This window comes from Rhizobium rhizogenes NBRC 13257 (genome assembly GCF_000696095.1).
GTDB classification, from domain to species: Bacteria; Pseudomonadota; Alphaproteobacteria; order Rhizobiales; family Rhizobiaceae; genus Rhizobium; species Rhizobium rhizogenes.
In genome coordinates this window covers 1-104573 of sequence record NZ_BAYX01000025.1, presented here as the reverse complement: position 1 = coordinate 104573, position 104573 = coordinate 1, and the positions used below count along the sequence as shown (strand labels likewise).

General features: G+C 57.8%; 94 protein-coding genes and 4 pseudogenes. 58 read left to right on the top strand and 40 right to left on the bottom strand.

The features are described from left to right. Positions 1–7 precede the first annotated feature (7 nt). The 13 genes from RRH01S_RS31300 to RRH01S_RS31235 all read right to left on the bottom strand — a co-directional run bounded on the left by RRH01S_RS31300 (position 8) and on the right by RRH01S_RS31235 (position 15934). Positions 8–1261, bottom strand: a complete 1254-nt coding sequence (locus RRH01S_RS31300) for an LVIVD repeat-containing protein (RefSeq protein WP_042477214.1) — start codon at positions 1259–1261, stop codon at positions 8–10. Between the two features lie 74 nt (positions 1262–1335). Continuing rightward, complete coding sequence (locus tag RRH01S_RS31295) at positions 1336–2379, bottom strand: substrate-binding domain-containing protein (RefSeq protein WP_042477253.1); 1044 nt, start codon at positions 2377–2379, stop codon at positions 1336–1338. Between the two features lie 359 nt (positions 2380–2738). Further along, entirely contained in the window at positions 2739–3542 is an 804-nt protein-coding gene (locus tag RRH01S_RS31290) for an ABC transporter ATP-binding protein (protein ID WP_042477212.1), read from the bottom strand. Continuing rightward, a complete protein-coding gene (locus RRH01S_RS31285; protein WP_042477209.1) occupies positions 3539–4327 on the bottom strand; it encodes an ABC transporter permease in 789 nt (262 codons plus the stop codon). Before RRH01S_RS31285 ends, RRH01S_RS31290 begins: the two co-directional genes overlap by 4 nt. Further along, the gene (locus RRH01S_RS35055; protein ID WP_234711801.1) at positions 4317–5141 is read right to left on the bottom strand and encodes an ABC transporter permease; all 825 of its coding nucleotides are present in this window, start codon (positions 5139–5141) and stop codon (positions 4317–4319) included. The genes RRH01S_RS31285 and RRH01S_RS35055 overlap by 11 nt, the downstream gene beginning before the upstream one ends. Before the next feature lie 61 nt (positions 5142–5202). Further along, on the bottom strand, positions 5203–6288 hold the full coding sequence (locus RRH01S_RS35050) for an ABC transporter substrate-binding protein (protein WP_042477206.1): 1086 nt from the start codon (positions 6286–6288) through the stop codon (positions 5203–5205). Positions 6289–6313: 25 nt separating this feature from the next. Continuing rightward, on the bottom strand, positions 6314–7243 hold the full coding sequence (locus tag RRH01S_RS31270; RefSeq protein WP_042477204.1) for a TauD/TfdA dioxygenase family protein: 930 nt from the start codon (positions 7241–7243) through the stop codon (positions 6314–6316). A gap of 1223 nt (positions 7244–8466) precedes the next feature. Continuing rightward, positions 8467–9429, bottom strand: coding sequence for a PLP-dependent cysteine synthase family protein (locus RRH01S_RS31260; protein WP_042477201.1), 963 nt, complete (start codon positions 9427–9429; stop codon positions 8467–8469). A gap of 61 nt (positions 9430–9490) precedes the next feature. Further along, the gene (locus tag RRH01S_RS31255; RefSeq protein WP_042477199.1) at positions 9491–10855 is read right to left on the bottom strand and encodes an LLM class flavin-dependent oxidoreductase; all 1365 of its coding nucleotides are present in this window, start codon (positions 10853–10855) and stop codon (positions 9491–9493) included. Positions 10856–10894: 39 nt separating this feature from the next. Then, positions 10895–12583, bottom strand: coding sequence for a dipeptide ABC transporter ATP-binding protein (locus RRH01S_RS31250; RefSeq protein ID WP_042477196.1), 1689 nt, complete (start codon positions 12581–12583; stop codon positions 10895–10897). Further along, positions 12580–13470, bottom strand: a complete 891-nt coding sequence (locus RRH01S_RS31245; RefSeq protein ID WP_042477194.1) for an ABC transporter permease — start codon at positions 13468–13470, stop codon at positions 12580–12582. The genes RRH01S_RS31250 and RRH01S_RS31245 overlap by 4 nt, the downstream gene beginning before the upstream one ends. 11 nt (positions 13471–13481) lie before the next feature. After that, positions 13482–14399: an ABC transporter permease gene (locus tag RRH01S_RS31240; protein ID WP_042477192.1), complete on the bottom strand. Its 918-nt coding sequence runs from the start codon at positions 14397–14399 to the stop codon at positions 13482–13484. Then, positions 14396–15934, bottom strand: a complete 1539-nt coding sequence (locus RRH01S_RS31235) for an ABC transporter substrate-binding protein (RefSeq protein WP_042477189.1) — start codon at positions 15932–15934, stop codon at positions 14396–14398. Before RRH01S_RS31235 ends, RRH01S_RS31240 begins: the two co-directional genes overlap by 4 nt. Before the next feature lie 389 nt (positions 15935–16323). Between RRH01S_RS31235 and RRH01S_RS31230 the strand changes: the two genes are divergently transcribed. The 10 genes from RRH01S_RS31230 to RRH01S_RS31185 all read left to right on the top strand — a co-directional run bounded on the left by RRH01S_RS31230 (position 16324) and on the right by RRH01S_RS31185 (position 28578). Next, positions 16324–16869 carry a TetR/AcrR family transcriptional regulator gene (locus RRH01S_RS31230; RefSeq protein WP_042477186.1) on the top strand — a complete coding sequence of 182 codons (546 nt, stop codon included), beginning with the start codon at positions 16324–16326 and terminating at the stop codon, positions 16867–16869. Positions 16870–17205: 336 nt separating this feature from the next. After that, positions 17206–18621 carry an indoleacetamide hydrolase gene (iaaH, locus tag RRH01S_RS31225; RefSeq protein ID WP_080705517.1) on the top strand — a complete coding sequence of 472 codons (1416 nt, stop codon included), beginning with the start codon at positions 17206–17208 and terminating at the stop codon, positions 18619–18621. Between the two features lie 18 nt (positions 18622–18639). Next, the gene (locus tag RRH01S_RS31220; RefSeq protein ID WP_052365401.1) at positions 18640–19806 is read left to right on the top strand and encodes a substrate-binding domain-containing protein; all 1167 of its coding nucleotides are present in this window, start codon (positions 18640–18642) and stop codon (positions 19804–19806) included. A gap of 16 nt (positions 19807–19822) precedes the next feature. Then, positions 19823–20665 carry a branched-chain amino acid ABC transporter permease gene (locus RRH01S_RS31215; protein ID WP_042477181.1) on the top strand — a complete coding sequence of 281 codons (843 nt, stop codon included), beginning with the start codon at positions 19823–19825 and terminating at the stop codon, positions 20663–20665. Between the two features lie 67 nt (positions 20666–20732). Next, positions 20733–22367, top strand: a complete 1635-nt coding sequence (locus RRH01S_RS31210) for a branched-chain amino acid ABC transporter ATP-binding protein/permease (protein WP_234711800.1) — start codon at positions 20733–20735, stop codon at positions 22365–22367. After that, positions 22364–23062 (top strand): ATP-binding cassette domain-containing protein, encoded by a 699-nt coding sequence (locus tag RRH01S_RS31205; RefSeq protein WP_042477177.1) that lies wholly within the window; start codon positions 22364–22366, stop codon positions 23060–23062. The genes RRH01S_RS31210 and RRH01S_RS31205 overlap by 4 nt, the downstream gene beginning before the upstream one ends. 228 nt (positions 23063–23290) lie before the next feature. Beyond that, the gene (locus RRH01S_RS31200; RefSeq protein ID WP_042477173.1) at positions 23291–24256 is read left to right on the top strand and encodes an ABC transporter permease; all 966 of its coding nucleotides are present in this window, start codon (positions 23291–23293) and stop codon (positions 24254–24256) included. A 1-nt stretch (position 24257) separates the two neighbouring features. Continuing rightward, positions 24258–25133, top strand: a complete 876-nt coding sequence (locus RRH01S_RS31195; protein ID WP_052365400.1) for an ABC transporter permease — start codon at positions 24258–24260, stop codon at positions 25131–25133. A gap of 2 nt (positions 25134–25135) precedes the next feature. Continuing rightward, positions 25136–26893, top strand: a complete 1758-nt coding sequence (locus RRH01S_RS31190; protein WP_234711799.1) for a dipeptide ABC transporter ATP-binding protein — start codon at positions 25136–25138, stop codon at positions 26891–26893. A gap of 122 nt (positions 26894–27015) precedes the next feature. Beyond that, positions 27016–28578 carry an ABC transporter substrate-binding protein gene (locus RRH01S_RS31185; RefSeq protein WP_080705516.1) on the top strand — a complete coding sequence of 521 codons (1563 nt, stop codon included), beginning with the start codon at positions 27016–27018 and terminating at the stop codon, positions 28576–28578. A 36-nt stretch (positions 28579–28614) separates the two neighbouring features. On the opposite strand, the gene RRH01S_RS33285 is transcribed toward RRH01S_RS31185, so the two are convergent. The 3 genes from RRH01S_RS33285 to RRH01S_RS35045 form a co-directional block, all read right to left on the bottom strand. Continuing rightward, entirely contained in the window at positions 28615–29577 is a 963-nt protein-coding gene (locus RRH01S_RS33285) for an arginase family protein (protein WP_234711798.1), read from the bottom strand. Next, on the bottom strand, positions 29574–30536 hold the full coding sequence (locus tag RRH01S_RS31175) for an arginase family protein (RefSeq protein WP_042477168.1): 963 nt from the start codon (positions 30534–30536) through the stop codon (positions 29574–29576). The genes RRH01S_RS33285 and RRH01S_RS31175 overlap by 4 nt, the downstream gene beginning before the upstream one ends. Positions 30537–30726: 190 nt before the next feature. Continuing rightward, positions 30727–30891: a hypothetical protein gene (locus tag RRH01S_RS35045; protein ID WP_234711797.1), complete on the bottom strand. Its 165-nt coding sequence runs from the start codon at positions 30889–30891 to the stop codon at positions 30727–30729. A gap of 3 nt (positions 30892–30894) precedes the next feature. Here RRH01S_RS35045 and RRH01S_RS31170 point away from each other — a divergent pair, with 3 nt between their 5' ends. Beyond that, positions 30895–31434: a helix-turn-helix transcriptional regulator gene (locus RRH01S_RS31170; protein ID WP_234711796.1), complete on the top strand. Its 540-nt coding sequence runs from the start codon at positions 30895–30897 to the stop codon at positions 31432–31434. A 557-nt stretch (positions 31435–31991) separates the two neighbouring features. Here RRH01S_RS31170 and RRH01S_RS31165 read toward each other — a convergent pair. From RRH01S_RS31165 to RRH01S_RS33800, 11 genes and pseudogenes are all read right to left on the bottom strand, one after another. Continuing rightward, positions 31992–32606 carry a TetR/AcrR family transcriptional regulator gene (locus RRH01S_RS31165; RefSeq protein WP_042477163.1) on the bottom strand — a complete coding sequence of 205 codons (615 nt, stop codon included), beginning with the start codon at positions 32604–32606 and terminating at the stop codon, positions 31992–31994. A 215-nt stretch (positions 32607–32821) separates the two neighbouring features. Then, positions 32822–35104: a glycoside hydrolase family 3 C-terminal domain-containing protein gene (locus tag RRH01S_RS31160; protein ID WP_042477160.1), complete on the bottom strand. Its 2283-nt coding sequence runs from the start codon at positions 35102–35104 to the stop codon at positions 32822–32824. Continuing rightward, positions 35101–36402 carry an MFS transporter gene (locus RRH01S_RS31155; RefSeq protein WP_042477157.1) on the bottom strand — a complete coding sequence of 434 codons (1302 nt, stop codon included), beginning with the start codon at positions 36400–36402 and terminating at the stop codon, positions 35101–35103. Before RRH01S_RS31155 ends, RRH01S_RS31160 begins: the two co-directional genes overlap by 4 nt. 739 nt (positions 36403–37141) lie before the next feature. After that, positions 37142–38176 (bottom strand): LLM class flavin-dependent oxidoreductase, encoded by a 1035-nt coding sequence (locus tag RRH01S_RS31150; protein WP_234711795.1) that lies wholly within the window; start codon positions 38174–38176, stop codon positions 37142–37144. A 23-nt stretch (positions 38177–38199) separates the two neighbouring features. Further along, positions 38200–38817, bottom strand: a complete 618-nt coding sequence (locus tag RRH01S_RS31145; protein WP_080705519.1) for an alpha/beta hydrolase — start codon at positions 38815–38817, stop codon at positions 38200–38202. An 11-nt stretch (positions 38818–38828) separates the two neighbouring features. Continuing rightward, positions 38829–39788, bottom strand: a complete 960-nt coding sequence (locus tag RRH01S_RS31140; RefSeq protein WP_042477155.1) for a glutathione S-transferase family protein — start codon at positions 39786–39788, stop codon at positions 38829–38831. A 10-nt stretch (positions 39789–39798) separates the two neighbouring features. Further along, positions 39799–40659 (bottom strand): VOC family protein, encoded by an 861-nt coding sequence (locus RRH01S_RS31135; protein WP_042477152.1) that lies wholly within the window; start codon positions 40657–40659, stop codon positions 39799–39801. 34 nt (positions 40660–40693) lie between these two features. Continuing rightward, the gene (locus tag RRH01S_RS31130; RefSeq protein WP_042477150.1) at positions 40694–41101 is read right to left on the bottom strand and encodes a DoxX family protein; all 408 of its coding nucleotides are present in this window, start codon (positions 41099–41101) and stop codon (positions 40694–40696) included. Between the two features lie 108 nt (positions 41102–41209). Continuing rightward, on the bottom strand, positions 41210–42127 hold the full coding sequence (locus tag RRH01S_RS31125) for a LysR family transcriptional regulator (protein WP_042477147.1): 918 nt from the start codon (positions 42125–42127) through the stop codon (positions 41210–41212). 694 nt (positions 42128–42821) lie between these two features. Next, positions 42822–43337, bottom strand: coding sequence for an FUSC family protein (locus RRH01S_RS31120; protein WP_234711804.1), 516 nt, complete (start codon positions 43335–43337; stop codon positions 42822–42824). A 23-nt stretch (positions 43338–43360) separates the two neighbouring features. Continuing rightward, positions 43361–43579, bottom strand: a pseudogene (locus RRH01S_RS33800) (pyruvate dehydrogenase); the annotation flags it as partial. 157 nt (positions 43580–43736) lie between these two features. Here RRH01S_RS33800 and RRH01S_RS31115 point away from each other — a divergent pair. Further along, the gene (locus tag RRH01S_RS31115; protein ID WP_042477141.1) at positions 43737–44099 is read left to right on the top strand and encodes a hypothetical protein; all 363 of its coding nucleotides are present in this window, start codon (positions 43737–43739) and stop codon (positions 44097–44099) included. Between the two features lie 139 nt (positions 44100–44238). On the opposite strand, the gene RRH01S_RS33795 is transcribed toward RRH01S_RS31115, so the two are convergent. Genes RRH01S_RS33795 through RRH01S_RS31105 form a run of 3 tightly spaced genes read right to left on the bottom strand, consistent with a single transcriptional unit; the run spans position 44239 to position 46840 of the window. Further along, positions 44239–44385 carry a DUF2474 domain-containing protein gene (locus RRH01S_RS33795; RefSeq protein ID WP_080705514.1) on the bottom strand — a complete coding sequence of 49 codons (147 nt, stop codon included), beginning with the start codon at positions 44383–44385 and terminating at the stop codon, positions 44239–44241. Then, a complete protein-coding gene (gene cydB, locus RRH01S_RS31110; RefSeq protein ID WP_042477138.1) occupies positions 44385–45392 on the bottom strand; it encodes a cytochrome d ubiquinol oxidase subunit II in 1008 nt (335 codons plus the stop codon). The genes RRH01S_RS33795 and cydB overlap by 1 nt, the downstream gene beginning before the upstream one ends. 26 nt (positions 45393–45418) lie before the next feature. Further along, positions 45419–46840, bottom strand: coding sequence for a cytochrome ubiquinol oxidase subunit I (locus RRH01S_RS31105; RefSeq protein WP_042477135.1), 1422 nt, complete (start codon positions 46838–46840; stop codon positions 45419–45421). 642 nt (positions 46841–47482) lie between these two features. Between RRH01S_RS31105 and RRH01S_RS31100 the strand changes: the two genes are divergently transcribed. Beyond that, positions 47483–48178 (top strand): alpha/beta hydrolase, encoded by a 696-nt coding sequence (locus RRH01S_RS31100; protein ID WP_042477131.1) that lies wholly within the window; start codon positions 47483–47485, stop codon positions 48176–48178. 149 nt (positions 48179–48327) lie between these two features. Here RRH01S_RS31100 and RRH01S_RS31095 read toward each other — a convergent pair whose 3' ends face one another. Next, positions 48328–49233 (bottom strand): helix-turn-helix domain-containing protein, encoded by a 906-nt coding sequence (locus tag RRH01S_RS31095; protein WP_042477129.1) that lies wholly within the window; start codon positions 49231–49233, stop codon positions 48328–48330. A 178-nt stretch (positions 49234–49411) separates the two neighbouring features. Here RRH01S_RS31095 and RRH01S_RS31090 point away from each other — a divergent pair, with 178 nt between their 5' ends. Together RRH01S_RS31090 and RRH01S_RS31085 are read left to right on the top strand one after the other, a co-directional pair. Continuing rightward, complete coding sequence (locus RRH01S_RS31090; RefSeq protein ID WP_042477126.1) at positions 49412–50386, top strand: carbon-nitrogen hydrolase family protein; 975 nt, start codon at positions 49412–49414, stop codon at positions 50384–50386. A gap of 15 nt (positions 50387–50401) precedes the next feature. Further along, positions 50402–51553: a nitrilase-related carbon-nitrogen hydrolase gene (locus tag RRH01S_RS31085; protein ID WP_234711794.1), complete on the top strand. Its 1152-nt coding sequence runs from the start codon at positions 50402–50404 to the stop codon at positions 51551–51553. A 163-nt stretch (positions 51554–51716) separates the two neighbouring features. Here RRH01S_RS31085 and RRH01S_RS31080 read toward each other — a convergent pair whose 3' ends face one another. Continuing rightward, entirely contained in the window at positions 51717–52607 is an 891-nt protein-coding gene (locus tag RRH01S_RS31080; protein ID WP_042477124.1) for a LysR family transcriptional regulator, read from the bottom strand. 116 nt (positions 52608–52723) lie between these two features. Here RRH01S_RS31080 and mdlC point away from each other — a divergent pair, with 116 nt between their 5' ends. From mdlC to RRH01S_RS35310, 6 genes and pseudogenes are all read left to right on the top strand, one after another. After that, complete coding sequence (gene mdlC / locus RRH01S_RS31075; RefSeq protein WP_234711793.1) at positions 52724–54310, top strand: benzoylformate decarboxylase; 1587 nt, start codon at positions 52724–52726, stop codon at positions 54308–54310. A gap of 4 nt (positions 54311–54314) precedes the next feature. Next, on the top strand, positions 54315–55469 hold the full coding sequence (locus tag RRH01S_RS31070; RefSeq protein ID WP_042477118.1) for an alpha-hydroxy-acid oxidizing protein: 1155 nt from the start codon (positions 54315–54317) through the stop codon (positions 55467–55469). Further along, positions 55466–56542, top strand: a complete 1077-nt coding sequence (locus RRH01S_RS31065) for an enolase C-terminal domain-like protein (RefSeq protein WP_042477115.1) — start codon at positions 55466–55468, stop codon at positions 56540–56542. Before RRH01S_RS31070 ends, RRH01S_RS31065 begins: the two co-directional genes overlap by 4 nt. A 177-nt stretch (positions 56543–56719) precedes the next feature. Continuing rightward, complete coding sequence (locus tag RRH01S_RS31060; protein ID WP_042477114.1) at positions 56720–57619, top strand: AraC family transcriptional regulator; 900 nt, start codon at positions 56720–56722, stop codon at positions 57617–57619. 54 nt (positions 57620–57673) lie between these two features. Next, positions 57674–57892: pseudogene (locus RRH01S_RS33790) on the top strand (ATP-binding protein); the annotation flags it as partial. A gap of 469 nt (positions 57893–58361) precedes the next feature. Then, a pseudogene (locus RRH01S_RS35310) lies at positions 58362–59140 on the top strand (IS5 family transposase). 6 nt (positions 59141–59146) lie between these two features. Here RRH01S_RS35310 and RRH01S_RS31045 read toward each other — a convergent pair. The 3 genes from RRH01S_RS31045 to RRH01S_RS31035 form a co-directional block, all read right to left on the bottom strand. Beyond that, positions 59147–60877 (bottom strand): GMC family oxidoreductase, encoded by a 1731-nt coding sequence (locus RRH01S_RS31045; RefSeq protein WP_042477108.1) that lies wholly within the window; start codon positions 60875–60877, stop codon positions 59147–59149. A 53-nt stretch (positions 60878–60930) separates the two neighbouring features. Beyond that, positions 60931–62451 (bottom strand): aldehyde dehydrogenase family protein, encoded by a 1521-nt coding sequence (locus RRH01S_RS31040; RefSeq protein ID WP_052365389.1) that lies wholly within the window; start codon positions 62449–62451, stop codon positions 60931–60933. Positions 62452–62639: 188 nt separating this feature from the next. Next, positions 62640–63572, bottom strand: coding sequence for a LysR family transcriptional regulator (locus RRH01S_RS31035; RefSeq protein WP_042477103.1), 933 nt, complete (start codon positions 63570–63572; stop codon positions 62640–62642). A gap of 97 nt (positions 63573–63669) precedes the next feature. Between RRH01S_RS31035 and RRH01S_RS31030 the strand changes: the two genes are divergently transcribed. The 14 genes from RRH01S_RS31030 to RRH01S_RS30965 all read left to right on the top strand — a co-directional run bounded on the left by RRH01S_RS31030 (position 63670) and on the right by RRH01S_RS30965 (position 77467). Next, complete coding sequence (locus RRH01S_RS31030) at positions 63670–64821, top strand: muconate cycloisomerase family protein (RefSeq protein WP_042477100.1); 1152 nt, start codon at positions 63670–63672, stop codon at positions 64819–64821. A gap of 4 nt (positions 64822–64825) precedes the next feature. Beyond that, positions 64826–65116, top strand: coding sequence for a muconolactone Delta-isomerase (catC, locus tag RRH01S_RS31025; RefSeq protein WP_042477099.1), 291 nt, complete (start codon positions 64826–64828; stop codon positions 65114–65116). Positions 65117–65214: 98 nt separating this feature from the next. Beyond that, entirely contained in the window at positions 65215–66144 is a 930-nt protein-coding gene (gene catA, locus RRH01S_RS31020; protein ID WP_042477097.1) for a catechol 1,2-dioxygenase, read from the top strand. Positions 66145–66204: 60 nt separating this feature from the next. Next, positions 66205–67575 (top strand): benzoate 1,2-dioxygenase large subunit, encoded by a 1371-nt coding sequence (benA, locus tag RRH01S_RS31015; protein ID WP_042477094.1) that lies wholly within the window; start codon positions 66205–66207, stop codon positions 67573–67575. Between the two features lie 86 nt (positions 67576–67661). Then, positions 67662–68153, top strand: coding sequence for a benzoate 1,2-dioxygenase small subunit (benB, locus tag RRH01S_RS31010; protein ID WP_042477091.1), 492 nt, complete (start codon positions 67662–67664; stop codon positions 68151–68153). A 19-nt stretch (positions 68154–68172) separates the two neighbouring features. Then, positions 68173–69186: a benzoate 1,2-dioxygenase electron transfer component BenC gene (benC, locus tag RRH01S_RS31005; RefSeq protein ID WP_042477088.1), complete on the top strand. Its 1014-nt coding sequence runs from the start codon at positions 68173–68175 to the stop codon at positions 69184–69186. Beyond that, on the top strand, positions 69186–69968 hold the full coding sequence (locus RRH01S_RS31000) for a 1,6-dihydroxycyclohexa-2,4-diene-1-carboxylate dehydrogenase (RefSeq protein ID WP_042477085.1): 783 nt from the start codon (positions 69186–69188) through the stop codon (positions 69966–69968). Before benC ends, RRH01S_RS31000 begins: the two co-directional genes overlap by 1 nt. Positions 69969–70045: 77 nt before the next feature. Beyond that, on the top strand, positions 70046–71257 hold the full coding sequence (locus RRH01S_RS30995) for an ABC transporter substrate-binding protein (RefSeq protein ID WP_052365387.1): 1212 nt from the start codon (positions 70046–70048) through the stop codon (positions 71255–71257). Positions 71258–71306: 49 nt separating this feature from the next. Continuing rightward, positions 71307–72179 carry a branched-chain amino acid ABC transporter permease gene (locus RRH01S_RS30990; protein WP_042477083.1) on the top strand — a complete coding sequence of 291 codons (873 nt, stop codon included), beginning with the start codon at positions 71307–71309 and terminating at the stop codon, positions 72177–72179. Between the two features lie 3 nt (positions 72180–72182). Further along, complete coding sequence (locus RRH01S_RS30985) at positions 72183–73184, top strand: branched-chain amino acid ABC transporter permease (protein ID WP_042477079.1); 1002 nt, start codon at positions 72183–72185, stop codon at positions 73182–73184. After that, complete coding sequence (locus RRH01S_RS30980; protein WP_042477076.1) at positions 73181–73939, top strand: ABC transporter ATP-binding protein; 759 nt, start codon at positions 73181–73183, stop codon at positions 73937–73939. Before RRH01S_RS30985 ends, RRH01S_RS30980 begins: the two co-directional genes overlap by 4 nt. After that, the gene (locus RRH01S_RS30975) at positions 73936–74649 is read left to right on the top strand and encodes an ABC transporter ATP-binding protein (protein WP_042477073.1); all 714 of its coding nucleotides are present in this window, start codon (positions 73936–73938) and stop codon (positions 74647–74649) included. The genes RRH01S_RS30980 and RRH01S_RS30975 overlap by 4 nt, the downstream gene beginning before the upstream one ends. A gap of 1 nt (position 74650) precedes the next feature. Then, positions 74651–75469, top strand: coding sequence for a 3-oxoadipate enol-lactonase (gene pcaD / locus RRH01S_RS30970; RefSeq protein WP_042477069.1), 819 nt, complete (start codon positions 74651–74653; stop codon positions 75467–75469). A 183-nt stretch (positions 75470–75652) separates the two neighbouring features. After that, positions 75653–77467 (top strand): tannase/feruloyl esterase family alpha/beta hydrolase, encoded by a 1815-nt coding sequence (locus RRH01S_RS30965; RefSeq protein WP_042477067.1) that lies wholly within the window; start codon positions 75653–75655, stop codon positions 77465–77467. A 324-nt stretch (positions 77468–77791) separates the two neighbouring features. Here the strand turns inward: RRH01S_RS30965 and RRH01S_RS30960 are convergent, their stop codons facing one another. Beyond that, positions 77792–78823 carry a LacI family DNA-binding transcriptional regulator gene (locus RRH01S_RS30960; protein WP_042477064.1) on the bottom strand — a complete coding sequence of 344 codons (1032 nt, stop codon included), beginning with the start codon at positions 78821–78823 and terminating at the stop codon, positions 77792–77794. Between the two features lie 264 nt (positions 78824–79087). Here RRH01S_RS30960 and RRH01S_RS30955 point away from each other — a divergent pair, with 264 nt between their 5' ends. From RRH01S_RS30955 to RRH01S_RS33780, 4 genes are all read left to right on the top strand, one after another. Further along, positions 79088–79669, top strand: coding sequence for a sorbitol dehydrogenase family protein (locus RRH01S_RS30955; protein WP_052365385.1), 582 nt, complete (start codon positions 79088–79090; stop codon positions 79667–79669). A gap of 2 nt (positions 79670–79671) precedes the next feature. Continuing rightward, positions 79672–81318, top strand: coding sequence for a GMC family oxidoreductase (locus RRH01S_RS30950; RefSeq protein WP_042477061.1), 1647 nt, complete (start codon positions 79672–79674; stop codon positions 81316–81318). Between the two features lie 2 nt (positions 81319–81320). Further along, positions 81321–82778, top strand: coding sequence for a c-type cytochrome (locus RRH01S_RS30945; protein ID WP_042477058.1), 1458 nt, complete (start codon positions 81321–81323; stop codon positions 82776–82778). A 311-nt stretch (positions 82779–83089) separates the two neighbouring features. Then, entirely contained in the window at positions 83090–83236 is a 147-nt protein-coding gene (locus RRH01S_RS33780) for a DUF1127 domain-containing protein (protein WP_007690640.1), read from the top strand. A gap of 595 nt (positions 83237–83831) precedes the next feature. Here the strand turns inward: RRH01S_RS33780 and RRH01S_RS30940 are convergent. Next, the gene (locus tag RRH01S_RS30940) at positions 83832–84026 is read right to left on the bottom strand and encodes a tautomerase family protein (protein WP_042477055.1); all 195 of its coding nucleotides are present in this window, start codon (positions 84024–84026) and stop codon (positions 83832–83834) included. Positions 84027–84238: 212 nt separating this feature from the next. Between RRH01S_RS30940 and RRH01S_RS30935 the strand changes: the two genes are divergently transcribed. Both RRH01S_RS30935 and RRH01S_RS30930 read left to right on the top strand, forming a co-directional pair. Continuing rightward, positions 84239–85138 (top strand): LysR substrate-binding domain-containing protein, encoded by a 900-nt coding sequence (locus tag RRH01S_RS30935; RefSeq protein ID WP_042477053.1) that lies wholly within the window; start codon positions 84239–84241, stop codon positions 85136–85138. A gap of 168 nt (positions 85139–85306) precedes the next feature. Beyond that, a complete protein-coding gene (locus RRH01S_RS30930) occupies positions 85307–85960 on the top strand; it encodes a GntR family transcriptional regulator (protein WP_042477050.1) in 654 nt (217 codons plus the stop codon). Positions 85961–86005: 45 nt separating this feature from the next. Here RRH01S_RS30930 and RRH01S_RS30925 read toward each other — a convergent pair whose 3' ends face one another. Both RRH01S_RS30925 and RRH01S_RS30920 read right to left on the bottom strand, forming a co-directional pair. After that, positions 86006–87169 carry an NAD(P)/FAD-dependent oxidoreductase gene (locus RRH01S_RS30925; protein ID WP_042477047.1) on the bottom strand — a complete coding sequence of 388 codons (1164 nt, stop codon included), beginning with the start codon at positions 87167–87169 and terminating at the stop codon, positions 86006–86008. Between the two features lie 87 nt (positions 87170–87256). Continuing rightward, complete coding sequence (locus RRH01S_RS30920; RefSeq protein ID WP_042477045.1) at positions 87257–88636, bottom strand: NAD(P)/FAD-dependent oxidoreductase; 1380 nt, start codon at positions 88634–88636, stop codon at positions 87257–87259. A 131-nt stretch (positions 88637–88767) separates the two neighbouring features. On the opposite strand from RRH01S_RS30920, the gene RRH01S_RS30915 reads away from it, so the two are divergent. The 17 genes and pseudogenes from RRH01S_RS30915 to RRH01S_RS30840 all read left to right on the top strand — a co-directional run bounded on the left by RRH01S_RS30915 (position 88768) and on the right by RRH01S_RS30840 (position 104261). Then, complete coding sequence (locus tag RRH01S_RS30915; protein WP_042477042.1) at positions 88768–90204, top strand: NAD-dependent succinate-semialdehyde dehydrogenase; 1437 nt, start codon at positions 88768–88770, stop codon at positions 90202–90204. Between the two features lie 263 nt (positions 90205–90467). Next, positions 90468–91214 (top strand): glutamine ABC transporter substrate-binding protein, encoded by a 747-nt coding sequence (locus RRH01S_RS30910; RefSeq protein ID WP_042477040.1) that lies wholly within the window; start codon positions 90468–90470, stop codon positions 91212–91214. A gap of 46 nt (positions 91215–91260) precedes the next feature. After that, complete coding sequence (locus tag RRH01S_RS30905; RefSeq protein WP_042477038.1) at positions 91261–91917, top strand: ABC transporter permease subunit; 657 nt, start codon at positions 91261–91263, stop codon at positions 91915–91917. After that, positions 91914–92642 carry a glutamine ABC transporter ATP-binding protein GlnQ gene (gene glnQ / locus RRH01S_RS30900; protein WP_110924687.1) on the top strand — a complete coding sequence of 243 codons (729 nt, stop codon included), beginning with the start codon at positions 91914–91916 and terminating at the stop codon, positions 92640–92642. The genes RRH01S_RS30905 and glnQ overlap by 4 nt, the downstream gene beginning before the upstream one ends. A gap of 125 nt (positions 92643–92767) precedes the next feature. Continuing rightward, the gene (locus tag RRH01S_RS30895; protein WP_042477034.1) at positions 92768–93634 is read left to right on the top strand and encodes an EamA family transporter; all 867 of its coding nucleotides are present in this window, start codon (positions 92768–92770) and stop codon (positions 93632–93634) included. 70 nt (positions 93635–93704) lie between these two features. Further along, entirely contained in the window at positions 93705–94358 is a 654-nt protein-coding gene (locus tag RRH01S_RS30890; protein WP_234711792.1) for a GntR family transcriptional regulator, read from the top strand. A gap of 205 nt (positions 94359–94563) precedes the next feature. After that, entirely contained in the window at positions 94564–96189 is a 1626-nt protein-coding gene (locus tag RRH01S_RS30885) for a choline dehydrogenase (RefSeq protein WP_042477028.1), read from the top strand. A gap of 46 nt (positions 96190–96235) precedes the next feature. After that, the gene (locus RRH01S_RS30880; protein WP_042477025.1) at positions 96236–96985 is read left to right on the top strand and encodes an electron transfer flavoprotein subunit beta/FixA family protein; all 750 of its coding nucleotides are present in this window, start codon (positions 96236–96238) and stop codon (positions 96983–96985) included. A gap of 21 nt (positions 96986–97006) precedes the next feature. Beyond that, on the top strand, positions 97007–97936 hold the full coding sequence (locus tag RRH01S_RS30875; protein WP_042477022.1) for an electron transfer flavoprotein subunit alpha/FixB family protein: 930 nt from the start codon (positions 97007–97009) through the stop codon (positions 97934–97936). A gap of 30 nt (positions 97937–97966) precedes the next feature. Next, complete coding sequence (locus tag RRH01S_RS30870) at positions 97967–98965, top strand: Ldh family oxidoreductase (RefSeq protein ID WP_234711791.1); 999 nt, start codon at positions 97967–97969, stop codon at positions 98963–98965. Between the two features lies 1 nt (position 98966). Beyond that, a complete protein-coding gene (gene proC, locus RRH01S_RS30865; protein WP_042477016.1) occupies positions 98967–99773 on the top strand; it encodes a pyrroline-5-carboxylate reductase in 807 nt (268 codons plus the stop codon). 161 nt (positions 99774–99934) lie between these two features. Then, positions 99935–100264, top strand: a complete 330-nt coding sequence (locus RRH01S_RS30860) for a beta-barrel domain-containing protein (protein ID WP_052365383.1) — start codon at positions 99935–99937, stop codon at positions 100262–100264. 63 nt (positions 100265–100327) lie between these two features. Next, positions 100328–100567, top strand: a complete 240-nt coding sequence (locus RRH01S_RS30855; protein WP_007689312.1) for a Blp family class II bacteriocin — start codon at positions 100328–100330, stop codon at positions 100565–100567. A 418-nt stretch (positions 100568–100985) separates the two neighbouring features. Further along, the gene (locus RRH01S_RS30850) at positions 100986–102530 is read left to right on the top strand and encodes an AMP-binding protein (RefSeq protein ID WP_042477221.1); all 1545 of its coding nucleotides are present in this window, start codon (positions 100986–100988) and stop codon (positions 102528–102530) included. Between the two features lie 27 nt (positions 102531–102557). Next, the gene (locus tag RRH01S_RS30845; RefSeq protein ID WP_052365376.1) at positions 102558–103184 is read left to right on the top strand and encodes a TetR/AcrR family transcriptional regulator; all 627 of its coding nucleotides are present in this window, start codon (positions 102558–102560) and stop codon (positions 103182–103184) included. Between the two features lie 15 nt (positions 103185–103199). Next, positions 103200–103280: pseudogene (locus RRH01S_RS35020) on the top strand (electron transfer flavoprotein subunit beta/FixA family protein); the annotation flags it as partial. Positions 103281–103301: 21 nt separating this feature from the next. After that, positions 103302–104261: an electron transfer flavoprotein subunit alpha/FixB family protein gene (locus RRH01S_RS30840; RefSeq protein ID WP_042477013.1), complete on the top strand. Its 960-nt coding sequence runs from the start codon at positions 103302–103304 to the stop codon at positions 104259–104261. A 7-nt stretch (positions 104262–104268) separates the two neighbouring features. On the opposite strand, the gene RRH01S_RS34590 is transcribed toward RRH01S_RS30840, so the two are convergent. After that, positions 104269–104573, bottom strand: a 305-nt coding sequence (locus RRH01S_RS34590) for a hypothetical protein (RefSeq protein WP_042477010.1), incomplete at its 5' end; no start/stop codon positions are given.

Here is a 104573-nt window from a genome sequence, read left to right as displayed (position 1 = left end):
CACCCCATCAGCCGCTATATGCGATGATTTCCAGTCCGGCATTATAGTCCGTGGCATAGATCAGGCCGTTGGCGTCCACGAAGACATCTGCTGACTGGATGACCTTCGGCCGCCCAGGGCGACGGTCGGTCATCGTCGTCGGCCCTGCCGGAACGAGAGCGGCGGTTTCGACAGGATGGTAGGGGTCGGAAATATCGAAGGCGCGGATACCGGCATTCTGCCAGGTCGCAAAGATCAGCGTTTCAGAGACGAATGAACCGGGCCGGTTTTCATGCAAATTGTGTGGGCCGAAATGGCCACCCTTCTTCGTGTAGTCAATCTCGGCGGGGATCGGGAAAGTGGAAATGCTGACCGGGTTTTCGGGCACGCGGATATCAAAGACCCAGGTATGCTTTCGCCCGTCTTCCTCGTTGTCTAGCACCGCCTCATCCGCCACCACTAAAAGGTCACGGCCGGGCAGGGGAAGCGGCGAATGCGTGCCGCCGCCATAGGGCGGGCACCAGTTATGGTGCTTGATGAGCTTTGGCGTCGCGCGATCTTTGATGTCGAGAAGTGTCAATCCGCCATCGCGCCAGCAGGCATAGGCAGTATCGCCATGCACCAGCGCATGATGCAATGCATAGCGTTTGCCATCGCCCCAGCTCGGCGCTTCGCCCGCTGCTCGGTTCATGCCCGGGAGCCACCATTGGCCGACAAGTGCGGGTCTTGTCGGATCGGCCATATCGACGGTGACGAAGATGTAGTCGGAAAACCCGTCAAGCAGTGCCGAGGCATAGGCATAGCGGCCGCCGACATACCAGAGCCTGTGGAAGCCGATTCCTTCCACGTCCAACTGACCGATCTTCCGTGGCTTGTAGGGTATGGAAATATCGAAAACAGTCATGCCCGCGGTCCAGGCTCGTTCGCGCTTCTCCGCGGCGACCGTCTCGCCGACGGATTTGGTGTAGTAGGCCTTTTCGTCCGTGAAAGACTCGACATCGGCGAAGAGATCCAGGGCGTTGATGACCAGCAACAGCTCGCCATGGGTTTGGAGGTGGATGTTCCATGTGTTGGCCGGAGCCTGCACGTAGTTGACGGTTTTCGGGTTTTTCGCATCTCGCACGTCAACGATCGAAAACCCCTGTGACCAGGGATGGGCGATATAGGCGTAACCGCGATGGACCATAAGCTGCAGTCCGTCGCCGCGACCGCCAATATCGCTATGGCCGATCAGCGTCATGTTGCGGGCAAAATCGGGTTTGGGCAGATCGATCGATGCCATGGGTCTTCTCATACCTTCGGAAAATGGGAAGCGCTGCCCAACGGGCAGCGCTTGTGAGCAGTTGCGGACGCGGCTCAGTTCTTGGCCGCAGGGATCCACGCAGCCGTAGCGGCATCGCTCTTCAGGAAGGCTGGAAACCTCTGCTGCAGCTCCTCGATCGTGCCGATCTTGTTGCCTATCAGATCGTCCCGGGTAATGAGTGTCGGCTGGAGAAGAACGGAGCGTCCCGGGAACTGGCCGGCGATGGCGAGCGAGACAGCGCGAACGGATACTTCGCCGACGACGGCCGCGTTCGTGGCAGCCGTCGCAGCCCAGGCGCTGTCCGGCTCAGTGATCAACTGGATATCAGCGGTCGATATGTCGACACCATAGATCTTGACCTTGCTGGAGAGGCCGAGTTCATCGATGGCAAGCTTGGCGCCCTTTGCGAATTCGTCCCATGGCGTGAAGATCACGGAAATGTCCGGGTTGGCGCGCAGGACCGCCTTCGTCTGGTCGGCGACCGAGGCGGGAACTGTGTCGTTGACCACGCCCCAGACCGCCTTTTCCTTGAGATTGTGCTTGACGATGAAATCCTTCCACACGTCGTAGCGTCGATCGAGAGGGGCAAAGCCGGCGACATAGACTGCGCCACCCGTAAAGCCATCGCCCTTGTCCTTGATGGCCTGATCGAGCACAAGCTTGGCCATGTCCTTGTCGCTTTGCTCGATTTGCGGGATTTGCGGATTATCTAGGTTCACGTCGTAGGCGACGACTTTGATGCCCTTATCGAGCGCCTCTTGCGCGACATCCTTCAGAGTTTCAGGCCGGCCGTTATTGATGATGATGCCGTCGACGCCGAGATTGATTGCCTGCTCGACGAGGCTTCGCTGGACATCATTATCGTTGCGAGCCTGCGAAACGGTGAGGTTTATGCCAAGAGCGTCGGCCTGCTGCTTGACGCCGGCCTCGAAGGCTTGCAACCAGTCGCCACTGCCAAGGAAGCTGACGACGGCAATGTTGACCGTCTTCTTGTCGAAGGGAGCGGGTGCTCCGTCAATGCCTGCCGAGAGGGCGCTAGTCGCGAAAATTGCGACGGATATAACGGCAGTTGCCGCTGTCTTGAGTATCTTGAACACGGTGTCCATTTCTTTGAATGAAGATTGATCGGGATCGGTTTTTCGCCCAGGCAACGCGGTTGATGAGGTCCTGGGCATAAAATGGGCGGCATTCAACGTGGTGAGGCCGTTGAGCAGAACGTCGACGAATACGGTGCCCGAGATGGTGCCGAGCATGCAGAGGTGCCGCAGGGCCAGACCGCAAAGCCGACGACGGGAAAAAGGGATGGCGGCTATCCACGAAATGATTGTGCGGCGGGGTCTCCGTGACAACGACCCTAAGATGCCTACCACATCCGTCGATTGACGCACGGCAACGATGCCGCTCGCGGTTGCTTCGTGGCCCACCTTCCTTCTTGGCGTCGATATTCACAATGGTTCTATGTCCGACGTGTCGCTCCGACACCCAGAAGCCCCAGAACCTCATCCCTCAGACGGATGAACTCCGGACTCGAGCGATCCTGCCGTGCCTGCTCCGGAATAGGCAGGATGGTGGCGATCCGGCCCGGATGGGGCTGCATGACGACGATCCTGTGGCCGAGATGAACCGCCTCGTCGACATCATGGGTGACCAGCAGCGCCGTCGTACCTTCATGTTGAACGATGCGTTTCAGTTCATCCTGTAGCCGTAGGCGGGTCAATGCGTCCAGCGCACCAAGCGGTTCATCAAGCAGCAGGAAGCGCGGCCGGTTGACGAGCGCTCTGGCGATGGCAACACGCTGTGCCATTCCGCCGGAGAGTTGCGCCGGATACGCCTTGGCAAACTGTGTCAGGCCGACAAGCTCGATATGCTCGCGCACTGTTTCCTTTTTGCCGATCCGGGAGAGGGGGCTGCGCCGAAGCGCCGCCGCGACATTGGCTTCAACGGTCAACCAAGGCAACAACCGGTGGTCCTGAAAAACGATCGAGCGATCGAGGCCCGGTCGGACAACGCGTGCGCCATCGACGAGGATATCGCCACTATAATCAAGATCCAGCCCGAGGATCAGCCGCAGCAATGTCGATTTTCCGCAGCCGGAGGCTCCAACGATGGTGACGAATTCACTGCGCCGAATGGAAAGGTCGATGCTCGCAAGCACCTCGACCCTTCGTCCGGCGACGATGAAGCTCTTGTCGAGCTTGCTAATTTCAAGCGCAGGGGCAACGCCGATCTGAAAGGCGGTGGATGGGGATATCTGGTTCATCTCGTTCGTCTCCTGAGAAGCCATGTCTCCAGCCAGAGGGCCGAGCTATTGTAGAACAGGCCGATCGCGGCCAGAATGATGATGCCGAGGAAGAGCAGATCCATCTCGAAGAGCTGACTGCCCTCGTTCAGCCGTCCGCCGATGCCGGGGGTGACGTTGAGAAACAGTTCCGATCCGAGCGTGGCAAGCCAGGCGTAGATCAGGCCGGCGTGCAGGCCGGTGAATATGGCGGGAAGGGCGCCCGGCAAGGCGATCAGGTGTGCAAAGTCAATGCGGCTGAAGATCAGCACGTCTGACAGCTCCCGATAGGGTGGTGGCAGTCCCCTTACGCCCTGCCATGTATTGATGACGACGGGCTGAAATCCGGCGACGGCGATGAAGGCGATCTTCCCGGCGTCCGCACCGCCGAACCATACGGACAGCAGCGGCACCCAGGCGAACAATGCGATCTGGCGAAAGGCAAGCAGCGTCGGTCCGACAATCCGCTCCGCAGTGTGCGAGAAACCGAGAACCAGACCGAGCAAAAGCCCGGCCGAGGCGCCGATTGCAAAACCGATAAGGTTTCGCCGCAGGCTTGCGCCGATATCGAAAGCCAGCGTGCCTGTTGTGAATTCCGTTCTGGCGCGTGCTGCGACCGCTGCCGGCGAGGGAAGGAAGCGGGGATCCACCCATCCGAACTGCGACGCCGCCAGCCAAACAAGGAAGATAGCACCGAAGGCTGCAAATGGACGCCAATGCCTTGTGGCCCCTCGAAGCGGCTGAAAGGACAGGGTGTCAGCGGTCATTTCGCGCCTCCGTCTTCCAGGGTTGGACGAAGCGTTCCAGATATTCGAGCGCGCCGTTCAGTAGCAAGCCGATGACGGCGATCACCAGCATGGCGGCGATAACAAGCTCCAGCTGGAATAGCTGGCGACCCCAGGTGATCAGATAGCCAAGACCCTCGAAGGAGGCGAACAGCTCCACAATCACCAGGTTTTGCCAGGCCGCTGCCAGCCCCTCGCGAAGGCCGGTGAAGAGGGTGGGGAGCGCAGCCGGCAGGATGATCGTTGAGACGCGCTGCACGGGTGTGAAGTCGAGCACGCGCCCGAGTTCGATAAATTGCGGCGGCATGCCGGTGATGCTGCGTGTCGTCGCCAATATGACCGGTATCGCCGTCGACCAGGCGATGCTGACATATTTGAGCTCCTCGTCGATGCCGACGAACAGCACGAGGAGCGGCAGCCAGGCAAGCATGTTCACCTGCGCCACGGCTGTGAAAACCGGCCAGATGAATGCTTTTGCTCGGGGCAGCAGACCAAGGGCCGTGCCGATGAGGAGGCCGAGCGATACACCGATAGCAAAGCCGATGGCGACGCGTTGCAGGCTTCGCAATGTATGTTCGGCGAGTATCCCGTCGCTCCACAGGTCCACGATCGTTACCCAGACCACCAGCGGAGCCGGCAGGATCTGTCCCGGAAGCCAGCCGTATTGTGACGAAAGCTGCCATGCGAGCAGCAGGACAAGCGGCAGGGGGAGCGCATAAGCGGCGTGGGTCAGAATGGGCAATAGGCCGATCACGCGTCGTTCTACCGGCCGATCAGCCGCAACTGTCAAAGTCATCTCTTGTCCTCGGAGGCAACACGCCGTCCGCGCCAATCGGCGCGGGCCGGCATATCGACGTTCAGTTGGTCTGCTTTTTGTCGAGGGTTCCGGGCGTGGCGATCTCGCCATTGGCGGCGTAGCTGGGCCAGTAGTTTTCCAGCTTCAGATCCTTGAGCGCCTGCTGCAGATATTTCGGCTCCAGCCAGGCGTCGACATCGACGTCATTCTTGATCAGACCGTAGGCCTTGGCCCGAGCCACCTGATCCTTGTAGCGTGTGATGACGAAATCATCGATCAGGGGGTTGAGCCGATTTGCCAGCGTATCGCCTTCGATATCCGCGTCGAACGAATCCTTCGGGAAGCCTGAAAGAGCCCAGGCATCAAAGACCGCCTCTTGGTTGGCCGGATCGGAGGCGAATGCCGCCGCTTTCACGAAGGTGGTGATGACACGCTGCGTGATATCGGGATGGGTCTGTTCGAAGGCGGCCGTGACCAGATAGGAGGAATTTCGTCCGAGCGTCGGATCGTCGCCCTTGGTGGAATAGACGATCTTCACGATCCCTTTCTTTGCCAATGCCAGAAACTCGGGGCCGCCGAATACGGCATCGACATTGCCGGAGGTGAGTGCCGGTACGGCGGCGTTGGTATCCAGGTTGATGAAGCGGACATCCTTTTCTGTCAGGCCGTGGGTGGCCAATACGCGATCCGTGGCAAGCTGCAAATTGGTTCCCTTGAAGAGCGCGACTTTCTTGCCCCTGACATCACCGATCGACTTGATATCGCTATCAGCCGGGACTGCAAGGTAGATCGGCTGATGCCGGCCAGTGGCAAAGACGAACTTGTAATCCAGCCCGCGCGACCTGCCGACGATCGCCGGCAGGTCTCCGAGCAGGAAGAAGTCGAGCTGCTTTGCTGCAACGGCCTCGTTGAGCGCAGGGCCGGCGCCGCGGAAGAAAGTCCACTCGATCTTGACGTCCTTGTCGGAAACAAATTCCTTTTCGATGAGCTCCCGAGCCCGGGCATAGGACGTTGCATCCCCTTGCGAATATTGCCGGTTGTCGAGGCCGATGCCTGGATAGCCGAAGCGGATGGTCAGTTCTTCGGCAAAGGCCGAGGTAAAGGAGGCAATAAATGCGGCAAGCGCCACAGCGATGCGAAACTTCATGATCTTTCCCCTTGTCCGGCCGCGCTTACGCGGCCTTGGCTTTCGGCTTGGCGGCCTTGACGTGGGTTATGCTGCGGCGGCCATCGACACCGACGGGAACGTCGCCATCAACAGTGGCGCGGCGCACGACCCTGTGCTGGTCGCCATAGTCGTTAACGGCATAGTGCTGCGTCGCGCGGTTGTCCCAGATCGCGACGTCACCAGCCTTCCAGCGCCAGCGCACGGTATTTTCCGGGGCGGTGACATAAGACTGGAATACCTCGTAGAGTTTTGCGGAGTCGCTCTTCGACAAGCCGACCAGGCGCTGGACGAAATTGCCGAGCAGCAGCGACCGTTCGCCGGTTTCGGGATGGACGCGCACGACCGGATGCTCGGTCTCGTAGATGGTCGAGGTGAAAACTTCCTCGAAATGCTTCTTTTCTTCAGCGGTGGCGCGAGGGCGCACAGCTGCGTAGTCATAGGCATTGCTGTGAATGGCCCACAGATTGTCCGCCAGAAGTTTCAGCGGCGCCGGCAGGCTTTCGTACGCAGCATGGGTGTTGGACCAGATCGTATCGCCTCCGGTTGCCGGAATGACGACACCGCGAAGGACCGAGAATTTAGGATAGGCATCCACGAAGGTGACATCGGTGTGCCACTGGTCCGCCCTGCCACCGCCGCGACTGGAATCGAGATTGAGGATAGAGGCAGTGCCGGTCACCGGGCCTTGGGTCGGATGCGGAACCAGGTCGCCCAGACGGCGTGCGAACAATTCCTGTTCCGAATCGTCGAGATGCTCCTGACCGCGGAAGAAGATCACCTTGTGTTTCAGGAGAAGTTGGTTGATGGCGGCTACCGTTGCGTCCGAAAGGTCTCCCCCAAGGCGGACGCCTTTGATTTTTGCTCCGACGCGGCCGGTTAGCGGCACGACATCGGATTCAGGAATGGTCTGATTGACGAGAACTGGATTGCTCATGGAAGTCTCCGGGTTGATCGTGGAAGAAGACAGCAAGTCATGTCCGCCCAACGAGGTATCCTCGCTGGGCGTTGAAAAGTCTCATCGCTAAAATCGACAGGCCTATGGAATAGAATAATCTATAAAATCCATAGACAAAATTTTCTAATTTTACCGACTTCCCTAAAACAGCCGCCTCGGATGCCTTCATCCCGCCGATGAATTCTCATTCGGGAATTTCAGTGATGCATCTTTCCCATCCTGCGAGCTTGCGGGCGGTAGTCCGCTCGTCATGTCATCGCGGTCGCTGTCGCCGGCAGCGTCGATCATGAGAATAGCGCGATGGGATGCTCTAAAGGCGGCCCTCATGGACTGCGCCATCGTCACCGAGACGCGTATGGTTGGCGTGCCGTCTACATCATCAGTGCTTTTGCCATCGCACTTGTTGCATTTCTCCTTGCCTGGAGACTTCCGCATTATCGAACCGCGGCTCAATCGACGTATTGGGCATTGATCGGATCGCTGTGGCAAATTCTAAGGCAGGAGCCGGTTTTACGCCGACGCGCTTTGACAGCAAGTTTGGTCGCAGCGTCGTTCAGTCTATTCTGGACGACGGTTGCTCTTCGATTGGCGATGGCGCCGTTCAATCTTGATCTGCGGGAATCGCCTTGTTCACACTTGCCGGGGCCGGCGGAGCCTTAGCGACCCCGCTAGCAGGTCGGATAGGAGATCGCGGGTGGACCCGCTCCGCGATGGTGGCCGCGCATATCTCAATTGTTGTTTCTGCGGCACTCGCCGCATGGGCAGGAACGAGTGATGCTGCCTCATGGAGTACTGCAATTCTGGTGCTGGGATTCAGTGCGATCTTGCTCGACATCGGTTTGACGTTCGATCACACACTGGGGCGTCGGGAGATAAATCTCATAAGGCCCGAGGCTAGAGGCCGATTGAACGGTTTGTTCGTAGGGCTGTTCTTCATTGGTGGGTCCACAGGAGCCGCAATCTCTGGCGTTACCTGGGCCCTCGGAGGCTGGACTTTGACCTGCGCCGCATGCGCTGCATTCGCCATTTTGTCGCTAGTTTCCGACTTCGTCAGTAAGTCCTCCGAACTGTCTTGAGGTGAAGGCAAGGGATTTTCGCTAGTGCCATGGCCCGCGGCGACCCACTGCAAGGCAAAAAGAGGGCGATCGGAAAGCCGAGCTGTGTTCGTGAAGTGTGTCGATGCCTGCATCGTGGAATGATGACTAGCTATCAGCTGCAACGGGAGAGGAAGAGAGGTATCTCTCTCCATTGTCGGGAATGATCACGACGATCGTCTTTCCGGCGTTCTCCGGCCGCGCCGCCAGAACCAATGCGGCAGAAACCGCAGCACCGGACGATGTTCCGACCAAAAGGCCTTCTTCCCTAGCGACCAAAAGCGCCGTTTCCCGCGCCTGGGCGGTTGTAATGGCAATCACTTCATCGACGACGGTGCTGTCGTAAGTCTCTGGCAGATGGGTCTCGTCAACTTCCGTAACCTTATGGACTCCCTCGATCGCTTCCGCATGAGGATTGTCTTTCGTCGGTACGGAATCCACTGTTGGTTCGCAGACGACTACTTGCAGTTGCTGTTTCCGCTCCTTGAGGAACCGGCCGGCGCCGCTTATCGTACCCCCCGTGCCAACCGTGCCGACCAATATGTCTACCGCACCGTCGCTATCCTGCCAGATCTCTGGACCGGTCGTCTCCGCGTGAATGAGCGGATTGGCCGGATTTGTGCGTTGATCTGTAAAGAACGCTTTGGGATTCTCTCTTTTTATTCGCTCCAGCACGGCAAGAATTCCGTCTGGAGCCAGAAATTCATTGTTGTCGACAAGCACGACCTCCGCGCCAAGCTGGTGCAGGATGTTGATCTTGTCTCGACTGATGATATCCCGAAGGTAGAACTTCGTTCGATACCCCCGAGAGGCCGCCACCGCAGCAAGGCCGATCCCAGTATTGCCGCTCGTGATATCAACCAGCAAATCGCCCGGCTTCAATCTGCCGCTCTTCTCCGCTTCCTTGATAATTGACCAAGCGGTGCGGTCCTTGATGCTGCCGGCGGGGTTAAGATATTCGATTTTGGCAAGGATACGGGATTGAATGTCTCTGCTTTTTCTAATCCTCTGCAGATCGATAAGCGGGGTGTTCCCTATAAGTTCTGATAGCTCACTGTATATTCTTGCCACTGGGCGATCTCCTGCGACTTGGATTTTGAGTAACGGGTTCTCCCCCCCGTTTGGCAGTCCATCAAGCTGTGGTGGCGCCAGCGGCCTGCCGCCCCGATTGATCCTCACGTGGCTGCCGCGGGGACGGGAGGCCAAGCAGCCCCCGTAAGGTTTTTGCCTCGTAGGCAGTGCGGTAGAGCCCACGGCGCTGCAATTCGGGGATCACGAGATCGACGAAATCGTCCACGCCGTCAGGCATGGATGCGGGAATGATGTTGAACCCGTCGGCGGCGCCACTCTTGAACCAGTGCTCCAGATCGTCGGCTACTTCCTCGACCGAGCCGACGATGATGCGATGCCCGTGCGAGGCGATTGCCAACGCCGCGAGGTCACGCAGCCTGTAGCCTTCGGCATGGGCTTTTTTCAGCAAAAGCTTTACACGGCTTTGGCCGTGAACGTTGGTGCTGGGTTCTGGCACCGGTCCGTCAAGATCGTATCCCGAAAGGTCATATCCCCAGCGGCCGGACAGCTGGCGGATACCTGCCGCAATATCCGTACTCTCCTGAAGAGCCGCGAATTTCTCGGCGGCTTCGCTGTGGGTCCGTCCCACCACGGGCATGACGCCGGGAAAGACCAGAGGTCCTTGTGAGCCGGGTATGGCCGCGGCGGCAGCCGTGCGCAGGGCTTCTCGATACGACAAGGCATCCTCGATCGTATCCTGCGCGGTGAAGGCTATATCGGCCCTTGTCGCGGCGAGCGCGATGCCATCGTTGGAGGAGCCGGCCTGGAAGATGACGGGATGACCTTGAGGTGGGCGTGAAACATTGAGCGGCCCGCGAACCGAGAAAAAGCGCCCCTTATGACGGACCTCGCGAACGCGCGCCGGCTCGATGAAATCACCGCGCCCCTTATCCAGCACCAGCGCACCATCATCCCAACTGTCCCACAGCTTCTTTACGACATCCACAAATTCGGCCGACCGCGCATAGCGTTCGGCGTGATCGAGAAGTCGCTCTTGCCCAAAATTCTGGGCCGCACGATCCGATTGCGAGGTCACCACGTTCCAGCCACTTCGCCCACCGCTGATGTGATCGAGCGAAGCGAGCATTCGGGCCACATTGAACGGCTCTGAGAACGTGGTGGAGATGGTCCCCACCAGGCCGATATTGGTGGTGGATGCGGCAAGCGCGCCAAGCAGAGTCAGCGGTTCCAGCCCGCCGGCCTTGCCCTGCTCATGCGGATTTGGGCCGACGAGGCCATCAGCCAGGAAGAACATATCGAAAAGCCCGGCTTCAACCTTTCTCGCGACACGGATCGCCCAGGCGGCATCTTCCGGATGCCCCTCTGCCTCCGAGCGACGCCATGCGGAGGGATGCCGTCCGACCGGCTGGTGAAAATATCCGAAACGGATTTTCCGGGATGGCTTGTTTTGGGAGCCGGAAGACATGGGAACGATCCTTATGGCCGGGAGTCTTGAAACATGCGCTCAAACCGCCCGCCGGTGCGGGCGAAAACGCCTGGATTGCGGATCGGAATCCAGCATCGCCGCCAGCAACGAGCGCGTATAGGGATGCTGCGGATTGCCGAAAACCTCGTCGCGCAAGCCTTGCTCGACGATCTGGCCCGCCTGCATGACCGCGACGTGGTGGCTGACGGAATAGATGCTGTCGAGACCGTGGGCGATGAACAGATAGGTCAGCCCAAATAGGGGTTGCAGTGCCTTGAACAGGGCGAGAATTTCCGCCTGAACGGACACGTCGAGTGCGGAAACCGGCTCGTCGCAGACGAGCAGCTTTGGCCGCACGCTGAGCGCGCGCGCGATGCCCACGCGCTGCCGCTGGCCGCCCGATAGTTCATGCGGGTAGCGGCGCGCGAAATCTGCGGGCAAACCGACCGTCTCCAGCAGCTCGACAGCCGCATCCTCAATGCTTTTCCCCGCCAGCAACCCGTGGGCGTCCATCGGCTCGGTTACGATGCCGGCGATCTTCATGCGCGGGTTGAGCGAGGAGAACGGATCCTGGAATATCATCTGGATGTCTCGTCCGCGCTTGGTCGCCTCCTTTCCGGCTTTTGAAAATATGTCGGCGCCCTCAAACAGCACGCTGCCCGAATCCGGAGCGGTCAGACCGGTTATGACGCGGGCGAGCGAGGATTTGCCGCTGCCGGATTGCCCTACCAGCCCCAGCGTCTTGCCCGGCCAGATACTGGCGGAAACACGATCGAGCGCAAGCGGGCCGCTGGAGCGGGCGAACGCACCGCCCTGTATCGGGTAGCGTTTGACCACATCGCGAACCTCAAGCAACGGCACCTTCGGTTTCTCGTCCTGGGCGACCGGTTTCGGATAGGCGCGCGACCCGTCCATGACGACGGCGGGAATGCGCGGCGCCAGAGAAACGAGGCGACGTGTATAGGCGTGTTCCGGCCCGGCGAAGACGGCGCTCACGGGCGCACTTTCCACCAGCGAACCATCCTTCATGACCGCGACCCGGTCGGCGATCTGCGCGACGACGGAAAGATCGTGGGTAATGAACAACAGACCAACATGCGCGCGCGCCGCGGTTTCTACCAGCAGTTCCAGTACCTGGTTCTGGATGGCGTTATCCAGCGCGGTGGTCGGCTCGTCGGCAATCAGCAGGCGCGGCTCGCCGGCCATGGCGATGGCCAGCATTACCCGCTGGCGCATTCCGCCGGAAAGCTGGTGCGGATAGTCGCCGAGGACCCTGCGGGGAGCGGAAATTCCCATCAGATCAAGCAATTCCGCCGCGCGGTCTTCTCGTGCCTTTCGGGCAAGGCCTTTCTTGTAGAGAAGAACTTCGCCGATCTGATCACCGACGGTCAGAACGGGGTTGAGAGAGGAAAGCGGCTCCTGAAAGACGATGCCTACTTCCGAGCCGCGCAGATCCTGCCAACCGCGATTGCTCAGCCGTGTTATGTCCCTACCGTTTACCGTGGCGATGTCGGCGTGGAAGAATGCCCCTTTGGGCAGAAGGCCGAGCACGCTAAGAGCCGTCAGGGTCTTGCCGCTGCCGGATTCACCGACCAGAGCGACGATCTCGTTTGGAAACACATCGAGGTCGACGCCGCGAACGAGGCTTTGCTCACCTTCTCGTTTCGCAAGGCTTATCCCGGCATTGCGATAACGCAGGATGGGAACGGGGAAAACAGGTCCGGTCATGGCATCCTCGGGTCAAGATAGTCGCGCAGCCAGTCGCCGATCAGGATGATACTGAACACCGTCAAGGTCAGCGCCACGCCAGGGAACGTTGCGACCCACCAGCTTGTCGCCAGCCCCTGCCGCCCGTCGCTCAGCATCTGTCCCCAGGAGACCTCTGGCGGCTGGATGCCGAAACCAAGGAAGCTGAGGGAGGATTCGGCAAGGATGACCGAACCGATATTAAGCGTGGCAACCACCACGAAGGCGGAGATCGTGTTAGGAAGAATATGCCGCAGAATGATCCGCGCCTGACTGACCCCGCCGATGCGGGCGGCGCTGACGAATTCCATTTCCTTGATATGCAGCACTTCCGCTCGCACGAGCCGCGCATAAACCACCCAATTGGTGACGGCAATGACGCTGACGAGCGGTAACATGCCGCTCCCGGCCACCAGCGCCACCACCAGCATGAACAGCATGGTGGGTATCGCTAGCATAGCGTCGATCACTCGCATCAGCGTGGCGTCGAGCAGCCCGCCGCGATAGCCGGCAACAAGCCCCAGCACCAGGCCGATGACGCCGGAAAGCGCCACCGCTGCAAGACCGACGATGAGCGACGTTCTCGCACCGTAGATGACGCGTGCGAGAACGTCCCGCCCCTGACCGTCCGTGCCGAGCCAATGACCGGACAATCCCCCTTCCGCCCAGATCGGCGGCACGAATTTCAAGTTGAGATTGCGCTGGCGCGGGCTGGGTAGCGGCAGATAATTGGCAAAAAGGGCCGCAAGGACTATCATCCCGAGAATTAGGACACCGACAGAGCCGTTACGGCTGGTCAGGAGCGAGCGCAATGCGGCGGCGGTCCTCCCTCGGGGCGTCTCGAAGCCGGCGGTGTTTTGAAAGGCCATCGGTCGGCACCCTACAGCTTGATACGCGGGTCGATCGCTCGGTAGAGCAGATCGGTTGCGAAGTTGATGAGAAGCGTCATCAGCGTGATGACGAAGACCGCGATCTGGATGACCGCCATGTCTTTGGTATAGATTGCGTTGACCACGAGCAGGCCGAGCCCGGGCCAGGCGAACACCGTTTCGGTGACGAGCGCCCCGCCCAGAAGAGCGATCACATGCAGCGAGGTCATGGTCAGCGCTGGAATGAGGGCGTTGCGTAGGACGTGCTTGAACACGATCACTCGTTCGGGAATGCCTTTGGCCCGCGCCGTGCGGACGTAGTCGCGGTCAAGCACCTCCAGCATGCTGGCGCGTATGAGCTTGGTGAGATCCGCCGCAAATCCGGTTCCAAGTGTTACCGCGGGCAAGATGAGGTGCGCAAAGCTGCCGCCGCCTGATACAGGAAGAACGCGCAGCCAGACACCGAAGACCAACACCAGCATGATGCCGACCCAGAACGTCGGCATCGATTTTCCAAGAACCGAAATGCCGGAGACGATGACGTCTGAAGCGGTATCGTGCTTCAGCGCCGCGATGATGCCGCTCGGCACGGCAATGGCGATGGCCACAACCAGTGCGCCGGCGGTCAGCAGCAGTGTCGCGGGAATGCGCTCCAATACGATGGGCAGCGCCTCTGTCCCATAGCGGTAGGAGACGCCGAAATCGCCGCTCAATATGTTATGCATGTAGACTAGGTATTGCACGTACCATGGTTGATCGAGGCCCCACGCTGCCACCAGTGCCAGCCGGTCCGTTTCGGTCGCATCCTCTGGCACCAGCAGCGCTGAAGGATCTCCCGTCAGATAGACGAGGATGAAGACGATCAGCGAGACGATGTAGAGGACCGGAACGATCTGAAACAGCGAACGCAGCAGATAACGCAGGCTCATGCCGGAACCACATCCTCGGCGAAGATCATCTCGTCGAAGCGGCCGTCGAATTTCACGCGGTCGTTCACGCCGTAGATCGACTGCGGATAGATCAGGCCGATGCGGACGCGCTGGTCGGCAACGATTTCCTGCGCTCGGCGCAGGATCGCAAGCCGCTCGTCCTCGCTGCCCGCATTGCGGACTTTTTCCCGCAGACTATTGAATTCGGGATCGGCCCATTCGTAGTGACGCTTGAAGTCGTCCTGGAACAGCGAGGAGCCGTCGGTGTAGGATCCCATCCCCCAAAGATAGAGCTCGCCAAAACTGTCTGCGGTCAGGCGGCTGTTATAAATGGTCCAGTCGAGAACTTCGAGCTGCGGGCTGAAACCGACATCTTCCAAATAGCCGACAACGGCCTCGGAAATTTCCCGATCCTTGACATAGCGGCCGCTCGGCGTGCTGAGCTTGATTGTCGCTCCCTCCTTACCCGCCTCACGCAGCAGCGCGCGTGCCTTGTCCGGATCGTAGGGCAGGTTGACGCTCAGTTGCGGATTCGAACCCGGAATTTTCTTCGGGAAGAAACCGCGCGTTGGCGAGCCGTAACCGTTGACCACTTGCCGGGCGATCGTTTTGCGGTCAATGGCAAGGTCGATCGCCTCGCGCACACGCGGATCGTGGGTAACCCATTTCTCTCCAGTGCGAACATGCAGGGCGAGGTTGCGTGCAATGTCGAAGGAAATAATTCTTGTACCCTTGTTCGCCTTGATGCGTTCTATGTCCTCCGGCGGGATGTTCACAGCGATGTCGACGCCGCCGGTGATGAATTCGGACACGCGTGTCGCCGTTTCCGGAATGGCGCGGATGACCACCGAATCCCATTTCGCTTCGCCGCCCCACCAGTCGGTATTCTTCTCCAGAACCAACCGGTCAGCCTTGCGCCATTCCTTGAACCTGTAAGGACCGGTGCCGACCGGATTGCGGAAAAACGCTTCCTTATCGCCTGCCGCCTCAAAAGCTTGCTTCGACAGAATGCCGGCGCCATTGCCGACAAAAGCGTGGAGCAGCAGCGGGTTCGGATAGTTCGTCTCGATTTCCAGCGTATGGTTGTCGATGACCTTTACGCCTTTGACGGAAGAGAACTTGCTCGTGCTTTTTAGCTTCGGGTCGCCTTGGGTCCGCTCGACGGTGAACTTAACGTCGTTGGCGGTGAAATTGCGTCCGTCGTGCCAGCGAACGTCTTCACGCAGCTTGAACACCCAGCGCACCTGGTTGTTGGTCGACCACGACTTCGCAAGGTTTGGGGTGAATACCAGCGTTTCGCCGGAAAAATCCTTCGTCACCAAATAATCGTAAATATTGACGAGCGCCGATTCCGTGCTGTTGTTGCCATGATCGGCCGGATCAAGCGACAGAATGTCGTTACCCTGAGCTATTGAGAGTACCTTTTGATCGGCCGCAACCGCGTTCGGTGCGCGCGAAAGGTCGACGGCGGTGGCAACTGGCAGAAAGACCCCGCTTGACAACAGCTTGACGAAAGTACGACGCGTTGACTTCATTACAAATCCTTCTCGCTCAAGTTTCCCGATACCGCGAACACCATGCGGCACCGCCGGTGCCTTCAAATCCGGATGGCTTGCAATCGTTCAAACCATGGTCAAAAAATAAGATTTCGCGTAGCTACGAAACGCTATATCGTACAGAATTGTCTGTTTTTAGACGTGCAAGCGGCAGGATTCGAGAAATAATCTACTAACTCTATAGGTGAAGTAGAATTAATGAACTATCGTCCAGCCATTGCCAGAAGTGCGGTCAGTTGTGCAGCAGGGAAAAATTGTAAATATCCAGGGCGACTTTCCGTACTGTTGAAGGGCACATGCGCGGGTAGTAGGAAACTGAAGCGGACCGGCCAGTCTTAGAAGCGGCCATAAAACATTCAGGAATCGATATGGAAAAGAGCCTGCGGGAAACAATCATCGAGACAGCTGACCGACTATTTTACCAACACGGCATACACGCGGTCGGCATCAATCGTCTGATTGAGGAAAGCGGCGTATCAAAGGACAGCTTTTACAGAAACTTCCGCTCGAAGGAGAGCCTGATCGAAGCCTATGTCAGAGCACGGCACGAAGCAGCGATGCAAAACTTCTTCAAGGTTGTCGCCCTTCATAATACCCCCCGCGACCAAATCTCGGCCATATTCAGCGATCTGGCGGATCGAGTACAGCGTCATGGCTTTCGCGGTTGCGCCTTCATCATGATGCTGGCGGAGTACAGCGACGTTCCGAGTCTTGCGACGCTGGCACGGGAGCACAAGGAAAAGCTGAGAACGGAAATCGAAGCGATCTGTTCGCGCTTCTCGGACCGATCGGCCCACACAGCGCGAATCTTGTGCGTTCTCTACGAAGGTTTCCTTTCTCGCTCGACGGTCACCCGGACGCCGGATGACCGGAAGGCGTTACTCGAAACAGTCGAGAGCATTATTCGTAATTGATCGAATAGCGATTTGTGCGCGAGTCTGGGGCCGCTACCCTTTGCCGAGTCTTCGCTTCCCCGCTGGGACTCCTTATCGATGATTGAATAGCTCCTAGATTTACAGACGCCTTTTTCCCTAAAACAAGGGCAAGGAGGCTTGCACAGTCATATCCAGTCGCGGCGAACAATTATGATCCATCGGCGTGAATCGGCATCGAGCGCTGACCTTATTTCAAAGTAATTTTGAAAATTGATGGCCGCTCGATCGGCACCAATTCCCACACCATGAGATCGACAGAAATGTCGATGCTTCACGAGCCTCGCATCTGCTTTGCTGAAAAAGACTTAGCTGGAGATGCAGAAAATGGTGCTTTGGAAGCTCACCCTAACCGAGGCAAACGCATTGCTCGAAAAGGGTAACATCACATCGGTGGAGCTTGTTTCCTCCCTTCTCGACCGCGCAGATGCGCTCGGGGAACTCAACGCATTCGCCCATCTCGATCATGAAGAAATATTGTCGGCTGCGCGAGACTGTGATGTTCGGCGCAAAGACGCGGATGGTCCTCTGCCGATCCTTCATGGGTTGCCGATTTCTCTCAAGGACAACATTGCTTGCGTCGGCATGCCGATGAGGGCGAACACGCCAGCATTGCAGAATTTCGAGCCCACGCAAGATGCTACGGTCGCGGCAAAGCTTAAGGCGGCCGGTGCCATTCTTTTTGGCAAGAATACCATGCATGAACTGGCTTTCGGTGGAACCTCGAACAATACATTTGGGGGGCCGGTTCGTAATCCTTTCGACACGACACGTGTGCCTGCCGGCTCGTCCGGCGGAACAGGCGCGGCAGTGGGTGGTCGCCTGGTGCCGGCGGGTATCGGCAGCGACACAGGTGGTTCCGTTCGGGTTCCGGCTTCCTTCAACGGGGTCTTCGGATATCGCCCCACCACGGGCCGATGGCCAGGACATGGGGTCCTTCCCTTGTCGCACACCCGGGATACGCTGGGACCACTCGCCCGCTCTGTTTCTGATCTGGATCTCATCGACCGCGCCCTGTCTGAAAGGGCCCCGGCCGTTATGGCGGAAATCCGGACCCTTCGTCTGGGCAAGCCATCCGGCTTTTACTGGGACAACCTGGCCGAGGACGTCCGCACGGTTTGCGAGCGCACGCTCTCTCGGCTCGCGGGTGCGGGCGCGACGATTGTGGAAATCGATCTCGTCCCTCTCACCAATCTCGTCAGGGAAATCGCATTCCCAATCGTATTCTATGAGGCCGTGCCGGAACTGACTGGGTTTCTGGAAAAATGGAAGACGGAGTTGACGGTTGAAACGCTTCTTTCTAGCGTCGCATCGCCGGATGTCGCTGCAGTCGCAAAGATTCTGATGGACCCGGCTCAGGCCGTTCCTTCGTCTGCTTACAATCGCGCTATCGAAGAGATGATACCTGAGATTGCCGCAGGTCACGCAAAGATCCTCGCAGAGCATCAGCTAGACGGCATCGTGTATCCGACATCGCCGATCACCGCCCCGAAAATCGGGGATGACGAAACAACCGACCTCAACGGCGAGCAAGTGCCGACCTTTCTGACCGTCATCCGGAACATGGATATTGGGAGCCTGATCGCCTTGCCAACCATTTCCTTGCCCGTTGGCGTCGACCGTAACGGCCTGCCGATCGGCCTCGCACTCGAGGGCGCTCACGCCGGAGACGAAAAGCTCTTCGCGGTCGCGCTTTCGCTCGAAGCGAGCCTGCCTGCCATTCCACAACCATAATAGGCCCTGAGGAAGAACATGACACAGACAATCTCTCGTCGCCAGATATTGAAGTTCTCCGCCGCTATCGCAACATCGGCAGCAGCCGGGCGGGTTGCCTTTGCCGCCGACCCTATCCGGATCGCGGTCTTCATCACTCTGTCCGGTGGCGCATCCCTGTTCGGCGCCTCCAGTAGGGCAGCTGCAGACTATGCCGCGGCGCAGATCAATGCGTCAGGCGGCATCATGGGACGCCCGCTCGAATTGACCATTGCCGATGGTGGAGCAGCACCCGCCGAGGTCGCCAAGACAGCAACGCGCATGGTGATCGGGAAGTCGGTCGATATCATCGTAGGCTCGCACGATAGCGCGGTCCGACAGGCAATCGAAGCCGCGATCAGAGGCAAGGTTCCCTACATCTACACGCCGGTTTTCGAAGGTGGCGATTGCGCACCCTTCACTTATTTCCTCGGAGAAACCCCCGAACAACAGGTCGGTGCGTCGATCGAGTCACTCGTCAAGCGAGCTGACGGCAAGTCGTTCTATCTCATCGGCAACGACTACGTATGGCCGCGTGCGACGAATGACGCGGTAAAGGCTGCGGTCAAACGTCTCGGCGGCACCATCGTTGGCGAGGAGTATTATCCGGTCGGCGCTGCAAACAAATTCGAGAGCTCCATCGAGAAAATCCGTGCTGCATCACCCGCTATCGTTCTCCAGACCCTGGTCGGCGGTGACAATGTGAACTTCAACCGGACCTTTGCCAACTTTGGTCTGTCGACCAACATTCTGCGCATGTCCTGCCTGCTTGAGGAAAACACTCTACTTGGTATCGGCAAGGAAGCATCCGACAACCTCTATTCATGCATGGGCTACTTCGCCAAGCTCGATTTGCCCGAAAACAAGGCATTCATCGCCGGTATCGCCAAGGCCTCCAGCGGTGCGCCAGCGATCCAAAACACGATAGCAAAGTCGGTCTATGACGGGCTCGCAATGGCCAAGGCCGTCGTCGAAAAGGCGAAATCGGTATCCGCCAAGGACTTCGACGCTGCGGCAGAGGGTACAAGCTTCAATACGCCATCCGGCGTGATGACGGTGAAGAACCGTCACACGGCGAAAATCATGTACCTCGCGAAATGCAGCGGAACGGATTTTGAAGTCGTAGAGACCTTCAAGGATATCCAGACCGAGCAGAGCTGCAACTAACGGCGGGCGACCTCAAATGATGACGCTCTCTCTCAACCTGGGATATGACGTACTGGTCTTGGCGATCCTGACGCTGGGACTGGCAGTCTCCATGGGATTGCTCGGAGTTCTCAATATCGCTCACGGTGAAATGGTTATGGTCGGCGCATATTGCGGGCTGAGTGTCCAACATCTGGAGCTTTCCTATTTCTTGGCCGTTCCGCTCGCTTTCGTCGTGTGTGGTGCCTTGGGGTTCTTGGCAGAGCGACTGATCATTCGGCCGCTCAAATACGATGGTTTTGCCACCCTTCTTGGGACATGGGGCCTCGGCATGGCGATTCGAGAAATCGTAAAGCTACTGTGGGGTAACGGCTATCAGAGTGTCGATCTCCCCATCGCGGGCACTGTGAACCTGTTCGGCTCCACTTTCCCTGGCTGGCGTCTCTTCGTGATGTCCTGTGCACTTCTGGTGCTGGTTTTCGTTGCTATCTGGTATCTGCGCACCTCGACGGCGCTCCGTATCAGGGCAATGGTATCCAATCCCGTTCTCGCGCAAGCCGTCGGCATCAACTCCAGCCGGCTATCCACTCAGACCTTCGTCTTCAGTTCAGCTGCCGCTGGGATCGCGGGAGTTCTCATCGCACCAACCGTCCCGGTCGAGCCCTCGATGGGAATTCTGCTGGTCGTGAATTCGTTCTTTTCACTCGTTGTTGGCGGTTATGGCACCATCGCAGGGCTGTTGAGTGGGGCAGTCGCAATCGGCGGCTCGCAGAGCATCCTCGCCACGCAGCTCAGCCCATCCATGGCCTATCTGGTCGTCCTTGCAATCGCTATTATCTTCCTATGGAGACGTCCTCGTGGTCTCTTCAGCCGTGCGTAATCTCGCCGTCCTCGCGGCGGCAATGATCCTCTTGCCGCTCCTGGCTGGCGACCTATGGGCCTATGAGGTGTCGCTCTATCTGACATACGGTATCGTGGCTACCGGACTGGGGCTCGCCTGGGGTCTGAGCGGAACCCTGTCGCTTGGCCACGGTCTCTATATGGCGATATCTGCCTATCTCGCGGCGAACCTCTTCATCGTACTCGATGGTTCGGGCCTTGCATGGCCCGCAGCGTTTCTATGCGCCCTGGTTCCCATGGTGATCGCCTTCATAATTGCCTTTGGTGTTTTCAGAGGCCAGACGGACAACGCGACATCCTTCTCGATGGTAACGCTCGCGCTGGCTCTTGCCGGAGGGCAGATCGCTATAGGCTGGTCGAGTGTAACCGGAGGCTTCAATGGTCTCCTCGGCGTGCCTCCCTTGCCCGGGATCTCCGGAATTATAGAGCAATATGCTCTCGTCGGAGCCGCAACCCTTGTCGTATGCGCGGGTTACGTATGGCTGATATCTGCACCTCTCGGAACCGTCTGGAAGGCGGTAGCTGCGGACGAGCGCCGCATGCAGTTCCTGGGATTTGACACGGCCCTGCTCAAAGCCCTTGCATTCGCGGTCTCAGGTTTCTGCGCTGGTCTGGGTGGTGTCATCTATGCGCAGCAGCAGGGCATCGTCACACCGGACCTGACCGGTTTCGCATTTTGCGGCAGCCTTCTTGTCTACGTTGCCATTGGAGGGCGCATGTCCGTCTTCGGGCCGCTTATCGGTGCACTTGTGGTCGGACTGCTTAGCTCGGAATTGCGAGACAGGGTGGACTCGTGGGAGCTTGTTCTGGCGCTGGTCTTCATCGTTGTCGTTTTGCGGTTTCCGAAAGGATTGGCCGGAATCATCCCGACAAGCGCGGCGGTTACGAACTTGCCCATGTCTGTCGAAGCCCCTCGTTTGAAAGGCGAAAGGTCGGCTCTGTCATGTCAACTGCAAGGTGTTTCGGTCAAAATGGGATCGGTGCAGATCCTGAACGGCCTGAACTTCTTCGCAGAGCAAGGCAAGACGACGTGCATCATCGGCCCGAATGGCGCCGGGAAGTCGTCATCCTTCAATGCTCTGACCGGTCTTCTCCCGCTTTCGGGCGGCGCACTTTCCCTTGATGGCAAACCGATACGCAAGGCGACACCCGCGGCTCTTACACTCGCGGGCGTGTCAAGAAAATTCCAGGCTCCCACGGTATTTCCAGCGCTAACCATCCGCGAGAACCTGTCACTCGGTCTTTGGAGCAAACGCGCTTCCACTGTCGACCTGTTGAACCGCAGGCTTTGGCAGTGGAACAGCCCCTTGCTTGCCGAGTTGAAACGCCGCTTCGAGTTCCTCGCAGAGGACGCGAAGTTGGCCTCTGACCTTTCGCATGGTCAGCGCCAGATCCTTGAGTTGTCGATGGTCCTTTTGACAGAGCCTCGGCTGCTGCTGTTGGACGAGCCCTGCGCTGGGCTATCTCAGGACGAGACGTTCGCCGTCATTGACCTTGCCAAATGGATCAGAGCGAAGACGGGCATGACGATCGTTGTCGTCGAGCATGACATGGCTCTGGTCGAGGCGTTGGCCGATACGGTCAACGTCTTTCACCAGGGGCGCTTTCTGGCCAAAGGCACGATCGAAGAGGTCCGGGCCAATGATGACGTGCGTAACGTTTATGTAGGAGGTCAGCGATGAGCTGTCTGGAGATTTTGACGGTCAACAAACTCTCCGGTGGTTATGGCTCTGGGATCGTCCTGCGTGACTTCTCGGCTGGTTTCCGGGCAGGAGAAGTGCATTGCGTTGTCGGTCGCAATGGGGTCGGAAAGTCCACGCTTCTGAAGCTGCTGGCTGGAGCGATCAGACCCGCATCCGGCGAGATCGTTTTCCAAGGCAGGGACTTTTATTCGATTTCCATGTCCGAGCGTGTCAAGATGGGACTGTCTTATGCGCCTCAAGATAAGGTCGTGTTCGATGAACTGACGGTCGCGGAAAACCTCACCCTGATGCGCGACAGTCGGAGCTTGAAGCACTTCGAGCTTTATCTGGAGACATTTCCACGGCTGAAAGAGCGGCTGTCACAGAAGGCCGGCACGCTTTCCGGTGGTGAGAAGAAGCTGCTTTCTCTATCGCGTACACTCGCCGAGGAGCGGGCTCTTGTCCTGCTGGATGAACCTACTGAAGGGGTTCAATATGAGAATGTGGTCCGCATCGCTCAGCTAATCAATACTAGAAAGGCGGCGGGTGCAGCAGTCGTGCTTGTGGAGCAGAGCCTCGGTTTGGTCGAAAGCATCGGAGACCAGATTTCGGTGCTTGATCATGGCGAGGCGGTTCTCCAGCAGAGCGTGGGCAAGGTGACGCGAGCCGAAATACAAGGCTGGCTGACCATCTGACGTCTGTGCCAATTGCAGCGATCAGCGCAGGGAATACATCGATCCGATGCGGTCTTCACAAGCGGGCCGACCGTTCCGGTCGTGGTGAGTTTTCAGCTCAATCTTCAACTTTAGCGGCGTGATCCATCCTATCACCTGGATCACACCACATCGTTATTTATGTCGATGGCGATAGCCGGTGACTGCCGTAGGCTGTGATGGGTGAAAATATCTGGGAGAGCAATTTTAATGAGCATTGCTTCAAAGCAGGCGGGGCTGATCTGTCGACGGATTGGCTTGAGCCTCATCACGCTCGTCTTGGTATCCATTCTGATCTTCATGGCGACGCAGGGGTTGCCCGGCGATGTTGCCAGAACGATCCTCGGTAAGGATGCAGGTGCCGAACAGGTAGAGGCTTTGCGCGTCCAGCTCGGGCTCAATCTTCCCCCTGCTGAGCAATATCTCCACTGGGTGGCGTCACTTCTGCATGGGGATCTCGGGGTTTCCGCTGCGTCGAATCGCGCTGTCGCAGACCTTGTCGGGCCGCGCGTTGCGAACTCGTTTGTCCTCGTCGTGATGTCCATGGCACTGACGTTGCCATTCTCCGTTCTGCTAGGGGTCGTCACGGCAAACCGCAAAGACACATGGTTCGACCGCGCAGCAATGGCGGCGTCGCTTGGCGTGAACGCGCTTCCAGAATTCGTGCTCGGACTGCTGCTGGTCGTGGTCTTTAGCACCAACATCTTTCATATCGTGCCGGCGGTCTCGCTTTTGTCGCCGACCAAGCCGTTCTACGACCAGCTTGGCGCATATGTGCTGCCGGTCACGACGCTCTTCCTGCTGCAGACGACATATCTATACCGTCTCGTTCGCGGGGCCATGATTGATGTTCTCGCCTCGGATTACGTCCAGTTCGCCCGGCTCAAGGGAATATCTTCGAACAGAATTCTTTTCCGCCACGCGTTGCCGAACGCGGCAGTCCCGGCAATCCAGGCAGCGGCGAACGTCTTTGCCTTGTCTGTCGGCGGTATTGTCGTTGTGGAATATGTCTTCGGCTATCCCGGCATGGGCACGGCACTGACCGACGCAGTAGGAAACCGTGATATTCCGGTCGTGCAGTTCATCGTTTTGGTCATCGCATCCACTTTTCTTCTTTCGAACATGATCGCGGACCTTGCGGCTGCGCTCCTCACTCCACCCAGCCGAGGTGCCTGAAATGAGCAAGGAAGTCACCATGGACGACGTCGAAGCAAAGCCTCGCAGGATCGCGGTGCAAAGAGTTTTCCGTTCGGCAAGAACAAGCGTCGGTCTCGGGCTGATGATCCTTGTCGCCGCGGTTGCGGTCTTCGGCCCATTCTTCGCACCATATGGGGCAACCGAACTGGTCGGAGTGCCCTTCGACGTGCCTCAGTACGGCTCACCGCTCGGCATGGATTTTCTCGGACGCGATGTCTATTCCCGCTTCCTCAATGGCGGTTTCAGCCTCGTATGGATGTCACTCAGTGCAAGTGCACTGGGTCTCGTTCTGGGAGCTCTGATCGGGCTGTCTTGCGCCTTTTACAAGGGTTGGACGGATATGCTTCTGATGCGCCTCGTGGATGTTAAGCTGGCCTTCCCGAGCGTAATTTTTGTTCTGCTTATCGTGACCGTCGTGGGTCCAGGCAAGGCCCTGCTTGTGATCTTGGTCGGCATTTCACAGGCTCCGAGCGTCTCACGCGTTATCAGGGGGGCGGCCCTCTCGGTCGTGAATCTCGAATACGTCCAATACTGTCGGGCTATTGGCTTGTCCGGACCACGGATAATCGCCACGCAGATCTTGCCGAATGTCACGACACCACTTCTCGTCGAGGCAGGCTTGCGCCTGATGTGGTCCATCTCGCTCCTCGCCGGCCTGAGTTTCCTCGGCTACGGCATTCAGCCTCCTGCGGCGGATTGGGGCGTCATGATCAACGAAAACCGCAATGCGCTCTCCATTCAACCCTGGGCAGTTATCGCTCCAATCGCCGCCATTGCTGTCTTCACGATCGGCGGAAATATCTTCGCCGAAGCTGTGCTTCGTTCTCTCGGCCGAACCGATAGTGGGAAGGACTGACCGTGATCAGAATTCGAAACCTGAGGGTTGATGCAACTGCAACCGGTCTTCCGATCGTCAAGGATGTGAACTTCGAGATTGCTCCCGGCGAAGTGTTGGGCCTCGTCGGAGAATCCGGCTCAGGCAAGACGACCATCTCGCTTTCCCTGCTCGGCTTTTCCAAGCCCGGGACCGCCATTCAGACTGAAAGTCGAATATTCGTCGATGGCACCGACCTGATGACCATGTCGCCTCGCGCCAGGAATGAGGCTCGTGGAAAGCTCATAACCTATGTACCGCAGGATCCATCGGCATCTTTGAACCCAGCGATGAAAATAGGCGAGCAGCTTGTCGAGGGACTGGTGCGAGGCCGGGACGCGCTGTCTCCGCATGACGCGAAGGCGAGAGTGGCCGAGCTTATGTCCGAAGTCGGTCTGGCCGCGACACCTGAATTCCTCAGCAGATATCCTGCTCAGCTATCGGGCGGTCAGTTGCAGCGCGTCGCGATTGCAATGGCGGTCGCACCGCGTCCGCGTCTGGTCATCATGGATGAACCCACGACAGGCTTGGACGTATCGACGCAGGCGGATGTGCTGATCATGATGACGCGGCTTTGCCAAGCCTATGGTATCGCGACCCTTTACGTCTCCCATGACCTGGCCGTCGTCGCACATATTGCCGACAAGGTGATGGTTCTTTACGCCGGGCGCATCGTTGAGGCGGGAAGCAAGGACGATGTGTTTGCCAGACCCGCGCACCCATACACGCGAGCGCTTCTCGACGCCGTGCCCTCGACGCGGGAGGCCCGCAGGCTCAGGGCAATCGATGGAAAAGCGCCCCCGCTTCGCGATCGGGAGCACGGCTGTGTCTTTCGCGCCCGCTGTCCTCACGCGACCGCTGTCTGCGCTGTCGCGCCGCCGCTTTCGACCAAGTCGGCTGCGAACCATGAGGTTGCATGCCATTGGGCGGACGAGATCGATGGCCAGGCCAAGACCGCTCCCCTTTTCGTGGTGAGCAGAATACTCGAAAATGACAAGGTGCTCGAAGTCCTCTCGCTTTCGGCGCGCTACGGTGACCGGACTGTGCTACGGGACGTTTCGATGACGCTTTCCCGGGGTGAGTGTCTTGCGGTCGTCGGTGAATCCGGCAGTGGCAAGACGACGTTTTCGCGGTGCATGATCGGGTTGCATAGCGACTGGAAGGGTGAGATCGTTCTTGAGGGACGAAGGCTTTCCCAGTCAGCGGCGCGTCGTTCTCCCGATGATCGGCGCAAGCTTCAGTACGTTTTTCAGAACCCCTATGGCTCGTTGAATCCTAGGAAGACAATCGGCGGAAACCTAGCAGTCCCTATCGGCCACTTCCAAACCTCGGATGACCAAAATCGCGACCGCCAGATCAAAGCAGCGCTGGAACGGGTGGAACTGAGATCCGCCTATATAGATAGGTTCCCGAACGAACTGTCGGGAGGCGAGAAGCAACGTGTCGCGATTGCGCGGGCGCTGCTTGCCTCTCCCGACGTCATGATCTGCGACGAGATTACCTCGGCTTTGGACGTCTCCGTACAGGCTGCGATCGTTGAACTCCTTCGATCTCTTATGTCCGATGGACTGAGCCTGGTGTTCGTTACGCATAATCTTGGGGTGGTGCGAAGCCTGGCGGATAGCGTGGCGGTGCTCGACAAGGGTGAGATTGTCGAAATCGGCTCAAGCGAGAGCGTATTGAACCGCCCCTCGGCTGCGTACACCAAGAGCCTTTTGGCCAATACGCTCGAACTCGCCTGAAAGAGTCGCAAGCTGCGCTCTCAAAAGGAGGTCGTCATTAGTGTCGATACCGCGGAGTGCAGCGCCCGTTAATCAAGACATCGCGCATTTCGAATTCTCGGGGAGCGCCAGAAAGGTCTCACATGTCAAACGACACGAAGTTTACCAGCATGCTATCAGTCTCCCGGCGACAGCTCCTACGGACTTCTGTCGCGATTGGGGCAGCCGGCGTTCTCGCATCATCGTTGATCTCAACGGTAGCCATGGCGCAGAGCGAGGCGCGCAAGACGGGCGGAATTATGCGCGTCGCCGTACCGGGAGGAAGTGCCGATTCACTTGATCCGCATCGAACACAGGGCCAGATTTCGGACATCGTACGCTTCTGCAATCTGTTTGACGGGCTTTGCGAATTCAAGCCGGACGCCAGTGTTGGCTTCGTCCTGGCGGAGTCCTTTACTCCAAACGGTGATGCGACCGAGTGGACGCTTAACCTTCGCTCTGGCGTCAAGACCCATGCTGGAAAGGACTTTACAGCCGACGACGTCATCTATTCGGTAAAGCGGATCCTTGATAAGGAGCATCCGTCCAAAGGAGCCGCCCTGATCAACTTTATAGACCCGACAAAGGTCGAAAAGGTCGATGACCTCACGGTGAGGTTTATGCTCGCGGCTCCGAATGGATTGTTCTCCGAAGTGTGGGCGAACCGCTATCTGAAGATGGTACCCCGCGATTTCGACCCGGCGGCGCCCGTAGGAACCGGCCCGTTCAAGTATGTCTCGTTTACCCCGGGTCAAGAATCCGTATTCGATCGCTTCGACGGATATTTCCGCGAGCGGGCATGGGTCGATCAGCTCGTCATCTCCGTAATCAACGACAATACCGCAGCGATCAATGCGCTACGCGGCGGTCAAGTCGAGATCACATATACAATGCCCTTCGCCCAGGCGCGGGTCATTTCAGCCGATCCGAGCTTGAAGCTCCTGAACAATCCGTCGGCGATGTCGATTCCGATCTATATGCGCACCGACATCGCGCCTTTCGATGATCCGAAGGTCCGCATGGCGATGAAACTGATCGCCAACCGAGAGCAGATGGTAAAAATTGCACTCGCCGGCTATGGCGCGATCGGCAACGATATGGCTGGTCGGACGATCGCGCCATGTGGCGAGTCCACGCTCCCGCAACGCAAGCAGGATATCGCCAAGGCAAAGGAGCTGCTCAAGGAGGCTGGAAAGTCGGACCTGACGATTGAAATGGTGACCGTCAACGGAACCGCCGGAATGATCGAGTGCGCGCAGGTCTTTGCGGAACAAGCAAAGGCGGCAGGCGTCACGATCAACGTGAAGGTCGTGGAAGTTGGAGCCTATCTCGCGAAATACGGCCAGTGGTCCTTCGGTGTCGACTTCCTGTCGGACACATATCTCGCGGTCGCAACGCGCAGTCTGCTTCCGACTGGCACGTTCAACACTTCGCACTGGAATGATGCCGAGTTCATCGACCTGCACAAGCAGGCCATGGCGACCGCCGACATCACGAAGCGCTGTGATATCATCGCAAAGATGCGGCAGATCGAGTATGAGCGCGGAGGAAACATCGTGTGGGGTTTTGCCAACACCTTGAACGGCTACCGTGCGAATGTGAAGGGCCTCGTGCCCTACACGGTAGACTCGGCATTGTACAGCCTGCGTACCGTCTGGTTCGCGTGAAAGCGAATGGGAGGGGATGTCCCCTCCCATTCTATCTCAGCCAGGGCAATGGTTCCGGTGTATCCGGCTTCGCGTCGATGCTGACGCTGCATGAACAAGCAACGGGACAAGTGTGTGGACACCATGGGGATCGATTGTCGGGTCGAAGGAACTGAAATCCAGGCCGACGATCTCGAAGCTGTCTGCGATAGCGTCCAACGCATATGCAAGTTGTTCGGCAGACAAGCCACCTTCTGTGGCATGATTGCTCGATTTCAGGACGGATGGGTCCAGAACGTCGACATCTACGTGAACGTACACCTTAGAACAACGTGTCCTGAGATCCGCCAGTGCATCGATGATCGCGCCATCGTAACCCTTGCTTTCGACGATGGCCGGCGTGACTATACTCCCTGGCGACTTCAATCCTCGGTCTGGCTTATGTTCGTACTTCTCATGAAGGCCAATCGTTAGAATACGATCAGCCGGGATTGGCTCGAATCCCGAGATCTGACGGCAGAAAGCCTGCCAGCATCGCCCGGCGATCATCGAGACTGGCATCCCCTCGACAAGGCCGCTTGTCGACGTTTCGGGCGTTTCCGCGTCATCATGCGCGTCAAACCACACCATTCCGATTTCACCGATCGCTGCGAGGCCCGCAACCATTCCAAGTGCGCAAGTGCAACCGCCGTTTGCCACCAGTGGCATCCGGTCGGCAGACACTGCGTAGCGGACAGCGCGCGCAAGCCGCGCGGTCTGCACTTGAAGACGGCTCATCTGGTCGCCGGCAAAAAGCCCCGCAACATTGGCGTCGAAATAGCCCGCCGTTTCATCCGGCGCGGGATCATCCACATCCTCAATCAATTCGACGGCAAGATCGCAGCCGCCTTCGGATAGAGCGCTCAGAAGGGTCTGATGCGAGAGTAACTCCCTCGGGCCTAGTGCCATCGCATTTCGTGGCGAGGCATCGCGCCGCCCGAAAACATAAGGAAGGCCGATGAGTGAAATTGGCGTGCTCACGAAGAGCTGCCTTGCCGCGCAAGGCCCTCCGCCGCTGCTCTTGCCGCAGCGACGAGAAGCGGCACGAGTACCTGCGGGCCGCGTTCGTCGACAACCGGATCGTATGACGCGAAGCTTACGGCAAGGATTTCGAACCGTTCGCCAATAAGGCGGAATGCCGTTTTGCACTGCTCATCCGTCAAGCCTCCGTTTGCGGCGTGCGTATTGGCCCGAAGGACGGTTGGATCCAGCACGTCCGTATCGAAATGGATGAAGACCTTGCCACACTTTGACGCGAGGTTATCCAGCGCACGGGTCAGTGCCTCCTCGAAGCCAAGCTCCTCAATAACCGGTTTGTGCACGAGGGTGCCAAGGGCATCTTTCGCAGATCGGCGCGCGGTGGGCGTGAACATCTCGCTCAGACCGATAGTGATTATGCGGCTTTCGTCGATCTCGCGAAAGCCCGGGATCTTGCGGCGATATCGAGGCCAGCATTTGCCTGCAATTGTGGTGACCGGCATGCCCTCGATAAACCCGTTCTCGGACGTATCCGGGGTTTGTGCGTCTCCATGGGCATCGAGCCAGATCATACCGATCTCGCCTTCGGTTTCTCCAACGCCGCCGACCATTCCGAGCGCAGCCGAACAAGCGCCTACGCAAGCGATAGGGATGCGCCCACGTTCGCGTGCTCTCTTAACTTCCTGAGCGAGACGAATGTTTTGGACAAGAACGCGAGACATCTGGTCGCCAACCGGGAGGAGCCGGTAGTCTCCACCCGTAAACGCAATGTTTGGCTCGTCTGCGTCCTCGATCATGACCGTTTCGACGTCGGAGAAGAATTCCTGCATCGCTGCCGGTGCTTTCTCCGGAGCGAGCAGTATGCGGGGGCCCTGCGCCATCTGGTAGCCCAGATTGGGGCCACGCGACCCCATCAGATAGGGAAGCCCGATGAGGCTGACGGGGAATTTGTCGATGTTCATTGCGCTCTCCTTGCAATAGGGTTGGATAAGAATGCACCTGCAAGATGCCCCGGCTATCGGCAAAAATATCGATACGTTCGGGCACTTATGTGCTCAATAGCAGAAGACTCTGGCACGATTCCTGCATGGCATCATCGAACGCGAGAACGGCAAGATGGAAACATATATTCGGGACGTCACATCGGAAGAGCTACGTCTTTTCGGCGATATTGTTGCGCGCCTGTCGCGCCTTGATAGTGATGTAGAGGCTCGCACAGCCGTCTTCGAAGATATCGTCAAACTGGTTCGAGCGGACTTTGCCGCGTCTTACATCTGGAACGATCGGTTGCGCCGGTTTGAAAAGGGTCTGATCCACAACATGGATCCGGAGAACATCAGGAATTATGAGCGGTATTATCAGTTTCGCGATCCGCATACCTTCAAGCTACGCGAAAAGCGTAAGGCGACCTTGATCGAGGAAGTCAACCCATACAGCGAGTTGATCCGGACCGAATTCTATAATGATTTCCTAAAGCGTGACGGACTTCATCACGGCATCAATGTATTCCTGTTTGAAGGTGACCGTGATCTGGGCGACTTCCGTCTGTGGCGATCTGCGAAGAGCCCGGATTTCAGTGAACGGGAAAAAATGCTTCTCGACACCATCTCCCCTTTCTTGAAGAAGGCGATGGCCAACGGCATGGAGCGCTTCGAAAATCTGACGCCACGCGAGCGGCAGATCGCTTTTCTCGTTGCACGAGGCTGTCGCGATCGTGAGATCTGCGACATGCTGAACATCGGCTTCTCCACGGTGCGAACACACCTTAACAAGGCGATGGAAAAGAAGGGCTGCTCAAACCGAGCCGAACTTGCTGCCTTGATTATGCGGGAGAATGGAGCCTTGCCCGGAACGGCCTAATCCTAGTGCGACGTGACTAAAACTTAGTCGATGGTTGCCGTCTGCGCAGAAAATACTGTGACGACAGCTCTGGCAGATGTTGGTGTGGACGCAGTCGTGCGCGCTATTGCTCCCCGATATAGAAATTAGTTTCGCCACCTGATTGAGCTTTGCGACGATCCGAGCGACCATTTCGTCCGTCATTCGGCCGACAAAAGCAATAGGCTGCAAGCGACGGCACGATTGTCCCGTGAGCGCCGGGGATAGGAACGGCAACAGCGCCGACCTCCTTCTGCTGGTCGCCGGAATTCACAATTGAATGCGGTTGCCCCAACCTCAGGCGACCATTGGTTCCAGCATTCGTGCAAAACTATGAATCTTCAAATGCACCAAATAATTGTGATAGTTCACCTCAACGAATCCAAGGATTACGGCGGCGATCAATCGCCGTCGGTGATGAACCGTTGCTACGATGCTAAATGGTGAAACGATTTGGCATGTTTGCCATGGCGTCGTTGCTTGAAGCAGGCGTCTACGCGGGGGAACCCGAACATTCAAGATGGCTCTTGGCCTGCAATTCACCTCTGTCTTAGCGCCTGTATACCTTCGCCTACCATCTTTGCCACGCGTTCTAGCCCGGCGACAAAGTCGATGGATGGGTTTCGAAGCCACTGCATCTGCAGCCCGTCGGATGTAGCAAAAAGGATGGAGACGAGAAGGGAAACTTGCGCACGACCGGTATCGTTTGTGATACTCTTTGCCTGAGCAATGGCGTCCGTGAAGCCATCGCGCGCAATGTCATATCGGTTCACAAAGAATTGGTGAGCAGGATGTTCTCGCGTTAGAGATTCCCCGGTCATTACCGAGAAGAAGCGGACGAGGTGTCGATCGGAAATATTGCGCCGAGCCGCCTCCATCATTTCATCTACGAACTCGGTCCTGCCTGTCGCCACAGCTTGCATATCGGGCCTTGCGACAGAAGATGGATAATGCAATTTAAGAGCCGCATCGAGGAGTTGCTCTTTTGCCCCGAAGTGGTGATGTAGCGCCGACTGTACTACCCCCGCCCGCTTGGCGATCTGGCTCACTGACGTAGCCCTATATCCTTTCTCACCAAAAAGTTCGATTGCAGATGCCAGGATCGCCGCCCTAGTTCGCTCCCCCTGTTCGGCATTTTTTAACGCTCGTGGCATGGGTTTTACTCCTTGTACAACGACTTTGGGCCATCGTGTAAGGCAAAGGCATAAGCTCCGCAATCGAAAGGCTACATTATTGACCTCGCGCCGTTCCTCCAGGCACATTGCCTCGGCACGCTCTTCAAAGAAGAATACATAGTGGCGAGGTCAACTCGGTTTGGTGACGGAGCCAAGACAAAAAAAGGGGCATTCTAAAGCCTTGTGCCCGGCAATCAACTTCCGTCGTTCACACCCGTCAGGCTGCTTGAGAGTATTCTGAGATCGTCAAGGGCAACAGGGACACCTGGAAATTCGACTATTGTCGCCAATGGGACGGCGCGCACCGCATCTCGACCCCCACCCTCGTCTGCTAGAAGATCTGCCATACGGCCCTTGAGCCCGCCGCGCGCCTCGATGAGTTCGCGGAGCTTCGACCCTAGTTTCGGGTCATCGAGCCATTCGCCGAACGTTGCCCATTCGTCAAGCTTCAGCGAGATCGCTTCCCCCGGGATTGTGACCGTTTTCTTTAGTGGTAGATCTCTGGACGAGCCGCCAACGCACACGATTAGGTCGCTGCCAGGATATACCCAGGACTTGCTCGGGCTATGCCAATGTGACAGTTGCTCTCTAGTGATCGCTATTTCCACGGTCGCTTCTTCACCAGGCGCCAAGCCGATCTTTTTCCAGCCTCGCAATTCGCGCGGAGGTGTCGTGATTTCGGTCTGGAGATCCTGAACGTATAGCTGAACGACTTCATGACCAAAACGTTCGCCGGTGTTGTGGATCCTGATTTTCGCATCGAAGGCGACGACATCGGACAAAGGCCGAACGAGTATCTCCAGGCCAGAATATTCAAAAGTCGTGTACGACAATCCGTGACCGAACGGATAGTCAACATCAATGCTACGGGCATCATAATAGCGGTAGCCGACATAGATGCCTTCGCCGTAATCCACGTTCTGATGCTCGCCCGGAAAACTCAGAAAAGCTGGTGTATCTTCCAGACGGATTGGCACCGTTTCCGCAAGCTTTCCGCTCGGATTTACAACACCCAGCAGCACATCAGCCACTGCATCGCCATGCGCCTGACCCGTAAGCCAGAACTCGACTATCGCGTTCACACCGTTTCGCCACGAGGAGGTTGTAACGACCGAGCCATTGCTCAGAGCGACAACGACTTTGGATTTTGTGCCTTGTAAGGCACCGATAAGCGCCGTCTGATTTGCTGGTAGTTGGATCGTTGTTCTGTCCCGGCCTTCCGCTTCAAATTCACCGGGCAGTCCCATAAACAAGATAACAACGTCGGAGCGTTGCGCCAATTCAATAGCCTCATCAATCAATGCGTAATCGCTTGAGCCTGAGAGCGTGTAACCACTCGCGAATTCGAGTTCCGCGCCTGCCTTGTGGACCCTCGCAGACAAGGCGTCCAGACCGCTTACAACCTTGATTGCATTGACACGCGAACTGCCGGCACCCTGATATCTCGGTTGCCGCGCCAGTTCACCAACGACTGCGATCCTAATACCTGGCTTCAGAGCCAATGGCAGGACACCATCGTTTGAAAGAAGCACTGCCGATTCAGCGGCGGCCTTCTGGACGAGTTTATGATGATCGTTGCGATCCACATCGACCGCAGGTGTTGCTATTGAAGTGCGGTCGCAAAGGAGGCGCATCCTGCCCACAGTTTGATCCAACAAGACAGCATCAATTTCTCCGTGAGCCCAAGCCTGGCGTATACGGTTATCGTCCGGACGCCCAGGCATACGCAAGTCAAGACCTGCTTTAAATGCGTCTACCGGATCACGAACTGCGCCCCAGTCCGATATCATTACGCCATCGAAGCCCCATTCATTGCGAAGTAGGTCCGTCAGCAGCCAATGGTTTTGTGATGCAAACACTCCATTGACGCGATTATATGAAGACATCACCGACCAGGCTGCGGACTCTTCAAGAGCGATTTGAAAAGCTCGTAGATAAATTTCTCTGAGAGGGCGCTCATCGATATTCGCACTCACTCTGAGACGATCAGTCTCTTGATTGTTGACCGCAAAATGCTTGAGGCATGCAGCGACACCTTGAGCCTGCAGGCCGCGTGCGGCCGCTCCTGCGAGAACACCCGCAAGAAGGGGATCCTCTGAGTAATACTCAAAGTTTCTCCCGCACAAAGGGCTCCGTTTGATATTCAGTCCCGGTCCAAGCACAACGTTCACGCCCGCAGCACGGGCCTCCCTTCCCAGGGCATTGCCGACTGCTTCGATAAGGTCGATGTCCCACGAAGACGCCAGTGTCACCGCTGGAGGAAAACATGTTGCCTGCGCACTGCGTTCAAGCCCGAGATGGTCCGGGTTCTCATCATCTTGAACACGCAGTCCATGCGGCCCGTCAGCAAGACGCATGGATCGGATCCCGTGACTTGGAGCATTTGTCGTCGTCCAGTAATCGGCACCAGTGGTCAGGGACAAAGCTTCATTATCTGCGTCATCCAGTCGAAGCGTTTCAGTGGCCAAATCGGTCATTTTGCACCTTTGATGAATTGGATAAAGACCGCGCTTATTAGCGCGAATGCGGCTGCGCAGAGGTACAACGAGGTGTAGTTTCCGTCGGAGCCTTCGGCATTGATGCGCAAGAGTGCCGGAGCAATGATCGGAGCAATGGTTTGCGGGATGGTACTCGACAGGTTGAATACACCCATGCTCTTGCCTGCCGAGTTTTCCCGATCGGGGATAACCTCCGAAACGAGAGCATAGTCGACCCCGAAGTAGAGACCGTTCCCAAGTCCGGCGATTGCCATGCCGATCAGGAAGATCTCGACATTGTGGGCAAAGGCCACCACGAGCATCGCGACCACGAAAAAAACCGACGCGAGTACAACCAGCGGCTTTCGGCGGGCAAAATAATCCGAGAGCAACCCTCCGCCGATACTCGAGACAGCGACCGCAACAGCGAGCACAAACATTGCTGTCGTGAGAATTGGCGCGACAGTCTCAGTTGAATAACCGAGGTGGTCGATCAAGAAATAGGTCTTATACGTGGTTAGCAGATAGAGCGCTGTCCAGGCGAGAAACCTGCCAGCCCAGACCAAACCAAAGTCTCGATGTTGGAACGGGTTAATCCACAGAGCACCTAAAACGCTTCCAACGGTTACATTCGGCACTTCACCGGGCAGGCGCTGGACTTCGCGAAGCGTCAAAAGAAACGGCAGCACAAGCACACCCCCAAGCAGAGCTGGCCAAATGAACATTCCTGCACCTCGGGTCCCTGTCAGTTGGATAAGGAACACCCCTGTGACCACTGCCAATTGGCCCGTCATACCCATAAATCCGGAGACACGCCCGCGCAGGGTCGCCGGTACCCGTTCGGGAAGCACGGCGATGGTCGCTGCAATCGATGCATTGAAGGCGATCTGCGCTATTGCCCAACCAAGCGCAATAAGCGGAATCGAAGGCGCGACTCCGATGGCGAAAATTGCCAAGACCCCGATCACAAAGCCCCAGAATATGAAGGGACGGCGTTGCCCCAAGCGAGATGTTGAACGATCGCTTAGCATTCCAAAAATCGGGTTCGAGAACAGTGCAGCGGCGGCACCGATACTTGCAACGAATGCCAGGGAGCTAGCCTTTCCCTCTGGATCGATCTGCCCAACCCTGATCGCAAGCGTGACAGAAGCGGGAGTTATCAAGGCTATGTAGATGCCAACTAGCGCGGCGATGTAGCGAGCCACGAACAGAGCGCCGACATGTTGACCGGTGAGCCGAATATTGCGCTCGGGGGCAGTCTCACCCGGCAAATGACGTATGCTATTTGATTGATTCATCGCGTCCTCCTCCAAAAAGTACGATGAGGGCAGTTCCATCACATTTTTACAGGTCGGTCAACCGACCTGTATGTTAATCATGATCATTTTCCGTTGTCATTTTCGACCCTGATCTGCGTATTGGTGGCTGTGAACATCATTCAAGAGGCACCGACCGGAATCGGTCTGAAGCCAGTTTTATCGACGAGCGATGTTTCTGTTGGATGCCGCCGTTAGTCGGCAGGTAACCCTAGTCTGCCATCACAAACGCGGAGGGAGATGGTAATGTAAGAGCAGTATGGAGTGAGCCCCTGCGGCTGACCACGGAGACGAGCAAACCTAATACGCTCCATGGGCCTTGAACGGGGAGGGCTCATGAAATCATGAGCCCATAACCTTCTCGACTCGAAGAGTGCGCTTAGGCTTGGTGGTGTTTAACCACTTTATTGGAGTTCGCTTGACCTGCCGTGGAGCTTTCATCCAACGGCGATTAGAGCCCCGGCGGTTTTGAATACGCCAAGCGGCACGGTATAAGCTGACCGCGGGAACCCGAAGCATTCATCTTCATGGCGTTGGAGCCGGTTGCGATGACGGCCTCGGCGCAATTTGCCGGGATTTGATAGCGCTTAGCTTTCAGTGGTGCCGATTAAGGCGATTGTTTTCGTCAAGATTGGTGCCACTCCAACAGGCGAAGAATATTCACTGCCAGGACTCTCGTCGCTCAGCCATCGACCGGATGATATTATTCTCAAAAAAGAATTCATTGAGAGATAACCGATGAAGCATTAGCGGCTTTCCTGACGGCAGGTATCACTTCCGTGGCCAGAAGCTCGATTACATTGGCAACTTTTACGAAGGGCAAGCCGCCTATATCGATCTGCGCCATAGAACGATCGTGGCGGAACATTTCATATTCGTAGAGAATCTTGTCGACGATCTCTTGCGGACTACCGACGAAGAGTGCGCCTTTGGGGTCGGCAAGGCGCTCGTAGTCTTCGCGAGAGACTTTCCATCCATTGTCGCCGTTTGGCAGACTATGGCCGATATAGCTCGCATAATGCGGATAGAATTCGTCACGCGCACGCTGGCTGTCTTTCTGGATATGCAGATGACTGGATATGCCGACTTTGATCCCAGCCGGATCGTGACCGGCATCGCGGAAGCTGCGGCGGTAAAGATCAATGAACGGGCGGAAGCGCGCCGGCTCTCCTCCGATATTGGCAAGGTTGAGCGGCACGCCCGCCTTGCCCGCCCGCACGGCGCTGTCGGGTGTCCCGCCGGCGCCGACCCAGATCGGAGGACGGTCGACATAGGGCCGTGGAGCGATCACGACCCTGTCAAGCGCGGAGCGAAACCGCCCGCGCCACGTCACCTCGTCGCTGGCAGCGATCTTCAGCAGTAGCGCAAGTTTTTCTTCGTAGAGCGCGTCGTAATTGCTGAGATCGTAGCCAAACAGCGGAAAGGACTCGATGAATGCGCCGCGTCCGACAGTCAGTTCGCCGCGGCCAGCAGACACCAGATCGATCGTTGCCAACTCTTCGAAAATGCGCACCGGATCGGATGACGATAAAATGGTAACGGCCGTGGTAATGCGGATATTCTTGGTCACCGCAGCAATCGCGCCCATTACGGCCACCGGCACCGAGATCGTATAGTCGAGGCGATGGTGCTCGCCAATGCCGAACACACTCAAACCCGCCTGATCCGCGAGCTTTGCCGCCTCGATGATCTCCGATAGGCGACGGCTGGATGCCGCGGATTCCGAGCGGAAGATCACCGAATGTGTAAAGACCAATCTCCAAGACCGTCGTCTCTTTTCTACTTTGCCATGGCGGAAGCCAGGAACGCGACGGCTCGCGCCGCGCCGTCAGCGGAAATTGTGTGGCCAAGTCCGGGTATGACCAAGGTTTCGACCATGACGCCTTGCGACTGCAGCAGGGCGGCAGCCTTGGTTGTCTCCGCTGCCGGGATCACCGGGTCGACGCTGCCATGCACGAGCAGAACCGGCGGCGAGACGGCGGCCTGAAGCGGTAGCGGCGAGGCAAGACGACCGGAGAAGCCGACGACGGCGCCGACCGGCCAGCGTCCCGAGGCAATCGCGTCGAGCGCCATGATCGTGCCTTGCGAAAACCCGACAAAAGCGACGCGATCGAGCCGATCGGAAAAGCCGTTCTCTTTGATGATCGCCGAGATCGTCGTATCGAAGGAAGCGCGTGCCTCCCTGATGCGTGTACTGCGATTGTCTTCGGTGACGCCGGCGACGCTGAACCATTGATACCCTGAGCCGAAGCTCGAGCGGCTGGGTGCGTTCGGTAAGACGAAGATGGCGCCCGGCAGGCTACCCTTCCAGGTGCTGGCAAGTGGTGCAAGGTCGCTGCCGCTGGAGCCGACACCATGAAGCATGATAACAAGCATATTGGCTGCGAGCGTAGACATCGGTACTTCCTCTATGAGATTGCAAAGGGCAGCTGCGGGCCGACGGGAACGATACCGGTCGGATTGAGCGCTTTGATAGAGTAGTAGCCGAGTTTGATGTGATCGATATTCACCGTTTCGCGGATACCGGGGACGCATAGAATCCGGTCAAGATAGTGGCTGAGGTGGGCATAGTCGGCAAGCCGGCGCAGATTGCATTTGAACAAGCCGTGATAGGCGGCGTCGAAACGTATGAGGGTGACGAACAGGCGCACATCGGCTTCGGTCAACCTCTCACCGAACAGGAACGGCCCACGGTCATCCAGACGGGTCTCGAGCTCGTCGAGCATGGTGAAGACTTCAGCAAAGGCTTCTTCATAGGCAAGCTGCGTCGTCGCAAAACCCGTGCGGTAGACGCCGTTGTTGAGGCGTGGGTAGATGCAATCGTTCAATGCGTCGATGTCGACACGCAGATCTTCCGGATAAAGATCGACAGTGTCATCGGCGAGCGGTCCGAAGCCCGAGTTCAGCATCCGCAGAATATCCGCGGACTCGTTGTTGACGATGGTGCGGCGCTCCTTGTCCCAAAGGACAGGCACGGTCGCGCGGCCGGTGTAATGCGGATCGGCGGTTGTATAGATCTCGTGGAGGTAGGTGGCACCATTCAGTAAGTCGCGCTCCGCGCCCGGATAGTCGCCGAATCGCCAACCCTGTTCGGAAAGTGCGGGTTCGACCACGGAGACGGAGATCGTCTCGCCGAGTTTCTTCAGCGCGCGGCCGATCAGGGTTCGCGACGCCCAGGGGCAGATCAAGCCAACATAGAGGTGGTAGCGCCCGGCTTCGGCCTTGAAGCCGCCTTCGCCGGTCGGCCCGGCGCTGCCGTCGGGGGTAATCCAGTTGCGAAAGCCCGAAATCTGCCGCACGAAGCCACCCTTAGCATCGGTCGCCTGTACCGGATGCCAGTCAGCCGTCCATTTTCCGTCTACAAGCATGGCTGAACTCCTAAATTATCTCTGCGGTCGGCGTGGCGATGGTGATCTCTGTGCCCCAGGGGTCGCGCAGGACGAGCCCCGGCGATATGCCGGTGGTTGGTATATTCCCTGTGGCCGACCGGTCGCCGATCGATGCGGCAAAGTCGGGATCTGCAAGGATTTCGATATTGGCAAGGCCAGTGCTGGGGTAGCTGCGTTCACCCGCGCCGCGGCTGTTCCAGATGTTGGTTGCCAAATGGTGATGGTATCCGCCAGCTCCGTAGAACGTCCCGCCGGGATAGCGCGATGTGATGGCGAACCCAAGTATCTCGCTATAAAAGGCCTCGGCATCGGGGATCGCCCCCACCTGCAAATGCACATGTCCGACCTTTGAGCCCTCCGGAAAGCCTGTCCAGCGGCCGTTGCCGGCCGCGGCGAGCACACTGTCAATATCGAGCTCGTCGCTTGGCATGTCGACCAGTCCGTCTTTCCACTGCCAAGAAAGCAGTGGCCGATCGGCATAGATCTCCACGCCGTTTCCCTCCGGATCGGAAAGATAGAGCGCTTCGCTGACACTGTGATCGGAGGCACCCACGACCGGCGGGCGCGTCTCAATCGCATGTTTCATCCAGCGGCCGAGATCAGCGCGGGTGGGCAGCAGAAAGGCCGTGTGAAACAGCCCCGCCTCATGCGGCGAACGCCGCCGCGCCGAAGAATCGCGGCGAAGCTCGAGAAGCGTGTTGCCTTCGACACCAAGCTCGACCGTTGATGCATCACCACGAAGCAGGTGAAGGCCGACTGCCTGTTGGTAGAAGCTGCTCATCCGATCAAGGTCCTGAACGGTGAGACTGACTTTTCCGATGCCGACCGCAGGGTTCTTAATCGTGCTCATCGCGGTTCTCCGATGTTTGGTCTGTGGCTGCACGTTACTTGCGGGTAGGAGTGGGGCGGAGCGCCAGTGCGCCATCACCGCTCAATGCCAGGACAATTAGGGCGACAATCCAGAAGCCCGGGAATTCCCAGCCGCCGTTCGGATTGGTGAAGAAGAAGCCGGCAGCAAGGTGAACGCTGGAGATCGCGCCGAGCAGGATGGGGATGACGGCGATAGCTGCAAGACGCGGCCAGATGCCCAGGATGAGCGCGACCGCGCCGGCCAATTCCCATGCGATCGTGACATAGGCGAGCCAACCCGGCAGGCCGAGGGAGGCGAAGAAGCCGGCCGTACCGGCAGGGGTGAAGACGAAAATCTTCAAGCCGGCATGGGCAAGGAAGAGCAGTCCAAGTGCCAGTCGCAGAATGAGGACAGCATAAGGGGCGGTGCGGTTATCGATCATGATGGTGTCTCGTCTGTTGGGGTGAATTCCTGCCTAAGGATATGCCCCATTTCCAGATCGATGATTATCCCGCCCGCAAGATAATATTTGCTTCCAAAATGGAATCAATCACGGCCAGTTTTTGTCCCAAGCCGGTTGCCCGCGAAAGGCGTTGGCCAGGAAATCGACGAGAACCCGTACTTTCAATGCCAGATGCCGACCGGGCGGATAGACGGCATAAAGGCCTCGGGGTTCGTCTTCGAAATCGCTGAGCACTGGCCTGACCGCACCCGCCCGTAGTCTTGCGCCGGCGACGAAGCTTGGCGCACGGGCGATGCCGAGCCCGGCTTCGGCCGCCGCAACGCAAGCCTCGGCGTTGGAGAACTGGATACGACCATGGACGTCAGCCAGAATCGCCTGCGGATCGGCATGGTGTTTGAACCGCCAGGTGAGTGGATCCCGAAAATTTGTGTCGATGATGCAGTCGTGGTGCGCTAGATGCGCCGGTTCGGCCGGCATTCCACGCCCATCCAGATAGGAGGGGGCCGCAACGAGCACAACTCTTATGGCGCATAATTTGCGTGCTATAAGACTGCTGTCTTCCGCTCGGCCGATGCGGATCGCTGCGTCAAATCCTTCGTCTACGAGATTGACGATTCGGTCGGAGAAGCTGACATCCAGCTGGATGTCCGGAAAGGCTGTTGCAAACTGGATCAGCACCGAGGCCAGCTGAGTAGTGCCAAACGTGAGCGGTGCAGTGATCCGCAGCCTGCCCGACGGCACTCCCGAGTCGTTACGCACCGACGCATCAAGATCATCAAACTCCTCGAGCAGTGTCTTTATCCGCTCGTAGTATGCCCGCCCGGATTCCGACAGCGATAGAGCTCGCGTCGTGCGCATGATCAACTGCACGCCCAGGTTTGCTTCAAGCCGCGATACGAGTTTTGAAGCCTGCCCCGCGCTCGTGCCGAGACGCGTGGCGGCTGCCGCAAAGCTGCCGGTGTCGATGACTGCGATGAACATGCGGTCGCATTCGAGGCGATCCAAATGCAGATCCTTTTGTCGAAATCTACGTCTTGGCGGATTGATAGTGGCTTTGGCCACGACGGGTGACCACTCCTGCTTACAACTTCCAACATGCTGATCAATAGGCATCCGGAAAGAAAGCATCCCCAGACCTCTTCCAGACGCGCAACAGCGCTTCGAAACAGTCGACAAAATACCCTTTGTTGCTCGGCATCGAGGTGCGCGCGGCTACTATCATTGTCTTTCAGCCATTGTGGTACAGCAGATAATCTGCCAGCCATCGATCACAGGCTTCGCAAAGCGCGCCAATGGCATCGCACCCATCACGCTGCGATCATCAATGCGACGGTTATGGGCCTTGTTTTGGCCCAAACGCGCGGCTCGCTTGTTTCCGAGCATATCAATGCTTGAACCGGTGGCGGTAGTCGAAGAGCTCGCCGATGTTGTCAGTATCTCTACAGCGTGGCCTACGAGCAAGCCTCTACTCCCACGCATTCGACGGTTGTCCAAGTGCTGATTGAGGAAGGATGACGTGGTACTCAGGGAACCTAAAGGCAGCGTACCAAATTATTGGCGGCGGCATATTTCTGTTTTGATGGCAGCTATGATGAGCGCGTGTTCATCATTCGTGTCATTGGTTGCCCGCATGGAAACACAAATGGAAGAGAGGAGGTCATTGTGGAGGCGGGTAGGCGTTTTGGGAGGAGCCCCAGCGTCATTGCTGTTTTGCCGGCGGATCGATAGAATCCGGCTCAATTTGGCCAAACATGCGTCCAATCGCCGCTTCCGCTATCGTATGCAATGCGGCGCCGACCAGGCCGCCGAGAAGGACTTCGCCGCCGCGATAGAGGCCGGTGGTGAGGATGGGCATCTCCGGGCTCGCCGTCAGAAACACGATTGGCCCCGTCCACATGCAGACCCTGAGCGCCGGATAGCGGCGGGCGACGATGGCGCAGAGTCCGACGGCAAGGGCGATCTGGATTGCGACATCGGCGCCGAGTGGGGCGGCAAGACTGCCAATGGCAACGGCGGCGACGATGCCGATCACGGTGCCGGCCAGCCGCCAGGCCGTGGCGCTGCGTGTTTCGGTGAGCTTTTCCTGGGAGACGATAATCCCCGTCATTGCCGCCCATACCGGGTGTGGCAAGCCGATAGCCGACGCCAGCATGTAGGAGAATGTCGCCGCAGCCGAGCAGCGCAATACGAAGGCCATATGCCTGGCGAAATCCATTCCCGTCACGAGTCGCTCTCCAATCAGAGTCTGAGATTGGTCTTGGCGAGTTCCACGACCTCGTCACCGCGACCGTTGATGATGGCTTTCAGCATGCAGAGGCTGAAGCCCTTGGCCTGTTCAAGCTTGATCTTCAGCGGCATAGTCAGTTCCTGCTTCGCCGTGACGACATCCACAAGCACCGGGCACGGATGAGCCAATACCTCGCGCAGCGTACCCTTGAGACCGCCAGATTCCTCGACTGAACTGCGCCGGGTTTGCCGGAGCGGTTCGCTACTCCACAATAAAAGTGAATAAAACCGAACGCAGCAAAAGATGTACTTCCGGTATCTACTCTCATGAGAATCCGAATAATGGTGACGTCGCAACTCGGGTCTCAGTGCTTGAAGGAGAGGTAAGATGTCCGGTATTTTCATGAAAGCTGCTTTGATCGGTCTCCTGGTCGTCGGTTCATCGATAGCCGCCGTTGAGCCGGCTGCTGCCCAGGTCTGGGGCGATGGATGGGGTTCTGAAGATGCTCCGCCGCCGCCCTGGGAGCGGCGGCCTCGCTATGAGCCACCGGCGTCCTGGAACGATGTGCCTCGTTCCAACGACAGCTGTTCGCCCGAGGACGCGCTTCGGCGGGCGAGGGACTACGGCGTGAAGAGACCCGCCATCGAGCGTTTTTCCTCACGCTGGGTCTATGTTGGTGGATTGCGCGAGGGCGACTACGCTCAGGTAATCCTGAAAAATACCCCCGGATGCCCATATACCGATCACTAGAATAGCTTTCCAACGTCTCAATGCCGGTTCCGCTTCGTTCGTGGCTTAAGGCAAAGCACCGTACGAAACTGTTTACAGCCCCCTGAACAGTCTTCAGTGTTTGACTGCTGCATTCCAGAATAGGGCAAGCCGGTCGCCCTCAAAGCGTGAGGCCGGCCAAATTCATGAACAACCGAAAAAATGCCGCGGCGATGGCCAGGGAGATCACGCTAAGGACCCAGATCAGAACGAGCCAGCCTATCCGGCGCAGCCATGAAGTGTTTGCGCGAGCCGCTCGGTCCGCCATTAGTGATATCCCTCTCCGGTTTTCACTTTCCCGCGAAAGACATAGTAGGACCATGCCGTATAGGCGAGGATGAACGGGATGACGAAGAGCGCGCCGACCAGCGTGAAACCCATGCTTTCCGGAGGCGCGGCGGCTGTCCAGATCGAAATGCCGGGCGGGATAATATTGGGCCAGACACTGATCGCAAGTCCGCTATAACCAAGAAACAGCAGCAGCAATGCCAGGATGAACGGAGCGGCATGCGGATCGCGGCGCAGGACGCCGAGGATCGCCCCTGTCGTGATGAGAACCAGCAGTGGCACCGGCGAGAAAAACAACAGGTTGGGCATGGAGAACCAGCGCAGAGCCACAGCGGGATATGCAAGCGGTGTCCACAGGCTGATGATGCCGATCACGGCAAGAAGAATGATCGTCACCGGACGGGCCAGCTTCACCATCCGTTTTTGAAGATCGCCCTCGGTCTTCATGATCAGCCAGGTGGAGCCAAGCAGCGCATAGGCAATGACGACGCCGGCACCGGTAAACAGGCTGAACGGCGTCAGGAAATCCAATGCACCGCCAGTGAACGCGTTGTTTTCAACGGGGAAGCCCTTGATGAAGGCTCCGAGGGCAACCCCTTGCGAGAAGGCCGCGATAAACGATCCCCACGCAAATGCCTTATCCCAGAATGGCTTATGCGCATCGTCCGCCTTGAACCGAAACTCGAAAGCGACACCGCGCCAGATCAGTCCGGCCAGCATCAGGAAAAGCGGCAGATAGAGCGCACTCAAGATCACCGCATAGGCCAGCGGAAAGGCCGCCATGAGCGCGGCGCCGCCGAGAGCGAGCCATGTTTCGTTTCCGTCCCAAACCGGTGCCACGGTGTTGACCATCGTGTCGCGATCGTCGCGGTTGCGCACGAAGGGAAACAGGATGCCGATACCGAGGTCGAACCCGTCCATGATCACATACATCATCAGGCCGAACCCGATGATGATCGCCCAGAGAAGAGGCAGGTCTATTCCCATTGGCTTCAAGCCTCCATTATTCAGGACTATGACACGATTGAAGGGTCGATAGTGTCAGGCGCGGCCGATAGTGGTCGGGCAGGACGCTTGGACTGACCGTCTTCATCGGGACCGTGGCCGCCGCCGTCATGAGGCTGCGGACCCTTGGCGACGAGTTTGAGCATGTAACTGATGCCCGTGCCGAAGACGGCGGCATACATGACGATAAAGACAACCAGTGTGGTCGATAGCGTCAGCGCCGAATGATTGGAAACGGCATCCTTCGTTCGCATGATCCCGTAGACAATCCAGGGCTGGCGCCCGATCTCCGTGGTGAACCAGCCGGCCAGAATGGCGATCAGCCCCGTTGGCCCCATCAATACGGCAAAACGCAGGAACCAGGGGGCATCAAACAGCCGCTTGCGCCACCGGATCCAAAGGCCGCTTACGCCGAGAAGAAGCATGAGCATTCCAAGGCCGACCATGATCCGGAAGCTCCAGAAGACGATGGTGGAATTCGGCCGGTCCTCCGGCGCGAATTCCTTGAGCCCCGGGATCCGGCCATTCAGGTCATGCGTCAGGATGAGGCTGCCGAGGTAAGGGATCTCAATGGCGTAACGTGTGGTCTCCGCCTGCATGTCCGGCCAGCCGAACAGGATGAGGGGAACGCTTTCGCCTGGCTTGTTCTCCCAGTGGCCCTCCATCGCCGCGATCTTTGCCGGTTGATGTTCGAGTGTGTTTAGGCCATGAGCATCGCCGATCGCGATTTGCAGCGGCGAGACAATCAGCACCATCCACAGAGCCATGGACAACATGGTGCGCGTTGCGGCGGTCGCGCGGCCGTTCAGGACATGCCAGGCGCCAGAGGCGGCCACGAACAGAGCGGTCGCCAGATAGGCCGCAACCGTCATATGGGCAAGGCGGTAGGGAAAGGAGGGATTGAAGATAACCTTCAGCCAGTCGACGGGAATGACCCGCCCATCGATGATCTCGAAGCCTTGCGGCGTCTGCATCCAGCTGTTGGATGCGAGAATCCAGGTCGTCGATATCAGCGTTCCGATGGCGACCATGATTGTCGCCAGAAAATGCAGGCCGGGTCCGACTTTGTTCCAGCCGAACAGCATGACGCCGAGAAACCCGGCCTCGAGAAAAAAGGCGGTCAGCACTTCATAGGTCAGAAGCGGCCCGGTGATGCTTCCGGCGAAAGCGGAAAAGTAACTCCAGTTCGTTCCGAACTGGTAGGCCATCACCAGGCCGGACACGACGCCCATGGCGAAATTCACGGCGAAGATCTGCGACCAGAAATGATAGAGGTCGCGATAGACCGCATCTTTCTTCCAAAGCCAGAGACCCTCCAGGACGGCGAGATAGCTCGCCAGCCCGATGGTGATCGCCGGGAAGATGATATGAAACGAAATCGTGAAGCCGAATTGAATTCGGGCGAGTTCGAGTGCTGTTAGTCCAAGCATGGGTGCCCACCGTTGGAGATTGCCGAGGCGCAAGCAAGATATATCCGATCTTCGCCGGATGATGTCTTGCTGGAAGGCACTGCCTGCTTCTGCGTCGCGTCGACCGTGAAGTTGACATCATTGGCGAGCGTCTTCGGTCTGTCGAAGACCGGTCGTGGGGGTGCCCGAGGGACGGTCGCTCCAATGCATTGCGCGGTCATTATTGTCCCTTCCAATGGACGATGTCCCTTGTTGCAGGGGCTTGAAACCCCTCCCGATCTCGCCGCGTGGCGACGCCGGGTGCCACCATATCATACCGAATCAATAGAGAAAATGTATCTATATTGATTGCAATCAATAATGACATTGACGACAATATCATTCGCGCTGTGATCGGAAATACGGCCGATCGTCGCAGACGGCAACAGCAGGCTGGGAGGTTGATCCGCAAACCGCAGCCGTTGTACATTTTCTATGGAATCAGGGAAATTCGATCGAAATGCCAAGACTTTCGGATCCCGTCGAATGTTATCGGATACTTTGTGCTGGCTGCAGTCAATGTTTCTACAAGGTAGGGAAGGGAACCTGATCATTTCCATTCTCGTCATGCGACTCATCGTTTACGGATCGTATCGCCCTCTTTCAGGATAACAGGAGAGAATTTTGACAAATAAACCCACGATTATTCTGGTGCACGGTTTCTGGGGTGGAGCGGCACATTGGGGCAAAGTGGTCCTCGAGTTGGCGCGTAAGGGCCATCAGTCCATTCACGCCGTCGAACTGCCATTGACGTCTCTGGCGGAGGACGCCGAACGCACACGCAAAATGGTGGCCCAACAGAAAGGGCCTGTCTTGCTGGTGGGCCATTCATATGGCGGTGCGGTCATAACGGAAGTCGGGGATCAGCCGAATGTGGTAGGGCTCGTCTATATCGCCGCCTTCGCGCCCGACGCCGGCGAAAGTCCGGGCGGCATCACCCGGCAGCATCCCCCAGCGGCGATGGCCAATATCGAGCCGGACAGCGATGGTTACCTCTGGCTCAAGGCCGATAAACTCCATGAAAGCTTCTGCCAGGATATGACGCCTGAGGAGGCTCTCGTCATGGCCGCTACCCAAAAGGCGCCGTTGGCCAGTACTTCTGGAGACACCGTTACCGCCCCAGCCTGGAAGAGGAAGCCGTCCTGGTATCAAATATCCAGCGAGGACCGGATGATTACGCCTGAAAATCAGGTGGCGATGTCGAAGCGCCTGAATGCCCGAAAGGTCATTACCTTAAAGGCAAGTCATGCGTCGCTTATATCGAAGTCTGTCGAGGTCGCGGGCCTTATCGATGAGGCAGCCACCGAGGTGGCCCAGTAAGAGCAATAGGCTTTTGTGAGAATCGTGATTAGGTCGAACAGGACGCTTCCCCTGCCGTCGTGCTGGGGGATGCAAGGGCCATCCTACGCCCTGAGGCAATCTGGAAACTTGGGTTTGCATCTCCTGTGAAACGACAACTGAGATTCTGTCTAGTTTGAGATGCGCATCCTTGAGGGTGGGATTCCGTATGCTGCTTTGAAGGAATGATTGAAGTGGCTCATGTCGTTGAATCCCCAGCTCAAGGCGATGTCACTGACGGTTCTTTTCGCGTTGGTGCCAGTCGAGAGATCATCCTTCACGCCTTGCAGTCGCGTTTGCAGTATCAATTGCCCCGGGGACGTACCATTTTCAGCACAGAGACGGCGCAACGAACGTGAAGACATCCCGGCAATCGTCGCCATATCCAATGGGTCGAAGGATGGATCCCTGACCTCTTCGATAATACGGGTTCGAAGTCGCTCGAAAACGGCCCGACGAGGGGAAACGGCGGTTGTCAAAGATAGTATGCTTCCGGCAACGAGATCGCTCGCTACACGCTCCATCAATGCAAGCTGAGCATCACAAATACCGGGGCCGCGAGCAGCGAGACTGCGTAGGAAATCGAGTGCTACGGCGCCACAACCGTGCCTGGCCTCAAATGTGCGCGCCGTGAGATTGCCGAGCCCCGGAAGCCTGGATAGGAATTTGTCCCGATTCACGCGCAGCACCAGCTGTTTGAAAGGCCCCTCGAAGGAGAGGGAATAGGGCCGCCCACTTTCGTAGAATACGAATTGGCCTGGTATCGTCCTAGACTCACGGTCATCTTGCGTGACGAATCCCTGACCTGCCAACTGGAATGCAACCAGCACGACCTCCTGATGATCGGTGCGGACGTGATGCCTCGTGCGCTCTGTCAATTGGCTCGTGGAGTCCACAAGGCTTAGGCTATGGGTTCCGGGAATAAACTCGACGACTCTCCCATAAAAATCGCGCGCATCACTCTTGCTCTCAAGTCGAACGTAAGTCGACCAGAGCTGTTCTCTCCACACCGATAGCGTATTCGCGTCCTGAATCATCCCTACAAACTCACGGCACTCATGTGGCTGCTGTCATGAGCATCTCAATACCAAGCAAGAAACGTGCCGCCGCAATCCAGATGGCCATGTGAGACAAGGATCGCGGCCCTCATGACCAAGCGCTCCGCAGTCCGTTATGCGATGCCTGTAGGGTCAAGGGGAGCAAAGAGAGGGCCACATGGTCAAAATAGCTTACAAAGTTGCTGCTGTGCAAGCAGCACCGGAATTTCTGGATATCGCGAAGGGTGTCGACAAGGCAATCTCCCTCATTGAGGAAGCAGCCCGGAACGGCGCCTCGCTTATTGCCTTCCCGGAAGTCTGGCTTCCCGGCTACCCTTGGTGGATCTGGCTGGATTCGCCGGCTTGGGGAATGCAGTTTGTTGGCAGATACTTCGCCAACGCTATGGAAGTCGGCGACGCGCACTACGAGCGACTGCGCGAGGCGGCCGCGGTCAACTCTATCCACGTTGTCATGGGTTTCACGGAACGGGCAGGCGGAAGCCTGTACATCGCTCAGGCGATCTTCAGCGACAAAGGTGAAATCATTGGCAACCGTCGCAAGCTCAAGCCTACCCATGCTGAGCGGACAGTCTTTGGCGAGGGTGACGGATCGCATATCGCCGTTCACACAACGGAACTCGGGCGCATGGGTGCGCTTTGTTGCGCGGAACACATCCAGCCGCTCTCAAAATATGCAATGTTCTCACAAAATGAGCAGATCCATATCGCGAGTTGGCCAAGTTTCTCAGTCTATCGCGGTGCAGCGTTTCAATTGAGCGCCGAAGCAAATCTCGCCGCCAGCCAGGTTTATGCGCTTGAAGGGCAGTGCTACGTGCTTGCGCCGTGCGCGATTGTCTCGAAGTCGATGATAGAGATGCTGGTGGACACTCCCTCGAAGCAGAATCTGCTTCTTGAAGGCGGAGGTTTCACGATGATCTTCGGTCCCGACGGCGCGCCCCTAGCCAAGGCAATTCCCGAAAATGAGGAGGGTGTGATGTATGCTGAGGTGGACCTCGGGTTCATCGGGGTGGCGAAGGCTGCCTATGACCCGGTAGGCCACTATTCCCGCCCGGATGTTCTCCGCCTCCTGTTCAACCGGAATGTACAACAGCGTGTCCATCCTTTCGAGACGGACTACACAGAAATCGAATAACGCGACGGCTACGGATTGGCTGCCGTAAAGGTTGTCAATCCGGGTTCGCTTCTCAAAAACATGAGAACACAAATGGATATTTCAAGACGACAAATGCTGGGGGCATCTGCCGCCGCCCTTTATCTTACTCGTCTAGCACAGGATGTGCATGCTGCCGACGCGGCGCAATCCGCATCCGGACATGCTTTGCCGGGAAGTCGCCTGACGGAGGAGTTCAAGGTTGCCGCCGTGCAGGCAGAAGCGGTCTACCTTGATCTCAAAGGCGGCGTCGACAAGACGATCCGCTTGATCGGAGAAGCTGCGAGTGCCGGAGCCAAGCTTATTGCCTTCCCGGAATTATGGCTGCCCGGGTATCCGTTCGGTCACGAATCGGAACAATGGAAGAAGGCCTATCTGAAGCAATACGTCGCCAACTCGCTGAAGATAGGCAGTGATGAGTGGCGGTTACTTCTGGAGGCCGCCGCACGCGAGAAAATTTTCGTGTCGCTTGGGTACAGCGAACTGGAAGGCGATTACCTCTATATGGGACAGGCATTGATCGGGGCAGATGGCAGACCTGTACAAATCCGTCGCAAGCTTCGTCCGTCTGGTGGCGAAAGAACTGTATGGAGTGACGGCGATGTGTCGGGCCTGAGCGTCTACGAGACAGAGATTGGTCGCGTTGGCTCGCTTAGTTGCTGGGAGCATATGCATCCGCAAATGACTTATATTCTCCAGTCACAGATGGAACACATCCATATCGGTGCTTGGCCCATACTGCCGGAGGCCAACGGGTTCAATTGGGCCGGTCCTGCAGTCAATCTCGCCGCGGCGCGCTACTACGCGACAATTACCAGCGCCGTCACAATCGTTCCCTGCAGCATTGTGGGCGACGAAGCATATTCAAGATTTCAGGAAATCCCTGCGAGCAGATGGGTGCCCAAGGGGGGTGGTCACGCCAGAATATATGGGGGCGATGGAGCTGAAATCGGAAACCTGATCCCGCACGAAGTGGAGGGTCTGGTAATAGCTACAGTCGACCCTCGAGCATTCTCGCCGAAGACGGAGGATTCCGACGGTGAATTTTCCTATGGAGTTTTGCAGTTCATCCTTGAAAACTATCCTGGGCCGCGCGTTCCGGACAAGGAGCATGGCAGCAAGAATCTGGTGGCGATAAGCTCTCTCTGAAAATGATGCCGATGCTCACTCAGAAGTCTATGCCGGCTTCTGCTTTCAAGACGCCGTTCTGCCTATGCCTGCTACCAGTATATATGCCGCTGACGTCTGGCGTCTGTTCTGCCCTCTCGATCAGCCACCGCGGATAATATCAATTCGTTTCGGCAGAAATAGACTATAGGCCTTGCAGACATGATTTCAAAATCTCGCGCAGCCAGGCCTGAGCCTCGATCTCGCCATCTGTCTCTCTCCAATGCAACCTGACTTCAAATTCAGGGATCGGAAGTGGAATTGTGCAATATCTCACCATACCGCTACCCGCAAACATGTGGGCCGTGCGAGATGGAAGTGTCGCGAGCAACTCGGTTTTCGCGACGATGTCGTGAAGGCCAATAAAGTGAGGCAATCGTAGGGAAACCTGTCGGGTCGCACCAATCGCCCGAATCTGATCCTCGACTTGACGATGCCCGGAATGGGAGGAAACGACGATATGCCCTTCGGATAAATATTGCTCAAGGGAGATTTGGTCGCGAATTCGCGGGTGCCGGGCGCTAACAAGGCAAACGTAGTGCTCTTGGAAGATGGGCTCTGAGCGAGATTGCACTTTTGCACTTGTGGAATTGAAGATCGCCGCATCAATTTTGCCGGTTGCGAACCAGTCATCCAGTTTCTCGACTTCAAGTTCGACAACCTCGATGCCGATTTTGGGCGCCTCCCGGCTTAGGCGCGGCAAAATGTGCGGCAAGAATGTCATTTCGCCTAGGTCGGAGAATGCCAATTTGAAAACTTGATTGGAAGACTTCGGATCGAAGTTCCACCGGCTGGCTATGGCGGTTTCAATCTCTGAAAGAGCGGATCGAAAAATGCCGTACATCCGTTCGGCTACAAAGGTCGGCTTCATGCCGTCGCGGGTGCGGGTGAAGAGCGTATCGTCCAGCATATCCCTCAAGCGGCCCAAGGCGTGACTCACCGACGGTTGTGTAAGGTTGAGCTTGACAGCCGCGCCGCTGACACTCTCCGTCTCGTAGATCGCGATGAACGCACGGATCAAATTTAGGTCAGTCATCGCCTCTCCATCGTTCTCTTTGATTAAAATATAGATACAATCTATATCTTAATCAAAACAATCGCGATTTGACTAATAATTGTTTTAGTTTTGACTGCCTTCAAACGAAGGAGGTTGTGTTGAAGACAGTCAGAGAGGCAACATATGAATTGCTCAGGAGCGTTGGTCTAACCACCGTTTTCGGCAACCCAGGCTCGAATGAGCTGCCGTTCCTGAACGACTTTCCGGCCGACTTCCGTTACATCCTTGGCCTCCATGAAGGAGTTGTCGTGGGGATGGCGGACGGGTACGCGCAGGCGACGGGCAACGCCTCGCTTGTCAATCTCCATTCGGCAGCCGGCACGGGCAACGGCATGGGGGCTCTCGCGAACGCTTGGAACTCGCATACCCCTATTATCGTCACCGCAGGGCAGCAAACACGCGCTATGATCGGGGCGGAGCCACTGCTGGCCAACGTCGACGCCGCGATCCTTCCGCGGCCGCTTGTCAAGTGGAGTTACGAGCCCGCGAGCGCCTCGGAAGTTCCGCATGCCTTCAGTCGTGCGTTTCACATCGCTGAGCTTCCAGCCAAGGGACCGGTATATCTCTCTATCCCCTACAATGATTGGGATCAGCCCGCCGGACCTTTCTCGGATGCAGTCAATATGCGAAAGGTCGAGGCCGCCGGAATGCCGGACGAACATCGGTGGGCCGCGCTCCTCGATAGGATTACGTCGGCGCGCAATCCGGTCATCGTGCTAGGGCCCGATGTAGATGCTGCGCGCGCCAACAGTTATGCTGTTACTCTCGCGGAGAAAATCGCCGCTCCGGTATGGGTTGCTCCCTCCGCGCCGCGCTGTCCTTTCCCAACGACCCACCAGAATTTTCGTGGATTGCTGCCGGCGGGTATTGCCTCGATCTCCCGCATATTGAGTGGGCACGACCTTATTCTGGTCTTCGGCGCACCGGTGTTTCGATATCATCAATACGATCCTGGTGCCTGGCTCCCCGAAGGCGCGAGCCTTGTCTCTGTGACCTGTGATGCTCTTGAGGCCGCCCGGGCGCCCATGGGTGATGCAATTGTTGGCGACGTTGGAGGTGTCTTGAAGCGCCTTTCCGAGCACGTGATTGCGGGCGCGCGCGCCGGTATCGAGGCATTGCCACGTCCAGAGAGGGCACCATCGAGCGATGGCGCGCTACTGCCTGAAGCAGTTTTTGACATAATCGACGATCTTGCGCCGGAAAATGCCATCTACCTGAATGAGTCGACATCAACAACGGCTGCACTTTGGGAGCGACTCCGGATGCGCCAGCCCGGAAGTTACTACTTCGCCGCCGCCGGCGGCCTTGGATTTGCGATGCCTGCCTCTGTCGGCGTCCAGCTTGCCGAACCTGAACGGCGTGTTATCGCCATTATTGGCGACGGATCTGCGAACTATGGCATTCAGGCGCTGTGGACCGCGGCGCAATATAAGATTCCGACGATTTTTATCATCATGAAAAATGGCACCTACGGTGCGCTTCGCTGGTTTGCCGGAGTGTTGAAGGTCGAAAACGTTCCCGGTCTCGATGTGCCGGACATCGACTTCCAGGCGCTCGCTACGGGTTACGGCGTAAAGGCGCATCGCGCCAGAAATGCGGAAGAATTCAAGCATGTACTGGCGGAAGCCCTGTCCTCGGATACCCCTATCCTGATCGAGGTTTTGACCAAGCACGGAGGTTGATCCGATGGGAAAATCCATCAAAGTCGAGGACTACCGACATCTCGCCCGCCGCCGTCTGCCAAAGATGGTTTTTGACTATCTTGATGGTGGCGCGGAGGATGAATACGGGTTGCGGCATAACCGCGATGTGTTCCTGGACTGGCATTTCAAACCGTCTCGATTGATTGACGTCAGCCGGCGGGATCTAACTGTTGAATTGTTCGGACAGCGGTATCCGTTGCCGTTCATGATCGGCCCTACGGGGCTTAACGGAGTTTTCCGGCCAAAAGGCGATTTGCTCCTTGCTCAGGCGGCTGCAAGATTGTGCATTCCCTTCGTTCTGTCCACGGCCTCAAACTTGACAATTGAAGAGGTCGCGTCCAACTGCGACGGTGAACTCTGGTTTCAGCTCTATGTTGTGCATCGGGATCTTGCCAACTCTTTGACCGACCGAGCGCTGGCCGCAGGCTACAAGACCCTTGTTCTGACCACCGACGTTACCGTCAATGGGTACAGGGAACGCGATATGCGCAGTGGCTTTGGTCTACCGCTCCGCTACACCCCAAAGGTCATCCTCGATGGTCTTCGCCACCCTGCTTGGTCGCTCGATCTCATGAGGACGGGCGTCCCGCAGCTGGCCAACTTCAGAGGTGCGGCCGCCGCGACCCCGCAAGCCCAGGCTGCCCTGATGAGCCGGCAGATGGATGCCAGTTTCAGTTGGGAAGATCTGGTAAGACTGCGTGACCGCTGGCCTCATCGGCTCCTCGTCAAGGGGATCCTGCGCCCGGAGGACGCACAAAAGTGCGTTGAGCTGGGTGCTGACGGCGTTATCCTTTCCAATCATGGGGGGCGGCAGGTCGATAGCTGCCTTTCACCCATGGAGGTTCTTTCCCAGACGGCGCGACTCGTGACGAAACCAATCCTGATCGACAGTGGTTTCAGACGCGGTGGCGAAATCGTCAAGGCCTTGGCGCTTGGTGCGAAGATAGTCCTGTTGGGACGGGCAACCCTCTATGGACTTGCCGCCCGAGGCTCGCCTGGTATCGACGACGTGCTGTCGATCCTCCGCACTGAAATTGATCGGACACTCGCGCTTATCGGCTGCAATTCTGTCGCACAACTCTCCTCGGACTTCCTGGTTCCGACATTCGGCAGACACAACGAGGAAAAACGTTCATGATGAAGATCACCGCTATTCGCTCGCGTCCGGTGCTCGTCCCTCTTGAGTTCCCGATCAGAACAGCGTCCGGTACAGTTTCTGCTTCTCCGTTGGTATTGATCGACCTGTTCACCGACGCTGGCATTATCGGGCATGCTTACATCTTCGGCTATACACCGTTGACCCTACAGCCTTTAGTCGCCCTGTTGGACAATCTTGCGGGCACGATCATTGGCCAATCCGTTGCGCCCCGGGCCCTTGAGGAACGTCTTCGGCGAAGCTTTCGCCTGCTCGGGTACACTGGTTTGTTGCGTATGGCTCTGGCCGGCATCGAGATGGCCGCCTGGGACGCGTTTGCGAAAGAGCAGCGAATGCCTCTCGTTCGGTTGATCGGAGGGGAGCCGCGACCAATTCAGGCTTATGACAGCCACAGCATGGACGGAGAGGCTTTGGCGGTCGAGAGGGCCGTTCGCTCCGCCAAGGCGGGCTTTCGCGGCCTCAAGACAAAGATTGGCTATGCTTCCTTTGCAGAGGAGCTCGCCGTCATTCGGGCGATCCGATCTGCAGTCGGCCCTCAGTTCGAAATCATGGTGGATTACAATCAGGCCCTCTCGGTACCTGAAGCCATAATCCGAGGACGCGCCCTTGCGGAAGAAGGTATAACCTGGATCGAGGAGCCTACTCTTCAACACGATTATGATGGACACGGGCAAATCACCCGAGCACTGACCACGTCGGTTCAAATGGGCGAAAATTGGTTTGGGCCTGAAGAAATGATGCTCTCCGTAAAGGCCGGCGCGAGCAACCTGGCCATGGTGGACGTCATGAAAATCGGCGGCGTGTGCGGATGGATGAAGGCCAGTGCGATTGCCGAGCAGCACGGGTTGCCGCTCTCGAGCCATCTATTTCAGGAAATCAGTGTACATCTTCTGGCTGCATCGCCAACCGCACACCGATTAGAGCATATGGATATTGCCGGTCCTGTTCTGTTGCAAGGGATGACAATCCAGGATGGCTTTGCGTTGGCCTCGGAAGAACCGGGAACAGGCGTTGCTTGGCGGGAAGACGCAGTTGCGCAATTCTTGATTGCTTAATCCAAACTGCGCAAAGCGCTTGTAGCCGGCGCAATGAGTATGTCCAAAAAGTATGGAACAATACCTGACATGGTGTTGATACAGGTGCCTTCAGGATGGAAGCTAGGAGGTTAGCGAACTGCATATGTGGGCTGTAGCACCACAGTCATTTGCAGGTTCCTTTGGGAGGAGGAGCAAATGGTCAATGTAACGGAAAAACTCATCGAGTATCGCCGGGTCCGGCATAGCGCCGCCAGCGAGGCATCAAGTTATCTGACGAACCATACTGCGGAAGTGAGCCTCTGCTTTCCCAATCCAATCGTCTGCCAGATGATGCGCGGTCATAAGATCATGCGGGTCAACGGCTCCAAGCCCTTCGATTTTCTGCCTGGCGAAGCCATGCTCGTTGCTCCAGGCATGCCCTTGGAAATCCTATTTCCAGAAGCCTCACCTGAAGATCCAACCGAATGCATATGTATAGAAATAGATCGCAGTCAGGTTGATGAAATTGTCGAACGCGTCAACCAGGGCCAGAAACGGCTCGGTCTCGGTGGCCGGTTTTCGCTGGACTGGACTCGTTTTGCGGTTTTCCGGAAGGATCTAGCGATCCTTGGGCAGATGAACAAATTGATGATGCTTTACAGGGACGAGAAGAGCCCGTTCCGGGATGTACTTGTGGATCTCGGTCATGAGGAGCTCGTCTTGCGTATCCTTCAGGCACAGTCGCGCGAACTTCTCGTGGAACAGCGGACGTTTTCGCCCACAACTGGCCTCGACGTGGCCGCTGAAATGCTCCGCGATAATCCGCGAAAGCGATATGCGATTGAGGAGCTGGCCCAAATAGCATGCATGAGTGAGGCCACTTTCTTCCGACGTTTCAAGGCGCGTTTTGGCGTTACGCCGGCCAAATTTGCCAATGACTGTCGCATCCATCGGGCTCGCGCCTTGCTCGCCACCGCGCCCGTTGCCGAAGTTGCGTTTGATCTCGGTTTTGCGAGCGTGGAGCATTTCTCTCGGCTGTTTCGGCAGGTGACAGGGGAAACCCCGGGCGGCATTCGCAAACGTCTCCGCCCAGACGTACGGGCGTACATTCAATAATACTTTGTGGGCGAAGGCCGAGCCAGCTCGACCTAGGTCATGTTGACAAAGTGCCTTCATGAACAAGCACGCCACGACCTGTTGGACATCCTCGAAGACCGTTATGGGCGTCGATCAACCATCATCACAATCCAGCTTCCGGTGTCCGCATGGCACAACGTGATAGGAGACCCCACTTACGCCGACGCCATTCTGGATCGCCTCGTCCACAACGCACACCGCGTCGAATTGAGCGGCGATAGTCTACGCCGAAACCTCTCCCGAAAAGCTTGACACCTTCCTTCAATGGACTGACAACAATTATCGCCCGCAGACCCCAACTAATCGGGGGGCGAGATCATCCCGGAAATCGGGGGCGCAATCATCTCGGGACAAAAGGAAGGCTTCGTCGGAATCAGCACGAAGTTAGATTCGACGATGTTTGAACAAAAATGAAGCTGCTGAAGCAGCAGTTTTGAGGTAGTGCTCCTCACGATAGTTAGTGTCAAGTAATAGCCTGGATATATTCAAAATGATGGATTGGTTCCCTATAGTCTTCATTACGTTCAAGGTTCTCGTGTTAGGCACGGGCATGTTCTTCGCCATCAAGTGGCATCACGATCAAGGGAAGAAGAAATAACGAAACCAGGGGACCGTAAGCGCCCGCCGAACACACCCTTGACGCCTCAGATTAGGCCTGTTGACAAAGTGGATTCCCAAATCAGCAGGAGCATGATTCAAGACTGCCTTTTAGGAGGCAGTTTTGGCTCGCGGCGACCCGACGGATATGGAATGGCGGATCATTGAGGGACTATGGCCCACCGAGCGTGGGAGAAAGTCTCGCCCCGCACACGATAACCGACGATATCTGAACGGCATGCTGCATGTTCTTCGGGTCGACTGTCCCTGGCGCGACATGCACGAATGCTACGGAAAGTGGAATTCCGTCTATGTGCGCTTTCGCCGTTGGGCCGAACAAGGCGTTTGGGGCGCGCTGCTTGAAACGCTTGTCGAGTTGGGCTAACCGATGACTGGCAGCACATGATCGACAGCACCACCGTTCGCGGCCACTCTCAGGCAGCGGGCGCTAAAGGGGGACTTATCAGGAGGGTTTTGGTCGATCACGCGGCGGCTTACGACGAAAATCCACGCCCGCGCAGACGGTCAGGGACGTCCTCTCGGCTTCATCCTGACCGGCGGCGAAGCTTCGGACTTCAGCGCTGTTCCTGATCTACTGGCGATATCAGTCGGCAAACCGAGGTTATTTCTTGCCGACAAAGGATACGACGGCAATTTCCTGCGCGAAGAACTGCTGATCCATGGGATTAGGCCGGTCATTCCGCCGAGGCCAACCGGAAGAACCCGCCTGCCTGCGACTTCAGACCCCACAAGGATCGAAACCGCATCGAGAGGATGTTCAACCGCCTCAAGCAGTTCCGGCGCGTCGCAACCCGGTACGACAAGACCAGAAAATCCTTCGCAGCATTCCTCGCCCTGGCCGCCGCCAAGATATGGTTGCCACACTTTGTCAACAGGGCCTAGTCTACCTCATCCGAGGAGAATATCGGCCATTCGTTCACCGATGATGACCGTAGAAGCCATTGTATTGCCAGTCGAGACACGCGGCATTACCGAAGCGTCAGCAATGGATAATCCCTCAACGCCTCGAACACTTAACCGACCGTCTACGACGGACATCTCGTCGCGCCCCATTTTGCATGTGCAGCTCTCGTGAAAGTAGGTACCGGCAGCATCCCTCGCGAAGTTTGCCATCGCTGTTTTATCTAGTGCACCCGGCATGATTTCACGCTTTACGAAGGGCTTCATCGCTTCCGAATTTCCGATTTCGCGGCAGAGTTCGATTCCACGCAGGACTGCCTTCAGATCAGCGGGGTCGGACATAAACCGTGCATCGATGCGGGCCATCGCCCTGGGGTCAGCGGACGACAGATAGACGCGACCACGGCTCTTGGGCCGAACCAAGCCGGGCGCGATTGTCCAACTGCCTGCCGGCGGATTGTACTGGGGACCTGTGACTTCCGAAGCGAAAGGCACTTCGATCTGGAAAGGCTGCAGATCCGGTGTGTCCAGCGAACCGTCGCTTTTCCAGAACAACGTCGCTTCGGCTACATTGTTGGCTGACGACAATGGCTCCTGGTATTCCCATAGACAACCCGCCACAAGAACATGATCTTGAAAGTTCCGACCTACGCCCGGCAGTTTCACGGCAGTCTTGATGCCGTGCTTCGACAGTTCCGCATCATCACCGATCCCGGAAAGCATCAGAAGTTTGGGCGTGTTGATGGCGCCCGCCGACAGCAGCATCCTCGTCTTGGCCTCGACCGCATGAGTCACGCCATTTCTGCTGAACGTCAGGCCTGTCACCTTTGAGCCGATCACCGTCAGTGAAAGGACTTCTGCGCCGGTTAACAGCGTTAGATTGGGACGTTTCAAGGCCGCATAGAGATAGTCATGAGCGAGATTGACCCGGCGACCATCACGAATGCGAAGGTTCGCGATCGCAGCCCCACCAGCGCCCTCCATCATCTCGCCGTTCATGTCTCCAAAGGTGGGAATGCCCACGCTTTCCGCCGCGCTGAGAAACGCTGGGGCAATGGGGTTCGGATCTCGAGCAGGCTCGATCCACAGTCGCCCCCCGTCACCGCGGCGCTTCGTATCCGGCTTGCCTTGCCAGTCCTCTATTCGCTTGTAGATCTCAAGCACTGAAGCGTAAGACCAGCTGTCGTCGCCCGTTTCCGACGCCCAAAAGTCGAAATCATTCCTGTGGCCTCGCGCCCAAACCATTGCATTCACGGAAGAGCCTCCGCCGACAACCTTGCCCATCGGCAGGATTAGGGCGCGCCCGTTAACGCTATCCGCTGGATCCGCAGTGTAACCCCAATCCCGCTCTGAACGAATGTTGGTCGGCCAGAGGCCGGGATTCAAGACCGCATTGAGCTGATCGGTACTCCCTGCCTCCAGCAACAACACCTCAGCATCCGTTTCGGTCGCGAGGCGGCCGGCGACGACAGCCCCGCCACTGCCGCTACCCACGACAATATAGTCGTAGGCTTTCTTGAGGTTGCGGGCATTGTAAAGCTGTGTGATAGCAGCATCGCCACCATCTTGAGCCATTGTGCCAGCAGCTGTGAGGGAAGCGCCAGCGGCCATGGCCAATTGCATGAATTGCCTGCGGCCCACTTTGCCATGGTACAGCGCTGCTTCAAGGGTGTTCAAACGGTCGCCTCGGGCGAACCGCGAAAAGACAGGAGGTGTCATCTGTTCGATCCTGGATGCCGGATAATGGGGTAGCCGAGCCCGAGCAGGGGTTCTCAGAACGGGAAAGCGCGCGGCACCGTCTGGACCGATATCCACCTCTGCTCGGTGAAGGCTTCGATCGCACCGGATGCACCCCACTTTCCAACCCAGCCGGATGCTTTCATGCCGCCAAAGGGGCAGTGAGGCTCATCATGAACACATGTGTCGTTGACATGGACCATTCCCGCTTCGATCTGCGTGGCAAGTATTTGACCGCGGGTGGCATTGCCGGTGATGATCGAGGACGAAAGGCCGTAAACCGTATCATTCGCGAGAGCGATGGCTTCCTCTTCGCTGTCGGCAGGTATTACGAAAGCGACCGGGCCGAAAATTTCCTCGTGATAGATATCCATGTCACGCGTAACACCGGTCATCACTGTCGGACGATAGAAAGGGCCCAGTTTCTCGCCACCGAGATGGATGGTGGCGCCGGCGTCACGCGCGGACTTGACGAGCCTGTCGATCCGGTCGAGCTGTCGATCGTTGATTATAGGAGCTATGACTGCCATGGGATTTGACGGTTCGAGCGGCTCGAACATCGAGACCTTGGCGATAAGCTTCTCAACGAAGCTGTCATAGAGGTTGCGCGCCACGATGATCTTGTCGGCCGACATACAGATCTGGCCCTGATGAAGAAAGGCCGAAAAGAATGCGACATTGACGGCATAATCCACATCGGCATCATCGAGAACAACCACCGGGTTCTTGCCCCCAAGTTCAAGAACGACTCGTTTGAATTGCGCCGCCGAAGTCGTGGCCACCTCCCGGCCAACAGCCGTGGAGCCGGTAAAGCTGATCCGTGCAACGCGCGGATCGTTGATCATTGCCGCAGCCACCGCCTTTACCTTGTCGCGGCTACAGGTCACGACGTTGAATACGCCAGATGGCAGGCCAGCGGCCTCGAAAAGTTCCGCCAGTATGGTGCCTCCCGAAACAGGCGAATCCTCAGATGGTTTGAGGACCGCGGTATTGCCGAGCGCCAATGCATAGACAAAGCCACGAAGCGAAAGATACAAGGGGAAATTCCACGGAGAAATCACACCGACAACCCCTGCAGCGGTCCGTGAGATGGTGTTGACCTTGCCCGGTATATTGGACGGCAAGATTTCACCCGTGGCGCGTGTGGTAAGGGCGGCGGCCTCGCGGAGTGCCAGCGGAATGAGCGAGCATTCGAACATCGCCTTCCCAAGGCCGGACCCGGTCTCTTCCACCAAAGCGTTCACGAATTTTTCCTGGCTGGACTGAAAGATCTCAGCGGCCTTGTAGAAAAACCCGGAGCGAGCGGCCGGCGGCAGGGCCTCCCACGCTGGCTGGGCGACCTTGGCGGCGGCGATGGCCGATTCAATGTCGCTCACGTCGCCATCCGCCACCGTTGCATATGGCAACCGCGTCGTCGGGTTGATGTCGGCAAACGTGTGGGTGGCTGCCGCTGGCCGCCAAGTACCATTGATAAAGAGAAGCACCGGCGTACGCGATTGGGCTCCAGTTTGGGCGGTTGTGGGCTGAGAGTTCTCGCTCGTTCTAAGCAAATTCATTTTAACAGGGCCTCCTCTCCCTTAATGTGAAGCCGAGCTTAGTGTCATTTGACAGGAAAGCGCTTGTCTGGCGCTCTCATATTCCTGACCGTTACTCTCACATCTTCGTCTGCCGCCGCATTCTATTGCAAGCGCTGGGCTTCATATGTCGCTTGCTCGCGGGACACTGAAGGCCTCATCGGCCTGTTTTAGCCCTCGCCCAAGCGAACATTGGATAACTGCAGCCATGGCGGATTATCCGTGTACATTTCACGGATCAGTTGCTTGATCTGATTGATTTTACCGTCTGCGTCCGAGCGCCGGAAGCTCATGATGATGGGCGAGGTCGCCTTCTCGTCCCCGATCATTCTGTAGCAGACGTCATCCGGTCTTTGTCTCTGTGACGCGGCGGGAATGATGCAAAGTCCCACGCCGGCGGCAACCATACCCAACGCAGCTTGGATTTCACGGACTTCTTCGACCGATCCAGGCGTGACACTCAACTCGCCCAGCAGATTCAGAATTTCATCGGCAAAACTCGGCCGAGGCACCGAAGGGTAGACGATTAATGGTTCACCTTGCAGCTCGGCGAGCGCAATAGGCTCTTTTTCAAATGATTTGGCATGCCCTTTTGGAAAGGCTACGACCAGGCGCTCTTCGCGAAGTGTCAGCCGCTCGACTTCCCGGTCGTTAAACCGGACCCGGCCGAAGCCGACGTCGATGCGTCCTTCCTTGAGCGCGGTCACTTGTTCCGTCGACATCATCTCCCTTATTTCAATGTCGAGCTCCGGCCATTGTATCCGCATGCGTCGCACGAGGTCTGGAATGCCGCCGTAAAGTGTTGAACCAACGCAGCCGATGATAAATCTTTCGCGTTGAGATCGGCCGATCCGACGCGTTTGCTCCCGGATGTGTTCAAGGTTCGCAAGTGTCTTGGCGGCTTGCTCGTATAGGAACCGCCCGGCCTCCGTTAGCGACAGGGGTCTTTTCGATCTGTCGAGGAGATTGACACCCAACTCCTCTTCGAGTTGCTGGATCTGCCGACTGAGGGGTGGCTGGGCGATATGCAGCATCTCCGCGGCACGCGAAAAGTTTCGTTCCCGTGCCACGGCCACAAAATATCTAAGCTGGCGCAGTTCCACCTTACTATACCTCCAGGGTATGAAATTCGACTTTTATAGTTTTGGACTGTTTCCCTTAGGAAGGCTAGCCTCCTTATAGACCAAGGGAGGAAGTGTCGTGTCTGGCATAATTCGCATTGCCGCGATCGAGACGATTATACTCGATTTGCCAACTATCCGACCGCACAAGCTGTCGATGGTCACTATGAATCAGCAGAGCATGACCATTGTCCGCATCCGTTGCTCAGACGATTTCGAAGGCGTGGGCGAAGGGACAACCATCGGTGGCTTGGCATACGGGCCGGAGAGCCCGGAAGGTATGAAGCTTACGATCGACCAGTATGTCGCTCCCTTGCTGATCGGTCTGGATGCCACACGCGTGCAAGCTGCCATGGACATCGTTTCCAAGGCGATCAAGGGAAACCACTTCGCCAAGTGTGCGGTCGAAACAGCGCTGCTTGATTGTCATGCGCGTCGACTGGGACTTCCTCTCTCGGAACTGTTGGGCGGGCGGCGGCGCGACAGTTTGCCGATCGCCTGGACGCTCGCATCGGGCGATACTGCAAGGGATATCGACGAAGCCCAGCAAATGCTCGATCTTCGCCGGCACAAGGATTTCAAACTGAAGATCGGCAGCAAGCCCATCGCGGAAGACATTCGTCACGTTGCCGACATCAGGAAAGCACTGCCCAACATCGCCTCGATCCGGGTCGACGTGAACATGGCATGGCGTGAACGGGAAGCGAGGGGTGCGATTGACGCCCTTGCGGATGCCGGTTGCGTGCTCGTTGAACAACCCGTGGCCGGGATAGCTCCGCTGGCGCGGCTCACACGGGCATCTTCAATCGCGATCATGGCCGACGAAGCTCTTGTCGGGCCGGAAAGTGCGCTGGAGGCTGCGACGGCGCGTGCCGCTGATGTGTTCTCCATCAAGATCGAGCAAGCCGGAGGCCTTTTCGCGGCGGCCAAGGTGATAGCAATCGCAGAAACGGCCGGCATAAGCATTTATGGTGGCACGATGCTGGAAGGGCCAGTCGGCACCATCGCCGCTTCGCAGTTGCTGGTCGGCGTAACGGATCTGCCGTGGGGCACGGAATTTTTTGGCCCCCTGCTACTCACTGAAGAGCTCCTTACCGAGCCTCTCGTCTTTCGAGATTTCGAATTGCAGATTCCGTCCGGTCCCGGGCTCGGAATTGCGCTGGATGAAAGTGCGGTCGACCACTTTCGCCGCGGCGCGAAACATGCCGGCAGCCTGAGAATTGCGGGGTGATGATATGCTCTTTCATGTCGAGATGACTGTGGAATTGCCACACAACCTGCCCCAGCAGTTGGCCGCCGATCTAAAGGCGACCGAGAAGGAGCGCGCACGGGAACTCCAGCGATCAGGCAAATGGCGGCATCTGTGGCGTGTGGCAGGACAGTACGCCAATATCAGCATTTTCGACGTCAGCGGACCGGGTGAACTTCACGAGCTTCTGTCGACGCTGCCGCTCTTTCCCTTCATGCGGATCAAGGTGGCCCCGTTGTGCAGGCATCCCTCGGCGATCCGCGAGGACGACAGTTAGTAAAGCGCATCACATGATCGGCCCGGGAGGGGTCGAGTGACAAGGACCATATAGGGAAGCGAGCGACCATCGCCCTTCCACGCCAAAAGGAGGATGTTATGGCAAGTGGTATCATCGAAAAGAGCGTTGTTCAGGACCTGGCGCGGCGCGCCAGCGGACTGGATACGGACGGCGGCGATCGCAGGATCAAGGAGATCATGAACCGTCTTCTTGGCGATCTGTTCCAGGCCATCGACGATCTCGACATCAGCATGAACGAAGTCTGGAGCGCGGTCGCCTATCTTGGCGCTGCGGGCCGCAACAATGAGCTCGGCCTGATCGCGCCGGGCATCGGCCTCGAGCATTTTCTCGATCTGCGCCTCGACGAAGAAGAGCGGCGCGCCGGTCTGGCCGGCGGCACCTCGCGTACCATCGAGGGACCGCTTTACATAGCGGGTGCTCCGGAGTGTCAGGGCTTTGCCCGGCTCGACGATGGCTCGGACCAAGGCGAAGTGCTTTTCATGCAGGGCCAGGTGCGCGACCAAAACGGAAAGCCCGTGGGCGGAGCGGTGGTCGATGTGTGGCACGCCAACACACTTGGCAACTACTCCCACTTCGACCCGCAACAGGCACCCTACAATCTGCGTCGCCGTATCGTCACGGATAGCGAGGGCCGTTACCGGTTTCGCACCATCATGCCGAGCGGTTATTCCACCCCTCCGGGCGGTTCGACCGAAGAACTCCTCTTTGCTGTTGGCCGGCATGGTCATCGCCCCGCGCATATCCACTTTTTCGTGGAAGCCCCGGCCCACCGCCACCTGACGACACAGATCAATATCGAGGGCGATCCCTACCTCTTCGAGGACTTTGCCTTCGGCACCCGCAACGACCTCATTCCGCCTGTGATCCGGATCAGTGATCCAAAGCTGATGGCCGAGAACCAGGTGCAGCAGCCTTACGCTTCCATCGAGTTCGATTTCGTCCTGATGCCCGCTGTCGAAGGCGTCGCGGATACGATCGTCGAGCGCGAGCGCGCAAAAGCTGCCTGAGAACCGAGTGGAAGGTGCCAGGCAGCTGGCGCCTTCCCGATCACCTGAGGAGGATGAAAGATGCTGGATATTCCCGCCGACCGGCGTATCGAGGAGAAGCTCGAAGGCTCCGTGATCGAGGATGCCGAGACTGGTTCTTATCGCTGCCGCCGCGATATCTTTACGGATTCGGAACTGTTCGAGCTCGAGATGGAGCACATCTGGGAAGGGAACTGGATTTACCTTGCTCATGAGAGCCAGATCCCCAATCCGAATGATTACATAACCGGCTATATCGGCCGACAGCCGATCGTGATCTCCAGGGACAAGGCCGGAAACCTCAATTGCTTCCTCAATGCGTGCTCACACCGCGGGGCGATGATTTGCCGCCACAAGCGGGGTAACAAGTCCACCTACACCTGTCCTTTCCACGGATGGTCATTTTCGAACACTGGCAAGCTGCTAAAGGCCAAGGATCCGAACGGGGCAGGTTATCCCGAGCAATTCAACACCAACGGATCGCATGATCTGACCAAAGTCGTGCGTTTCGAAAGCTACCGAGGCTTTCTGTTTGGCAGCCTCAATCCCGATGTACTGTCGCTGGAGGAACACCTCGGCGAGGCGCGAAAGATCATCGATATGATCGTTGATCAGTCGCCGGACGGACTTGAGGTGCTGCGCGGCAGCTCAACCTATGTCTACGATGGCAACTGGAAACTGCAAACGGAGAATGGTGCCGATGGCTACCATGTCTCGTCCGTTCATTGGAACTACGCTGCAACGACGCAGCATCGCAAGGAAGCGGTTGCCGCCGCGGCCGGCGAGGATGTGACCCGCGCCATGGATGCCGGGTCCTGGGCCAAGCAGGGTGGCGGTTTCTATTCGTTCGAGCATGGCCACCTGTTGCTCTGGACGCGTTGGGGGAACCCTGAGGATCGACCGCTTGCCGAAAAGCGCGGCGAGTTGACGGAACAGTTCGGCCAGGCCTGGGCCGACTGGATGATCGACAGGTCCCGTAACCTGTGCCTCTATCCGAACGTCTACCTCATGGACCAGTTCTCTTCGCAGATCCGAGTGTATCGGCCGATCGCCGTCGACAAGACCGAGGTCACAATCTATTGCATCGCGCCGAAGGGCGAGAGCGTTGCCGCGCGTGCGCGTCGTATCCGCCAGTACGAGGATTTCTTCAATGCCAGCGGCATGGCGACACCTGACGATCTGGAGGAGTTTCGTTCCTGCCAGATCGGTTATCAGGCGCGGCAGGCTGCATGGAACGATCTCAGTCGCGGTGCGACACATTGGATCGAGGGTGCCGACGAGGGAGCCGAGGCGATCGGCCTGAAGCCACTCCTGTCTGGTGCCAAGACCGAAGACGAGGGTCTCTTCGTTATCCAGCACAGCTACTGGAAAAAGACACTCGGGGCTGCGATCGGTCACGATCCGACGCGATAATTCATGCGCCCCGGGGAGGGGCGCATCGTTTCAAACAATGCACTGCCATGGGGGCGGGCTGGCAACAGCCTGCCGGAGGAGACGTCATGACAATTTCACGCCAGCAGGTCGAGGAGTTTCTCTATCGGGAAGCACGTTTTCTGGACGAGCGGGACTGGGACAACTGGCTTGCGCTCTACGCGCCGCATGTCGAGTTCTGGATGCCGGCCTGGGATGACGACGACCGCCTGACGGAGGATCCGCAGTCGGAAATCTCCTTGATGTATTACGCCACCAAGCAGGGTCTTGAAGACCGGATCTTCCGGATCCGGACGGATCGATCCAGCGCCACCAGCCTGCCGGAGCCGCGAACGCTGCACCACATTTCAAATGTCGAAATCCTGGAGCAGACGGCAGACAAGGCCGAAATTCGCTTCAATTGGATGACCCAGAATTTCCGCTACAAGACGACGGACACGCATTACGGCACGAACTTCTACACGCTCGAGATCAACGAGGGCGGGATGCGGATCGCGCGAAAGAAAATCGTGCTCGTCAACGATTACATCCATCACGTCATCGACGTCTACCACGTCTGAGGTCACGGGAGGAAACACGATGCCCAAGATTGCCCTGAATTTCGAAGACGGCGTAACGCGCTTCGTCGAATGCGGCCCCAACGAGGTTCTCGTCGATGCGGCCTATCGTGCGCGCCTCAATATTCCGATGGACTGTCGGGATGGTGTTTGTGGAACGTGCAAATGCAGGGTCGAATCCGGCTCTTATGAAATGGATGCCTATATCGAGGATGCATTGACCGACGAGGAAGCCTCGCAAGGCTATGTGCTAACCTGCCAGATGCGGCCGAAAAGCGATTGCGTGCTGTCGGTTCCGGCGACATCGAAGATGTGCAAGAGCGGTCCAACGGAGTTCGGCGCAAGTCTTGCCGAGGTCCGCCAGTTGTCCGATACGACGATCGGTTTCACATTGGAAATCGACCAGCCTGACAACCTCGCCTTTCTGCCGGGCCAGTATGTGCAGGTGTCGGTTCCGCAAACCGAGGACAGCCGGGCATATTCCTTCTCCTCCCGCGTAAACGCCGGGCGCGTCGACTTCCTCGTGCGCAATATTCCGGGCGGGTTGATGTCGGGCTATCTCTCCGGTCGAGCTATGCCAGGTGATCGCCTGACCATACGGGGGCCATCCGGTGCGTTTTATCTGCGGGAATTGAGCCGGCCGACGCTTTTTCTTGCGGGTGGGACCGGTCTGGCACCGTTTCTTTCGATGCTTGACTACCTCAGCGCAAGAGGCGGGAGCACGCCACCCATACATTTGCTTTACGGCGTTACTCGCGACGCTGACGGCGTCGAGGTGTGCAAGCTTGAAGCTTTCGCCGATGCCATCCCAAATTTCACCTTCGAAGTCTGCGTCTCCGACCCTGACAGCAATGCCCTGCGAAAGGGCTTCGTCACCGATCATTTCGGCGCGGCCGATCTCAATGGCGGAGACAGTGATGTCTATCTCTGCGGTCCGCCGCCGATGGTAGAGGCCGTGCGCCGTCACTTCGACCTCATTGGTGTGAAGCCGGCTTCGTTCTATTTCGAGAAATTCAATGCCGCGGAGGCTGCGTGATGAAACCGGACCGCTTTACGAATAAAGCGATGGTCGTTACCGGATCGGCCCAGGGGATAGGTCGCGAAGTTGCAATCCGCGCAGCTGCGGAAGGCGCAAGGCTGGCGCTAATCGATCGATCGGATGTTGTTCGAGAGGTTGCAGCGGAGATCGAGGCCGCGGGAGGCAGGGCCACGGCCATTCTTGCCGATCTTGAAGCCTGGGAGGGAGCTACCGAGGCGATTAGGCAAGCGCGCGAACATATTGGTGGCCCCGATATTCTGGTCAACAATGTCGGCGGCGCAATCTGGATGCGCCCCTTCGAGCATTTTGATGAACGGCAAATCGAGGCGGAAATTCGACGCTCGCTCTTTCCTACGCTCTGGTGCTGCCATGCCGTGCTTCCTTTGATGATCGAGGCGGGCGGCGGAGCGATCGTCAACGTGTCATCGATCGCAACGCGGGGCATCAACCGCGTGCCATATTCGGCGGCGAAAGGCGCGGTCAATGCACTAACGGTGACGCTCGCCATGGAGAACGCCGAGCGCGGCATTCGCGTCAACGCGGTGGCACCGGGTGGGACCGAGGCCCCTCAACGGCGCATTCCGCGCAATGGTGAAAACCAGAGTGAGGACGACCGCCGCTGGATGTCCGAGGTCGTATCGCAGACCAAGCAATCGAGCTTCATGAAACGGTATGGAACACTTGAGGAACAGGCGGGTGCAATCCTGTTCATGGCGTCCGATGAGGCTTCGTATCTTACCGGCACCATTTTGCCGGTTGGAGGCGGCGACAGCGGCTGATGCCGGAAATCCCACGGCTGCGCCAGTGTTTTGAGGAGAGCCAGTGAGCAGCCACAAACTTTAACGGAGGAGAGACAATGTCAAATAACAGGGGAATTTTCGAAACGACCGTCACGCGTCGCTCGTTTCTTGGCAGCACAACGATAGGAGCGGCTGGACTGGCTTTCGGGCTGGCAAGCCCAGCAATCGCCCAAGGCGCGCCGTTAAAAGTGGGGATCATGCTTCCCTTCAGCGGCACATACGCCAAGCTCGGTCAATTCATCGAGAACGGGTTTCACCTTTACGTCGAGCAGAAATCGGGGGTGCTGGGCGGCAGGCGTGTCGAGTTCGTTCGGCTTGACGATGAATCGAAACCCGAAACCGCAACGGACAACATGAACAGGCTGGTCGGGCGTGACAAGGTCGACTTTGTCGTTGGCACTGTCCATTCCGGTGTCGCCATGGCCATGGTCAAGGTTGCTCGAGATACAGGCTGCCCGCTGATCATCCCGAATGCGGGGGCGGATGAAGCCACTGGCCCGCTTTGTGCTCCCAATATCTTTCGCACGTCCTTCTCGAACTGGCAGGCTGCCCATCCGATGGGCAAGGTCATGCGCGATAAAGGTTTCGGCAAAGTCGCGACGATCACCTGGCGCTATGGGGCCGGACAACAGATGACCAAGGCCTTTAAGGAAGGCTTCGAGGCGGCGGGCGGCACCGTTGTCGAGGAACTGACGGTGCCATTTCCCGAAGTGGAGTTTCAGGCACTCATCACGCGCATCGCCGAGCTCAAGCCGGATGCTGTCTTCGCCTTCTTTGCCGGAGGGGGTGCGGTCAAGTTCGTCGTCGACTATGCCGCCGCCGGGCTCAAGGGGAAAATTCCGCTCTACGGCACCGGCTTCCTGACGGACGGGACGTTGAAAGCACAAGGCGCATCCGCTGAGGGTATTCGCACGACGCTTCATTATGCAGATGATCTCGACAATCCCGCCAACAAATCCTTCCTTGAAGGCTTCAAGGCGAAGACCGGAGACACGGGCGATATCTATGCGGTGCAGGGCTTTGACGCCGCAGCCCTGCTCGATATCGGCCTCACCGCGACAAGTGGCGACGGTCAGGCCCGCGACACATTGTTCGCGGCGATGCAGGCGGCCAAGCTCGACAGCCCGCGCGGACCTCTGAGCTTCTCGGCGGCACACAATCCGATCCAGAACATCTATTTGAGAGAAGTCCGCGAGGGTCGCAACATGCTTGTGTCGATTGCCGGTGACGCGGTGAAAGACCCGGCTCGTGGTTGCCGCATGTCGTAGCCGAACGGCGGGGGCTACCCCGCCACCTCACTCTTTCCGGGAGGTGCAGATGGACATCGGCACATTCGCAATACAGCTCTTGAACGCCGTGCAATACGGCCTTGTGCTGTTCCTCGTCGCCAGCGGACTGACACTCGTCTTCGGCATTCTCGGCGTCATCAATCTGGCCCACGGAGCATTCTACATGCTTGGAGCCTATCTCGCCTGGTGGTTTACGACGGCAAGCGGCAGTCTGGTCGTCGGCATTCTCGGCGCATCCGCCGTCAGCTTCACGGTGGGGCTTTTGTTGGAGGCATTTTTCATCAGGCGGCTCTATGGCCGCGATCACCTGTCTCAAGTGCTCCTCAGCTTCGGTCTGATCCTGGTTATCGACGAAGTTCGCCAAATGCTCTTTGGCCGCGATGTGCAATCCGTCCCCGTGCCGGATTGGCTCTCCGGGTCAATCAATTTGACCGATATGCAATCCTATCCTCTCTATCGGCTCGCGCTGATCGTCTTCTGTCTCATCCTGGCGACGAGCATTTTCCTTGTGATCAACAAGACCCGCATCGGCATGATCGTCAGGGCAGGGGCGGAAAATCGTGACATGACGCGGGCGTTGGGAATTCCCTTCGATCGCGTCAATCGCCTCGTCTTTGCGGTGGGAATAGCCCTTGCCGCTCTCGCTGGTGCCGTTATCGCGCCGGTCTCGACGGTGTTCCCGGGAATGGGCGATAGCATGTTGATCCTGTCCTTTGTCGTGGTGGTGTTGGGAGGGGTCGGTTCAGTTCCCGGCGCCGCCATCGGTGCTTTGATGATCGGCCTGATCGACACGTTCGGCAAAGTCTTCCTGCCTGAATTTTCGGGTATGCTCATCTATGTGCTCATGGCCGCGGTTCTGCTGTGGCGGCCGACTGGCATTCTCGGAAAACGGGAGATCTGATCCATGACCCCTCTGTTCTCTCGCGCCCAGATTCCGATGCTCGCCATGTTCGGCGCGGCGGTGCTGTTGCCCTGGCTCGTGTCCGGTTATTATGTGCAGTTCGCCGCGAAAGTCCTGATCCTGGGAACCCTTGCCATGGCGCTTAACTTGTCCGTCGGCTTTGGCGGCATGGTCAGCCTGTGTCATGCGGCGTTCTTCGGTCTTGCCGGCTACACTCTTATTCTCGTAACGCCGGAATACGAAGTTCCGTCCCTGTTGCTCACGCTCGCAGCCGCGATCGCCGTTGTCGCGGTCTCGGCACTGGTCATCGGCCTGTTGTCGCTCAGAACGCGCGGCATCTATTTCATCATGGTGACGCTCGCATTCGGCGAGATGTTATTCTTTCTTTTTCACGATACCGGCATTGGTGGTGGATCTGACGGTATCTTTCTTTACGTCAAGCCGGTGCTGGCCGCGGGTAGTGTCGTCTTACTCGATCTTGAAAGCCCCATCGTCTTCTACCTCGTTGCACTCTCGACCTGTGTCGCGTGCTGGTGCCTCATAACCCATCTTCTCGCCACGCCCTTCGGCGATGCTCTGACCGCCGCACGGGACAATGAACGGCGTGCTTTGTCGCTGGGCATCCCGGTCTTTCGGGTGCGTCTCGTTGCTTTTGTGGTTTCTGCCGTGATGGCAGGAATTGCCGGCTATCTGTCGGCCGCGCAGTTCGGCTTTGTGGCACCTCAGATGCTTGGATGGCACTTGTCGGCGACCGCACTTGTCATGGTGGTGCTGGGCGGTACTCGCCGCGTTGCCGGCCCCCTTTTCGGCGCGATCCTCCTGGTCGGCCTTGAAGACCTGCTGAAAATCTATGTCGAAGAATGGAAGCTGTATTACGGGCTCATCATCATCATGCTCGTGCTCTTCGTTCCCGGTGGCCTTCAGGATCTTTTGCGTCTCTCGGGGACCGAGGCACTCTTTCGCCGCAAGTTACCGCAGCCTGTGGCGGTGGGAGGTAAGCTATGACAAAGGAGCTTCTCGTTGTGGAAGGACTGACGAAGCGCTTCGGCGGTCTGGTCGCCGTCTCCAACGTCTCACTCTCCGTCCGAGAGGGTGAAATCCATGCGATCATTGGTCCAAACGGCGCCGGAAAATCCTCGCTGATCAATCTACTATCCGGGGATCTCGCACCAACATCCGGCAGCATCGAGCTCGATGGCAAAGATATGACCTCGCATGCTCCGCATGCTCGCTGCCGCGCCGGTCTGGGTCGGTCCTATCAAAAGACCACGATTTTTCAGGATCGGACCGTATTCGAGAACGTGAAGCTTGCCGCGCAGGGTGCTCGGCCGGGTGTTTTATCCATGTGGCGGTTGCGAAGTCGGGAGGAAGAAAACGAACGGGAGGCCCTGAATGCGTTGACGGATACCGGCCTGCTCGATCGGGCCGAGGCCAAGGCTCGCATGATGAGCCACGGCGAACAGCGTCAGCTTGAGGTTGCCATGGTATTGGCGACCGGACCTCGCGTCGTGCTGCTGGATGAACCTCTCGCAGGCATGGGGCATAGCGAGGCAAAGCGCATGTCGGAGGTCATCCGCTCTTTGAAAAAAGGGCGCGGCGTGCTGCTCGTGGAGCATGACATGGATATTGTGTTTGCCATCGCGGACCGACTGACGGTCATGGCGGATGGGCACATTATCGCCACCGGCTCAGTCGAAGACGTTCGTTGCGATCCAAAAGTCAGAGGCGCCTATCTCGGAGAGATGGAGGAGGTGGCATGAGCCTGTTGTTGAATGTGCAAGGATTGCAAAGCTTCTACGGTGTCAGCCAGATACTGCATGGCATCGATCTACAGGTGAGGCCTGGTGAGCAGATCGCACTGCTTGGCCGCAATGGCATGGGCAAGACGACATTCTTGCGCTCGTTGATGGGAATGATGCCGCGCACCCTTGGCGACATAGATCTGCATGGAATCAGTGTTCGAGGGAAACTTCCCGAGACGATCGCGCGCGCCGGGGTCGCGCTTGTGCCGGAGGGAAGGGGTGTCTTCGGATCGCTCACTGTCATAGAAAATCTCATTATGGCAGCTCGGCCTGGACCTAGTGGCAAGCAGGGTTGGACGCTCGATCGCGTGCTTTCCGTTTTCCCGCGTCTGGCGCAGAGGCGGAACAATGGCGGGCAGCAATTGTCTGGCGGTGAGCAGCAGATGCTGACGATTGGACGCGCATTGATGACCAATCCCGATCTTATCCTGATCGACGAGGCGACGGAGGGGCTTGCCCCGCTGATCGCCCAGGAAATCTGGAAGACGCTCGATATCATCCGCTCGGAGGGGATTGCGACGATCGTCGTCGACAAGGACATCCGCAGCCTCTCCAGAGTGGCGGACCGTGTTGTGATCATGTCCAAGGGGCGCCTGGTATTCGAGGGCAGTCCGGGGGAACTGGCGGCTAGCGGCGATCTGCTCGAGCGACATCTGGGAGTTCAATGACATGCCATTCATCACCGTCAACAACGTTCAACTGCACTATCGGTTATCTGGCCGTCGCAATGGACCTCGTATTGCTTTTGCCAACTCGCTCGGTTCGGATCTGCGTATCTGGGGCGAAGTCGAGCAAAGACTGGGTCAAGATTTTGAAATGCTGTTTTTCGACCAGCGCGGCCATGGCCTGTCAGAAGTGACCGACCAGCCTTATACGATCTCACAACTGGCTGCCGATTTGCTTGGTCTGCTCGATATCATAGGCTGGACGCAAGTTAGCCTTTGTGGGGTTTCGGTTGGTGGCATGGTTGCTATGGAAACAGCAGCGCAGTGTCCGGATCGTGTTACCAGGCTCGTCCTTCTCGATACCGCAACAAAGATTGGGACAACAGCGGGCTGGAACGACCGTATCAGCGCCATCGAAACCAGCGGCATCCCCATAGTCAGTGAACAGATACTGACCCGCTGGTTTCCCTTGGAATATCGCATGCGCGAACCTCAAGCCTGGGAAGCCTGGAAGCGCATGCTCGAGAGCACGGGGGATCGTGGGTATATCAACACCTGCCTAGCCCTCCGTGACGCGGATTTGACTGCGGCGGTAGGCAGATTGGCGGTTCCCACTTTGGTCATGGCAGGCAGTAATGACCAATCGACCCCACCTGAACTCGTTGCGGCGATGGCCGGGCAAATAGCCGGTAGCCGTTTCGAAAACATCCCTGGCGCCGGGCACCTGCCGTGCATCGACGCGCCCGATGTCCTGGCCGGGGCAATCGAGGCATTTTGCCAAATACAGGAATCAATCAGGAACCCTGCCATCGCGCACTCATAATCAGCGTCCGGATCAACGAGGATTGGAGCGACATCCTGGTGGAAGCCTAAAGCACCGCTTTGCTGAGATGCCGCAACCTTGGAACGCCTGACATCGACGGAAGCATAGCGCACTGGGCTTTTGCTTGGATTGATCAGTGTGCATGTCTTTTCTGTGAGCTAACGCCTTGAAAAGGAACAGACCATGAGGAAACTGAAAGCTGTTGTGACGCTAGCTTTCCTTGCCCTTTTTATGTTGCCAATAGTGGGCAACATACGCCCAGCCCATGCCGCCGAGAGCTTGCATTGCGATGACACTCTGAAGTCGAAATTCAAGGCTGACGACACCCGGGTGCTGCTAGTCAAGCACTTCTCGCGAGAGGAGAAAATCAGTCTCTCCGGCTCTCCCGAACCGTCTCCTGAAGCTTATGTTGATATGTGTTTGGTCAAGCTACTGGTTGGCCCTGGCAAAGCTGGCACCGCCGGCCTGAAATCTACGTCAGATGGGATTGGCATCGAGGTCTGGTTGCCATCACCGGACGCGTGGAATCGGATCATAAGGGTCACGGGCAGCGGAGGTTTCGCGGGCGGCTACCAAAGCAAGATGGACCGCATTGGCAATGCTGGATGGGCTGATCCGATAACACTGGCTGCGGTGGCGAAGGGATATGTCGTAAGCTCGTCCGATCACGGTCATTTGGGTCAAGCGACATCCGACGGATCATTCGCGCTGGATGAGGATGGTGGAATCAATACGGTGCTTTGGCACGATTTCGCGGAGCGAAGCCTTCACGAACTGGCCGTAAAGACAAAACAACTGGCGGCTGTCTATTATGGCAAGTCTCATCTTTACGTGTATTGGGATGGCTTTTCGACCGGTGGTCGTCAGGGTTTGAAACTGGCTCAGAAATATCCCGATGATTTCGATGGCATCCTGGCCGGCGCGCCGGCGATAAACTGGACTCGTTTCATCACGGCCGAGCTCTATCCTCAGCTTGTAATGCAAAAGATGTTCGCTGGTCCCATCGATACAGCCAGGTTAAACGCAGTGAGCGCCGCGGCGACGGCGCAGTGTGGGGGTAAGGAGCTTGGGTTCCTGCTCGATCCGACCCAATGCCGTTATGACCCAAGTCAGGATATCGATGTTCTCTGCAGCAGTGAAACCCTCAACGGAGCCCCGGGCAAGGGTGACGCAGCCACATGTATCACGCTGACCCAGGCTGAAGCCGTAAATCGTATCTGGTTTGGGCTGTCGTCGGATGGTTCGTATATCGATCCCAAGATGGACAATGGAATGAGTGCAATGCTTAGCGGCAGCCACTTATGGTGGGGGTTAACGCGAGGCACGTCTTTGGCGCGCCTTGCGGGAGAGAAGCCATTTCCCATCGCCTCGACAATGGTGGCGTTGGAACTCCAGGATGCGCGCTATGCCCAAGCCGGTCTGTTTCCCGAAGGTCCCATCGGCAAAGGGATGGATCGATGGAAGATGCTTGATTATGGGAGCTTGGCCGATGCCTACGCTCTTGGCCTACTCCTGCAGGGACCGTTCTCGAATATCAACACGGACGATCCGGATTTACGGGCATTTCGGAATTCGAAGGCAAAATTGATAACTTATCATGGATGGAATGATGATCTCATCATGCCGCAGGGCAGCCTGAATTACTTTAATCGCGCTTCCGCCAGCATGGGTGGGATAACAAGGCTCAAAGAATTCTATCGGCTCTTTATGATCCCGGGCCTTGCTCATGACGGGACGTTTGCGCGCGCTGGCTCTATTGATCCTGTAACAGGTCAGCCAACAGATGTTGCCAAAGTGCCTTTGCCTCAGTCGGCAACGGGCCGGGATGAATTGTTCATAGCCTTACGTCGTTGGGTTGAGGAAGGGAAAGCGCCAAGCCGCATAGACATCCGATCCGCAAATGGCAGTGTGACAATGCCGCTCTGTGACTATCCGCGAAAGCCTGTCTGGAACCACACCGGCTCCATTGGGAGCCGCGAAAGCTACAGTTGCGAATGATGGAACGACACCGTCATCGCAGTCCGACTTCAGCCCGCAACTCGCCCGGGAGGCGATGCAGATTGCCTCCATCGCGCCAGTGGTCGCGATGGTGTCTCAGCACTATCGCGTTCGGCCGACCATATTGATAGCCAAGACGTCGCCTACCAGAGGATGGTTGGCAAAATCCCATGCGCTTCCATCGCGATGACTTTTCGAACCCATCACCCGTCACCGGGTGTCTTCTCGTTCGTCGCCAGCGTGCCGGACGCCCGAGATGTGATCATATCAGATCCGTGTCGTATCAAAGCGTCGTGATCGACGATTGGTCCTTCAGTTTTCGAGTCAGGAATTCAAGGCCGGCCCGCAGGAATCGCCAATATGCAAATCTGTTTTGATGACGTCCCATTCAACCTCTCGGTTGGGATCCGCCAGTCTTACGAGAAGCCTTTGAGCCGCTCTGCGACCGACGACGTCCGAATAGGTCGACACGGATGTCAGACGTGGTCGCATAGCCTCGCCATTCCTGACATGATCAAAACCGATAATGGAATGGTCATGGCCGACCCGGATATTGCGGTCATACAATCCGCTGGAAAGACCCATTGCAACGATGTCGTTGAAGCAGATGGTTGCAGTCGGCAAGGTCATCCCGGCAAAGAGAAGGGGCACCGCGGTCTGCGCTATCTCCGCCAAGGTTTCCGGAACACGGACAATAAACCCCGCATTCAAATTGTGTCGCGACATTGCGCGATCGAAGGCAAGCGAACGCTCTTCAAATGCCGAGTGGAGCCCGCCCTGGATGGCGAATGCGATGCGTTCGTGTCCAAGCGAGACGAGATAGTCTACGGCACTGTTCATGCCACCGGCGTAGTCGACGCCCACATAGTCGACTGATCGCGTGATATGACGCAAAACTTGAACGACGGAGAGTTGCCACTCGCGCTGGTCATCAAGAAAATCGCCCGTGGTATCCGAGGCAGGGCATAAGATAATACCATCTACGCCGTGCTCGCGCATTCTGCGCATCAGCGCACTTTGCCGGCAAGCGCTGTCATGGCTGTTGGCGAGGATAACGATCAATCCGGCGTCGTCGATGATCTCTTCCACTCCCGACAGCAACTCTGCGAAGAATGGATTGGTCAGGTTGGGAACGATAAGCCCGACCATTCTTGTTTGGCTGGCCCTGAGGCGAGCCGCGGTGAGATTCCTGACGTAACCCAATCGCGCTATCGCCGCTTCCACACGCTCGCGCGTTTTGACCGCGGCGAGTGGGCTATTGCGGATGACAAGCGATGCTGTCGCTCGCGACACACCTGCTTCGCGCGCCACGTCGATCAGTGTCACCCGCTGTTTTCTTTTGTCATCCGAGGCCAAATGGGCTCCTCAACGGTGAGTTAATAGACCTGACATTGATCCATGCAGTTTCAAAGTCCTGGGGACGGCGCTTAGCGCATCGCGAAGTTGATAGCAAAATTTCACGCAAAATGAACTTGACTTAGATCGATCTAAATATCAAAACGAGAATGCTGATATTGACCCCGACCGCTTCAACCTGCGGCGGGAATGGAGATAATTCGTGCCTTTAGGGACGACCGCTCGTCTTGGAGCCCGGCCGATCCGTTCTCACAGGAAACGACCATGACAGTGAAGTCTCAGGATGGCCCGCTTTTGGCAGGGCGAGACAATTCCATCAAAATTTCCACCTTGCCGCCGATCACTCGACGCGCACTTCTTGCGGGAGCCGCGTTCTCTTTTGCCGGGTTTGCATGGCAACCGGCAAGCGCCCAGTCGGCGGCGCCGACCAGCGGACTCTCCGGCTTCCTCAACGTTTCCCGCGCGATCACCGGGAAGTCTGATCTCTCGCCAATGACGGCGGATCGGATTTATGCAGCGCTGCAAGCCGATGATGCGGGCTTTGAAGGCCGCCTGGCTCAGATTGTACCGCTCGTTGGGCAAACGGGCTCGCCGGACGCCCTGAAGGCCGCGGCATCTGCCATTGGGCTTGGCGACACTCTGACCGCTATCATTACCGCATGGTACACCGGCACCGTCGAAACAGACAAAGGGCCCGTCGTCGTCTCCTACGCCGACGCGCTGATGTACCGGCCCGTTGCTGATGGTCTGACCGTGCCCACCTACTGCAACAAGGGGCCCTTGTGGTGGACCGGTCTGCCACCTGAAATCACCACCATGCCCAACAACTATCCGAAAGTGCTTTGACGATGAAATCTCCCGTTTTCACAAATGGCGATGCCAAGGCTGACGTGGCGATTGTCGGCTCCGGCGTGGTTGGCGCCCTAATTGCAGAGCAGCTTGCCGGGGAAGGTTACGCGGTACTGCTACTGGACGCTGGGCTGCGCATAGAGCGTGGTCAGGCCGTGGAGAACTGGCGCAACATGCCGTTCAAGAACCGCGCAGGGTCTGACTTTCAAGGGCTCTATCCGCAATCGAAAATGGCGCCCGCGCCGCTTTATTGGCCGGAAAACAACTATGTCGAACTGTCCGGTCCGGACGGCAAGGGTTTCAAACAGGGCTATCTCAAAACCGTTGGCGGCACGACCTGGCATTGGGCCGCATCCAGTTGGCGGCATCTTCCGGTCGACCTGAAAATGCGCACCGCCTATGGTGTCGGACGGGACTGGCCGATCTCCTACGATGAGCTCGAGCCCTATTACTGTCGGGCGGAGGAAGCGATGGGGGTCGCCGGCCCCAACGATCCTATGCTGCAATCGCCGTCCGAGCGCAGCAAACCCTACCCGATGGACATGGTGCCCTGGAGCTATGGGGACAAGCGTTTTGCTGAAATCGTCAATGCGCATGGCTATCGTTCGGTACCGATCCCGCAGGCCCGCAGTACACGGCCCTGGAATGGTCGTCCGACCTGTTGCGGCAACAATAATTGCCAGCCGATCTGTCCGATTGGGGCGATGTACAATGCCATCCATTCCGTGCAGGCGGCGGAAGCCAAGGGCGCCTCTGTGCTCGCCGAAGCGGTTGTCTACAAGATCGATACGGACGAAAACAACCGCGTGACGGCGATGCACTGGTACGACAGCCAGCATCAATCGCACAAGGTCACCGCCGATACGTTCGTAATAGCCTGCAACGCGCTCGAATCGCCGCGCCTGCTCCTGGCCGCGGCTAACGATCGCAATCCTGCCGGCATCGCAAACAGCTCCGACCAGGTCGGCCGCAACATGATGGATCACTCCGGCTTTCATTGCTTCTTTCAAGCGCCGGAGCCTTTATGGATTGGGCGTGGACCAGCGCAAAGCAGTTGTATCGTTGGACCCCGCGACGGGGCGTTTCGTTCGGAATATTCGGCAAACAAGATGATCCTGAACAATATCACTCAGGTCACAACCGCAACGTCGGTAGCCCTGAAAAAGGGCCTTGTCGGTCCGGCGCTCGACGCCGAAATTCGCCGCCTTACGACGCATGGGGTCGATCTGTCGATCAGCCTTGAACCTCTTCCCGATCCGAAGAACCGGGTGACGCTCAGCAAGTCACGGCTCGATCCGCATGGCATACCCTGTCCGGATGTCTACTACGATGTCGGAGACTATGTTCACAAAGGTTATGATGCGGCCGTCAAGCAGTTGGAGAATATCGGCAGGCTTTTCAACGCCAGCGATTTTCATGTCACCACGGCGCTCAACGCCAACAACCATATCATGGGTGGCTGCATCATGGGCAGCGACCCTAAGGATTCGGTCGTCGACGGCAATTGCCGTGCCCATGACCACGCCAATCTCTGGATCCCGGGCGGCGGAGCAATCCCGTCTGCAAGCGTGGTCAACAGTACCCTCACCATGGCGGCGCTCGGCATCAAGGCTGCCGACGACATCTCCAAATCGCTGAGGGCTTGAGCATGCGAAAGATCGTCAAGCAAAATAGTCCTGCAAAACGGGGAGCAGTCATCCTGCTCGCCCTTTCCGCGGCCATTCTGGGAGTTGGGAAGGCCGGGGCCCAGACCAGCGATCCACAAGCACTTGTCGAAAAGGGCAGGGGGATCGCGACTGCCGCCGATTGCATGGCCTGCCACACCGTGCCCCACAGCAATAGACCTTTCGCCGGCGGGTATCCGATCGTCTCACCGCTCGGCACCATCTACTCCACCAACATCACGCCCTCAAAGACGGCAGGCATAGGCAACTACACCGAAGACGACTTCGATCGGGCGGTGCGCAAGGGAATCCGCAAAGACGGCGGTCATCTCTATCCGGCCATGCCGTATACCGCTTATGCCGAGATCACCGACACCGACATGCATGCGCTCTATGCTTACTTCATGCATGGCGTCCAACCTGTCGATGACAAGGCATCAAACCAGACGGACTTACCATTTCCGTTCAATATCCGGTTCTCGATGGCGTTCTGGAACCTGCTCTATTCCACCAAAGCGCCATTTCAACCGGACCCAGGCAAAACCGAGGAGATCAACCGCGGCGCCTATCTGGCCGGCGCGCTTGGTCACTGCAGCTCCTGTCATTCGCCGCGCGGCTTGCTGATGGGGGAAAGTGCCGGCAGCTATCTTGCCGGAGGCGCCGTCGGCCCATGGTATGCACCCAATATCACGTCTGATCCGGTGAGCGGCGTCGGCGGTTGGAGCACCGATGAACTTGTCCAGTACTTCCGCACGGGTCATGCGGACGGCAAGAACCAGGCAGCGGGCGGCATGGCGGAGGCCGTTCAGAACAGCCTGCAATATCTGCCAGATGCCGACCTGCATGCCCTGGCGTCGTTTCTCAAGAGCGTTCCAGCCATTCGCGACCCTGGCGACACTCGTGCCGCCTATGAGTACGGCGCAGCGGTCAGTTCAGAGAGCAGCATTCGCGGCGTCTATTCGCAAACGGAGCACAACAGCCTTCGCGACGGGGCGCAGCTCTACAGCGGCTATTGTGCCAGCTGTCATCAGATCGATGGTGCTGGTAGCGAAAACCAGGCCTATCCGTCGCTCTTCCACAACAGCGCGACCGGTGCCAGTCAGCCCGCCAATCTCGTGGCAACAATTCTTTATGGCGTCGATCGCGACACGGCCGGCAAGCAGGTTCTCATGCCTGGTTTCGGTGCCCAGTCCTTCGTTACGCCTCTGACCGACCAGCAGATCGTCGATGTCTCCAACTATGTGCTCATGAATTTCGGCAATCCGGCGACCAAGGTTACGCTCGCGGATGTCGCCACCGCTCGCGCCGGTGGGCCGGTGCCGTTTCTTGCTCGCGTTCAGCCCTACATATTAAGTGTGATACTGTCCGTCGTGGTAATCGTTCTGTTGGTTGCCGCATTGTGGGCTTTAAGGAAGAGGCGTGCAGTATCGGCGGCAGCGTAGCCGCCATTTTGCCGCTCAGGACAAAGCCGTCCCCGATCGACGTTTGCAATAAAGCTGCTTCACAAACGGAGAACTATCGCTATCCGGATGCTGATCCGCTGAACAAGCAACCGACGGCGTTCGATTGTTTCAGCGCCCAAGAAACGATCATCTCTTGCGGAATATGCAGAACCAATGCGCCAGATGCATGGGTGGAATGAGAGATTGTCACTGTTTTAAACCGATTGAAATGGCTATATTCCAACCATCGAAACGACGCCGGAGCCAAGCGAGGCTGCTGACGTCAGAAGCCCTCAGGAAAGGGGATCATCATGAACGTAGCACGCTCTTTCAACAATTGGCGCAAGTTCCGTCAGACCGTCAACGAACTTGGCCGCATGTCCAGCCGTGAACTGCAGGACCTCGGCATCGACCGCGCCGACATCCGCAGCGTTGCCCGCGCATCGGTCGCGCGCTGACCGCACGGACTTATCGTCTCAAAGACTGCTCGACGCCCGTTGATAACGCGGGCGTTTTTGCGTCGGGCTCCCTGTCTGAGGATCGGTTGGGTCCTCGTTTCGTGTTGGATCTTTCCGATCTGTATTTCTTGCATAGCTGCAGTGCAGCATAAACGATAGGAAACTGCGGCGGCCAGTGTATGATCCAACCTATCGAAGCAATGCACCTCCTCCCGCAGAGCTTCGGGTTTCAGACGGCCCACTCCTCCTCCCAGGGACGTCTGTGGGAACAGCGGCACTCCTCCTCCCAGTCGCTGTTCGGTTCTTTTCGAAAAGCCTGCCGCACCTCCTCCCGCGGCAGGCTTTTTCGTTTCTGGGCCGTGCTGTGACCGTCACCTTAACCGAGCATCGATCGAAATGTGGGATCTGGCGGTGTGAGCGGATTGACATGTTATCCGTTCTATCGCCGGCACCGATTTCTCGATGACGGAATCGCCCATGTCATATGGCTAGGTCTCCGGCTTCCGCTGAACATGCATATGGGCGAAGATCTGCTGGCCGGACAGGATCACACAAGGGGCAACGTCGGACGCGTCGGCGATTCCACAACCCGCTCTCAGGATTTTGCGGCTTGCGAAAGAAGCTTGCCCGCAAAGGCCCAGTTGTCCGCGGTCACGTCGTTGAACACGATGCTGACCGATTCGGGTGTGCAGTTGCAAAACTTTACCAGCGCGTCGGTGATGGCCTCGGCGGCCTTCTGTTTTTGCTCAACCGTACGGCCCGTAGATAAATCCACTCGAATCCAAGGCATTGCCAGTTCCTTTCAGTTTTCCGTTATCCGATCACAATCATGCGGTGCTGCCCATACTCTTGGCCGATGTGTGGGCTTTATCCTGGACTTATATGATTGTATAATATACGTTACCTTTATATACATTATGGGAATCTCGGCAACTGCATTTCACTTTTCCTTGCACCAGTCGTGCCGGCAGACCGCCCGCACGCGAAAATCCGCGAGAGCGAATGACAGTTGATGACTTAAATCGGCAGAGGCTGTTGCTCGATAACGATGTGCTGCGAACATTCGTTGCCATCGCGGAAATGCTGAGCTTCTCCGGGGCCGCGCGATCCGTTTCGCGTACGCCTTCCGCTGTATCGATGCAGATCAAGAAGCTGGAGGAGCAACTGGGCTCAGCTTTGTTCATACGCGCAGCACGCACGATCAGGCTGACGCGGCAAGGAGAGACATTGCTGACCTATGCTCGCACGATGTTGATGCTGTCGAACGAGGCGGTCTCTCGATTGGTGGATCCGCAGCTTACGGGTGTGGTGCGGCTGGGCGCGCCTTTTGATATCAGTGAGCGGCTTTTTCCGAAAATCCTGAAGGACCTTTCCGACGCCTATCCGGGCATCGTGGTCGACGTCGTCGTCGATACGAGCGATCGTCTCGTCAATCGCATAGACGAACAGCGGCTCGACCTTACCCTTACGTGTGATGTTGCCAACCCTTCGGCGCCGCGCGGCGAAGTGATTGGCACCGAGAAGCTTGTCTGGGCGGGAGCAAGGCAAGGTTCCGCTTTTCAGCAGGATCCCTTGCCTATCGCGACCCACGAAGATGGGTGCATCTGGCGTGCGGTAGCCCTCGAACAACTGGAAAGAACGGGTCAAGCCTACCGCTTTGCCTATCTCAGCCCGCGCACTACGGTGCAATGTGCGGCCGTGGTCTCGGACTTGGCGGTAGCGCCGCTCCCCTGTTCCTACGTGACGGACGACATGAGGGTTCTCGGCGCCGAGGATGGTTTTGAAGAACTCGGCTCGTTTGATATTCGTCTTGTGGGCAAATCAAGCGCGACGGAACCGGTCAGAATTATTGCCGACGGCATCCGGCGTTTGCTTGAGGAGGCGACGGAAGCATCGGCTTGAATGTCAGTGATATCGGTTTCGCTGCCGCAACCATCCACCAGGCAGCGCGTCCAGACAGAGGCATGGCGGTCGCATTCTCCACAGCGCTTATCCTTGTGTGCTGTTGACAAATTTATACAAAACGCTGCCATCTAATCCAGGATCTGGTTGGACTGAGAAGGTACTTTGATGGCTGTTAAGGGAAATGAAGTGCGCAAATCCGCGCCTGAACTCGTCAGGGACGGCCTGCGGGAAGCGATCCTGGCGGGTGCCTATGAAGAGGGCCAGCAGCTTCGTCAGGACGAACTTGCAGAGCAGTTCGGAACGTCGAGAATACCCGTCCGCGAGGCCCTGCGCCAGCTTGAGGGCGAAGGGCTAGTGGAGCTTCACGCCAACAAAGGCGCGGTCGTAAAGGGATTGTCCGTCGAGGATGTTCTTGAAATGCTCGACATTCGCATCGCGCTCGAATGCCGGGCTTTGAAACTTGCCATCCCCAACATGGCGGTCGAGGATATCGAGGCAGCCGGGCAAATCCTGGCCGACTATGAGGAAACATCGGACCCGGCCGCCTGGGGCGAGATGAACTGGCGCTTTCACTGGGTGCTGTATTGCCCCTGCAATCGTGAGAGGCTCCTGGCCATGATCGAGGCGAATTACGGCCATGTCAGCCGCTTCACCCGGCGCCAGGTGTCGCTGGCGACGGGAAAGGCGAAGCCCCAGCAGGATCATGCCGAGCTGTTGCGGCTCTGCAGGGAGGGGGAGGCCGACACGGCCGTCGCCCTGCTTGAAAAGCACATCGAACAGACACAGAAGTCGTTACGCGCCGCCATGCGCAGGCGCTAACCGGCTGCGGGCGCGACGATTATCTCAACCGCCGCCCCCAAAGAGTCAGATGATGCCACGTTCGGGAAGCGGCCGGCCGTCGAGGAGCCTTTGCCAGCCGAGGCGGGTGAGGTCGATTGTCTCATAGCGTCCCTGCAGCAGCAATTCCGCCATTGCCAGGCCGCATCCGGGCGCGTGCATCAGCCCGTGACCGGAGAAGCCCGCGAGCATATGGAAATTCGTGAGACCGTCCGCGCCCGGACCGATGATGACATTGCCATCAAAATCATTCTGGTCGTAAAGGCCCGGCAGCGTATTCTTGCACTTCGTCTTCTCGAACTGCGGGAAGCGATGCGCCAGTGCGGGCCAAACGACATTTTCGAAATAGTCGTGATCGACCTCGAAATTGTAGCCGCGCGGCTCGGCAAGCGTCGGCACGCCGCCGGAATATCCCTTGCCTTCCGGCCGGAACGCCAGACGCTCCGGGTCCTTCAGATAGGGAAGCGGCTCGATCGGCTCCTCGGTTTCGAAATAATGCTCGAACCGGCGCAACGGCTCGATCGGAACCTTGAAGCCGAGCATCGTGCAAATATCCTTCGCCCAGGCGCCCGCGGCATTGACGAAATGATCCGCCTCGATCTCCGCGCCGGATTTCAGCTTGACCTTGGCTACATGCGTTGCCGTGCGCTCAAAACCCACCACTTCGTCGGCAATGAAATTGGCACCCAATGAGCGGGCTTTCTTCCGGAAACCCATGAGCACGCTATGCGGGTCAAGCCAACCATCGTCGGGAGAATAGACGGCGGACCCCAGGTCCGAGACATTCATCGAGGGAAACTTGTGCTTGATCTCGTCCGGCTCCAGCCAGACGACATTGCAGCCCATGTTCGTTTCGATCTCGAAATTCTGCTTGAGCATGTCGCGGCTCGATGGCGGCACGATGAAGAGATAGCCGTTCTTTTTCAAGCCGATGTCCGCTTGCACGCCATCGATAGCCATGGTTTCTGCAAAATCGTCGAAGAATGGAATGCTGTAGTTGGAGAGCGCGATGTTCTCGGGCAGGGAGAAAAGCCGGCGTACACCGCCCGAAGCACGCGGGGTGGACGCGAGATTATAGGTCGGATCCCGCTCGATCACCATCACCGAGACGCTCGCATCAGTCCGTTTCAGAAAATAGGCAACGGCCGCGCCGATTGCCCCACCTCCAATGATAACAATGTCGGTCTTCAATCTTATCTCCTTGACTGTCTGCTCCGGCTCCGTGCCGGGTAAAACGAATGGTGTTTACTGTTTCTCATTCGACGAGCCGGGTCTCCGTCACAGATGTCCGCGATTGTTGAGCGCCGCCAGTTCGGCCATGATTGTAGGATCGTCGTATCGCGCCGCGCTCAGCGTCCTGGCATAGGGCGCTGACGTTTCCCCCATCACCCAGTCGGCGCAGATCGAGCCCGATATGCAGGCCGCCATCGTACCGAAGCCGGAAAGAGCACCCGCCACGAAAGCGCCGGGCGTGCGCATCGGGCCGATCAGCGGCCAGTTCTCCGCAGTCGTGGTGTAGTAACCGCCGTAATGATGTGCGCCACGCGGCAGGCGCCCGATATAGGCGGCAAGCCCCGGCTGAAGCCGGCTCGCGGCACGCAGGACGATATCCGGGAACTGGTCGTTAATGGGTTCAGGGCCATGCGGGTCGGAAGAAGCCTCGTTGAAGGCCCAGCCGAGCTTGATCCATTTGCCGTCTTCCGCGCCATCTGGCCGGCAATGGATGCCGCCCGGCATGAATTCGGTCAGTTTGGCTGTGTCGGGATCTTCGGCGAGCAGGGTTCGCTCTTCCTCGCTCCAGCCAAGTGTCTGGCCGTCGAGGTCGATGGTGAAGGGCAGGTTGCGTGGCACCACACGCTCGCGATCCTCGAAGGCGATCTTCTGCTGATAGACACAGGAGACAGCAAGCTCCTCATCCAGAAGCGCTGCCACATCCTTGAGAAAAGGTCCGGCGGCATTGACGATCCGGTCGGCGCGAAGGGAGGCGAGCCCGTCGCTCGTCTTGACCGAGAGAAGGAAAGGCGAGGCAGAGGCAATCGAAACGACCTCGCCACGCACGAGCCGCCCGCCCTGGCCCTTGATGTATTCCAGCATGAACTGGCCAAGCTGCTGGCCGCTGATTGCGCCCGCGCGCCGGACATGGAGAATGGTGGAGACATCGTCGGCATAGGCCGGAAACGTGCTGCGAATGAGGTTCTGATCACAGAGCACGTCGACGCCGTCCGGCGCCAGCCGCCAGTCCGCCCACACTGGCGGCTGGTAGCTGTCATGCGGGCCGGCGCCCTTGTGAATGCGAATGAGATCCTCAGCGTTCTCGCCATAGCCGCGATAGAGATCCTCGATGAGGTCGGATGGTTGAGCCCGGCGGGTGACGAGGCAATAGCCCCGTCGTGTCATGTTGATGCGGTTGTCGGAGGCGGATGCAATCTCCTCCATCAGCCGGATGCTGTCGTTGGTGAAAGCCGCCATGATTGGATGAGGCCACCAATTACGATAGTTCTCGCCGGATTGGGCGGAAGTCAGGCTCATCGGATCGCGTGGATCGATGATCGCGATGTCCTTAATGCCGTAGTTTCTAACCAGATAATAGGCGACGGCGATACCGACGCTTCCGGCTCCAATCACGGCGACATCGACGGCTTCGTTTTTGATGGTCATGGAACGCGTCCCTCCGCAAGAGCGGTATATTATGCGATGTTTTATAATTGCATACGATAATCTTATTATTTATACAATTAGAAAAAGACTGAGATGTTGCTCGGTTGATGACGCAATCCAGGGGACTGAGGATGTACGCTGAAAAACTCGAAATGCTGATCGATGGCGCCTGGGTGCAGGGAAGCAGCGGGGCGACCGCGCCGCTCTTCAATCCGGCCGACGGAGCCGAAATCGCCGCCGTTCCCCATGCGACCAGGGATGATCTGGATCGTGTACTGGATGCGTCGGGAAGAGCGTTCCAGGCCTGGAAAACCACGACGGCCGCCTATCGCTGGCAGATTCTGAGCCGGGCCGCGGACCTTATCGAAGCCCGCAAAGGCGATATCGCCCGCACCCTCACGCTCGAGAACGGCAAGGCCTTGGCAGAGGCCGTGGGAGAGGTCCAATTCTGCGCCGATGCGACACGCTGGTATGCCGAGGAGGCAAAGCGCGCATATGGCCGGATTATTCCTGCGCGCGCGACGGGAGTGCGGCAGATGGTGTTCAAGGAGCCGGTGGGCCCGGCACTTGGCTTTGCCGCATGGAATTTCCCGGCGGGCAACGTGACCCTCAAGATGGCGGCAGCACTTGCGGCTGGCTGCAGCATCATCGTGAAGCCGAGCGACGAGACGCCCGGTACCGCCGTTGCGATCGGTCGTTGCTTTCAGGATGCTGGCGTGCCGGCAGGGGCGCTCAACATCGTCTTCGGCCCGCCGGCCGCGATCTCCGAGCATCTGATTGCCTCTCCTGTTCCGAAGAAGGTTTCCCTGACCGGCTCGACGCCTGTCGGAAAATTGTTGCAGCGCCTGGCCTCCGAGACGTTGAAACGCTGCACCATGGAGCTCGGCGGGCACGCACCGGTGATCGTTTTCGAAGATGCCGACGTGGAAAAGGCGCTCGACGTGCTGATTGCCGCCAAGTTTCGCAATGCGGGGCAAGTTTGCACGTCTCCCACCCGCTTCTATATCCAGGAAAACGTCTATGAGCACTTCGTAACGGGGTTCGTTGAGCGAAGCCGCAAGATTGTCGTCGGCAACGGGCTCGACGAAGGCACGCAGATGGGCCCGCTGATCACCGAACGGCGGCTGGACATGATGGACGCTTTTGTGCGGGACGCCGTCGAGAAAGGGGCCTCCGTTGCGCTCGGGGGCGAGCGCCTTGACCGCAAGGGTTATTTCTATGCGCCTACCGTTCTGAAGGACGTGACAGACGACGCCCGAGTGATGTCCGAGGAGCCGTTTGGCCCCTTGGCTCAGTTGACGCCCTTCAAGTCCGTCGATGAGGTGATCGCCCGCGCCAACTCGCTTCCATTCGGTCTCGCAGCCTATCTCTTTACCACCAATGGATCGACGGCGTCCGCCGTCGGCGAAGCGCTCGAAGCCGGCGTTGTCGGGGTCAACCATACATCTGTTCACGAACCGGAAACGCCCTTCGGCGGTGTCAACGAGTCGGGTTATGGCGCCGAGAGCGGGATCGAGGGGCTCGAGGCATATTTGCGCACGAAGATGATTTCCGAGAAGCGCCTTTAAGGCGCTGATGGAGATCCGCTGCGGCTTCTATGGCTGCAAGGGATATCGCGTCGCGTTGCCTCGGTGGGCAGCAATGCTCGTGTTGGAATGGATTTGACCACTGCCCGTTCTCACGCAGATCGTCCGCATCGATATAATTTTATACAATAGTATGTTGAAGTATTCTATATTGTATGATTGTATCCATTTTGTGAGCATGTAATCTCCCTCGGTCATGGACGGATGCACGCTCGCTAACCAACGAATTCAAAGGGGAACATGAGATGAACAGACGTATATTCTTCGGAGCGCTTGTCGCGACCATGGCCTTCACACAGGCCGTCTTTGCGCAGGACAAGACCATCGTGGTTGGCACGAGTATCGACTCCAAGCCGTTCGATTTTGTTCAGGACGGCAAGTATGTTGGCTTTGATCAAGATCTGCTTGTTGAAATCGCCAAGGAAGCAGGTTTCAAATACAACGTCACGCCAATGGACTTCGGCGCGCTCATCCCAGCGCTTCAGACCGCGAATATCGATTTGGCTATTTCGAGCATCTTTGCGACCGATGCTCGTAAGAAGGTCGTCGATTTCTCTGACGTATATTACACAAGCGCTCTCGGCGTTCTCATCGCTGCAAACGATACGACGATCAAGTCTGGCGACGATCTCGCCGGCAAGAAGGTTGCGTCCGTAACAGGTGCTGCTTCGACGACCTGGCTAAAGGAGCATGTTCCGACAGCCCAAGTCACGTTGTTCCCACAGGTGACCAACATGTTCATGGAGTTGCAGGCGTCGCGCGCCGATGCCGTCGTCTACGACTACCCCTTCCTTGCATATTTTGCCCAGACAGAGGGCAAGGGCAAAGTGAAGGTCCTGGAGGCCCCCGTTGGCGATGGCATTCCTGTCGCAATCGCTTTCCCGAAGGGCAGCGATCTGGTCGTAAAGACGAACGATGCACTGAAGAAGATCAAGGCTGATGGGCGCTACGACGCCATCTACAAGAAGTGGTTTGGTAAGCTTCCCGGTTGATTTGCGAGGCGATTGAGACCGAAACCAACACATAAGGGGAGCTCGCATGACCTTCGAATGGTCGGCAATTATCGAGGCTCTTCCCGCACTCCTTCGCGGCGCGGCCGTAACCATCATGGTTGCCGCCGCGTCGCTGTTGGCGGGAATGATCCTGGGAACCATTATCGGCGTCGTCAGGACTTACGCGCCTAAATATATTTCGTTGATCGCGCAGGTCTATATAGGCCTCATCCGCGGTACGCCGATGGTCGTGCAGATCATGTTCATCTATTTCGCGCTGCCGTCGCTTCTCGACATCAAGCTGACGGCTTTGACAGCTGGCATGATTGCCCTGACGGTCAATTCCTCGGCCTATCTTGCGGAAATTGTTCGTGGTGGCTTCCTGGCCGTGCCGTACGGACTCCGCGAAGCCGGGTTGGCGATGGGGCTGCCGCTCCACCGGGTCCTCCTTTACATCATCGGACCGGTTGCCTTTCGGCGGATGGTTCCGGCGCTTGGAAATCAGTTCATCATCGGCCTGAAGGACACCTCGCTGCTGATCGTCATCGGCGTTGCCGAGCTGACACGGACGGGCCAGGAGATCATGACCGAGAATTATCGGGCGGTGGAGATCTGGGCCGCCGTCGGCGCCATCTATCTCGTCATCATCAGCATCATGGCAATCATCTTCCGGGTGATCGAAAAGCGGATTCAAATGACATGAGCATCGTAGAATTCCGAAAAGTCGTAAAAAGTTACGGCACGCTTGATGTCCTGAAATCCATCGATCTCTCGATAGACCAGGGCGAGATCGTTTTCCTGATCGGCCCCTCCGGGTCGGGCAAATCCACGCTGCTGCGCTGCATCAATGTCCTTGAGACCATTCAAAGCGGCGACTTGATCGTCGATGGTCTCAGTGCGAAAGGCACAAACGCCGAAATCCGCCAGATCCGCCTCGAGGCAGGGATGGTGTTCCAGCAGTTCAACCTCTTTCCGCACATGACGGCGCTCGAAAACGTCATGTTCGGCCCTTTGAAGGTGCGGCGATCCGGCAAGGCCGAAGCGGAGACGATCGCCAGGGATTTGCTGGCCAAGGTCGGCCTGTCGGAAAGGGCAGGGCATTATCCGAGTCAGCTCTCGGGCGGGCAGCAGCAGCGCGTTGCGATCGCCAGGTCGCTGGCGGTGCGCCCGAAGCTGATGCTTTTCGATGAGCCGACGTCGGCTCTTGATCCCGAACTGCGCCACGAGGTTCTCCAGGTGATGCGACAGCTTGCGGATGAAGGCATGACGATGGTCGTGGTCACCCACGAGATCGGCTTTGCTCGGGACGTCGGCAGTCGTCTGCTCTTTATCGACAAGGGCCACATCCTGCACGACGGAGACCCCAAGGAACTGCTTGCTAACCCTCCAAGCGAGCGGCTTGCGAGCTTCCTGCAGCATATCCGATAGGGCAGGTCATCGCGGTCGTTGTTCGTCCATTGCCGGATACGCGGCTTGAAAGATCGCTGCGGTCGATGATCGCTTACAGTTCGATCAGTCCCGCTTGTCTTGCGCCACAAAGGAGGTTTAGACGAATGAGGACGACCGCTTTCAGCTCAGGCGCTCAAGCCTGGGCATCCCCGGCCATCGTCGGCGCGCTGACTTGTTCGGCGCTCGGCGCGGCTTTGGGGAAGAGCCTTTTTGCTGCCGTCGGCCCAGAAGGCGTCACCGCCTTGCGTCTCGGTTTTTCGGCACTTCTGCTTATGGTGATCGGCCGGCCCTGGCGTAAAGGAACTCAACGAGCCCCGCCACTCGCGATTATCGGCTTTGGCGTCTCCCTCGGCTTGATGAACATCCTGATCTATCAGGCGTTCGCGCGTCTTCCTCTCGGTGTCGCCGCAGCCGTCGAGGTGACCGGTCCCCTGCTTGTCGCCCTTGCTCATTCAAGACGGCCGCTCGATTTCCTGTGGCTGGCGACCGCCGTGGGCGGCCTTGTTTTTCTACTCCCGCTCAGAACGGAGAATGACCTCGATCCCGTTGGCCTGCTTTTCGCGGCTGGCGCGGCTGCTTGCTGGGCCTGCTATATCCTTTTCGGCAAGAAAATATCTCCGCTCGGACCGGCGCGAGCGGTTTCGCTGGGGATGGCCGTGGCAGCCACGTTCGGTGTCCCTTTCGGGGTCTACAATGCGGGGGCATCGCTTCTTGGCTGGCAGATTTTGACGGTCGGTCTTCTTGTGGCTTTGCTGTCGAGCGCCATTCCATACATGCTCGAAATGTTCGCCTTCCGACGATTGCCGCCGAACGCACTCGGTATCTTGTTGAGCGCAGCACCGGCCATGAGTGCCCTGATGGGTGCCCTAATCTTGAACGAGCGGCTTTCGAACCAGCAGATGCTGTCCATCGTGCTGATTATGGTGGGATCCGCCGGATGCGCGATCTTCTCTCGCAAAGCTGTTGCCTGACGTAAGCATCTGCTTGCATAAGGCGCAATTGCAAATTATACAATCTGTATAAAACGTATAAGGTACAGTGGTGACTAAGATCATGGAACCGCGTCGATCCGCGCCTGATGTTGTGCGAGATGGATTGCGAGAAGCTATTCTAAGCGGCGATCTCACGGAAGGAACGCAGCTCCGCCAAGATCAGCTGGCCGAACAGTTCGGCATCAGCCGAATTCCCGTCCGCGAGGCTCTTAGGCAACTCGAAACCGAAGGATTGGTGAAGATTGAACCCAATCGCGGCGCTATCGTTGCCAGCCTCTCCTTGGACGATGTGCTGGAGATGTTGGACATCCGGATTGCGCTGGAATGCCACGCACTTCGTCTCGCTATTCCGGAAATGGCCGAGGAGGATTTCAGTCACGCGGAGAGCATTCTTGAAGGCTATAACCGGGAGCCGAACCCGGAAAGCTGGGGTAGCATGAACTGGCAGTTCCACTGGTCGATCTATGCACCCTGTCACCGGCCTCGCCTTCTGTCGATGATCGAAGCGAATTACGGCCACGTGAACCGCTTCGTGCGCATGCAGGTGTCTCTGGCCGCCGGAAAAGAGCGCCCCCGCAAGGAGCATGAACTGCTACTGGCGCTCTGCCGCGAAGGAGATATCGAGCAGGCAACAGCTTTGCTGGAAACCCATATCGAGCAAACGAAGAAATCGGTGCAGGCCAGCCGGCGTCATCGCTCTTGAGCCGGCTAAAGCTACTGCATTCCCCTCCATGCGCCGCCTCTAGCCTCCATTTCTGCCGCTGCGGCTGATGTGTCGCTCCCAAATCACGGGCGGATCACCAAATTTCGCAAGGCTGCGGTTTTTGGTTTGACAAAAGTTTATACAAAATAATATTATCGTATCCAATATTGGTGGGCCGTATCCGGCCAACCTGAGGGAAAAGAGAATGGCTTACGACTACATCATTGTCGGGGCAGGCTCGGCAGGATGCATCCTGGCGGCCCGCCTTAGCGAAGATCCGGCGATCCGGGTCCTTCTCGTTGAGGCCGGTGGATCGGATCGCGGGCCAGTCATAGCCATGCCTGCCGCACTCCCTTTTGCCTATCAAAGCAAGAAGCTCGGATGGGGTTATCAATCCGGCCCGGAACCCAATCTCGGCGGGCGCACCATGGACGAAAAGCGCGGCAAGGTGATCGGCGGTTCCTCCTCGATCAACGCGATGATCTACAATCGGGGAAACCCCATGGATTTCGACGGCTGGGCCAAGCAAGGCTTGCCGGAATGGGATTTCGCCCATTGCCTTCCCTATTTCCGGCGCATGGAGACATTCGCGGACGGCGCTGACGAATGGCGCGGGGGCGACGGCCCGATGCGTATCAGCCGCTGCAAGGCGGAGCACAAGCTCTATGATGCCTTCCTGCGCGGCGGCGAGCAGGCGGGCTATTCGGTGACGCCTGATCACAATGGATATCGTCAGGAAGGGCTCCACATCGCCCAATCCTTTATTCACGGCGGACAGCGCTGGTCGTCGGCGCGCGGCTATCTGCACCCGGCGGCCAAGCGCGACAATCTCCACATCATGTCCAAGACCTTGGTCAGCCGGGTCGTGGTCGAGAACGGGGCTGCCATCGGTATCGAGATCCTTGAAAACGGTAGGCCGCGGCTTGTCGATTGCGAGCGGGAAGTCATTCTCTGCGCCGGAGCGTTTAATACACCGCAATTGCTGATGCTGTCGGGTGTCGGCGATCCTGACGAATTGCGCCGTCACGGCATTGCGCTCAAGGGCGAGGCGCGTCAGGTCGGCCGAAATCTCGAAAACCATCCGGGCGTCAATCTGCAATATGCGACGAACTATGAGGATTCGCTGGTCTCCGAGCTCAATCTCTTCGGTCGGGCCAGGCTCGGTGTCGAATGGTTTTTGACGCGGGGAGGGTTGGGGGCCTCCAATTTCTTCGAGACCGGCGCTTTCCTGCGGACACACGATGATGTTGCCTTTCCCAACATGCAGTTCGAGTTCCTGCCGCTGACGCGCTATGTGAAGAACGGCAAACTGGTTGCCATACCCGGTTTCCAATTCTGGATGGACCTGTCGCGGCCGGAAAGTCGCGGTTCGGTGACGCTTCGTTCCGCCGATCCCGCCGAGGCGCCCTCTATCGTCTTCAATCACCTGCAGTCGCCACGGGACTTGAAAGATCTGGTCGATGGCGTGCGGCTCGCGCGAGATCTGATCCGCCAGCCGGCCTGGGACAAATATCGCGGCCAGGAGCTTTCTCCCGGATCGGATGTGCAAAGCGACGCGGAGCTGGAGACATTCGTGCGGGCCAATCTCGGCACCTCCTACCATCCGTCCGGCACATGCCGGATGGGCACGGATGACGAGGCTGTGGTCGATAGAGAAGCGCGTGTGAAGGCGGTGCGGCGCATGCGTGTCGTGGACGCCTCAATCATGCCGCGCGTCGTCACTGCCAATCTGAGCGCCGCAATCATGATGATGGCGGAGAAGCTTGCTGACCGGATATGCGGCAAGGAACCGCTGCCGCCGTCAAATGCCTCCTATTACAAGGCTGGCTGATCGGCCGGCCTTTACGAAAACCCGGAAAGACAGAGGACGTTGTTCCATGAAAATACTCGTGCCTGTTAAGCGCGTCGTCGATTACAACGTCAAGATCCGGGTCAAGCCGGATGGTACGGGCGTCGAGCTTGCGAATGTGAAGATGTCGATGAACCCGTTCGACGAGATCTCGGTTGAGGAAGCGCTGCGGCTGAAGGAGGCTGGCAAGGCTGAGGAAGTGATCGTCGTCTCGATCGGGCCTGCCAAGGCCGAAGAGACGCTGCGCACCGCGCTCGCCATGGGCGCCGACCGGGCGATCCTGGTCGAGACCGATGATGCCGTCGAGCCGCTGGCGGTCGCCAAGATCCTCAAGGGTGTCGCAGACGCCGAACAGCCGGGCCTGATCATCGTCGGCAAACAGGCGATCGACGACGATTCGAACCAGACCGGCCAGATGCTGGCAGCCCTCCTCGGCTCGGCACAGGCGACCTTCGCCTCGAAGATCGAGATCGGTGACGGCAAGGCGACCGTGACCCGTGAAGTCGACGGCGGCCTGCAGACCATCGAGATCAAGCTTCCGGCCGTTGTCACCACCGACCTTCGCCTCAACGAGCCGCGCTATGCCTCGCTGCCGAACATCATGAAGGCGAAGAAGAAGCCGCTTGACAAAAAGACACCGGCCGACTTCGGCGTCTCGACCGAGCCGCGCCTGAAAGTGCTGAAGACGGAAGAGCCATCCGGCCGCAAGGCGGGCATCAAGGTGGGTTCGGTCGCCGAGCTCGTCGAGAAGCTCAAGACCGAAGCCGGCGTGCTCTAAGGACAGGAAAGGATAATACCCATGGCCATTCTTCTTCTGGCTGACCACGACAATATCAGCCTTTCCGACCAGACCGCCAAGACGCTGACGGCTGCCGCCAAGATCGGTGGCGACGTGCATATCCTCGTCGCCGGCAAGGGCGCCAAGGCTGCCGCCGATGCCGCCGCAAAGCTTGCCGGCGTCTCCAAGGTGCTGCTGGCTGAAAGCGACGAGCTTGCCAACAACCTCGCCGAACCGCTGGCCGATCTGATCGTGTCGCTGGCCGCCGGCTACGACACCATCATCACGGCTGCCACTTCGGTCGGCAAGAACGTGTTGCCGCGTGTCGCAGCCCTGCTCGATGTCGCCCAGATCTCTGAGATCACCGACGTCGTCTCCGCCGACACCTTCAAGCGCCCGATCTATGCCGGCAACGCCATCCAGACGGTGCAGTCGAGCGATGCGAAGCGAGTGATCACCGTTCGCACGGCGTCCTTCGCATCGGCCCCAGAAGGCGGCTCCGCTGCCGTCGAGGCGATCGCGGCCGTTGCCAATCCCGGCCTCTCCAGCTTCGTCAGTGATGCGCTGTCCTCATCCGACCGTCCGGAACTGACCTCGGCGAAGATCATCATCTCGGGTGGCCGCGCACTTGGCTCTGCCGAGAAATTCCGCGAGGTCATCCTTCCCGTCGCCGACAAGCTCGGTGCCGCCGTCGGCGCAAGCCGTGCTGCGGTCGATGCCGGCTATGCGCCGAACGACTGGCAGGTTGGTCAGACTGGCAAGGTGGTGGCGCCGCAGCTCTACATCGCGGTCGGCATTTCCGGCGCCATCCAGCATCTGGCCGGCATGAAGGACAGTAAGGTGATCGTTGCCATCAACAAGGACGAAGAGGCCCCGATCTTCCAGATCGCCGACTATGGCCTCGTCGCCGATCTCTTCGAGGCACTGCCGGAACTCGAAAAGGCGCTGTGACCAATAATGTGCCGGCAGCCGTATGAAACCGTGGTTGAGACGCTCGAAGTCATCCTGATCAAGCATGGCTATTCCGTCGGATCGGCCGGCATCCTGGCTCGCAACTGCGCAACCGCGCAGCAGGACGGCAGCGAGAGCCATGGTCTGTTTCGGATCAAGGATTATCTCGCTGCGATCAAAAGCGGTTACGCCAATGGCAATCCGATTCCTACGGTAGTTGACGTGGCGCCGGGTTTCATCAGAGCCGATGCCGATAATGGTTTTGCACAGATAGCTCTGGCTAATGCCAGGGAGATGCTGGTGCAAAAAGCCGCAGACAATGGAATTGCAATCCTTGCCATCCGCAATTCCCATCATCTCGGCGCTCTCTATCTCGATGTCGAAGACTTCGCATTACGCGGATTTGTCGCATTGGCGGTCGTCAACAGCATCGCCGTGGTGGCACCACCCGGTGGCCGGGCCGGCGTTTATGGCACTAATCCGCTGGCGTTCGCCGCACCGCGTGCGGAGGGGCCGCCGCTGGTGTTCGATCAGGCGTCCTCCACCTTGTCCCATGGCGACGTGCAGGTCGCCGCAAGGGAAGGGCGGTTGCTGCCCGAGGCAAGCGGTATCGATAAGAGGGGTGTCCCGACCAATAGCCCGCACGCCATTTTGAACGGCGGCGCATTGTCGACCTTCGGCGGCCACAAGGGCGCATCGATCGCACTGATGGTGGAAATTCTCTGCGCGGCGCTCGTCGGCGCAGATTTTTCTCATGAAGTCGATTGGTCGGAAACGCCTGGGGCCAGGAGCGCGCGAACAGGCGAAACGATCATCCTGATCGATCCGCGAACAGGGGCGGATGGATTGCCGCCATTGGCCAGGCGCGTGGAGACCCTCATCAATGCATTGAGCGCCGCCGGCCAGAAGCGCATCCCAGGCGACCGGCGCATCAAGGCTCGCTCAGAGGCGAATGGCTCTGTGCCCGTAGACGAGAAGCAGTGGCTGGCTCTGTTGGCGCTCGCGAACCCATCTGATCAAAGGAAATAAAATGGTGCACGTCGTCCTTATCGGAGCCGGAAATATGGGCTTCGCCATGCTGAGAATGTGGAGCACGTTTGAGCAACATGATCTCACAGTTGTCGAGCCCAATGCCGTATTGCGAGCTCGGGCGGCAGAAACCGGCGCCAGAACCTACCCATCCGCGGATGACTTGCCTATCGCGTTCCAAGCCGATGTGGCGGTAATCGCGACCAAGCCGCAGGTGGTCGGCGATGTTGTCGAGCGATACTCCGCTCTTTTGGCAGATGGCGGCCTTTTTATTTCGATCGCGGCCGGCATCGGTATTCAGAAGATGGCATCGCGCGCTAAGTGCGCCACTGCCATCATCCGCTGCATGCCGAATACGCCTGCGGCCATTGGCGAGGGCATGATCGTGTGCTGTCCAAGCGATGAAACAACGTCCACTCAGCGCGCTCTGGCACAGGAACTGCTGTCCTCGATCGGCCGTGTTGCGTTTGTCGATGACGAGGCCTTGATGGATACGGTCACCGCCGTCTCAGGCTCTGGACCGGCCTATGTATTTCATTTCATCGAGACGCTATGTCAGGCAGGTATCGACGCTGGCCTAGATGACAAATTGGCTCTCCTACTTGCGAAGCAGACAGTATTTGGCGCCGCCAAGCTGGCCGTCGAGGCCTCTGAACCGCCGGCGATGCTGCGGGAGCAGGTGACAAGCCCGAACGGCACAACTGCGGCGGCTTTGGATGTGCTGATGGAGGATGGCAAGGGTCTCCGTCACCTCATTGGGATGGCGGTACAAGCCGCAAGACGAAGATCAGTCGAACTGGGCAGTTAGCGGCCAATATTACGCGGCAGGCTCCGTCTGAGAGACCTCGGGGACATTCCGGCTAGGGCCGCCATATCGATCCAACTGAACGAGGAGGCCCGTTCTTTGTCGATGATGCGGCCGCCGAAGTGGCTCAGCAAGTGATCTGAGCCCTCGAGGCCAACCTGCTGGTGCCGCCGCGCGCGGCCGGCCTGATCCAGCCGGGCCAAGAGGTGCGGCTCCGGGTCGACGCCTTCCCGTATCAGCGCTTCGGCGTGGTGTCGGGCCATGTCGTGCAGGTGTCCCGCGCCACCTATCGCGAGGGTGAGCTTCTGGCTCCCATCGCATTCAAAGATCCCGTCTACCGCGTGACCGTCAGCCTGGAGCGCACCAGCATCGCCGCCTACGGCGAAGAGCGCCCGCTGACCCCCGGTATGACCCTCATCGGCGATGTCATTACGGGTCGCCGGCACTTCACCGACTGGGTACTGGACCCCTTAAAGGCCATAGGCAGCCGGTGACAACAAGGAGAGGGGAGGATCATCCCGGTCAATCCCTCAAACCTAACCCAATAGGAGACTAACATGAGCAACATCACTGAAATCAATGCCGACATGCTCGATCTCGTCAGCGGCGGCGCTTCCACTGTCGCTTCGACGGTCACCATTGGCGCCGATGGCGCCGTCAGCGGCAGCTATACCTTCGGCAGCCGCTCGGGTACCTTCTCGGCAACGCTGCCGGCAGAAGTCGTGCAGAAGGCCGGGACGTTCTCGTTCAGCAACGCCTCCGGCTCGTTCAGCTTTGACAGCTCGTTCGCTGCTTAATCCGGCCTAGTCGGATGAATTCCGGCAGCTGGTTTCCAGCTGCCGGTTTTGACATCGAATGTCCACCGTTTGATAAACGTCGAATTTCTTGCTTACCTGCGATCCATTTCGCAGACATGGTTAAGCTTGCCACTTTGCACCGATTCTGTTGAGCGCCAGAGTCTATAGTGTCACATAAAATGATTATTGACTCACTATTCATAGTGTGAACTATTGTTCATGGCTGGCGTGCCGTATCGGAGGAAGCAACGCAGGGAAACAGCCGCTCGCTTGATGGAGGAACTATCGCACTAGGAGCGGGAGTATGGCCGGCTACTTGCCTCGCGCAAGGGGTGGACGACTTTATGACATGGAACTGATCATAACCCGGCATGAGGGCCACCTCCGCCGGCCAATCGAGATCCTTGGGAGGGGGGCGATGTTCAATCTGTCGCGGTTTCTGGCACAAAATGCCCGAGTGGCACCAAAGGCAGAGGCCTTGGTATATGAGGGTGTTCGCTTGGATTGGGAAAGCCTTGAGGCGCGTGTCGGTCATCTCGCCTGGTGCCTGAGGCAGCGCGGTCTTAGTGAGGGCTCGATCGTCGCTTTACTGATGAAAAATAGCCTAGCTTACGTCGAACTGATCTACGCCATCGGGCATATCGGCGCCGTCGTCTTGCCGATGAACTTCCGGCTTTCCGCGGATGAAGTGAGATACATAACGTTGCATGCCGGCGCTCAGCTTATCTTTGCTGACGATATCTTTGTGGATGCGACGGAAGGAACCAAGTTACCGGTGATTTTGCTAGACGAGGCCGGCCGCTCCAATGTCGCAGCGATGCTGGATGTGTCGGCCAAACAGAGCCATATAGCCGCAGACATCGTACCGCGCGGACGCGATAGCATATTCAGACTAATGTATACCTCTGGGACGACATCTCGACCCAAGGGAGTGGTTCATACCTACGATAGCTACTATTGGAAGTGCTATGATCATATTCTCACGCTAGGTTTGAACAAGAATACTAGGCTGCTCATTGTCGGCCCCATGTATCATGTGGGCGGCTGCGATCTTCCGGGACTTGCCGTTCATCTGGCGGGTGGAACGATCGTGATCCAGCGCGATTTCGAGCCGCGGAAACTTTTGGAGACGATCGCGCACGAGCGCATAGACGGCATTTGGCTTGCACCAGTTATGACAAGCGATATTCTTGCCTTGCCTGACGAAAATCTGCCAAATCGTAGTTCACTACGCTGGTGCATTGCAGGCGGGGAACGCACGCCGGAATCGCGAATCCGCGCTTTCTTAAGCCGTTTCCCCGAAGCCCGCTATATTGATGCCTATGGCATGACGGAAACCTGTTCGGGCGACACGATGATGGATCCCGGGCGTGAATTGGAAAAGATCGGTTCGGTCGGTCGTCCGTTGCGTTTCGTTGAAATCGAGATTCGCGACGAATGCGGCAAGCCCATGTCCGCCGGAGAAGAAGGCGAAATCTGTATACGCGGACCTAAAGTGATGCGGGAATACTGGCGTGATCCGGATAACACCGCAGCAGCTTTCTATTCCGACGGTTATATGCACTCAGGTGATGTCGGGTATATGGACAGAGACGGCTTCCTTTTCATCACCGACAGGCAAAAGGATATGATCATTTCCGGCGGCGAAAACATCGCTTCCTCGGAGGTGGAACGGGTAATTTATGGGCATTCGTCCGTCAAAGAAGCTGCTATCTTTGCTCGTCCCCATCCACGTTGGGGAGAAATCGCGGTTGCAGCAATCGTGCTGGTTGAGGCGCGCAGCCTCAGTTTCGATGAGCTGTTGAAGCATTGTGAAAAGTCACTGGCGAAGTTTAAATGCCCAAAAGACCTAGTTGTCTTGTCCGAACTACCTCGCAATCCTTCCGGAAAAGTGCTCAAACGCGTATTGAGGGATATGGACCAACAGGGCCAGTTTGGAGCCGCGCCATCTATCGATCCATAGGATTAGGACAGGAGAATAACCAGAGAGATGCTGAATCGACGTGTCAGACATCGGCTGTCGCGTGAAGAGAAGGCCAGGGTTACGCGCGAAAGCCTTCTGTCGGCTGGATGCAAAGTTGTAGCCGCTGAGGGATATGCCTCTGCTTCCATAGCGAAAATCGCCGAGACTGCCCGCGTGGCTCACGGCACTTTCTATAATTATTTTGTCGACCGGCAGGCACTGTTCGATGAACTTCTGCCCTATGAAGGCATGCGTATGCTGGGGACCATCGAAAAAGCGGCACGGAAATCCCGACCTGGGGTGGCGCGTGAGTTGGCTCGGTTCAATGCTTTTCTTTGCTATGTAGCGGAGAATAATGGTTTCTACCGCATTCTCTATGAAGCTGAGGTTTTCGCGCCGGAAGCCCATCGTATTCATATGGCCAATATCGTCTCGGGCTATCGCCGTTCGATAAAGCGGGGGATCGCTGGTGGATACATCGCACTTTTGACTGATGACAAGATCGATTGCATCATCCATCAACTTCTCGGTATGCGCGCCTACGCCGCCATGCAGATTCATTATGAGAAGGACGTCTCTCGCAGAGCTCTTATCATTGAGAACTCTGTATACATCTACGAGCGCATCATCCGGACAGGCTTACTGATGGGTTGAAGATCGCTCAGGACATCCGGCCGCAAGGCAGGCATCAAGGTGGGTTCGGTCGCCGAGCTCGTCGAGAAGCTCAAGACCGAAGCCGGCGTGCTCTAAGGACAGGAAAGGATAATACCCATGGCCATTCTTCTTCTGGCTGACCACGACAATATCAGCCTTTCCGACCAGACCGCCAAGACGCTGACGGCTGCCGCCAAGATCGGTGGCGACGTGCATATCCTCGTCGCAGGCAAGGGCGCCAAGGCTGCCGCCGATGCCGCTGCAAAGCTTGCCGGCGTCTCCAAGGTGCTGCTGGCTGAAAGCGACGAGCTTGCCAACAACCTCGCCGAGCCGCTGGCCGATCTGATCGTGTCGCTGGCCGCCGGCTACGACACCATCATCACGGCTGCCACCTCGGTCGGCAAGAACGTGTTGCCGCGTGTCGCAGCCCTGCTCGATGTCGCCCAGATCTCTGAGATCACCGACGTCGTCTCCGCCGATACCTTCAAGCGCCCGATCTATGCCGGCAACGCCATCCAGACGGTGCAGTCGAGCGATGCAAAGCGGGTGATCACCGTTCGCACGGCGTCCTTCGCATCGGCCCCAGAAGGCGGCTCCGCTGCCGTCGAGGCGATCGCGGCCGTTGCCAATCCCGGCCTCTCCAGCTTCGTCAGTGATGCGCTGTCCTCATCCGACCGTCCGGAACTGACCTCGGCGAAGATCATCATCTCGGGTGGCCGCGCACTTGGCTCTGCCGAGAAATTCCGCGAAGTCATCCTTCCCGTCGCCGACAAGCTCGGTGCCGCCGTCGGCGCAAGCCGTGCTGCGGTCGATGCCGGCTATGCGCCGAACGACTGGCAGGTCGGTCAGACCGGCAAGGTGGTGGCGCCGCAGCTCTACATCGCGGTCGGCATTTCCGGCGCCATCCAGCACCTGGCCGGCATGAAGGACTCAAAAGTCATCGTCGCCATCAACAAGGACGAAGAGGCCCCGATCTTCCAGATCGCCGACTATGGCCTCGTCGCCGATCTCTTCGAGGCACTGCCCCAGCTCGAAAAGGCGTCGCATTCAATAGAATGGCAGCAATCAGGCCCTTAGAGGCGGGTCATTGGCAGAATGGGTAGCGCAGGCTTGCATTGCCACCACACACCGGCCAGTCTTCTCCCGTTGTGTTGGTGTAAACATAGGCGGCCTTGGCTGGCTCAAAGCCGATTTTTGGATTTGGACTCGCTTCGGGGGGCAAGGCCAGCCGAAGCGAATAGCCAGCGAAGGCTGCTAGGTGTAAGCTGACATAGAGGAAGGCTGTCGCCTTCAGGGGAAGGCGCTGTATCCAATCCCACTGACCTGTCAGGGGCCGCTGGACCCACGGCGTCAGCAGCAGTGTACCGAAGATTTGCTGAGTCAGGATGG

Excerpts from the sequence above, each read along its gene's own strand:
- RRH01S_RS31235 (WP_042477189.1), bottom strand. The coding sequence starts at position 15,934 with ATGAAGTCAACGCGTCGTACTTTCGTCAAGCTGTTGTCAAGCGGGGTC.
- RRH01S_RS31290 (WP_042477212.1), bottom strand. The coding sequence starts at position 3,542 with ATGAACCAGATATCCCCATCCACCGCCTTTCAGATCGGCGTTGCCCCT.
- RRH01S_RS30895 (WP_042477034.1), top strand. The coding sequence starts at position 92,768 with ATGAGGACGACCGCTTTCAGCTCAGGCGCTCAAGCCTGGGCATCCCCG.
- RRH01S_RS30965 (WP_042477067.1), top strand. The coding sequence starts at position 75,653 with ATGAGGAAACTGAAAGCTGTTGTGACGCTAGCTTTCCTTGCCCTTTTT.
- RRH01S_RS30945 (WP_042477058.1), top strand. The coding sequence starts at position 81,321 with ATGCGAAAGATCGTCAAGCAAAATAGTCCTGCAAAACGGGGAGCAGTC.
- RRH01S_RS33780 (WP_007690640.1), top strand. The coding sequence starts at position 83,090 with ATGAACGTAGCACGCTCTTTCAACAATTGGCGCAAGTTCCGTCAGACC.
- RRH01S_RS31040 (WP_052365389.1), bottom strand. The coding sequence starts at position 62,451 with ATGAATTTGCTTAGAACGAGCGAGAACTCTCAGCCCACAACCGCCCAA.
- RRH01S_RS30950 (WP_042477061.1), top strand. The coding sequence starts at position 79,672 with ATGAAATCTCCCGTTTTCACAAATGGCGATGCCAAGGCTGACGTGGCG.
- RRH01S_RS31095 (WP_042477129.1), bottom strand. The coding sequence starts at position 49,233 with ATGATTCAGGACGCGAATACGCTATCGGTGTGGAGAGAACAGCTCTGG.
- RRH01S_RS30930 (WP_042477050.1), top strand. The coding sequence starts at position 85,307 with ATGGCTGTTAAGGGAAATGAAGTGCGCAAATCCGCGCCTGAACTCGTC.
- RRH01S_RS31170 (WP_234711796.1), top strand. The coding sequence starts at position 30,895 with ATGGATCCGGAGAACATCAGGAATTATGAGCGGTATTATCAGTTTCGC.
- RRH01S_RS30875 (WP_042477022.1), top strand. The coding sequence starts at position 97,007 with ATGGCCATTCTTCTTCTGGCTGACCACGACAATATCAGCCTTTCCGAC.
- RRH01S_RS31215 (WP_042477181.1), top strand. The coding sequence starts at position 19,823 with ATGATGACGCTCTCTCTCAACCTGGGATATGACGTACTGGTCTTGGCG.
- RRH01S_RS31145 (WP_080705519.1), bottom strand. The coding sequence starts at position 38,817 with ATGTCTACGCTCGCAGCCAATATGCTTGTTATCATGCTTCATGGTGTC.
- RRH01S_RS31045 (WP_042477108.1), bottom strand. The coding sequence starts at position 60,877 with ATGACACCTCCTGTCTTTTCGCGGTTCGCCCGAGGCGACCGTTTGAAC.
- RRH01S_RS30850 (WP_042477221.1), top strand. The coding sequence starts at position 100,986 with ATGTTCAATCTGTCGCGGTTTCTGGCACAAAATGCCCGAGTGGCACCA.
- RRH01S_RS35055 (WP_234711801.1), bottom strand. The coding sequence starts at position 5,141 with ATGACTTTGACAGTTGCGGCTGATCGGCCGGTAGAACGACGCGTGATC.
- RRH01S_RS31160 (WP_042477160.1), bottom strand. The coding sequence starts at position 35,104 with ATGACCGATTTGGCCACTGAAACGCTTCGACTGGATGACGCAGATAAT.
- RRH01S_RS30985 (WP_042477079.1), top strand. The coding sequence starts at position 72,183 with ATGACCCCTCTGTTCTCTCGCGCCCAGATTCCGATGCTCGCCATGTTC.
- RRH01S_RS30905 (WP_042477038.1), top strand. The coding sequence starts at position 91,261 with ATGACCTTCGAATGGTCGGCAATTATCGAGGCTCTTCCCGCACTCCTT.
- benA (WP_042477094.1), top strand. The coding sequence starts at position 66,205 with ATGCTGGATATTCCCGCCGACCGGCGTATCGAGGAGAAGCTCGAAGGC.
- RRH01S_RS31090 (WP_042477126.1), top strand. The coding sequence starts at position 49,412 with ATGGTCAAAATAGCTTACAAAGTTGCTGCTGTGCAAGCAGCACCGGAA.
- RRH01S_RS31105 (WP_042477135.1), bottom strand. The coding sequence starts at position 46,840 with ATGCTTGGACTAACAGCACTCGAACTCGCCCGAATTCAATTCGGCTTC.
- RRH01S_RS30935 (WP_042477053.1), top strand. The coding sequence starts at position 84,239 with ATGACAGTTGATGACTTAAATCGGCAGAGGCTGTTGCTCGATAACGAT.
- catA (WP_042477097.1), top strand. The coding sequence starts at position 65,215 with ATGGCAAGTGGTATCATCGAAAAGAGCGTTGTTCAGGACCTGGCGCGG.
- RRH01S_RS30980 (WP_042477076.1), top strand. The coding sequence starts at position 73,181 with ATGACAAAGGAGCTTCTCGTTGTGGAAGGACTGACGAAGCGCTTCGGC.
- pcaD (WP_042477069.1), top strand. The coding sequence starts at position 74,651 with ATGCCATTCATCACCGTCAACAACGTTCAACTGCACTATCGGTTATCT.
- RRH01S_RS31205 (WP_042477177.1), top strand. The coding sequence starts at position 22,364 with ATGAGCTGTCTGGAGATTTTGACGGTCAACAAACTCTCCGGTGGTTAT.
- cydB (WP_042477138.1), bottom strand. The coding sequence starts at position 45,392 with ATGGGAATAGACCTGCCTCTTCTCTGGGCGATCATCATCGGGTTCGGC.
- RRH01S_RS30915 (WP_042477042.1), top strand. The coding sequence starts at position 88,768 with ATGTACGCTGAAAAACTCGAAATGCTGATCGATGGCGCCTGGGTGCAG.
- RRH01S_RS31270 (WP_042477204.1), bottom strand. The coding sequence starts at position 7,243 with ATGAGCAATCCAGTTCTCGTCAATCAGACCATTCCTGAATCCGATGTC.
- RRH01S_RS30855 (WP_007689312.1), top strand. The coding sequence starts at position 100,328 with ATGAGCAACATCACTGAAATCAATGCCGACATGCTCGATCTCGTCAGC.
- RRH01S_RS31070 (WP_042477118.1), top strand. The coding sequence starts at position 54,315 with ATGGGAAAATCCATCAAAGTCGAGGACTACCGACATCTCGCCCGCCGC.
- RRH01S_RS30995 (WP_052365387.1), top strand. The coding sequence starts at position 70,046 with ATGTCAAATAACAGGGGAATTTTCGAAACGACCGTCACGCGTCGCTCG.
- RRH01S_RS31245 (WP_042477194.1), bottom strand. The coding sequence starts at position 13,470 with ATGGCCTTTCAAAACACCGCCGGCTTCGAGACGCCCCGAGGGAGGACC.
- RRH01S_RS30885 (WP_042477028.1), top strand. The coding sequence starts at position 94,564 with ATGGCTTACGACTACATCATTGTCGGGGCAGGCTCGGCAGGATGCATC.
- RRH01S_RS31140 (WP_042477155.1), bottom strand. The coding sequence starts at position 39,788 with ATGCTTGTAGACGGAAAATGGACGGCTGACTGGCATCCGGTACAGGCG.
- glnQ (WP_110924687.1), top strand. The coding sequence starts at position 91,914 with ATGAGCATCGTAGAATTCCGAAAAGTCGTAAAAAGTTACGGCACGCTT.
- RRH01S_RS30910 (WP_042477040.1), top strand. The coding sequence starts at position 90,468 with ATGAACAGACGTATATTCTTCGGAGCGCTTGTCGCGACCATGGCCTTC.
- RRH01S_RS31060 (WP_042477114.1), top strand. The coding sequence starts at position 56,720 with ATGGTCAATGTAACGGAAAAACTCATCGAGTATCGCCGGGTCCGGCAT.
- RRH01S_RS31300 (WP_042477214.1), bottom strand. The coding sequence starts at position 1,261 with ATGGCATCGATCGATCTGCCCAAACCCGATTTTGCCCGCAACATGACG.
- proC (WP_042477016.1), top strand. The coding sequence starts at position 98,967 with ATGGTGCACGTCGTCCTTATCGGAGCCGGAAATATGGGCTTCGCCATG.
- RRH01S_RS31120 (WP_234711804.1), bottom strand. The coding sequence starts at position 43,337 with ATGGATTTCGCCAGGCATATGGCCTTCGTATTGCGCTGCTCGGCTGCG.
- RRH01S_RS30990 (WP_042477083.1), top strand. The coding sequence starts at position 71,307 with ATGGACATCGGCACATTCGCAATACAGCTCTTGAACGCCGTGCAATAC.
- RRH01S_RS31285 (WP_042477209.1), bottom strand. The coding sequence starts at position 4,327 with ATGACCGCTGACACCCTGTCCTTTCAGCCGCTTCGAGGGGCCACAAGG.
- RRH01S_RS31250 (WP_042477196.1), bottom strand. The coding sequence starts at position 12,583 with ATGACCGGACCTGTTTTCCCCGTTCCCATCCTGCGTTATCGCAATGCC.
- RRH01S_RS31240 (WP_042477192.1), bottom strand. The coding sequence starts at position 14,399 with ATGAGCCTGCGTTATCTGCTGCGTTCGCTGTTTCAGATCGTTCCGGTC.
- RRH01S_RS31230 (WP_042477186.1), top strand. The coding sequence starts at position 16,324 with ATGGAAAAGAGCCTGCGGGAAACAATCATCGAGACAGCTGACCGACTA.
- RRH01S_RS35050 (WP_042477206.1), bottom strand. The coding sequence starts at position 6,288 with ATGAAGTTTCGCATCGCTGTGGCGCTTGCCGCATTTATTGCCTCCTTT.
- RRH01S_RS31130 (WP_042477150.1), bottom strand. The coding sequence starts at position 41,101 with ATGATCGATAACCGCACCGCCCCTTATGCTGTCCTCATTCTGCGACTG.
- RRH01S_RS33795 (WP_080705514.1), bottom strand. The coding sequence starts at position 44,385 with ATGGCGGACCGAGCGGCTCGCGCAAACACTTCATGGCTGCGCCGGATA.
- RRH01S_RS31195 (WP_052365400.1), top strand. The coding sequence starts at position 24,258 with ATGAGCAAGGAAGTCACCATGGACGACGTCGAAGCAAAGCCTCGCAGG.
- RRH01S_RS31220 (WP_052365401.1), top strand. The coding sequence starts at position 18,640 with ATGACACAGACAATCTCTCGTCGCCAGATATTGAAGTTCTCCGCCGCT.
- RRH01S_RS30975 (WP_042477073.1), top strand. The coding sequence starts at position 73,936 with ATGAGCCTGTTGTTGAATGTGCAAGGATTGCAAAGCTTCTACGGTGTC.
- catC (WP_042477099.1), top strand. The coding sequence starts at position 64,826 with ATGCTCTTTCATGTCGAGATGACTGTGGAATTGCCACACAACCTGCCC.
- benB (WP_042477091.1), top strand. The coding sequence starts at position 67,662 with ATGACAATTTCACGCCAGCAGGTCGAGGAGTTTCTCTATCGGGAAGCA.
- benC (WP_042477088.1), top strand. The coding sequence starts at position 68,173 with ATGCCCAAGATTGCCCTGAATTTCGAAGACGGCGTAACGCGCTTCGTC.
- iaaH (WP_080705517.1), top strand. The coding sequence starts at position 17,206 with ATGCAGAAAATGGTGCTTTGGAAGCTCACCCTAACCGAGGCAAACGCA.
- RRH01S_RS31065 (WP_042477115.1), top strand. The coding sequence starts at position 55,466 with ATGATGAAGATCACCGCTATTCGCTCGCGTCCGGTGCTCGTCCCTCTT.
- RRH01S_RS31255 (WP_042477199.1), bottom strand. The coding sequence starts at position 10,855 with ATGTCTTCCGGCTCCCAAAACAAGCCATCCCGGAAAATCCGTTTCGGA.
- RRH01S_RS30880 (WP_042477025.1), top strand. The coding sequence starts at position 96,236 with ATGAAAATACTCGTGCCTGTTAAGCGCGTCGTCGATTACAACGTCAAG.
- RRH01S_RS30845 (WP_052365376.1), top strand. The coding sequence starts at position 102,558 with ATGCTGAATCGACGTGTCAGACATCGGCTGTCGCGTGAAGAGAAGGCC.
- RRH01S_RS30940 (WP_042477055.1), bottom strand. The coding sequence starts at position 84,026 with ATGCCTTGGATTCGAGTGGATTTATCTACGGGCCGTACGGTTGAGCAA.
- RRH01S_RS31115 (WP_042477141.1), top strand. The coding sequence starts at position 43,737 with ATGTCCGGTATTTTCATGAAAGCTGCTTTGATCGGTCTCCTGGTCGTC.
- RRH01S_RS30840 (WP_042477013.1), top strand. The coding sequence starts at position 103,302 with ATGGCCATTCTTCTTCTGGCTGACCACGACAATATCAGCCTTTCCGAC.
- RRH01S_RS31165 (WP_042477163.1), bottom strand. The coding sequence starts at position 32,606 with ATGCCACGAGCGTTAAAAAATGCCGAACAGGGGGAGCGAACTAGGGCG.
- RRH01S_RS31000 (WP_042477085.1), top strand. The coding sequence starts at position 69,186 with ATGAAACCGGACCGCTTTACGAATAAAGCGATGGTCGTTACCGGATCG.
- RRH01S_RS31175 (WP_042477168.1), bottom strand. The coding sequence starts at position 30,536 with ATGAACATCGACAAATTCCCCGTCAGCCTCATCGGGCTTCCCTATCTG.
- RRH01S_RS31135 (WP_042477152.1), bottom strand. The coding sequence starts at position 40,659 with ATGAGCACGATTAAGAACCCTGCGGTCGGCATCGGAAAAGTCAGTCTC.
- RRH01S_RS31080 (WP_042477124.1), bottom strand. The coding sequence starts at position 52,607 with ATGACTGACCTAAATTTGATCCGTGCGTTCATCGCGATCTACGAGACG.
- RRH01S_RS31185 (WP_080705516.1), top strand. The coding sequence starts at position 27,016 with ATGTCAAACGACACGAAGTTTACCAGCATGCTATCAGTCTCCCGGCGA.
- RRH01S_RS31155 (WP_042477157.1), bottom strand. The coding sequence starts at position 36,402 with ATGAATCAATCAAATAGCATACGTCATTTGCCGGGTGAGACTGCCCCC.
- RRH01S_RS30920 (WP_042477045.1), bottom strand. The coding sequence starts at position 88,636 with ATGACCATCAAAAACGAAGCCGTCGATGTCGCCGTGATTGGAGCCGGA.
- RRH01S_RS31200 (WP_042477173.1), top strand. The coding sequence starts at position 23,291 with ATGAGCATTGCTTCAAAGCAGGCGGGGCTGATCTGTCGACGGATTGGC.
- RRH01S_RS30955 (WP_052365385.1), top strand. The coding sequence starts at position 79,088 with ATGACAGTGAAGTCTCAGGATGGCCCGCTTTTGGCAGGGCGAGACAAT.